Origin of the sequence: uncultured Ruegeria sp., from assembly GCF_947500045.1 — a bacterium.
Taxonomy (GTDB): Bacteria; Pseudomonadota; Alphaproteobacteria; order Rhodobacterales; family Rhodobacteraceae; genus Ruegeria.
The window spans coordinates 57,672-148,365 of record NZ_CANMQQ010000013.1; the positions used below are offsets into that span (position 1 = coordinate 57,672).

69 protein-coding genes and 1 pseudogene are annotated in these 90,694 nt (G+C 55.3%); 34 read left to right on the forward strand and 36 right to left on the reverse strand.

The window, feature by feature from the left end; translation table 11 throughout:
* Positions 1-314 precede the first annotated feature (314 nt).
* The 9 genes from Q1B46_RS18375 to Q1B46_RS18415 all read left to right on the forward strand — a co-directional run bounded on the left by Q1B46_RS18375 (position 315) and on the right by Q1B46_RS18415 (position 9,213).
* Complete coding sequence (locus tag Q1B46_RS18375; protein WP_299950293.1) at positions 315-1,436, forward strand: MHYT domain-containing protein; 1,122 nt, start codon at positions 315-317, stop codon at positions 1,434-1,436.
* Between the two features lie 114 nt (positions 1,437-1,550).
* Positions 1,551-2,405 (forward strand): xanthine dehydrogenase family protein subunit M, encoded by an 855-nt coding sequence (locus Q1B46_RS18380; protein WP_299950296.1) that lies wholly within the window; start codon positions 1,551-1,553, stop codon positions 2,403-2,405.
* An 11-nt stretch (positions 2,406-2,416) separates the two neighbouring features.
* Complete coding sequence (locus tag Q1B46_RS18385) at positions 2,417-2,911, forward strand: (2Fe-2S)-binding protein (protein ID WP_299950297.1); 495 nt, start codon at positions 2,417-2,419, stop codon at positions 2,909-2,911.
* Entirely contained in the window at positions 2,908-5,337 is a 2,430-nt protein-coding gene (locus Q1B46_RS18390) for an aerobic carbon-monoxide dehydrogenase large subunit (protein WP_299950299.1), read from the forward strand. Before Q1B46_RS18385 ends, Q1B46_RS18390 begins: the two co-directional genes overlap by 4 nt.
* 51 nt (positions 5,338-5,388) lie before the next feature.
* Positions 5,389-6,264 (forward strand): MoxR family ATPase, encoded by an 876-nt coding sequence (locus Q1B46_RS18395; protein ID WP_299950300.1) that lies wholly within the window; start codon positions 5,389-5,391, stop codon positions 6,262-6,264.
* Positions 6,261-7,442 carry a VWA domain-containing protein gene (locus tag Q1B46_RS18400; protein ID WP_299950302.1) on the forward strand — a complete coding sequence of 394 codons (1,182 nt, stop codon included), beginning with the start codon at positions 6,261-6,263 and terminating at the stop codon, positions 7,440-7,442. The genes Q1B46_RS18395 and Q1B46_RS18400 overlap by 4 nt, the downstream gene beginning before the upstream one ends.
* Positions 7,439-8,227, forward strand: coding sequence for an XdhC family protein (locus Q1B46_RS18405; protein WP_299950305.1), 789 nt, complete (start codon positions 7,439-7,441; stop codon positions 8,225-8,227). The genes Q1B46_RS18400 and Q1B46_RS18405 overlap by 4 nt, the downstream gene beginning before the upstream one ends.
* Positions 8,220-8,657, forward strand: coding sequence for an NTP transferase domain-containing protein (locus Q1B46_RS18410; RefSeq protein ID WP_299950307.1), 438 nt, complete (start codon positions 8,220-8,222; stop codon positions 8,655-8,657). The genes Q1B46_RS18405 and Q1B46_RS18410 overlap by 8 nt, the downstream gene beginning before the upstream one ends.
* Positions 8,658-8,760: 103 nt before the next feature.
* On the forward strand, positions 8,761-9,213 hold the full coding sequence (locus Q1B46_RS18415; RefSeq protein ID WP_299950309.1) for a CoxG family protein: 453 nt from the start codon (positions 8,761-8,763) through the stop codon (positions 9,211-9,213).
* Positions 9,214-9,613: 400 nt separating this feature from the next.
* Here the strand turns inward: Q1B46_RS18415 and Q1B46_RS18420 are convergent, their stop codons facing one another.
* From Q1B46_RS18420 to Q1B46_RS18430, 3 genes are all read right to left on the reverse strand, one after another.
* Positions 9,614-10,330, reverse strand: coding sequence for a helix-turn-helix domain-containing protein (locus Q1B46_RS18420; RefSeq protein WP_299950311.1), 717 nt, complete (start codon positions 10,328-10,330; stop codon positions 9,614-9,616).
* 744 nt (positions 10,331-11,074) lie between these two features.
* A complete protein-coding gene (locus tag Q1B46_RS18425; RefSeq protein ID WP_299950313.1) occupies positions 11,075-12,169 on the reverse strand; it encodes a BMP family ABC transporter substrate-binding protein in 1,095 nt (364 codons plus the stop codon).
* 338 nt (positions 12,170-12,507) lie between these two features.
* A complete protein-coding gene (locus tag Q1B46_RS18430) occupies positions 12,508-13,428 on the reverse strand; it encodes a LysR family transcriptional regulator (RefSeq protein WP_299950315.1) in 921 nt (306 codons plus the stop codon).
* Positions 13,429-13,527: 99 nt separating this feature from the next.
* Here Q1B46_RS18430 and Q1B46_RS18435 point away from each other — a divergent pair, with 99 nt between their 5' ends.
* Positions 13,528-14,898, forward strand: a complete 1,371-nt coding sequence (locus Q1B46_RS18435) for an amidohydrolase (protein ID WP_299950317.1) — start codon at positions 13,528-13,530, stop codon at positions 14,896-14,898.
* A gap of 85 nt (positions 14,899-14,983) precedes the next feature.
* Positions 14,984-15,454, forward strand: coding sequence for a nucleoside deaminase (locus Q1B46_RS18440; RefSeq protein WP_299950319.1), 471 nt, complete (start codon positions 14,984-14,986; stop codon positions 15,452-15,454).
* Positions 15,455-15,695: 241 nt separating this feature from the next.
* Here the strand turns inward: Q1B46_RS18440 and Q1B46_RS18445 are convergent, their stop codons facing one another.
* Positions 15,696-17,297 carry an adenylate/guanylate cyclase domain-containing protein gene (locus tag Q1B46_RS18445; RefSeq protein ID WP_299950321.1) on the reverse strand — a complete coding sequence of 534 codons (1,602 nt, stop codon included), beginning with the start codon at positions 17,295-17,297 and terminating at the stop codon, positions 15,696-15,698.
* 956 nt (positions 17,298-18,253) lie between these two features.
* Here Q1B46_RS18445 and Q1B46_RS18450 point away from each other — a divergent pair.
* The 4 genes from Q1B46_RS18450 (at position 18,254) to Q1B46_RS18465 (ending at position 24,387) form a co-directional block, all read left to right on the forward strand.
* Entirely contained in the window at positions 18,254-18,355 is a 102-nt protein-coding gene (locus tag Q1B46_RS18450) for a DDE-type integrase/transposase/recombinase (protein ID WP_299950323.1), read from the forward strand.
* A 352-nt stretch (positions 18,356-18,707) separates the two neighbouring features.
* A complete protein-coding gene (locus Q1B46_RS18455) occupies positions 18,708-19,073 on the forward strand; it encodes a glycine cleavage system protein H (protein WP_299950324.1) in 366 nt (121 codons plus the stop codon).
* An 80-nt stretch (positions 19,074-19,153) separates the two neighbouring features.
* Positions 19,154-19,579, forward strand: a complete 426-nt coding sequence (locus tag Q1B46_RS18460; protein ID WP_299950326.1) for a hypothetical protein — start codon at positions 19,154-19,156, stop codon at positions 19,577-19,579.
* Positions 19,580-19,596: 17 nt separating this feature from the next.
* The gene (locus Q1B46_RS18465; protein WP_299950328.1) at positions 19,597-24,387 is read left to right on the forward strand and encodes a glycosyltransferase; all 4,791 of its coding nucleotides are present in this window, start codon (positions 19,597-19,599) and stop codon (positions 24,385-24,387) included.
* Here Q1B46_RS18465 and Q1B46_RS18470 read toward each other — a convergent pair.
* Positions 24,361-25,416: an NAD-dependent epimerase/dehydratase family protein gene (locus tag Q1B46_RS18470; protein WP_299950330.1), complete on the reverse strand. Its 1,056-nt coding sequence runs from the start codon at positions 25,414-25,416 to the stop codon at positions 24,361-24,363. The genes Q1B46_RS18465 and Q1B46_RS18470 overlap by 27 nt on opposite strands.
* 226 nt (positions 25,417-25,642) lie before the next feature.
* Between Q1B46_RS18470 and Q1B46_RS18475 the strand changes: the two genes are divergently transcribed.
* Genes Q1B46_RS18475 through Q1B46_RS18490 form a run of 4 tightly spaced genes read left to right on the forward strand, consistent with a single transcriptional unit; the run spans position 25,643 to position 29,769 of the window.
* Positions 25,643-27,331 (forward strand): caspase family protein, encoded by a 1,689-nt coding sequence (locus Q1B46_RS18475; protein ID WP_299950332.1) that lies wholly within the window; start codon positions 25,643-25,645, stop codon positions 27,329-27,331.
* 8 nt (positions 27,332-27,339) lie between these two features.
* Positions 27,340-28,026 carry an SUMF1/EgtB/PvdO family nonheme iron enzyme gene (locus Q1B46_RS18480; RefSeq protein WP_299950334.1) on the forward strand — a complete coding sequence of 229 codons (687 nt, stop codon included), beginning with the start codon at positions 27,340-27,342 and terminating at the stop codon, positions 28,024-28,026.
* Positions 28,023-28,808 carry an SUMF1/EgtB/PvdO family nonheme iron enzyme gene (locus Q1B46_RS18485; protein WP_299950336.1) on the forward strand — a complete coding sequence of 262 codons (786 nt, stop codon included), beginning with the start codon at positions 28,023-28,025 and terminating at the stop codon, positions 28,806-28,808. The genes Q1B46_RS18480 and Q1B46_RS18485 overlap by 4 nt, the downstream gene beginning before the upstream one ends.
* 4 nt (positions 28,809-28,812) lie before the next feature.
* Positions 28,813-29,769, forward strand: a complete 957-nt coding sequence (locus Q1B46_RS18490; protein ID WP_299950338.1) for a UDP-glucuronic acid decarboxylase family protein — start codon at positions 28,813-28,815, stop codon at positions 29,767-29,769.
* Between the two features lie 11 nt (positions 29,770-29,780).
* On the opposite strand, the gene Q1B46_RS18495 is transcribed toward Q1B46_RS18490, so the two are convergent.
* Positions 29,781-30,512, reverse strand: a complete 732-nt coding sequence (locus Q1B46_RS18495; RefSeq protein WP_299950340.1) for an OmpA family protein — start codon at positions 30,510-30,512, stop codon at positions 29,781-29,783.
* Positions 30,513-30,649: 137 nt separating this feature from the next.
* Here Q1B46_RS18495 and Q1B46_RS18500 point away from each other — a divergent pair, with 137 nt between their 5' ends.
* The 4 genes from Q1B46_RS18500 to tssI all read left to right on the forward strand — a co-directional run bounded on the left by Q1B46_RS18500 (position 30,650) and on the right by tssI (position 37,142).
* On the forward strand, positions 30,650-31,411 hold the full coding sequence (locus tag Q1B46_RS18500; RefSeq protein ID WP_299950342.1) for a protein phosphatase 2C domain-containing protein: 762 nt from the start codon (positions 30,650-30,652) through the stop codon (positions 31,409-31,411).
* Positions 31,411-32,301, forward strand: coding sequence for a M15 family metallopeptidase (locus tag Q1B46_RS18505; protein WP_299950344.1), 891 nt, complete (start codon positions 31,411-31,413; stop codon positions 32,299-32,301). The genes Q1B46_RS18500 and Q1B46_RS18505 overlap by 1 nt, the downstream gene beginning before the upstream one ends.
* 3 nt (positions 32,302-32,304) lie before the next feature.
* The gene (locus Q1B46_RS18510; protein ID WP_299950346.1) at positions 32,305-34,755 is read left to right on the forward strand and encodes an ImcF-related family protein; all 2,451 of its coding nucleotides are present in this window, start codon (positions 32,305-32,307) and stop codon (positions 34,753-34,755) included.
* An 86-nt stretch (positions 34,756-34,841) separates the two neighbouring features.
* Positions 34,842-37,142, forward strand: coding sequence for a type VI secretion system Vgr family protein (gene tssI, locus Q1B46_RS18515; protein ID WP_299950348.1), 2,301 nt, complete (start codon positions 34,842-34,844; stop codon positions 37,140-37,142).
* Between the two features lie 7 nt (positions 37,143-37,149).
* Here tssI and tagF read toward each other — a convergent pair whose 3' ends face one another.
* Genes tagF through Q1B46_RS18580 form a run of 13 tightly spaced genes read right to left on the reverse strand, consistent with a single transcriptional unit; the run spans position 37,150 to position 52,979 of the window.
* Positions 37,150-37,623 carry a type VI secretion system-associated protein TagF gene (gene tagF, locus Q1B46_RS18520; RefSeq protein WP_299950350.1) on the reverse strand — a complete coding sequence of 158 codons (474 nt, stop codon included), beginning with the start codon at positions 37,621-37,623 and terminating at the stop codon, positions 37,150-37,152.
* 3 nt (positions 37,624-37,626) lie between these two features.
* Positions 37,627-41,160, reverse strand: a complete 3,534-nt coding sequence (tssM, locus tag Q1B46_RS18525) for a type VI secretion system membrane subunit TssM (RefSeq protein ID WP_299950352.1) — start codon at positions 41,158-41,160, stop codon at positions 37,627-37,629.
* A 2-nt stretch (positions 41,161-41,162) separates the two neighbouring features.
* Positions 41,163-42,518 carry a type IVB secretion system protein IcmH/DotU gene (icmH, locus tag Q1B46_RS18530; RefSeq protein WP_299950354.1) on the reverse strand — a complete coding sequence of 452 codons (1,356 nt, stop codon included), beginning with the start codon at positions 42,516-42,518 and terminating at the stop codon, positions 41,163-41,165.
* Positions 42,515-43,855, reverse strand: coding sequence for a type VI secretion system baseplate subunit TssK (gene tssK / locus Q1B46_RS18535; protein WP_299950356.1), 1,341 nt, complete (start codon positions 43,853-43,855; stop codon positions 42,515-42,517). Before tssK ends, icmH begins: the two co-directional genes overlap by 4 nt.
* 23 nt (positions 43,856-43,878) lie before the next feature.
* Positions 43,879-44,325, reverse strand: a complete 447-nt coding sequence (gene tssJ / locus Q1B46_RS18540) for a type VI secretion system lipoprotein TssJ (RefSeq protein ID WP_299950358.1) — start codon at positions 44,323-44,325, stop codon at positions 43,879-43,881.
* Between the two features lie 5 nt (positions 44,326-44,330).
* Positions 44,331-45,641, reverse strand: coding sequence for a type VI secretion system-associated FHA domain protein TagH (gene tagH, locus Q1B46_RS18545; RefSeq protein ID WP_299950361.1), 1,311 nt, complete (start codon positions 45,639-45,641; stop codon positions 44,331-44,333).
* On the reverse strand, positions 45,638-46,690 hold the full coding sequence (gene tssG / locus Q1B46_RS18550; protein WP_299950363.1) for a type VI secretion system baseplate subunit TssG: 1,053 nt from the start codon (positions 46,688-46,690) through the stop codon (positions 45,638-45,640). Before tssG ends, tagH begins: the two co-directional genes overlap by 4 nt.
* A complete protein-coding gene (tssF, locus tag Q1B46_RS18555) occupies positions 46,654-48,531 on the reverse strand; it encodes a type VI secretion system baseplate subunit TssF (protein ID WP_299950365.1) in 1,878 nt (625 codons plus the stop codon). Before tssF ends, tssG begins: the two co-directional genes overlap by 37 nt.
* Entirely contained in the window at positions 48,531-49,250 is a 720-nt protein-coding gene (gene tssE / locus Q1B46_RS18560) for a type VI secretion system baseplate subunit TssE (RefSeq protein ID WP_299950367.1), read from the reverse strand. The genes tssF and tssE overlap by 1 nt, the downstream gene beginning before the upstream one ends.
* A gap of 20 nt (positions 49,251-49,270) precedes the next feature.
* Complete coding sequence (locus Q1B46_RS18565) at positions 49,271-49,750, reverse strand: type VI secretion system tube protein Hcp (protein WP_299666537.1); 480 nt, start codon at positions 49,748-49,750, stop codon at positions 49,271-49,273.
* Positions 49,751-49,775: 25 nt separating this feature from the next.
* The gene (gene tssC, locus Q1B46_RS18570; RefSeq protein ID WP_299950370.1) at positions 49,776-51,284 is read right to left on the reverse strand and encodes a type VI secretion system contractile sheath large subunit; all 1,509 of its coding nucleotides are present in this window, start codon (positions 51,282-51,284) and stop codon (positions 49,776-49,778) included.
* A gap of 2 nt (positions 51,285-51,286) precedes the next feature.
* Positions 51,287-51,823, reverse strand: coding sequence for a type VI secretion system contractile sheath small subunit (tssB, locus tag Q1B46_RS18575; RefSeq protein WP_299666531.1), 537 nt, complete (start codon positions 51,821-51,823; stop codon positions 51,287-51,289).
* A 19-nt stretch (positions 51,824-51,842) separates the two neighbouring features.
* Positions 51,843-52,979, reverse strand: a complete 1,137-nt coding sequence (locus tag Q1B46_RS18580; RefSeq protein ID WP_299950372.1) for a type VI secretion system ImpA family N-terminal domain-containing protein — start codon at positions 52,977-52,979, stop codon at positions 51,843-51,845.
* Between the two features lie 229 nt (positions 52,980-53,208).
* Between Q1B46_RS18580 and Q1B46_RS18585 the strand changes: the two genes are divergently transcribed.
* Together Q1B46_RS18585 and Q1B46_RS18590 are read left to right on the forward strand one after the other, a co-directional pair.
* Positions 53,209-53,622 (forward strand): DUF6484 domain-containing protein, encoded by a 414-nt coding sequence (locus Q1B46_RS18585; RefSeq protein WP_299950373.1) that lies wholly within the window; start codon positions 53,209-53,211, stop codon positions 53,620-53,622.
* 11 nt (positions 53,623-53,633) lie between these two features.
* Positions 53,634-53,987: an FIVAR domain-containing protein gene (locus Q1B46_RS18590; protein WP_299950374.1), complete on the forward strand. Its 354-nt coding sequence runs from the start codon at positions 53,634-53,636 to the stop codon at positions 53,985-53,987.
* Here the strand turns inward: Q1B46_RS18590 and Q1B46_RS18595 are convergent.
* Genes Q1B46_RS18595 through tssH form a run of 5 tightly spaced genes read right to left on the reverse strand, consistent with a single transcriptional unit; the run spans position 53,974 to position 60,981 of the window.
* Entirely contained in the window at positions 53,974-54,879 is a 906-nt protein-coding gene (locus tag Q1B46_RS18595) for a hypothetical protein (RefSeq protein ID WP_299950375.1), read from the reverse strand. The two genes, Q1B46_RS18590 and Q1B46_RS18595, sit on opposite strands and share 14 nt — an antisense overlap.
* A gap of 11 nt (positions 54,880-54,890) precedes the next feature.
* Positions 54,891-56,069 (reverse strand): PAAR-like domain-containing protein, encoded by a 1,179-nt coding sequence (locus tag Q1B46_RS18600; protein ID WP_299950376.1) that lies wholly within the window; start codon positions 56,067-56,069, stop codon positions 54,891-54,893.
* A gap of 50 nt (positions 56,070-56,119) precedes the next feature.
* A complete protein-coding gene (locus tag Q1B46_RS18605) occupies positions 56,120-57,163 on the reverse strand; it encodes a 3-oxoacyl-ACP synthase (RefSeq protein ID WP_299950377.1) in 1,044 nt (347 codons plus the stop codon).
* Positions 57,160-58,260, reverse strand: coding sequence for a DUF2169 domain-containing protein (locus tag Q1B46_RS18610; RefSeq protein ID WP_299950378.1), 1,101 nt, complete (start codon positions 58,258-58,260; stop codon positions 57,160-57,162). The genes Q1B46_RS18605 and Q1B46_RS18610 overlap by 4 nt, the downstream gene beginning before the upstream one ends.
* Positions 58,261-58,269: 9 nt before the next feature.
* Positions 58,270-60,981: a type VI secretion system ATPase TssH gene (gene tssH, locus Q1B46_RS18615; RefSeq protein ID WP_299950379.1), complete on the reverse strand. Its 2,712-nt coding sequence runs from the start codon at positions 60,979-60,981 to the stop codon at positions 58,270-58,272.
* Positions 60,982-61,125: 144 nt separating this feature from the next.
* Between tssH and Q1B46_RS18620 the strand changes: the two genes are divergently transcribed.
* Positions 61,126-63,246 carry a serine/threonine-protein kinase gene (locus tag Q1B46_RS18620; protein ID WP_299950380.1) on the forward strand — a complete coding sequence of 707 codons (2,121 nt, stop codon included), beginning with the start codon at positions 61,126-61,128 and terminating at the stop codon, positions 63,244-63,246.
* 6 nt (positions 63,247-63,252) lie between these two features.
* Here the strand turns inward: Q1B46_RS18620 and Q1B46_RS18625 are convergent, their stop codons facing one another.
* From Q1B46_RS18625 to Q1B46_RS18640, 4 genes are all read right to left on the reverse strand, one after another.
* Positions 63,253-65,685 (reverse strand): caspase family protein, encoded by a 2,433-nt coding sequence (locus Q1B46_RS18625; RefSeq protein WP_299950427.1) that lies wholly within the window; start codon positions 65,683-65,685, stop codon positions 63,253-63,255.
* Positions 65,588-65,884, reverse strand: coding sequence for a hypothetical protein (locus tag Q1B46_RS18630; RefSeq protein WP_299950381.1), 297 nt, complete (start codon positions 65,882-65,884; stop codon positions 65,588-65,590). Before Q1B46_RS18630 ends, Q1B46_RS18625 begins: the two co-directional genes overlap by 98 nt.
* Before the next feature lie 213 nt (positions 65,885-66,097).
* Positions 66,098-69,418, reverse strand: coding sequence for a hypothetical protein (locus tag Q1B46_RS18635; RefSeq protein ID WP_299950382.1), 3,321 nt, complete (start codon positions 69,416-69,418; stop codon positions 66,098-66,100).
* 796 nt (positions 69,419-70,214) lie between these two features.
* Complete coding sequence (locus Q1B46_RS18640; RefSeq protein ID WP_366871603.1) at positions 70,215-70,892, reverse strand: GntR family transcriptional regulator; 678 nt, start codon at positions 70,890-70,892, stop codon at positions 70,215-70,217.
* A 117-nt stretch (positions 70,893-71,009) separates the two neighbouring features.
* Between Q1B46_RS18640 and Q1B46_RS18645 the strand changes: the two genes are divergently transcribed.
* Genes Q1B46_RS18645 through Q1B46_RS18665 form a run of 5 tightly spaced genes read left to right on the forward strand, consistent with a single transcriptional unit; the run spans position 71,010 to position 75,865 of the window.
* Positions 71,010-71,612, forward strand: coding sequence for an amino acid synthesis family protein (locus Q1B46_RS18645; RefSeq protein WP_299950386.1), 603 nt, complete (start codon positions 71,010-71,012; stop codon positions 71,610-71,612).
* The gene (locus Q1B46_RS18650; protein ID WP_299950387.1) at positions 71,584-72,411 is read left to right on the forward strand and encodes an alpha/beta hydrolase; all 828 of its coding nucleotides are present in this window, start codon (positions 71,584-71,586) and stop codon (positions 72,409-72,411) included. Before Q1B46_RS18645 ends, Q1B46_RS18650 begins: the two co-directional genes overlap by 29 nt.
* Positions 72,408-73,343, forward strand: a complete 936-nt coding sequence (locus Q1B46_RS18655; protein ID WP_299950389.1) for a flavin reductase family protein — start codon at positions 72,408-72,410, stop codon at positions 73,341-73,343. The genes Q1B46_RS18650 and Q1B46_RS18655 overlap by 4 nt, the downstream gene beginning before the upstream one ends.
* 6 nt (positions 73,344-73,349) lie before the next feature.
* A complete protein-coding gene (locus Q1B46_RS18660; protein WP_299950391.1) occupies positions 73,350-74,387 on the forward strand; it encodes an LLM class flavin-dependent oxidoreductase in 1,038 nt (345 codons plus the stop codon).
* A gap of 14 nt (positions 74,388-74,401) precedes the next feature.
* Positions 74,402-75,865 (forward strand): aldehyde dehydrogenase, encoded by a 1,464-nt coding sequence (locus Q1B46_RS18665; RefSeq protein ID WP_299950393.1) that lies wholly within the window; start codon positions 74,402-74,404, stop codon positions 75,863-75,865.
* Positions 75,866-76,066: 201 nt separating this feature from the next.
* Here Q1B46_RS18665 and Q1B46_RS18670 read toward each other — a convergent pair whose 3' ends face one another.
* The 5 genes from Q1B46_RS18670 to Q1B46_RS18690 are packed head-to-tail and all read right to left on the reverse strand — an operon-like array spanning position 76,067 to position 81,921.
* Positions 76,067-77,335 carry a Tm-1-like ATP-binding domain-containing protein gene (locus Q1B46_RS18670; protein ID WP_299950395.1) on the reverse strand — a complete coding sequence of 423 codons (1,269 nt, stop codon included), beginning with the start codon at positions 77,333-77,335 and terminating at the stop codon, positions 76,067-76,069.
* A gap of 26 nt (positions 77,336-77,361) precedes the next feature.
* A complete protein-coding gene (locus tag Q1B46_RS18675; RefSeq protein ID WP_299950397.1) occupies positions 77,362-78,846 on the reverse strand; it encodes an aldehyde dehydrogenase family protein in 1,485 nt (494 codons plus the stop codon).
* A 7-nt stretch (positions 78,847-78,853) separates the two neighbouring features.
* Positions 78,854-80,386, reverse strand: coding sequence for a tripartite tricarboxylate transporter permease (locus Q1B46_RS18680; protein WP_299666427.1), 1,533 nt, complete (start codon positions 80,384-80,386; stop codon positions 78,854-78,856).
* 10 nt (positions 80,387-80,396) lie between these two features.
* The gene (locus Q1B46_RS18685; RefSeq protein WP_299950400.1) at positions 80,397-80,933 is read right to left on the reverse strand and encodes a tripartite tricarboxylate transporter TctB family protein; all 537 of its coding nucleotides are present in this window, start codon (positions 80,931-80,933) and stop codon (positions 80,397-80,399) included.
* A gap of 58 nt (positions 80,934-80,991) precedes the next feature.
* Positions 80,992-81,921, reverse strand: coding sequence for a tripartite tricarboxylate transporter substrate-binding protein (locus Q1B46_RS18690; protein WP_299666423.1), 930 nt, complete (start codon positions 81,919-81,921; stop codon positions 80,992-80,994).
* Positions 81,922-82,028: 107 nt separating this feature from the next.
* On the opposite strand from Q1B46_RS18690, the gene Q1B46_RS18695 reads away from it, so the two are divergent.
* Both Q1B46_RS18695 and Q1B46_RS18700 read left to right on the forward strand, forming a co-directional pair.
* Positions 82,029-82,805, forward strand: coding sequence for an IclR family transcriptional regulator (locus Q1B46_RS18695; RefSeq protein ID WP_299950402.1), 777 nt, complete (start codon positions 82,029-82,031; stop codon positions 82,803-82,805).
* Between the two features lie 47 nt (positions 82,806-82,852).
* Positions 82,853-84,205, forward strand: a complete 1,353-nt coding sequence (locus Q1B46_RS18700; protein WP_299950404.1) for an aminotransferase class III-fold pyridoxal phosphate-dependent enzyme — start codon at positions 82,853-82,855, stop codon at positions 84,203-84,205.
* 375 nt (positions 84,206-84,580) lie between these two features.
* Here Q1B46_RS18700 and Q1B46_RS18705 read toward each other — a convergent pair whose 3' ends face one another.
* Both Q1B46_RS18705 and Q1B46_RS18710 read right to left on the reverse strand, forming a co-directional pair.
* Positions 84,581-86,878: a hypothetical protein gene (locus tag Q1B46_RS18705; protein ID WP_299950407.1), complete on the reverse strand. Its 2,298-nt coding sequence runs from the start codon at positions 86,876-86,878 to the stop codon at positions 84,581-84,583.
* A 796-nt stretch (positions 86,879-87,674) separates the two neighbouring features.
* Complete coding sequence (locus Q1B46_RS18710) at positions 87,675-89,255, reverse strand: winged helix-turn-helix domain-containing protein (RefSeq protein ID WP_299950411.1); 1,581 nt, start codon at positions 89,253-89,255, stop codon at positions 87,675-87,677.
* A gap of 143 nt (positions 89,256-89,398) precedes the next feature.
* On the opposite strand from Q1B46_RS18710, the gene Q1B46_RS18715 reads away from it, so the two are divergent.
* Positions 89,399-90,376 (forward strand): homocysteine S-methyltransferase family protein, encoded by a 978-nt coding sequence (locus tag Q1B46_RS18715; protein WP_299950414.1) that lies wholly within the window; start codon positions 89,399-89,401, stop codon positions 90,374-90,376.
* Positions 90,377-90,489: 113 nt separating this feature from the next.
* Here Q1B46_RS18715 and Q1B46_RS18720 read toward each other — a convergent pair.
* Positions 90,490-90,694 (reverse strand): annotated as a pseudogene (locus Q1B46_RS18720) (DDE-type integrase/transposase/recombinase); the annotation flags it as partial.

Here is a 90,694-nt window from a genome sequence, read left to right on the forward strand (position 1 = left end):
TGACGTCAGCGAACTCGTTGAGCCTGTGGCTCGGTAAAAGACCTATCATTCGGAATGCAGCAATAATCATCAGCGTGGTGCGGATATATGGGCTGGCGAGAGAAGTGGAGGGAAAATTGCGCCATGGTTCAACTTCTTGCAGTTACCCCAAAGCGCAAAGCATGGAACAAAGGGCGGATTATCGGTCAGAAATGACCGCTGCTGTCAAAACAGGTTAGGGCGATCCGCTCGCGGCTTGAACTGAAAAAAATTTCGCCGTGAGCAGAGGTCAGTTGCATTTGCAAAGTCCCTAAGAGTTGGTCATCCTTGTTGCTATGGATTTTCTGAGCGTCAGTCACAGCAGTTTTCTTGTCGCGATGTCGTGTATGGTTGCGCTTGTTGCAGGGTTTACAGGGCTGTCGCTGACTAGGGATTTGTCCAACAAACCGATCTTTCAAAGGAAGGTATCTATCGCTCTTGCCTCGGTCGCTTTGGGCGGTGGGATATGGGCGATGCATTTTGTGGCCATGCTTGGGCTGAAGTTGCCGATCCTGTTCTATTATGACGCGGCCATTACACTTGTGTCCGCTCTTTGTGCGATTTTGATTGTCGGTGCTGCGTTGATCCTGCTGCACTTCGCCAAACGCACGCCACTTATTATCGCATCTGCGGGCGCAATTGTTGGTGTAGGCATTCTGGTCATGCACTACATTGGCATGGCGGGGCTCGAGTTGTGTCGCGCCGTCTATACGCCCTTTGGCGTTGTCATTTCATCGGTCGTCGCCATTTGTTTATGCATGTTGGCTTTTTGGATTGCCTACGGGCAGCGGACCAATCGCAATATCTTGCTTGGCACCGTTTGTTTTGCGATGGCCGTCTGCTCGGTTCATTTTTTGGCGATGGCGGGGACTAACTTTGTGGCCGAACCCAGCACCGCTGACTTTGGGCCGTCAATGAGCAATGAGACGCTTGCGCTTGGTGTTATCTTTTTCAGTTTCGTGATTTTCGGTGCCTGTCTGTGGGTGAGCGTGACCTACCTAATTCCGCAAACCCCTTTCGCGGAGCATTCAGCCGAACAAGACGCGCCGCCACAACGCGGCACCGGATTGCAGATCCCGTGTGAACGCGACGGCAGCAAGGTTTTTGTCAGGTCTGAGGATGTTTCATTCGTCAGGGCTGACGGGCATTACACTCAAGTCTACACCAACACTGAACGCCTGTTTTGTGCATGGCCTGTGACTGAGGCGGTTAAACGCCTGTTGCCCATCGGGTATTTGCAAACGCATCGCAGTTATCTCGTAAACCCCATCCATGTATCCCGGTTCGAGCGGACCAAAGACAAAGGGCGCTGCATCTTTGCCGAAAGTGAATTGCCCCCGGCACCTGTCAGCCGTTCTAAATTGAAAGTGATTCAGGATGCGCTTGCTTCGCAAGTCAGCGCAGTTCGTGCGACCTAGCGCGCAGTTCGTGCAAAATGTCTGTATTTCATTGATTTTCTAATGCTGCGGCATACGGGTGTATGCAGTCTTCATTCCAAGCAAGAGCATTCGCTTTCAGGGAGGAGACAGCCGATGATTCCAGCGACATTCGAGTATTATCGCCCCAAGGACATGGCAGGTGTCCTATCAATCTTGTCAAAACACGGAGACGATGCGCGCGTTATGGCTGGGGGTCATAGCCTTATCCCCATGATGAAGCTCCGCATGGCGGACGTGCCGCATCTGATTGATCTGCAAGACGTCGGCGGAATGTCTGGCATCGAGATTGGCGCAGACAGCATTCGCATTGGTGCCATGACCACGCAGTCTGACATCATTGATCATGTAGGGCTGGCAGACGCAGCGCCGATCCTGCGCGAAGCTGCGTTACAGATTGCCGATCCGCAGGTTCGCTATATGGGTACTGTTGGCGGAAATGTCGCCAATGGTGATCCAGGCAATGATATGCCGGGTCTGATGCAATGCCTGGATGCGACCTTCACGGTTGTCGGCCTGGAAGGGGAGCGCGATATCGCGGCCCGCGACTTCTATGAGGCCGCCTATATGACAGCCCGAGAGGATGAGGAAGTCCTGACAGCCGTCACGATCCCGCTGCCTACCGGTGGCTACGCCTATGAAAAGCAAAAGCGTAAGATCGGTGACTATGCTACCGCCGCTGCTGCCGTTCAGATCGTCAAAGAGGGTGGGTCTTGTGTGTCTGCATCCGTCGCGATGACCAACCTCAGCGACATCCCGGTCTATTCTGAGGCAACAGGTGCTGCGTTGGTCGGGACATCTGTAGATGATGCCGCGCTCAAGGCGGCAATGGCGGCGATGTTGGGCGATATTGATCCAACTGAGGACAATCGCGGCCCCGTCGCATTCAAAAACCACGTGGCTGGCGTCATCCTGCGTCGCGCGATCGAACGCGCCTGGTCGCGGGCGTAGGAGAACACATCATGTCAAACAAAATGCACATCAAGTTGAACGTGAATGGCAAGGATGAGGAATTCCTCGCCGAACCGCGCGAGCTACTAATCTACACGCTGCGCGAGCGGTTGAACATCACCGGTCCACACATTGGTTGCGAGACCTCACATTGCGGGGCTTGCACCGTGACCATCGACGGCAAGTCGGTCAAAGCTTGTACGGTGTTCGTGGCTCAAGCCAGCGGCAAAGAGGTCACCACCATTGAGGGCATTGGTGGTCCGGACGATCTGCACCCGCTGCAAAACGCTTTCAAGGAACATCACGGGTTGCAGTGCGGATATTGCACGCCGGGCATGATTACTCGTGCGACGAAGCTGCTTGAGGAAATCCCGAATCCGACCGAAGAGGAAATCCGCTTCGGAATGGCGGGAAACATTTGCCGCTGCACCGGGTATCAGAACATCGTGAAATCCATTCAGGCCGCCGCCGCCGAAATGTCAGCCGCGAAGGAGGCCGCAGAATGAAGGACGAAGTGACAAGCCGCGAAGAGCGCGTCGAAAATCTCAAGGGCATGGGCTGCTCGCGCAAGCGGGTCGAAGATGCTCGATTCACCCAAGGGAAAGGCAATTATGTCGACGATATCAAGCTGGACGGTATGCTGTTTGGCGATTTCGTCCGCTCACCCTATGCCCATGCACGGATCAAGAACATCGATACCGCTGCTGCGCTGGAGGTGCCCGGCGTTCTGGCCGTCTTGACTGCAGCTGATCTAGAACCGCTAGGTCTGCACTGGATGCCTACGCTTGCAGGCGATAAGCAGATGGTGCTGGCTGATGGCAAGGTTCTGTTCCAGGGTCAGGAGGTCGCCTTTGTCGTCGCCGAAGACCGCTACGCTGCTGCCGATGGGATCGAGTTGGTCGAGGTGGAGTACGAAGAACTGCCCGTGATTGTGGACCCGTTCGACTCTCTGAAATCCGACGTGGTTCTGCGCGAAGACCTGGTTGGCGAGGGCGGCGCGCTACCGGACGGCGCGCACGGACCACGTAAACATCACAATCATATCTTTACGTGGGAAGCAGGTGACAAGATGCCGACCGAAGAGGTGATTGCCAATGCCGAGGTCGTTGCGACCGAGAGCATGTATTACCACCGCACCCACCCTTGTCCGCTGGAGACATGCGGCTGCGTAGCGTCGATGGACAAGGTGAACGGCAAGCTGACGCTTTGGGGCACTTTCCAGGCGCCACACGCGATCCGCACCGTGGTCTCGTTGATCTCAGGCATTGAGGAACACAACATCCGGGTGATCTCGCCGGATATTGGTGGCGGCTTTGGTAACAAGGTTGGCGCTTATCCCGGTTACGTCTGCTCGGTCGTGGCCTCAATCGTGACGGGAAAACCTGTCAAGTGGATCGAAGACCGGATGGACAATCTGATGACCACCGCCTTTGCACGTGATTATCACATGACAGGAAAGATCAGCGCGACCAAAGAAGGCAAAATCACCGGGCTGCACTGCCACGTGACAGCCGACCATGGGGGCTTTGACGCCTGCGCGGACCCTACCAAGTTCCCTGCCGGTTTCATGAATATCTGCACCGGATCCTATGACATTCCGACCGCATATCTTGAGGTAGACGGTGTCTACACTAACAAAGCCCCCGGCGGTGTGTCCTACCGCTGTTCGTTCCGAGTCACCGAAGCGGTCTATTTCATTGAACGAATGATTGAGGTTCTGGCGATTGAGTTGAACATGGATGCTGCCGAATTGCGCAGGATCAATTTCATCAAGAAAGAGCAATTTCCTTACAAGGCCGCGCTTGGTTGGGAATATGACAGTGGCGACTACCACACCGCATGGGATAAGGCCCTGACGACCGTCGACTACGATGGCTTGCGTGCAGAGCAGGCCCAACGGATCGAGGACTTCAAGGCTGGCAAGACGCGTAAGCTAATGGGAATCGGTCTCAGCTTCTTTACCGAGATTGTGGGCGCAGGGCCGGTCAAGAACTGTGATATCCTCGGGCTTGGCATGTTCGACAGCTGCGAAATTCGCATCCATCCGACGGGATCGGCGATTGCCCGGCTTGGCACCATCTCGCAGGGACAGGGGCATGCGACGACATTCGCGCAGATCCTTGCGTCTGAGATCGGCTTGCCTGCTGACAGCATTACAATCGAGGAAGGTGATACCGATACGGCGCCCTATGGGCTTGGCACTTATGGATCTCGATCCACCCCGGTGGCAGGTGCCGCCACGGCAATGGCGGGCCGCAAGATCCGAGCCAAGGCGCAGATGATCGCGGCCTATCTGCTCGAGGTTCACGACAATGACGTAGAGTTCGATGTGGACCGGTTCGTAGTCAAAGGCGCGCCAGAGCGGTTCAAGACAATGAAGGAAATCGCCTTTGCCGCCTATAACCAAGCCATTCCCGGGATCGAGCCTGGCCTGGAGGCGGTCAGCTACTATGACCCGCCCAACATGACCTATCCGTTCGGGGCCTATGTGTGTGTCATGGACATCGATGTCGATACCGGTGTCCCGGAAATCCGCCGCTTCTACGCGCTGGATGATTGCGGCACGCGCATCAATCCGATGATCATCGAAGGTCAGGTACATGGCGGCCTGACCGAGGCACTTGCTGTCGCACTGGGACAGGAGATTGCTTATGACGACATGGGAAATGTGAAGACCGGCACGTTGATGGACTTCTTCCTGCCCACAGCATGGGAAGTACCGAACTACGAGACGGACTACACCGTGACACCTTCCCCGCATCACCCGATTGGCGCTAAGGGCGTGGGCGAAAGCCCGCATGTAGGCGGCGTGCCCTGTTTCTCAAACGCGGTACAGGATGCATTCCGCCCGTTTGGTAACCGTCACACCAATATGCCCCATGACCACTGGCGGATTTGGCGCACTGCCAATGAGCTCGGCTTGCACGATTAATTCAGACTTGGGCACCCAATGATTGGGTGCCCAGACTGCTGGGAATTGAATATGACTTGGACTGACCTTCAGACCGCATTGTCAGCGGACGGCTATGTTGCATCCGACGACCTTGCTGTAGCGTTACATCTTGCGCTTACCCTTGGGCGGCCTTTGCTGCTTGAAGGCGCTGCAGGTGTCGGCAAAACCCAGCTCGCCGCCAGTCTGGCCGCACAGCGCAAAACCAAGCTGATCCGCCTGCAATGCTACGAAGGGTTGGACGCCGCACAGGCCATTTACGAATGGAACTATCAACGCCAGCTTTTGACGATCCGCGCCGCGGCAGAAGATGGTGAGACTGGCAAAGCCGTCGAAGATCGTATTTTTTCACGTGATTTCCTGCTCGAACGTCCACTGCTGGCCGCCATTACACAAGATGTGCAGCCCGTTTTGTTGATTGATGAAATCGACCGGGCAGACGAAGAATTTGAAGCCTATTTGCTGGAAATCCTGTCGGAGTTTCAGATCACCATCCCTGAATTGGGGACGGTAACTGCGGTCTCCAAACCCATTGTGATCCTGACGTCCAACGGCACACGTGATCTGTCGGACGCGCTGCGCCGCAGGTGCCTTTATTCCTATGTCGACTACCCTGACCGTCAGGCCGAGTTGGAGATCCTTAATGCCCGCTGTCCCGGCATCGAAGCTCGGCTTGGCGCGCAGATCGTTGGTTTCGTTCAGAAACTCCGAGAGGAAGAGCTGGAAAAAGTTCCCGGCATTGCGGAAACGCTCGATTTCGCCGCCGCCCTGATGGGGCTTGGCATCGCAGACCTGACCTCTGACCCAGCAGCCTTGCAGCACACCCTCAGCACGCTTCTGAAAACGCAATCTGATCGCGCCAGTATCACATCCGAGGTGGCAGACCGCATCGTAGGTCGCGCCGCATGAGCAGGGTGACAAAATTCGCTGCGCGCGATCCTGGTGCTGCAGCGCGGGTCGCGGGTTTCATGGCGCATCTGCGCAACAACGGGCTGCGTTTGGGGGTGTCCGAGACCGACTTGGCCTTGGCCGCCCTTTGCGAAGTCAACGCGAGTCATCCCGATGAAAGCCGCCAAGCCCTTCGGGCTGTCTGCACCGGGTGTAAAGAAGAAGCCGCGCATTTCGATTCCCTGTTTGACAGCTACTGGATGGATATGGGTCGCGTGAAGCAGAAGATCGTTCAAAGTTCTCCCAGCAAAGGTGACGACAACGTTCATTCCTCACGCGATGCGCGCGGCGAAGATACCGGCAGCGCGGGGTCTGTCAATACGCCCGATGGTGTTGATGGAGAGGCGGAAAGCGAGGGCGAAGGGCGATTGATTGCAACGGAGGTGCGCAATCTGATGCGTACAGACCTGCGCGATCTGGCTCGCCCTAAAGATATCTCAGAGGCCGAAGAAGTGGCGCGCCGCTTGGGTGCTGCGTTGCGAGATCGGCGCTCGCGGCGGCGGATCGCTGCACGCAAAGGCGATCGCCTGCATTTCCGCAAAACGATCCGGGCAAGCCTTGCGACCGGGGGCGAGCCTGTCCGCTTGATACGTAAACAACGCCCTGACCGCGCACGAAAAATCGTCGCGCTTTGTGATGTTTCGGGGTCTATGACTGTTTATGCGCAGGTGTTTTTGGCATTCCTTACGGGGCTCATGCGTTCTGATGTGACGGCTGACGCCTATTTGTTTCACACACGTTTGGTGCGGATTACCGAGGCTTTGCGCGACAAAGACACCATGCGCGCCATCGGGCGAATGTCTTTGATGGCCGATGGCTTTGGCGGCGGATCGGAAATTGGCCCGTCAATCGCTGTTTTCGCCAATACATATGCCAAACGTTTTGTGGATGCGCGCAGCGTCGTGCTGATCTTGTCAGATGGGTATGACACTGCCCCACCAGCCGTGCTGGATGCAGGACTGGGCAATCTGAAAAAGCGCGGCTGTAAGATCATCTGGCTCAACCCGTTGAAAGGTTGGCGCGACTATGCGCCTGTCGCAGAGGGCATGGCCGCCGCCTTGCCTCATCTGGATATCTTTTCTGCGGCCAATACGCTTGCGGATTTGGCCGCTCTTGAGCGCGAGGTTATGACGCTATGACCCCAGCTGAGTTTATGTCAGAAGAATTGGCCGACATCGCAAATGACATGCGCACCAAAGACCAGCCCTTCGCTTTTGCTACCATCGTGCGCACTGCTGGTGCGACGGCGGCAAAGCCCGGCGCAAAGGCTTTGCTCGGCGCCGATGGCACGATTCTACATGGCTGGCTGGGTGGTGGGTGCATGCGTGGCGCGGTGAAGAAAGCTGCGCTTGAGGCCTTTGCCAGTGGCCAACCCCAGCTTGTCTCTGTCGCGCCAGAAGAGCTTTTGACCCGGATGGGTGTCAGCGCAGGCGAAGAAGTGGAAGGCACGCGGTTTGCACGCAATGGCTGCCCTTCGAAAGGCAGCGTCGATATCTTCATTGAACCCTGTTTGCCTGTGCCACAGTTGGTGGTGCTTGGCGCGTCACCTGTGGCACAGACATTGGCTGCGTTGGCTCCGCAATTTCATTGGGCCGTTGTGCGGGATGTGCCAAAGGGCGGCGCAACCCCGGTTCACCAGCAGCCAGTCATCGTCATCGCCACGCAAGGCCACGGCGACATCGACGCATTGATGGCCTCATTACAAATACCTGCGAAACATGTGGCCTTTGTCGGCAGCAAACGCAAATTCGCAACGCTTGCTGAACGATTGATTGATAATGGTCTTGATGCAGACCGTGTCAATGCTATCAACGCACCAGCGGGTCTTGACCTGGGCGCGATCACGCCCGAAGAAATTGCCCTGTCCATCCTTGCGGATTTAATTCACCTCCGGCGTGCGCAAGTCGGCGAAACCCATGCCTGAGGTGTCTGCTATCATTCTGGCGGCTGAACAGTCGCAGCGCATGGGCGCGTCCAACAAGGTACTGTTGGACGTCGAAGGCGTTGCCATGATCCGGCAGTTGGTGAACCAATACCGAACCACGATTGATGGTAACATTATCGTCGCGGCGGAACATGACACAGACAAGGTTCAGGCTTCAACTGAGAGCACAGATACCCGCTGCGTTCTTAATCCCGATCACGCAAATGGGCAGCTAACCTCTGTCGCGAGCGGGCTTGCACCTGCGCTGCGCGCACGGCTCATGGTTGAACCCCCAGAGCGGCCCGGCTGTATGCGTATTACCCGCGATCACCCAGAGCTGGTGTGCCGTCATCCGCAGCCTTCAGCGGGCTTCTCCACGGATGTTGATACGCTGCCGACTACGCCTCAGATAAAGGACGCCGTCACATGAGGGCAATTATTAAAATACTTAGCCTGTTGCGCAAGAAACTGGCGCTTACGCCTGAACAGGCCGACCAAATCAGATTTCCCTGTTGCTAAGAAAAGGACCAACCATGGAACTCTCAGACGAGATCGTAATCAATGCGCCCAAAGACCTAGTTTACGCGGCCATCAATGATCCGGAGGTGCTCAAACAATGCATCCCCGGCTGCGAAGAGTTGATCAAGCATTCCGATACCGAACTTGAGGCCAAAGTTGTCTTGAAAGTCGGCCCGGTCAAAGCGCGGTTCAGCGGTGATGTGCAACTGAATACGACAGGTGCACCAGATTCATTTTCATTGACGGGGCAAGGCAACGGCGGGGCCGCTGGCCATGCAAAGGGCGGCGCGGATGTGACATTAACTGCCGACGGTGACACGACATTTCTGCGCTATGAAGCCAAAGCTGATATTGGTGGAAAACTTGCGCAACTTGGCAGCCGTCTGATTCAAAGCACAGCCAAGAAACTTGCCGCGAAGTTCTTCAAATCTTTCGCGGACGTCGTGAACGAGGCCTCACTTGCCTAATGTCATAACCTGCACAGACGATCCCAGCAGTATTGTCGCGCATGCTGTGTGTTTGGAGGGGCAATCCAAACGGTTTGCCTCAGTCACGCCTGTCGGGATCGAAGGCGGAGCGGCACGTGACCCTACTGAACATCCAGCGCTCCAACAGACGCTTTTGGCGCGCAAAGTCGGTACAATGTGCCTTGAGCTAATCGAAAGCGATTGGCGCCCAGCCTAGCCGGTCTGCGTTGACTATGCGCCCAAGGGGGGGGCGCGATGGTACAAATCAGTCAAGCGTTGAGTTATGAAGTTTTTGGTCTGTCGTCGGACATGAACGATATTGCAGCCGTCGGGCTGAGACAGGGACAGGATCGCCGCAGGCTAGCTCCGAACCCGGAAGCAGACGATTTAAGTAAGTTCGCTACTCCGCTACCGCCAATTGCAGTGTGCCATCAACTGAGGCCAGGATCGACTTTGGCATCCAAAGGTCGATCGTACGTTCCAATACTTTGTCGCCCGAAAAGAATATGCGCCCTTCAGTGACTTCGCGCGAAAAGCTGGATCTGCCATATAAAACTGCGCCAAATGATAATTTGGTCGTCTCAATGTACAGGTCTACGTCAAAGGCTGGTACGTCAATACAGGCCTCGACCATTTTGTTGCGAGGCTCATAGACCAGCCAGTACACCGGAAATGGCCCCTCTTCGTCAGTGAAGTTCATGCGTACTACGACCCGCCGCGGGGGCAGTTCGTCGACGATGACGGCACTGCGCAAACGCCACATAAGCAGTGATAGATCATAGCTGCAAACAGCCAGTTCCGCCTCGATATGTCGCTGTGCCCACTCGGCGAGAGCATCCAAAATCGGATTAAGTGCTTTAGCTTTATCAGTGGGCAGATAGTCAACTGTTCCTTTGGCTTTGTCCTCGACTCTCTCAATCAGATCGAACCGCTCCATCTCGGATAGTCGTTTGGATAATATGGCTGGAGAGATATTGCCAAGCACGCGCTTGATATCGCTGAATTTGGTGTACCCACCATAGACCATTTCGGTCAGAATTGGGATTGTCCAGCGGGGTGTCAAAATTTCACAAGCCTTCGAGACCGGGCAGATTAATCCATAGGATTTGGTGGGCATTGTCGCAATCCTTTCCCGCCTTCAGCTTACATCCTGCGTCGAGTTCCGATCCAGTTCAGAAATTGTATCACGGATTGAATTGTACTGAACTGGCCTAAGACTGTTGGGGTGCGCCATGCTTTCTCCGAAACGAGCAGGAGGACGAAGGCTGATGACCGACATCCCAAATTCATCCGCACAGACCCGTAGCGGTCTGTTCTGGGTAAGTAGGTTGTGGCGAAGCTTGCAAGCCCGCCATGCTGAACGGACCCTGCACCGGAAGCTGAATGAAGCACTGTGCGAACTTAACGCCCCCCAGTTACGAGACATCGGATTTGATAGGGGTGAGTTTACAAATACCGGGAACTACAAAACTAGTTCGGAACATCCACGTGATCGCGCGACAATAATCGAAATGACATTTTGAGATTGGCCAAGATCTGCCAAGCATCAAGGAACGAAGCTTTGAGTTGCAACTCATAGCGTATCATGTGCCGAAAGCCCGTTTAGTTACGCTGCGTCGGCCTCTATCTGGTCGCTGATCGTGCATATGCGGTGATCGGCCGGTTCGGTTGCGGGCGTTCGCGTTCGGCTCACGATATGACAAGTCCGAGTCCTTTGTGAGCGACAAAGCTAAAAAATTGAGCGCGCCGGATTGGACGCGCTCACCTAGCGGTTACGACACTCTCCTTTCTTGAAGCGTGGAGAAGCTTGCCTCGTAAGAAGTTCAGCAACGCACCTATTTATCTAAGACCGCAACTTTCATCAGGTTGGCAGCTCACCGTCGACACCTTGAACAAACCAATTCATCTCATGTACCTGCTTGTCGGTCAGTGCTTCGCCTTCATCGATAACCATCTCGCCATTTGCGTTGGTGATGGGACCAGCAAACGGGTTCAGTGTTCCATCTTTCAGCGCTTGTTCGACTTTGGTTGCGGCTGCTTTTACGTCATCTGATAGCGTGTCGTTGTAGGGTGCCATCATGAGGAGGCCCCCACTTATGCCATCCCAAGTGTGATCGGTTTCCCACGTGCCGTCCAAGACATCTTGCACTCGGCGTATGTAGTATGGCCCCCAATTGTTCACGATACCCGTAAGGTGCGCCTTTTGAGCGAATTGTGACATGTCCGCATCCTGTCCGAAGCAGAATACACCTGCCTCCTCGGCTCTCTGGCAGGGGGCCGGGCTGTTTGTGTGTTGAGTTATAAAGTCAGCGCCCTGGTCGAGCAAAACCTGTGCGGCGTCTGCTTCCAGTGCCGGGTTGTACCAAGTATTGACCCAGACAACTTTCACCTCGACATCCGGGTTTACCTTTTGTGCCGCCAGCGTGAAGGCATTTATTCCCATGATGACTTCAGGGATTGGGAAAGAAGCAACATAGCCTACGGTATTCGTCTCGGTCATCATTCCGGCGATGGTTCCAAAGACAACCCGACCTTCGTGGAAACGTGCGTTGTACACGCTGACATTGGGCGCGGTCTTGAAGCCAGTGTTGTTTTCGAAATGAACATTCGGAAACTTTTCTGCGACTTGCAGGGTTGGTTCCATAAAGCCAAATGAAGCCGTAAAAATCAGCTCATGGCCGGTCAAAGCAAGCTGAGTGATGACCCGGGTGGCATCAGGGCCCTCAGGTACACTTTCAACAAATGTCGTTTCGATCTGATCGCCAAAATGTGCAATGACGTCTTGTCGCCCGACCTCATGTCGATGGGACCAGCCGTTGTCGCCAATCGGGCTTGGATAAACAAACCCGACTTTCAGCTTTTCTTCAGCAAAAATTGGTCCTGACCCCAACATCATTGAAGCTGCGACGAAAATCCCACCTGCAACTAGCCTATTGAACTTGATCCTGCTTTCCATCGAATATCCTCCCTGTTCACCGACCGGACGCAACGAACCAAGCGTGTTGTGATATCGTTCTCGCGAATTGCGCCAAGCATCGGGTGACGACATGCATTGCGACGTTGCACGAAGCCTGACACTGTTTCGGCTTCTTGTGCGGATTTGGTGAGGAAAACTATTAGTCAAATCCCGATGCATTCAAGCGCATACATTCGCTTATTGCGTGCGCAAATTTAGAACGCCTTGCGGACATTTCCGTATTTAAGGGCATATCAATGCAATCTTTGGCCTGTGTTTCACAGAAGCACACGGCTTGTAGCCGCCGGGCACATAACCTTTAACGGAGTATTAGTTCGTTACCCAGCCGTGGATTTTGCCCCAGCTTCGATTTCCTCCAAGGTCCGCACCAATATTTGTGCCAGAGCTTGTGTCGTCTCTGACATTTGCGCGGGGTTGCGACCACTGAGTGTCAGAAGTTCGTATATGTTTTGGCCTTCGATCTGGCAGAACAGCAAGTCGCCTCTGGTCACTTCATCGCGCACATCCGCCCAGGTCAAAAAGCTGACACCAGCACCCTGAATGACAAGCTGCTTTATCGCGCTAACCGAGTTGGACTTAGCTATGGCCTGCGAATTCAGGCCCATACGCTGGATCATGGATTTCACGGTTGCATTTAATGACAATGAACGATCCGGAAGAACCAATTGCTGCCCTTGTAATTCCTCTTTCCCAACTACGTTTTTTGACCGAAGCTCTGGTGTAGGTTTCATCACAACCCCGATATCCAATCTTGTTTCATAGTGACATCGAAAACCAAGATCTCCGGGCATGTTAAATGCGACAACCAGGTCTAGTTCGCCCGCAAGCATTTGCTGAACGAGTTGAGATGTTCCGGCCACAACTACGTCAATTGCGACGGACCCATGCTTTTGTCTTACTTCGTCATACACTGTCGCCAGAAAGCCTTCGGCAAAGCACTCCATAATCCCCAACCGCACGTGACCGACGCGCCCTTTCAAGACTTCGATTTCGCTGCGTAGGGTTTGATCCTGGATTTGGAGATCCCGGATGTAGTCGACGACCAGTTTTCCAGCCTCGGTCAAGTTCATACCTTTGGCATGGCGCAAGAACAAAGGTGTCCCTAGCTCCCGCTCCAGATTCAGAACATGTCGATTAATCGCAGAAGGGGCCAGGTTCACTCTTTCTGATGCTTTCCGGATCGAGCCTGAGCTGGCAACAATTTCGAGAACGTGCGCGGCCTGGGTAATCAGTGGCATAGTGGCGTCCTAATTTTTAGTCTATACTGTCCGATTTATTATCATAGATTGGAACGCCACTAGCTCCTAGCTTTAACAAAAATCAAAAAGGGTAGAGAGATGACCCGTGATGTTCTGCTTTGCGCACCGCACGTACTGACCATGGATGCGCGGAATACTGTCTTAAACGACGCTGCGGTTCTTGTGCGTGGAAATGAAATTGCCGCTGTCGGATCTCGGGAGCAGCTAGTTCGCGAAAACCCGCAAGCGCATATTCAGGAGTTTCACGATAGCTTGCTAATGCCTGGCCTCGTGAACGCGCATTGTCATTCGGGTATTCTGCGTGGAACGGCCGAAGGGCTGCCTGTCTGGGATTGGCTGCGGATGTATATTGATCCCATGCATCGGGTCCTCAATGCGCGTGAAGCAGAAACGGCATCTTGGCTTTGCTATGCAGAATCTGCCCTGTCTGGATCGACGACAATCGTCGACATGTGGCGGTACATGCATGGCAGTGCGAAGGCAGCAGATACAATTGGCACGAGGGCAGTGCTTGTGCCGTATGTCGGCGAGCACCCGGACTACAACTATTTTGAAACTCTGGATTCCAATGAACAGCTTCTGGAAGACTGGCATCGCAAGTCTGATGGCCGGATCAATGTCTGGGTGGGTCTTGAACATCTTTTCTATGCGTCGCCTGAAAAGCACCGGGACTTCATCGATCTCACACTAAAATATGACACTGGCTTCCATACCCACAGCAATGAAGCCGAGATTGAACTACGGGAAATGGATCGCCGCTATGGCAAGCGCTCGGTTCATGTTCTCAAGGATCTGGGCTTTTTCGAACCTCGTAGTACCATGCTGGCCCATTGTGTCTGGTTGGACGATTCCGAAATCGAAGTCATCGCAGAAAATGGCGTTGGCGTCGCCCACAACCCGGTCAGCAATATGAAACTGGCAAGTGGCATTGCACCTGTGGAAAAGCTACTCAAATCTGGTGTTGCGGTTGGTATCGGTACAGACGGCGAAAAAGAGAACAACAACCTCGATATGTTCGACGACATGAAGTGCACGTCGCTTCTTGGAAAACTGAACAATCTGGACGCCAGCGCATTGGATGCGTGGGAGGTTCTGAGAATGGGCACAATCGACGGCGCAAGAAGCATCGGTCTGGAGAATGAGATCGGTTCATTGGAAGTCGGCAAGAAAGCTGACATCATTGCGATACAAACCGATACACCGCGGATGACGCCATTGATCAGTGATGGTGAATTTTTCAACCTCCACTACAATCTTGTGCATTCAGCCCGGGGCTCGGACGTGGTAATGACCATGGTAGACGGACAACAGATCGTCCGTGATGGACGACTTATGACCGCTGACATATCTGATCTGATCGCCCAGGTTCACGAAGTTCTTCCAGGGTTATTTGAGCGCCGCGCGGCATTTCTGGCTGAAAACTCTGATGGTGCGGTGAGTCCTGTTTGAGTGATGGCGCCACCTCTAAAGAGCTATGTTAGCCTTAAGGTAAACCGTTTCGGGCAGACCCCATAGGGCAAAATAGGAAAATCTGATGTGCGATGACCTGAAATATCTGCGTGAAACCATTAAGATCGCAAAAGAGTGCCGGGAAACGGGCAATCACCCTTTTGGAGCTATTCTGGTTGGCCCTCTTGGTGATATATTACTTCGCGCTGGAAACACGTATTCGTATGAAAAAGGTGTTGGGCATGCCGAGTTGAATGTTGCCTGCGCCGCAAGCCGAAAATACCAATCTGAGTATTTGGAAGAGTGTACGCTTTACACATCAGTGGAGCCGTGTTGCATGTGCGCCGGAGCCTGCTACTGGGCAGGGATCGGAACAGTCGTCTACGGTATGACTGAAAAGCGATTGGCTGTACTAACCGGAGACAACGAAGAGAATCTCACATTGGACCTGCCATGTGAAACTGTCTTTGCGGCCGGTCAACGAACAGTAGAAACACGTGGGCCATTTGCCGAAATCGAAGAAGAAGTTGCCGAGGGCCATGTGGATTTCTGGTAGTTTGATGCAAACTCTCAAAACATTTGCACGGTTGTCCTTCAAATGTTCAATTGAAATTGCGGGTTTATTGCGCATCTCGAACACCGCAAAGTCTTGTGTGGAATGACTGCTTTGGGCTGCCAACGGTTGCTGATGCGAAAAGCAATCCAGAGATGGCCGTGTCAATGAAGCTAGATACTTCGAACACGTTCGGCAGCTCCTGAGCCCGAAGTGGTCTTTACGGAATACGATTTGGAATTTGTTATTGCTCGTCCACTAGGCCTTCCAATTCAAAAGCAGAAATTTGGTCGCCAATTCCCTTTAGGTCAAAGGGTCCAGCCGGTTGCAGTTCGTATTCGATCTGCCATGCAGTCGCGTGCGAAACTAGGATTTGGTTTTCCACAGCTTGTTCGCAAAGCCGCGAAGCCAAGTTCGGGGCTGGGCCTATGGCAGAGTAGTCACGTCTACCTTCAAACCCGATTTGGCCCAATGTAGCCGCACCAGTACCAATCCCGATACCGACCCCAAGATGGCGTTCGTCCGAACCTGCCCTAAATGGGACCATTGCCTCTCTAACTGCGGTGCGCAGTTCTAATGCGAGGGTTGCGGCTTTCTGAGCCGGGTTTTTCATGGCAACAGGTGCTCCAAACAACACCATTAGGCCATCACCAAGAAAGCGCTCAAGAGTTCCTCCGCTTGTGTCGATCAGTGGGCCGCAAGCGCTGTGAAACGCGTTGAGAGCCTCGACAACCTGAGCTGGTGTTGCGGCATTTGCGAAAGCGGTAAAGCCACGCAGATCGACAAACAGAACGGTGATCTCTGCGCGTTGCGTGCGTAGGACATCAAGTTCATCCGGCGCAGAGACAATCATCTCTGCCACCTGAGCCGGCAAAAATCGCCGCAATCGATTTGTACGTTCGATCTCTTCGACCTGCATTTTGACCTTGTCCTCCAGCGCAGAGTTCAGTCCGGCGAGTTCAGACTTTTGGTTTTCTACCGCATCGTACAACTCGTCCAAATTCTTACTTGTCCGGTTCACATTTTCCGCAAGTTCTCCCAACTCGTCGCGATTGGATATGCTGACACGTGAATTGAAGCTTCCGACCGCAAGTTTTCCCAGCGCCAACCGGATCCGGTCCAGAGGGCCCGTGATTGAAGTTGAAATTGCAAACCCGAGCATCAGGCCAAGTGCGGTTGCAAATCCGGAAACGCCCAAGACCAAACGCTTCGCATGCTCAAATATGGCAGTATTCTCTTCCGCGTTTGCCTGCATCTCTCGCCCCAGCTCAAAGGAAATCGAAGAGATTATTCGATCAAACGCATTCAGGGCATCAGAAAACTCGGTTTCATAGATCGTTCTCGCTGCTCTGACTTCGCCTTGCACAAATAGGGTGCGCACTTGCGAGGCGGCCACTTGGACTTCTCGTTCCTTAACAAAAAATTCCTGTTCAAATTCTGGCGTAAGGAAATAGGTGGCCCTCCTATTGTTTCCTGTTTGCGAAGCAGCAGCACGAAATAATAAAACTTCATCGTAAAACTTACTTGAAAGCTCTTTGTTTTTTGTTTGGTCTCCGTGGTTCAGGAACAACTCAGCACCGGCGATCTTAATGGACTGGATGCTGCGGCTAATGGATCGCAAGGTACTGATCCGGATCTGATCGTCAATCAAATCATCTGTCCTCTCGTTGGCTCGACGCAACTCAGACAGCCCAGTCAGTGCCAACGCAACCATCAGGCCAACTAAGAACAAAAATGCGAAGGGCAACTTGAAGCGGATCGGAATAGCAATTCGCCCAATTAGCTCTCCGATCCAACGGAATGGAGCAAACTGCTTCATAAGTGCCACAGAATATTTGAGGGCCATTGCAAAACTCCTGGTCAAGGAAATGCGTGAGCATCTGCGGGCATTATGTTGGCAATCGGTCAATCCGCCAAATCCAGGCGGGCTCGTTGCGGCACAACAAATTATTGGCTCGGTAGTTTGGCAGATTCATTTATGAAGGTGTTCACTGCCTTCGCCTAAAAAGTAGAACTGGCATTGCAGCAAACATTTGCTGCCTTCTGCGCCGGTTTTTGACCAAATTGACGCCTGCCAAAAACTATAGACAGATCGCGAGGACCAACAGAAGATCGGCTCGTTCGCAAAGTGGCCATTTGAATTGATCTGTGTAGCGCCTGCGGCGAACAGCAGCTCAGTGGCCTAGTAGAAACAGGATATCACAGAACGAAGGTCCGCTTACTGGCAAGCGGTCAATTTGCTTTTCATCGGAACGGTAACTTTGGTGCGTTTAACGGATTTTGAAATCCGATCCTGTGAATGGCAATTTTGCGCGTAGAGATTAACTGAAACTACCTCGTAAGCGGACTCTTTCCGGCTTAATTTGGACCAACCGCAGATCGTCGCGGCTAAACAGCGACTTCAACCTATTGACCAACTCGTCCGGTGAGAGGCGATGCGTCAACTCAGCGAACTAGCGCTATGATTTTTTCGCTGATCGGCGTGAGGTTCGACAATCGGCTTCGTTTCAATCATTTAGCGGCAGTCGGTCTCGTCGATATCGGAAGAGTGTCTCCCAGTCTTAAACAGTTGAAGGCCACTCATGAATTCCTTCGAAGGCGAACAAAACTCGAAGGATGCGATCCTGTGCGCGGTTTCTTCTATGCTCGGAATGGCGTGTCATACAGCGATCTGGAAGAAATCATGTGCGAATGAGGTGTCCCGTTGACTACACTAGACTAAACAGATGGAACACGCGGTATTTCGCTGCAATCGCTGAAGCAGCGCATCGACGGAAAGGGCGTTGCGACCGATTCTGGAGAATGGGTGAGACTTACATCAAAGTGAAAGGAGTGTGGATTTATCTCTTCCGAGCTGCCGACCAATACGGCAAAACGCTCGAATCCTTGCTTTCACAGCACTGACACAAGCCGGTTTCCACAATGTTTCTCACCCGAATGCTGGAGTGTAATGGTTCGCTACGAAAGATCATCATCGATCAGAGCAGTGCCAATACTGCAGTTATCAAGGTTATCCATAAATTGCTCAAAGGTATTAGTTACCCGAACTAATCGAGATGGTGAGGTAGAAACCCCTCAACAAGGGCGGCGAATAGCACTATCGGTTCATGAAACGCCGGAACTCGCATCCGCGTCAATCTAATCCCAAAACTTGAGATACAGCCTCTCAACATTGATCAGGCCTCCCTTTTCTGTATCCTTCCATAGAAGGTGGTCGGCACCTTGATCGAGCACCGAATAGGCGAGGGCGCGGCCAATGAAATACACCAGAGACGGACATTGGCTGCGATCAGCAGGCGAGTTCATACAAGTTGGGTTGGCTCCTCAGTTGGTTCAGAAATTTGGGGAGGTCATTTTTGTAGAGCTCGCCAATCCCGACGTCGTATTAAAGCGAGGCGAGGATGTTGGAGTGGTCGAATCCAATAAGGCTGTTTCGGACATCGTCATGCCGTTGACTGGTGCAATCACAGCGGTAAACGAAGTAATACTGAAGCACCCTGAATTCGTCGGCAATGACCCTTTGGGTCAGGGGTGGCTGTTTGAAATGGCACCTCAGCAACGCGATGAACTACAGGATTTGATAACCGAGGATGAGTATCTGACGCTGGTCGTAACGGCATAAGTACCTGAGCAGACAAAAGGTTGACTGGAGGCAGATGCGAAGGTCATAATCGATTTATTGTATATGCATGAGGTGGACCGATGGCAAAACCATCAATGCCACGAGATTTAAGAAAGAAGATATTGCTTGGTGTAGCTGTTACGGCCATTCCTCTGGCCGGGTGTGATCTGATAAATGTAGATGGGTCTTCAACCGGCGGTACTTCCGCTGGCATAACAGCATCGCCTGACGAAGTTGCCGCATTTGAAGCGGCGAAATCACAGGGAACTGTTGCTTCGGTTGAACAGTTTCTTCGAAGCTATCCTGATAGCGCACTGGTGCGTAAGCTGCTTCAGGATCAGTCAACGACCACCCTCCGGCGGATCAATGAAGGTGTCGTTCGCAATCTTAGCCCCGCTGTTGTCAGCTCGCTTTCACCCCGCGTAAAACAGGCGCTTAGGTTAGACATAGATTCTGGTGCGGGTAATGAGGGGCGCAGCGGAGCTTCTGATGGTTACAGCGGCTAACCGTCGAACGGCAGCGCGTGAAACCGAGTTCCTCTTCCGCTGAAAGTAGCCACCCGGCCTCGGTTTCTATCATCGTGACCAACTATAATTATGGCCATTATCTTCAGGCGTGCCTGGATAGCTTGCACGCCCAGACGAGCGCGCCGGACGAGATCATTGTCGTCAATGACGGATCAACCGATGGCAGTGCTGATATACTTGCGAGTCAACGGCGGGTGACCGTAATCGATCAACCCAATGGTGGGCAAGCTGCGGCGTTCAATGCAGGGTTTGCGGCGAGCTGCGGTGAGATCGTGATGTTTGTCGATGCAGATGACAAACTTGATCCGCAGGCGATTGAGGTTGTCCGCCGGTTGTGGAGCGATGATATTTCCGCCCTGTCCTATGGGCTTCGTATGATCGATGGGCAGGGGCGGGGAATTGGCCAATATGCGATGGATTTACCAGACAGTGACTTGCTGGGCCGCATGCTCAGCCATCTGGCTATCCCGTTTATGCCTACCAGTGGGAATGCTTTTCGCCGCGACGCCATTGGTTGGGCTTTTCCTTTGCCGACCGAACGCTGGCGTATAAGTGCGGATGCGCTGCTTGTGCGGGTGGCGGTCATGGCGGCCCCGATCCGGCAGATCCGGCAGACTCTCGGGGCATATCGGGTTCATGGTCAGAATAATTATTTTCGCAGTGGCACCTCTGGCCCGTGGCGTGCCAATCGCGGTCTGCGCGACATTGCGCAAGCCGGGTTGGATCTGATCGCGCTTTCTGATCGGGCCAAGCGAGAATTGCCGCGTGCCCACCGCTCTAAGCTGTTGTTTGCAGCCACACGAAGTCAGATGAAAGCGGAAAATCTCGTATTCGACGCACAGGCGTTAATCAGGTTTCGCAAAAAGGCGCTGACGCTTGCCCGCGGTGCGAGAATTTCGGCCAGCCTGTGGGCGTATCTGACTTGTGCCCGCTATAGCCCGACGATCCGAAAGTGGGGCATCGATCCACGCTACCAACCGCGCATTGTTGGTTTGGTTTTGGACGTGTTTCGGGGCCGTGGGCTAACCCGTGATCTGAATGAGCCTGTGGCAGTCCGCGCACCCTTTGCCACACGTCTTACGCCAGGGGTTGCGCCGCCTCAGGACCCGCTGGAATGGTTGAAGGGACCGGAATGGTCTCGCGATCACAGCACTGGGGGCGCGGATCTGAGCGCTGATGTCGGCCGGTTCACACTTGCCCGGGCATGGTCTGGTCCTGCGCGGCTTAGCTTAGAAATAGGCCCGCTTCCGGGACCACCACTGGATGTCGCGGTGTTTCACAATGGGATGCCTTTGGGTTCCGATGAAGTGAAATCGAGTGCGACGCTTGAGTTCCTGCTGCCCGAAGCATCCTCAATGCCACCACCGCCAGATGAAATCGAATTGCGGATCAGAGATCGGATCAGTGCTCGGTTCGGGCCGTTGTCACGGGCTTGGCACAGGGCTCATCGTCTGCAGATCCATCGCATCGGGTTGAAACCAGAACCGGCCGAGCCACCTTCAGCCGTAGTACCGGTGACCGGTTCTGCGCAAATGTCTGGGCTTGGCGATGTGGTGCAAAAGCGAAATGGACAAGTGCTGCTGGGTGAGCGGTTGATCGGATCAGGCGAGTCGCTGTCAATTGCGATACCACCGCTGAAGCCGCCCTTTTGCCTGCAGTTGAACTTTGCGCCGGATCAGGTGCCCGGCGCGTTGACATTCGGGTTAAACGGTACCCTCTACCACGCTGAAATCGGCCCCTCGGGTCAATGTCTGATCGAAATACCCCAGACACTGGACGTTTTTCATAGCCCCGCGGTGATACGTTTCGATCTGCAACCAACCGAGTTTCTGGACGATCCGGTGGTCGCATTGCAAAGCCTGAGCTGGCTGCCCGAAGGGCCGATTGGACGCTATGGATTGCCTGCATTGGTGCCGGGCGGTTGGGCCGGTCCTGGGGCAGGGCAAGCGTTGCTGCCGTTCCTTTCAGATGGATGGCAACATGATCCGGACGGAACCGCGTTGATGCTGGGCAGCGCTGCACGACTTGTGCTTTCTCAAGCGGCGGTGGGCGCGGACGCGGTGCTGCGCCTTGATCTGGAGCCTTTGGACCCGTTGGCCCTGCGCGATAGGCTGGTGCTGGTGATCAGCGCTGATGGCACCCCTCGCACAACAGTGCAACTGACGGGTCCGGGTGTTGTTGACGTAGATCTTGGTGAACTTCTGGCAGGTCCACACCACCGGATTGAAATTGACATAATTGCAGCCACCCGTCCGCCGAACGACCAAGAGGATGAGGTCGCGGGAGATCACGGTGGACTGCGATTGAACCGGATTGGATTAGCAGCCGGGACCGCGCAGGTAGATGAAACTGCCAAATCTGTTCAGGCTCTACCAGATATGCATTTGGCCCGCGTTCTGACGCAGTTGCGGAAGGCATTACGGCAAGGGGCTGACAGCGGAACTCTTGCGACACTCAGAGACGAACTATTGAAGGCAATCTCCGCGCTCAGCCCCTCAGCTGCGTTTGGGGGGCTGACAGCGGATGATCTGGATACACTGGTTCAATTCTCTGCGAAACTTCCGTTCCGCAGACAGGACTTTAAGTCCTTGGATGGGACCGACTGGCTGCGTGATTTGGCGCAGCGGATATTGCAGGGCCCGGGCTTTGTTACTCTGCGGGGTGTGAAACTGACTTCGCTACCCGAGTTGACGCCCGATTTTGCCCAGGTACTCGGTCGCTATCTTGTCGCCGATCCGGTTGCGGGGACCTCGAAATTAGATTTGCAAACTTATCAGGAACATCTGGTTTCGGTGCTGGCTCAGGCACGCGCTGCGATTGCCAGCAGTCCCGAAGACAGCCCGCTCGGTCACCTGGCGGATCACATAATCACCTCTTTCGAAGCCCGACAATTACTGTTCAGCGACCTGCCGCTGCGACCCCATGTTCAGGGGTTTGCACATGCGCTTGAAGCCAAATTGCTGCGTGCAGGGTTCGATCTGTTTGCTCCGCAAGCCAGCCACTGCGGAGCACGCCGTGGTCCGTTGAAAATTGGGGTGATCCTGCACGACACGAAACCTTCACCCGAAACCTGGATATGGCGGGCGCTGTTGCGCAAGCTTCCAGCTGATCGGGCAGAGGTGACGATGTTTCTGACCGAACAGAACGCGGCTCCTGCCTCGGGTTTCGAAGGATGCAAGATTGTTGGCCTGGCGGGGCACTCTCTTTCGGCGACCGTGGCAGCCATACGAAGGGCGCAGATGGATGTTATAATACTGGGCGCAAACTTTTATGGTCATTGCTTCATGGCCGAAGTTTGCGCCCATCGATTGGCACCACGGCAGATTGCTTTGTCGGCCGCGTTTCCTGCGACCACGGGCTTCGCAAGTGTAGACAGCTTTGTTCTGGGTAAATCGGTTGCGCCGTCTCGTGCGTCCAAAGACTATTCTGAATCAGTATTGTGGGCCCCGGGTGCTGGGCAGGCGTTCGACATTCCACCTGCGCCCGATGTTGATGACCAGTCGAAACAGTTGACACGCCGCCGCGTGGGTGTTGAGGACGGGTCGGTCATGCTGGTGAGCGGCGCGATGAGTGATAAGATTGGGGCAGAAGTCTTGCAGGTCTGGACGCAGGCGTTAGCTGCCGTGCCAGACGCAGTGCTGGTGCTTTATCCTTTTGCCGAAAGTTGGCAGCAGACATATGATACCTCGGCCTTTAACGCCCGCGTGTCAGAGGCCTGCAGGGCCTCGGATATTGATCCGCAACGCATTCGCATTTTGCCACCGATCCCGAATATCGAGGTCAAGCAGGTGTTGGCTGCTGCAGACCTTTATCTGGACAGTTTCCCTTATTCCGGGGCCACGACGACGGTCGAAGCCCTGCAGTGCAACCTGCCGGTTGTTGCGATGAAAGGCACCACTCAGCGCGGTCAACAGGCGGCGGGATGGCTGTCAGAATTCGGGCTTGATGATTTGATTGCCACGTCGCGCCGCGCCTATGTCGAGATTGTAGCCGGTATTGCGAGCGATCCTGCACGATTGTCCGCGGTTCGAGACTGGATCGCAGAAAACCGGGATGCGGCGATGGCGCAACATGAATTCGCGAAATGGTTCGAGGATTTGCTTCTGCCCCGACATCAGACTGGGTCGGAGCCGCGTTACTTGTTTCACCACATGCCAAAAACCGGGGGCACCAGCCTGAAACGGGTTTTCGGCAGTTGGTTTGATATGGTCGAGGATTATCGCGCACCCTGGGCCTACATCATGCCACCCAAATTAGATCTGGACACACTTGGCCCAAACGCCATGCTGTGTGGTCACTTTGCTGCCGACTGGGCGCCACTGCTGGAAAGGTATCCACAAACCGCTGAACCTGTTCGATGGCGCAAAATCACTTTTCTGCGCGATCCGCTAGAGCGGGCGATTTCGATTCACGCTTACGAAAAGAAACTGCGGCTAGAATATGATCAGACCTATGAACCTCTTCCGTTGGGAGAGTATCTGCGCAGCAATGAGGGAATCTTTCTGACGCATTTCGAGTGCAATGAAAGCGACTGGCAAAAGGCATTGGACAGTTATTGGTTTATCGGCACATTGGAACGGATGCCCGAGTGCCTGAACTATCTGGCCGCGGCATTGGGTAAATCTGCCCCCGATTTGTTGCCGCATGACAATGCGAGCCCGCGTACCGAAAAGGTCACCGATGAAGATATTGCCATCTTCCGCGCCAACAACGCGATCGAGTTTGAGATTTACGACGCTGTAGCCGCACGGTTGGATGTGTTATTGACCGAGCATTCGGGCGATTAGATCACGGGCCGAATACCGCGGGGCCCAGCCAGGGTAATCAGCCTGAAACGCGCGCGTGTCCGATATCCACCATTGATGATCCCCATACCTAGGATCAGGATTATTCTGACGCGTAACCTCGCGACCTAGCAGGTTCTGTGCGATGTCCAGCGCCTCGATCACAGAAACCGAACTGTTGCGCCCGCCACCGATGTTATAGACGCCCAGTTGCTTGTCCCCCAGAACCACACGCACAAAGGCCTCGGCCAGATCGTCGGCATGCAGATTGTCGCGCACTTGCTTGCCGCCATTACCAATCACCTCGTAGATATCGCCGCGCAGAGCCGTGCGGCAAAGGTAGGACAGGAATCCATGCGCTTTGGCACCGCTATGATCCTCACCGGTCAGGCAGCCGGCCCGAAACACCGCCGCTTTCAGGCCAAACCGAGTGGCATATTCCTGAACCATCAGATCAGCAGCAACTTTTGACACACCAAATAGGCTGTGCTGGGTTTGGTCGATTGACATGGTCTCATCAATGCCATGCAGGTAATACGGGTGATCCGGCGATGGCTCCAACCGACTGGCATGTTCCTGCAATGGCAGCAGGTTGGGACGCGCTCCATAAACCTTGTTGGTCGAGGTGAACAGAAACGCAGCGCTCGGGGCAAACGAACGACAGGCCTCAAGCAGGTTCAGGGTCGCCGTGGCGTTGATGGTGAAATCAGTAGTGGGATCGCCCGCAGCCCAATCATGCGAAGGTTGCGCAGCCGCATGGACCACCACGGCAAGATCCTGGCCAATCTGCCGGAATAAGGCGTGGATCGCGTCGTTGTCGCGAATGTCTAGATTGTGGTGTACATAGCCAGGGCAGTCAGCTGCAAGCACCGACTGCTTGCCCGCGTTGCTGGCGGCATCGCCGAACAGAACCCGCCGCATGTCATTGTCAATGCCGATGACCTCAAATCCCAGCGTGGCAAAACGGCGAACAGCAGCTGCCCCGACGAGTCCCAGCGATCCGGTCACAAGGGCCAGGCTTTTTGTGGTCACGCACTGGGTCTCCGGCTGGTTTGGGATATGCGGAAAATCCCATATCCTTATCGCAAAACGTAACGATATCGCGTATAAGGAACAAGCTTATTTAAGGTTTCACAATTGCTCAGCTCTTCGGTTTCAGATGGTGCGGCTTAGTATTTTCATAACGACAGCGCTGTTTTTTTTGGTGCTGGCGGCCACGGGGTTGGCTCAGTCTGCCGGGCCGGGGAATGGAAAACGCGTGGCTTTTGTGGTCGGAAATTCGGCCTATCAAGGTCGTTTGGGAGAGTTGCGTAATCCCGTCAATGACGCCACAGATATTGCCGCTAGGCTTGAGCAACTAGGATTTGAGGTCATTCTTGCCACCGACCTGAGTTTGCGCGCCTTTCGGGCATCATTGCTGAATTTTGCCACCGCAATCGAAGGTGCTGAAACCTCGTTATTCTTCTATGCGGGGCATGGTGTGCAGGTGAATGACGAAAACCACCTGATACCGGTGGATGCGCGGATTGATCGGGACCGCAATCTGTCGGATGAGACAATCACCGTGAACCGGATCGTGGGTCTGATGAACCAGTTCACAGAAACATCAATCGTTCTGCTGGATGCGTGCCGTGACAATCCGCTGACCAGCGACATACCGATCGGTGGGCAGGTCGATGGGTTTGGCCGGGGTCTGGCTCGGGTCAGGGCAGATGGCGGATCCTATATCGCCTTTGCCACAGCACCAGGCAATGTCGCTTATGACGGAGAAGGGCGGAACAGCCCGTTTACCAACGCTTTGCTGGATCATATCGCAACACCAAATATCGACATTCGCCTGATGATGGCCGATGTGCGGCGTGATGTATTCGCCGCCACGCAGCAAAGGCAATTGCCGTGGGAGAACAACTCACTGATAGGGCGGTTCTTCTTCGACGAAAACAGTGCATTGCAACGCCTGGACAGCAATGCCCGCAGCGAGGTTGAGGCCTGGCAGGCGATTGCGAACTCAAATCAGCGCGAAGACTATGCCGCCTTTTTGCAGGCTTTCCCTGATGGCAATTTTGCTTCGGTGGCTAGCCTGAAGATTGGAGCGCTTGAACAGGCCGAGGAGCGCGCAAGCGCTGCGCAGTCGGCCTTTGTACTTGCGCGCGCCACCAACACAGAGGACCAGTGGAACAATTTTCTTGAAACCTTCCCCGAAGGGATTCTGGCAGATATTGCGCGCGAGGAATTGCAAGACCTTCAAGACGATCTGGAACGTAACCGTATGACGCTGGCGGAAATTCACTGGCGCTCGATTGAATCGTCGCGCTCAGCTCCCGATTTCCGGATGTTTCTTTCACTTTATCCAAACGGGGAGTTCTATGATCTTGCCGAGCAACGTCTGGAAGCGACCCTGCGCGCCGAAGAGATCGTAGGTGCATTGACCGATGGCGCATCACCCGAAGAAGTCAGCGATGTGCAGCTTGAACGCGAGATTAAGCGCAAGGTAACGCAGATACCTGTGCAGTTCATCCAATACGGATTGAATGCGCTGGGGCATCAAGTGACTGATATTTCCGGTGTACTGGATGCACCCACGCGTCGGGCGGTGCGCAATTATCAGGCGACGATTGGTGCCACGCAATCGGGCCGGCTGACACCACAGCAAATCGTTGATCTTTTGCTGTCAGCGGCAGCGTTGGGTGACAGCCATGCACTGACAGCGACGGGGATCATGCTGACCTCGGGGCAGGGGTTGCGCAAGAATGAGGAGATGGCGCGCCAATGGCTGGACCGAGCCGCGGATCAGGGCAATGGGCTGGCGATGGCCAATCTGGGGATCCTGTATCGCGACGGGCTGGGGGGCGAACGTGATCTGTCTAAGGCCCGGTCATTGTTGACGGTTGCGGTGACTCTGGGGGTCGAAGGGGCCGAGCCTGTATTGCGGAGCCTTGGGAATTGAGGGCGCTGTTGATCCTGCTTGTCGGGTTGTTGCCCGTACCTGCCGCTGCACAATTGCTGTTGCCGACGCCCGAGTTGAGGGTGGAAAAAGACTGTGGCATCTGCCCCGAAATGGTGATCCTGCCCGACGGCCTGTATATGAGCCGCGCCCCCGTGATGGTCGAAGAGTTTCGGGCTTATGTTCAGGAAACTGGCTATAAAAACGACGGCTGGGGCTGCAAATGGAATTTTCCGGGCTTTGAGCAAGGACCGCGCCATCCGGCAACTTGCATCACCTATCAGGGCGCTCAGATTTACGCCGATTGGCTTCGTTCGAAAACAGGCAAACCCTATCGTTTGCCGACCGCCGAAGAGCTAACTTATGCGGTAATGGCCTCCGAAACAACAAACTACTGGTGGGGTCAGCAGATCGGTCGAGATCGCGCAACCTGTCTGGGATGTGGTCGTGCTATGGACGCGGTGGGAACGACGCCGGTGGATTTGCACGAGGCCAATCCGTTCAACCTGTTGGATGCGGTGGGCAATGTCTGGATTTGGACCAGCGATTGCAACTCTGCCACCTGCGAAGAGCGCATTTTGTTGAGCGGAGGGTGGTCAAGCCCGCCGTCGGATCTGCGGATGAGCAAGCGTGTGTTCAACGGTGTAAGCGTACCTTTCAATACATATGGCATCCGGGTGGTGAGGGATTTCGAATGATTTACGTAAGAAGGCTATGGCCTGTTTTACTGTTCTGCCTGACGGGGGGCGCTGCCTGGGCACAGGTCGCGGGCGATGTGTTCGCCGATTGCGATGGCTGCCCCGAGATGATCCTGCTCGACGATGGCACCGCCATCGGCGCAACGCTAGTCACTCGCGCGCAATTCGCCGATTTCGCGGCTGAATCTGAGATACCGGGCACCGAAAGCTGTTTCATCCGTATCGCAAAGCGATGGAAGAACACGCCCGGCAAAGGCTGGTCAGATCCGGGTTTTGAACAAGGCCCGGATCATCCTGCGGTTTGTATGAACTGGCTTGAAGCCACGGCGTATGCCGACTGGCTAAGTGAAAAGACAGGGCAGTATTACCGCCTCCCGACCTTTGAGGAATCTATGGCGACCACGGCGGCAGGGGCGGACACGGCCTATTGGTGGGGAGATGATTTTTCCGAAGTCTGTTCCCACGCCAATGCCGCCGACGCCAATTTCAAAGCGGCTTTTCCTGAAGATGGGCGCAAAATTCTGACGTGTGATGATGGGTATGCGTATACCTCACCAGTCAAAGCCTACCCACCCAATCCATTGGGGCTTTATGATGCGGTGGGAAATGTCTGGCAATGGACCAATACCTGCCTCAAGGGCGATTGCTCGAACGCGCTGTTTCGCGGTGCTTCTTGGGTTGTTCCAGCGCAAAACCACTTTCGCAATGACGGGCAATGGGCTGATCGGATCATTCTGCGCAACTCGGCCGTAGGCTTTCGCGTCCTGCGGGACGTGCAATAGCCAGATGCCGCACACCAGAGATAGCAGCAAGAAAATACTCGTTACCGGCGGTGCGGGATTTATTGGTTCACATCTGGTGGATCGATTGCTGGCGCAGGGTCACGATGTGTTGTGTGTCGACAACCTGTTTACCGGATCTAAGCGTAACATTGCGCATCTACATTCGAATCCGAATTTCGAATTCATGCGCCATGATGTTACCTTGCCGCTGTATGTCGAAGTGGATGACATCTACAATCTGGCATGCCCAGCTTCGCCGGTACATTACCAGCACGATCCGGTTCAGACGGTCAAGACGTCGGTGCATGGGGCGATCAATATGTTGGGGTTGGCAAAACGATTGAATGCGCGGATATTTCAGGCCTCGACCTCCGAGGTTTATGGGGACCCCGAGACGGCAGAACAGTGCGAAGAGTATTGGGGCAATGTCAATCCAATCGGGCCGCGATCTTGTTATGACGAGGGGAAGCGCTGTGCAGAGACTTTGTTTTTCGACTATAATCGGCAACATGGGTTGGACATAAAGGTAGCCCGAATTTTTAACACTTATGGCCCAAACATGCATCCATCAGACGGGCGGGTGGTTTCGAATTTCATAACGCGTGCGCTGACCGGTCAGCCCCTGATCATCCATGGCGACGGAAGCTATAGCCGATCGTTCTGTTATGTGGATGATCTTGTCGCCGGTATTCTGGCATTGATGGAAACCGATACAGGGGTGACGGGGCCGATCAATCTTGGCAACCGACAAGAGATCACGATTCTGCAACTTGCGGAGCATGTGTTGCGATTAACCGGATCATCTTCAAAGATTGAATTTCAGGACCGCGCGCCCGATGATCCCAAACGTCGTTGCCCAGATCTTACCCGTGCGCGGGCAGTGTTGGACTGGGCGCCACGGATAGATCTTGATGAAGGTTTGTCGCGGACAATAATGTACTTTCGGAAAAACCAGAGTTGAAATTCAGGCCGTCAGCTTAGTGCCTGAAACTCTACACGTCTGTTTTCTTCGGCTTTCGTGTCATTGGTGTTGACCGGAAATCGTTCCCCCATGCCAACAGTTTCCAGACGCTGGGGTGTGATGCCGCAATCCTGTACCAGATAGCGGGCGACTTCTTTTGCGCGCAGAACTGACAGTCGCTGATTGTATTCATCCGACCCGGATGTGTCGGTATGGCCGATTATGCGAAATTGCTCGATCGGGCTGGTCTGCATGGCAGTGCACATTGTCGACAACTTGGTCTTCTGGCTTTGATCCAGCGCAGCGGAATCATAGCCAAACTTGATCTGCAGATTGATCTGCAATTCGGTGTCGAGCTTGGCATAGACCAGAGGTTTGTTTGGGTCGACCACGCCGGAGACTTGAGTGGTGTTAGATGTTGCCGCGGTATCGGCGTCCGGCGTGCTGGTATCTGGTGTTGTGGTTGCCGTTTCGACCACAGGTGCAGTTGTGGTTTGAACCGGTGCGATGGCCGCAAGGCTTTCCGGGCTCACGGCTTCGGCCTGAATATCCTCGACCGTAACCAAAGATACACCGCGAGCTTTTGAACTGCCATCGAGCGAGCGCGTCAGCGGTTGGTTCTGGACCTCGATTTGACGGTTGAAGATCCTGTTGATCTCTTCCGGTGTCATTTCCTGAGCTGAGACCGGTAGGGTCAAAACAACTAGGCAAACTCCGCCGATGTATCCTGTCAAAAACCGCATCTGAATCACCTAAGAAAAAAGAATTTGTGCGGTTTCGATACTAGGCTAATATCGATGAAAATTCAATTCTGACTTTTCTGCTTGTTGTTACATTGGCCCTTTGTTTTCGGGCTGCTGGACTTGGAAAAACGCTCAGCATGACGGTTCCGACGACCAAAATTCCACAACCGCCGCCGCGCGCGGCATTGCACGTCACCGGAGCTGGGCTGACCCACGCCGGATGCGTCCGTTCTGACAATGAAGATGCTGTTCTGACCGATCCCAGCGGCGTGTTGTGGGCGGTGGCCGATGGCATGGGCGGATATGGGCACGGGGATGTGGCCTCTGACATCATCACGCGCACACTTTCCGAAGTGACAGACACGATGATGGCGACACCTGCGCTGCGTAGCGGTCTTGAAGCGGCGAATGCCGAGATTCAGGCGAATGCGAAATCTAATGGCGTGCCGCCCTTCGGGGCTACTGTGGTGGCGCTCATGTTTCAGAATGGCTTGGCCAACATCGTCTGGGCCGGCGACTGCCGCGCCTATCTGATGCGACAACGTTGCCTTAGATTGCTGACGCGCGATCACACCGTAGTTCAGGGGATGGTCGATCAGGGGCTGTTGCGCGGCGAGGACAGCGCCCGACACCCAGATGCCCATATCGTCACTCGGGCCGTTGGCTACGAACCCGAGGTCGAGCTTGATGCGTTGTCTGTGCCGGTGGTCCCTGGTGATATTGTGGTGCTGTGCAGTGATGGACTGACTGCGTGTTTGGGGGATCACGACATTGCTGACCTCGTGTCGGCGGCAAACAACCCCGAGGCACTGTGCGTCGATCTGATAAGGAGTTGCCTGGAGCGTGGGGCACCGGACAATGTTTCGGTGATTTCCGTCTTCGTGCAGGAGGCGCGCTGATGCGGCAGGGCACGCTGATTGGTCCGATCATCATTGCCATCGGCCTGATCGCAGCGGCCGTCATATTTGCGGTGGTTGGCGCGGTATTGCAGACTGCTGATGGGGGCACTGAATTGCGTCTTGATCGCGCTGAGGGCAGGCTTGAAGAGCTAACGGCTGAGGTCAAAGACCTGCAGCAGGCACTGGACACAGCCGAGAAAGCCATTGAGCGGCAGGAAGAAGCCGGCGCCTTGCTGGCAGCGCAAGTGCCGGCTGCGTCGTCTGGTGGTTCAACGGGTGCGACGGGGCAAGGGTTTGATTTTGATTTGACGCAGGCAATCCCGGAGATCGAGGATCACATTGCGACCGAAGAAATGACCGAGGTCATGAAACTGGCCAAGACCCGATTCAACAAAGGTATCACGCAACCTCGCAATTCAACCATGTTGCAACTGTTGGGCCAACCACGTGGTAGCTATGGTACGACGTGTCAGGGGATCACAAACCCGTCGCTGAAAGCGCTGGTTGAAACGCGGCAGGTCGGGCCGATCCGGGTTACCCTGTTGCGGCCCGCGTTGGACTCGCTGGAACGAATATTCAACACGCTGCAGGCTACTGAGCCCGACATTTATGCGGCTCTGGGAACAGCGGGTGGTCTGTGTGTGCGATTGATCCGTGGTTCAAGCAGCTCAATCTCAAACCACTCCTTTGGAACTGCGATCGACATCAAGTTGCAGGGCAAGCTTGACGGGTTTGGCGATGGGGGCACGCAGTTTGGCCTGCTGTTGCTGGCCGAGCTTTTCAATGCTGAAGGCTGGTACTGGGGAGCAACCTACCGACGCGAGGATTCAATGCACTTTGAAGTCGGTGAAGAGACACTGCAGCGTTGGCGAGCAGAGGGTCAGTTGTAACCGATGGGGCGCAGAGACGCTCAGACCGAAGCAGCCAAGCGGGTATTTGAAAAGGCCGCAGCCCCGGTGTTCGACCTGATTGACCATATGGACGAAGAGGTGCGCGCGGGCGAGACAACCCTGCTGGCGCGGGTCGAAAGTGCGTTGACCGCATTCACTAGCACTCTGGAGCGCAGCAATGTTCCTCAACCGGCGATAGCGCCTGCGCGCCTGACGCTCGCGGCGCTGGTTGATGCGCGTGCGCGAGCGCAAAGCCGGTTGAAATTGGCCTCGTGGGGTGTGCTTGCGCAGAACCGTCTGTTCGACGGCCGCGACATACCCCTGAGCAGAATACGCGAATTCGCGGCAACCGCCCGAGAAGCCGGGCCAGAATATGCAGGTCTGGCGGAGTTTCTGGAAGATGTGGCGAAGCAGATTCAGACTGGTGGGCGCAATTTGACTCGGTCCCAATCAAGTTGGGGGCTGTTCGCGGCGCTTAGTGTAACGGTGTTTCTTCTGGCACTGACGGGTTACGCGTGTTGGCTGGAATACCGTTTTCACACCAGGATATCTGAGAGTTTTCAGCAGGACATACAGGGACTCACGATAACTCCCGATGTACCGAGAGCTGAACTTGCGCAGTCGCTCACCCAATTGTCCCGAGCACATGACCGGGTAGCGCGTGCGGCGCAGTACGCTCCATTCCGTAGGGTGGTGCGCCTGCCCGGATTGGATAGTGAAACCAATGCTGAAGCAATCTACCGCGAAGCGGTCGCTACAACCGGTCCCGCTACCCTGGCCGCAGTGCTAGAGGAGGTTCTTGCAACCGAAGGCGACAGCCTCAAACTCTATGACGCCCTGCGAGCATTTGCAGTACTCAGCGGGGATTTGGACTGGTCCTCCGCATATCTCGAAGGGTGGTTGGAGGATAATCAGAATGGTCTAGAACTGCCCGGATTTTCACGCCATGTAGCGGCGTTTCCACAGCCAGACGGCACAATTCGCCCGAGTGATACACAGGTGTTCGATCAGGCTCGCGTCTTTGCCAGCGAAACCTCCGAAGCTGACAGGGTTTGGCTGGAACTTCTGCGTGCACCGCAGACAAGGTCGTTGCCGCCATGGAACCCAGAGGTCAGTTTGCCGGGCCTGTCGGATATTCTGGTTCGCAGGTCAGGTGCTGCGATGGACACAACCGTTCCAGGCCTGTTCACGCAGGAAGGTTGGGCCTATGCGCGCGATTATGGCATCGGCGTTGCCGTGCAGGAGGCCCGAAGGCTGACACCTGCGGTTCTGGACCGGGCCCCACAACCGGTCAATCAGACGCCGGACGATGTTCAGGTCCGGCTGCATAAGGAAACGATTGCCATCTGGACCGATTGGTTGGCCGATCTGCGCGTTGAACCGTTCGACGATCCGGATCGCGCCATTCAGGTCTCGGGAACACTGGCGCAACGCACGAACCCCTTGTCGCAAGTGTTACGGACAAGCTGGGCGCAGATGGGTGGTCAGGACCGAAGCCGAAGCTTTGACCAACAGGTCGAACTAGGCCGGATATTTGGGCCAGTGATCCAGTGGATGGATGAAGGGGGCATGGCCGAGCTCAACCAGTTGTTTTCCACCTTGAATGTGGCGCTCAGCACGCGGCAACGTGACACTGAAAAGGGCACCGAAAAATTGGTCAGTGTCCAAGAGCGTGTGCGTACGATCAACGTGTTGCAGACCGCCCCACGGATTATCATCCAGATCGCAGAGGACGTTCTGGCGCAGGCCAATGCCGCCGCTTCGCAATCTGGCGCCGATCCGCTGATCCTGCGCTGGCAGCAAGCGATCTATCCGACCTGCCGGGCGGCTTTGGATGGTCAATTCCCTTTTGCAGACGGTTCAGATGCAACACCGTCCGACGTCACTGCACTACTCGCTCCCAGTGGCAGCCTGATGCAATTCTACAATGCGTATCTTGCGCAATTTGTCGATCAGTCCGCACGGCCCTGGCGCTGGAAACCAGAGGCGCGGTTTGCCGGGCTTGACCCGGACTCGGCTGCCTTTTTCGAACGTGCAGTCCTTTTGTCCGAAGCGTTGTTCGATGCGCAGGGACAATTAAGGCTTCAGATCGAAATGGCCACGCTGGCAGAACGCGGCACAACGGTTGTTGCGCTGGGCGGGCAAGGCGTACCCGTGCGCGCGACCGGAGAACCGGCAACCTTGACTTGGCCCGGACCAGCACCGCTGATGGGGGCAAGTATCAGTTTCCGTGAAGGTGTCGGAAGCGCCGATCTGACAGCTGTCGGATACTGGGGTTTGCTTCGACTATTGGACCAGTTTCGGTTGCGGTTTCGTGATGAAGGTGCCCGAGTTTTGGTCGACATACGCAGCAACGAAGGACGCGCCTTTGTTGAAATGGTGTTCCCGGATGCGGCCAACCCGGTCGCCGCGCGCCGGCTGATGGCGGGCTTTTCCTGCCCGCCGCGCCTGTAATTGCGCCGTGGGACTCTGCGCAGAGCATGGGCTGTGCTACATTAGGGCGCAGTTTTGAAAGAGATTTTCAGGAAGTGAGTGTAGTGATGTTTGACAAAAGGCATTTCCAGGCTATGACCGTGCCGGTCGATACACCCGACGACCCGGAGGGATTGCGCTTTGCCCGGATGACTGGTTTCGATGCGATCAGTACCTGTTTCAAATTCGAACTGACGCTGCAATCAGCGGATTTCAATGTCAGTTCGGAAAAACTCTTGGGAACTCCGGTAACAGTCAGGGCGGGTGTCGAAGACTACACGCGCTATTTCCACGGGTTGGTTGATCAGTTCCGGTTTGCGGGTCTGAAAGAGGGGTGGGGATTATATGAACTCACGCTCAGACCCGCGCTCTGGTTCCTTTCTAAAACCACCGACAATCGAATTTTTCAGGCCAAAAGCGTCGTCGAGATCATCGAAGAAATTCTGGGTGAACAGGACAATCTGCTGTTCGAGCTGCGCCTGAAAGAAAGCTATGACCCGCGCGATTATTGCGTTCAATACGGCGAAAGCGATCTGGATTTCATTCAACGTCTGATGGAACACGAAGGCATCTATTACTTTCACGAGTTCGACGAAGGCGAACACAAGCTGATATTAGTTGATGACATTGCCACCCTGACGACCACCGAGGGGATGTCCGAGATTGAATTCGAAGGTGACAAGCTGGATTTTGCCGAGGATCCGCAAGTGATTACCGATTGGGACCGAACGGATGCCGTTGTTCCGGGCTCATATGTTCACACCGATTATGATTTCACCAAGCCTTCTGCCGATCTGATGGCTTTGGACGAACTTCCCGTTGGCCATGATGAGGACGATAAGGAACGCTACAGCTATCCCGGAACCTATGTGGATCATGGTCGCGGCAAGGATCTGGCCACCGTTCGGCTGCAAGAGGGGCTGTCTCCCGCTCAACGGATCGTGGCGGTGTCTACCGCGCGTATGCCCTGGTCAGGGGCGCGGTTTAGTTTGGTGCTGTATCCTCGAGATGCGGAGAATGCAGAATACTGTATCCTGCGTGTTGACTATGACCTGCAAGGTAAGGCCTATTCATCACTTGTGGGTGATGATGAAGCGTCCGGTTTTGAGGCACGTTACCTTCTGATGCCCGGCGATGTTCAGTATCGCCCGCTGCAGGTAACGCCAAAATCTGTCATGCGCGGTCCGCAAACCGCTGTTGTGGTGGGCCCTGCCGGAGAAGAAATCCACACGGATGAATACTCTCGCGTCAAAGTGCAGTTCCACTGGGACCGGGAAGGGGCGAAGGACGAAAATTCTTCCTGCTGGGTGCGGGTGTCGTCAGTCTGGGCAGGAGCGGGTTGGGGGTTCATACAGATCCCACGCATCGGGCAGGAGGTTATCGTTGATTTCCTCGAAGGGGATCCTGATCAACCGATTATTACCGGTCGCGTCTACAACGCAGAACAAATGCCCCCTTACGGGTTGCCTGATAACGCGACTCAATCGGGCTGGAAATCTAACTCGTCACTTGGCGGCGGTGGTTGGAACGAGTTGCGTTTCGAGGACAAGAAAGGATCGGAAGAGGTCTATTTTCAGGCCGAAAAGGATCATAACGAACTGGTCAAGAACAATGAAACCCGCACCATTGGGAACGACTGGGTCGAAGATGTGGGTCATGACGGCACCCAATCCATTGGCAATGACCGAACCGAAAGCGTAGGTAACAACAAATCTACGACAGTGGGGGTGAACCGCGATGTCAGCATTGGCAGCCATGACAGCGAAACTGTTGGTGCCACGCGTACGCTGTCGGTAGGAGATACGGAATCGATCACTATCGGTTCCAGTTCGACTGAAACCATAGGATTGAACCACACCCAAACGGTGGCCGCATTGCAGACGATCACCGTGGGCGCGGCGCGTACCGATACGGTGGGTGCAGCCGAAGTCCGCTCGGTTGGGGCAGCGCAGACCAACACAATCGGCATCAGTCGTCAGATGACTGTTGGGGCGCAACAGGATCACGAAATCGGTGCAGATGACGGCTGGAAAATCGGTGGTAACCAAAAGGTTGAAATCGGTGCCACGCAAGATGTCGAGATCGGTGCGGATGGGGCTTATAAAATCGCCGGCAACCGCTCTGTTAATGTTGCCAAAAACTCGAAACACGTGATCGGTGAAGTGATGGAGGTCGAGGTTGGCAAGGACCTGTCGATCAAGGCCGTCGACAGCATCACTTTGGTGTGTGGCGACGCAAAGCTACAGATGAAAAAGGACGGGACCATCGTGTTGGAGGGCAAAGACCTGTCACTGAAGGCCAGCGGCAAAATTGTCGCCAAGGCCAGTGGCAATATGACCCTAAAGGCCAGCAAGATCAGTCAGAACTGACCCTGCCTCATCCAAACAGGTGGGCAAGGTATACTTCCGGGGCCGCAGGCGCGTCTTTCGCCCAAACCACTGGAGGCGCAAGCGGGTCTGCCGTCTCAGCCGGGGGGGCGATTGGCCGCAAGGTAGCAAACAGCGCATCCGGATCAAGGGCTCCGGTTTGGGCCTGATGCAGCGCTGGGCGCAGTATCGTGGCCCAGTCTTCGATCCCGGTTTGATCAGCAGCTATTACAGGGCAGCACGCCGCCAATGGAAAATGACGCCCCGCAGCGTCATGACTGGGCAGGATTATCAAGGCCAGCTTTAGCTGTGGCCCTTCGATCAGAGCATGCAGGCCGGTTTCGGGCCAAAGCTCGGGGTAGCGCGCTGGTTGGGCAAGATGAAGAGTAAGCCAACGGTCTAACTGGGGCCGAATGCGCGGACCTAATCCCCGCGCGACGAAATCGCCGGATGCAGGCAGTTTGCCAAAGAAGCCGGTTGCCATCGATCAGAACCCGCTTGGGCAGTCAAAACCCGAGAACATCGACAGATCAAATGGATTGTCTACTGAATTGGCCCGCAGATCAAAATCTGCCTTATATCCGCTTGCCGAAAGACTGAGGCGGAACACCTCGGGCAGCGTGGTCGGCGACAGACGTCCAGCCCGGATCAGACGCAGAAACGCCCACGAGCCAGTCTGCGAAGTGATCACTTCGGTCGAGCCATCCACCGGAGAAAAGCTTATCGTGATCATGTTTGTGCCATCCGGTCCGGGCCATGTCATCGGCATCGGCCGCGCCGCCGCGTTGAAATAGCTGAGTGTCTGTCCATCCAGGCTTAGCGTGACGCGGCTTGCATTGGCCGACAGGTCTTTGGGTTCCAGCGCGAAGGACATTACTGGACCCGCACCGCCGGGGAACAGGGCCTGCCGCATGGCGCGTGCGTTCTGGAACGGGGACAGCGATGCCGGATCCAGACCCAGATCATTCCGCCAGCTCCAGGGTTGGGTTGTGGTATCGATATATGGGGCCAAATGGTTGTCTGTGAAACTGTCAATCAGGCCACCGGGCCCGAACAGCCGAGCGAAATCGGCGGTATTCACATCAATCGAACTGGAAGGATCGAATGGGTAACGACCCCTTGTGGCAGAAATACAAAACGGCATCACATCTGCCCGCCACCGCGCGCTGAGCCCGGCGATTATTGCTTCGCGTGTGAATTCGATCGTGTCACCTGCGATGCCGCGCACCCAGTCGTTGATCGGGGCGGGCAGGAATTGCGCCTCGTCTGCGATAGCGCCCGTCAAAACCGGCAACCCGCCACGCGCCAATAATTCTGCCTGAGGGTTGGCCCCGGCAGATACGGTCTGAAGTTCGTTATACAAAGCGGTCAGCGCGACGGTTGTGTCACCGATAAGCGGTGGTTGGCCTTCGACTTCTTCCACGACACTGCGAATGGGCTTGAAGTGATCAGCTACCGGCGCACCGGGTAAGGCGGCGGTTGCGCCTCCGCCAGGTCCGACGATCTTGGATCCTTTTTTGGCCAGTTTGCCAACTTTGCCCAGCTTTTTGGTCGCGAGGTTCAACAACCCTTTGGGTGGTCCGCCGCCGCCCTCGGCGGCTTCAACACGGGTCAGATGAGTTTGTGCCACAACCTCAAGCAACAAGCGCCTGAGAGCACTGTCATCCGAGGACAGATCCTTGAGGTTGACACGCGCGGTATTCAGATCGGTGATCGGGGCCAGCCGGATATCCCGCAGGAAACTGTCCCACTGGGCCACATAGTCGTCGTAATACAGCTTCAGGATATCCGCCTCGAGCAGGGTTGTGGTCGTTTCCGAGCTTTCGGCACATCCGCCTTCGAATACAGCGCGGTCCAGAATGGCCTGTGCGGCCACATCGGGTACAGCAGGCAGGACGGTTTTATGGAATCCATCATAGGTAAAAGCACCCGGCAGCCCCACACGTAGGGTTTTTTCGGACAGCCGTGTCAGAACCCGCGTCCCATTGGGGCCGGTATGTTCGGCTGGTATCCATTCCTCTAGCCCCGAAATCTGGGGTTGCCGCATTAGTGACCGATAAGCCCGGATCGCAAGCGGGATTGTGCAGATGCTTTCCAATGCAGTGTTCACAAGCGCCGGATCGGGGTCAATGCGGTCTTCTTCATTGGCCATGCGGGCTATGGCGGCCAGCTGATGATCAACGGCGTCTTGCGTTGGGAAAACATCGATGGGTGCATATTCAGGCAGATCCACCTGCCACCATTCAGCGATGAAATCTGCATCATAGGCGGCCAGCCCGGTCATCATCTGATAGGTTTTTAAAGCACCCAGCAGAAAATCAGGATCGCGGGAATGGCGCCACATCGTCGCCTCCAGCGTCGCCACCATACGCGGTTCTAGAATGTAGCGCAGCGTATGGTCATAGGCCAAAGACTGTGCCTTACCCATTTCAGCCTCGGCTGTGGGGCCGAAGATGGTCATAAGCCCGGTCTGCACGGGGCTGTTCGAATTTGCAGTTTCAGTGGCCGCATCCAGAGCCAAATCAAGATCCAAGGGATCGGTCGGAGCCTGACGCGCGGCGACATTGGCCAGCCTTGCATTCAGCTTTGTCAATTGCCGTTCCTGATCGGTCAAACCGCCAGAGTAACGCAGATAGGAAAACGTGAACATCAAAGCAGCCAGTACCGTGACCAGCGTCGCAGCTGCCAGTGTGCCGCGGAACACCCACCGCCGACGATCCTCGGCACGCGGGTCGAATGTGCCCAGCCCGGCCTCTTTGAACACAACCTCAGTCAGCAGATTGCGCAGGAAGAAGGATCGCTTTTCCCCCATCGCGCGGGGTTTGGGGGGTGTGACAGGCAGGCCCAATGATTGGCTCATTCCGGTGATCATCTGATCAATGGGTGAGCCTTCCTGCGTGGCTGATGTCAGGTAAAACCCGCGTAGCCACGGGCTGTCCTCATAGCGGCTTTCACCAAAAACGGCGTCGATCAGATGTTTGATTGGTCCGCTCAATTGATCCAGCTGGCTGGGAAAACGGAAAGCTGCGCCGCGCTGATCCAGCGGCAGGTCCGAACTCATGCGCCCAATCAGGCGGTCTTCCAATTCGGATTGCAGGGCGCGGGTCTCGCGGTCAATTGCAACACTGTCCACCCGTGCATCGGTGGGTAGGGTTGCACCCCAAACCTGTTCGCGGTCGCGCGTGGACAAATCCGCAAAGAACGGCTCAAAACCCGGGATCAGATCGGCCTTGGTGATCATCAAATAGACCGGCAATTGCAGGCCCAGTTCGTCCTGCAGCTCGATCAGGCGTTTGCGTAATTCTCGCCCATGTTCACGGATCGAGGCTTCGGACCCTGCAAGTTCCTGCACCGACAAGGTCAGGATCACACCATTCAGCGCACGCCGACCGCGATGCTTGGTAAGCAATTCCAAAAACCCTTTCCATTCGGCGGCATCAACCTCGGCATCGCTTTGTTGCTGAACATAACGGCCGGCGGTGTCGACCAGAACGGCCTCTTCGGTAAAGAACCAGTCGCAGTTGCGGGTCCCGCCGACGCCTTTCAGATCATCAGACAGATCGATCGGGAAATGCAGACCGGAATTGCGCAATGCTGCTGTCTTGCCGGTGCCGGGGGGGCCAATGAACAGATACCAAGGCATATCGCGCAGGAATTTGCGACCACCCAGTTTCGACCGTTTCATCTGATCCATGATCTCGGCGAATTTGGCGTTGACCTCGGCGATGTTTTCTTCACCCGGTGCACCGGGTTCTTCCGGTGGGGTGGCGGCCAGTTCGGCGACAAACATGCGATTGGCGCGCGCGGCTTTGATCTGTTTGTACAGCAATCGCAGTAGCCAGAGGATCCAGATGACGCCGATGGTAATAGTCCGAGATAGGTCGCTTTCCAGCGGCGCGGTCTCGCCGAATTTCAGCAATCCGCCGAATAGCCAGATCAGTGCCGACAGCAGACACAGGCCGATAATTGTCCACAACAGGCGGGAAAAGAGAAAGCCGAAGATTGCTTTGGCAACGCCCATTCTCAGACCCTCTTCTGCACGATGATTTCGACACGGCGATTGCGGGCCCGGCCATCTTTGGTGCTATTGTCGGCAATAGGTTCTGCCGCCGCGCGCCCTTCGACTGAGATTAGATCGGCAGGGACACCGGCAGCGATCAGAAGCTCAGCTATCTTGGCAGCGCGCGCTTCGGACAGGCCTTGGTTGGACTGGAACGGATTGGAGCGTTGAACCGGGATGCTGTCGGTGTGGCCAACAATGCGCAGTTTCCCGATGATCTCCTGATTATCCAGAATGACGCTGGCGATTGATCGCACCAGCGTTGTATATTGCGGGTTCAGATCAGCTTTGGCCGAGCGAAATACCTCGGGGTTGGTGGCCTGCATGACCACAATGGCCAGCGAGACATCTTCTCGGCCGGAAAGCGCAGATACGGTCTCTGTCGGCGCGGCCTGTGCGAACAGGGGCAACAATTCAAAGAGCAGCGGTTCGGGGATCGGGGCAGGTTCTTTAACGGTCTCGATAATTGGACGGAAAATAGATGCGCGTTCGGGTGGCGGCAGCACCTCGGCAAGCGCATATAGCTGCTCGCCCTTGTTTGACAATCGAATGCCAAGACCGACATAAACCAAGGCCATAAAGGCAACGGCGATCAGGCCGACTGCCCATAGCGGAACGATGAATCCTGGATTGTCATGATCGGCGACAACGCCCTGCCAATGGGGCGATAAAGCCTTGTCGTCGGCATCGCGATCGGTCAGCGCCCGGGCCAGTTGGGAACGAAGCTGCGTCAGCGCAGCCTCACCGCTGGCCCCGGTCAGGCGGTGCTTGCCGCGAAACCCTAGCGACAGGCAGAGGAACGCCAGCTCGGTCAGATGCGGGTCGCGTTCGGGAAACCGCAGCAGATCTTCAGTCAGTTCAAAGAACCGTTCACCCGCGTCGACATTGCCATAAAGTTCCGCCACGAGCGGCATTCTTGGCCAACCCGAATTACCGCCCCAGGGCGTGTTCAACGCAATGTCGTCCAGAAGGGCGGCAACGAACCAGGCACCCTTGTCGGCCTGGCCCAGCGATAGCCCGGACGAAACCGCGCTGTCGCGCGCATAAGTCAGGTTATCCAACAATCGGGCGCGCAGAACCTCGGGATTTTCTGGGGCCGAGGCGGATTCAAGTTCGGGCGCCAATCCGAGCAGTGGAGAAAACGCATTGACGAACGGATTGTCCGAGTCCCGCGCATCTCGTAGCCGTGCATCGGAAACCGGCACGGTTGCTTCCGAATGGCCGTGTTGCGACGCCGCGGCTTCGCGCTTTTTCGACACCGGTCGAATGCGGGTGCGGCCAGCATCTTGACCCAGACCAAATGGATCATCCTTTGTCATGGTTTGCGGCTCACAGCGTAGCAGTCGATATCAGGGTCTCGCTCCAGCTTTCCCGCCACCCCCAGAACAAAGCCTGGCGCGTCGGCCAATGCCGCCCAATGTTCCGAGTTACGGTCAAGTTCCAGACACAGCCTGTCACCGTCATATGGAATTTCGCGCGGCTGTGAATGAAGAGGCTTTAGCGGGATGCCCGGCAGCTTGGATTTCCATAGATCGTCGAAATCACTGGCGGCGCCAACCGTGGCCTGATTGATGAAAATCTTGCGCATCATCTCTTCGGACATGTCGCCACCGACACGAATGACGATGCGGTTGCTTTCGATAATCTCGGGGTTGTCGATGCGTACCGTCCAGATGTTGTCGGCATGCCGTTTGACGGCCAGCGCGCGCGATTTTGGCTCTACATGCAGCAGTGACAGCACCAGCGACCGCAGCGTGTCGGTCAGGGCATCGAAGGCTGGTTGCGGGTCTGTGTGATCGTAGACCGGGAATTCGGCCAGCCTGCGCGAGGATGAACCAAATGTAGCCATCTGGCCAGCCAGCCCGGAAAGCTCCATGAACAGGTCCGAAGGGTGGATGTTATTTTGCGCAAGGATATGAGCCATGCGGGGTCGCGCAGCATTCGCTAGCTGCAAGATCAACAGGTTCTCCATTGATGCACCGGTGCCACCCAGAACCATTTTACCATGCGCCTCTGCAATCCGATCAAGACCGGTTACCAATTCCTTTAGAAAAGCGGCGTATCCTGGCTGCGCCCCTAGCGTCAGAGCAGGGGCCAGGAACCCCGCAGCCAATGTCACGGCACCGTCAGAGTTCAACCCGTTGATGCGCGCGATTGGCAATATGGTGTAGCCTGCGGCGTCGTCACCGGGCAGCAACAGCCGAGGGGCAAGACGGGCCACTTCCATGTCGGTGGGATCAGCCCCGCCACGAATAGCATCGCGCACGGTTATGATCTCTCCGCGATAGCGCGTACCCGAAGGGTCCGCATGGCTGGGATCAATCTGCGCGGCGTCGGCCCGTTCCAAAGGCACGGCCAATTGTACCAATCCCGCTTCGGTATCCGCACTGACCTGAACAGGTGGTACTGCAGCGGTGCTGTGAGGAATAGTAAAGACAGTGCCGTCGGGCAGGATACCTTCGGCCTTCTCAATACCTACAAGCCCTGCCTCCAGAGCATTTCCATCCAAAGTCAGGGTTCCAAAACCCCAGCTTTGCAGTGGTGTGGCGCGGATTGCGCGGCGGGTCAGCCATTCGTGGTGGCGATCTTGCTGCTGCAGATGTTGCGTTCGCAGGAACAGTCCTTCAGACCAGACCACCTTGTTGCTATCGGTCATGCGCAATCGGCTCCTTATGCGGCTCAGGCGTCCTGAAGTTGCAGACCCGAGGGTCCGGCGGAGAGAATTACTCCGGCATTTTTGCTTGGTGCGGGTGTTTTGGCTCGGAACTGCTTGCCTACAGGATCGCGGAAGGCAGCTACTATGCCAACAACCGTTGTCTCCGGTTGCATGGTAAGGGTTTTGGTCGCGACATTGCCCGGTGTCAGAACGATCTGATCGGCCTTGACCAATTCACTGCCCAAGGCAGCCGTCGGGTCCTGCAATGCAAAGAAATCTGCGCTGTCAAAAGCACCGGTTCCTGACATCTGCAGCAGAAAGATGGTCAATGGGCGTTCCTGCCCGTCAGACCCGGGATTGGCACCGGGCATCCCTTGGGCCGACACAGTCAGAGTACCTGGTTTCTTACAGGCTGAAATGGTTAGCATCGCGGCGACGCCGCCGATGAATATACGTCGGTTCAGTCTCATCTCTGCTAACTCCCTTTGGTTTCATATGCATCGCGAAAATCCGCGCCAACCTCACCCAAAAACCGCTCTTCCGCGGCTTTGGCGATGTCCTGATATCGTTCCTGATATAGCTGCCACATCTTGGCCGAGCGACCGCCAGCCACGATCTGTTCCAGAAAACCGGTATCTTCCATTTCCCGTTCAACCTCTTCGGGATCAAACCGGTCGATCATCCGGCGCAGCGCAGTTTGCAGGGCTTTCCAGGTGCGAATCTGGTGGTCGGCCAAATCGCGATAGGCACCAGTCACAGCCAGATCGCCGGGTAGATAACTGGCGTCGCGGCCGCGAATGATCGACAAAAGCGCTTCGTCCGTGCTGGCCAGGAATTTCAGTGGGTTTACATCCGAGTTGGCAATGACGGTCTGTGCTACGCGAATTTTCTGCTTTTCCTGCGCCCTGGTGCGCAACAGGAACATCAGCCCTTCGACGCTTTCGCGCAGGCGGGCACCGATGGCCTCGATTTCCTCAGTCGTGGCCTGCGCGGCGTCTTCCTCTGACAGGCCCAGGCCCCGAAACAGGGCAGCGCGCAGATCAGATTCTGCGACGGATGGCTGTGGCTTGACCGATGGTTCGGGCTTGGGGGCGGGGTCAAGCGTCACTTCGATCGGTGGCATGGGTTCGGGCCGATGCTCAACGTGATCCGGGCCGCGATTTTTGCGTGGCTCGGCTTCTGGCGCATCGTCGAAATATCGGCTTACAGAAGGTGAAGGCGCGCGCACGGGTTCGGGTCGAGCGTTGAGGTCAAGCTCGAACGGGTCGCGCTGATCCAGCGGACGGGGCGGTGGGGCGGGCTCGTCCGGTTCGGCCCATTTGCCCCAATCATCAGATGTGCTTTTGGTGCCGAACGGATCAGGCAGGTCCTTGGGCCTTTCCTTGGGTGTGTTGTCCTGCATCTCCGGTGTACCGAAATCGAAAAAAGTGTCGCTGGATGATGGGGGTTGAGTGGCTTTTTGCACTTCTGCCCCGTGCAAGTCGATGCAAATGACGAAATCGCCAAGCCGCAACCGCATCTGGTGTTCCAGTTTGACGCTGTTGCCGGTGCCCAGAGGTTCGCTGGACCCATCAATGAACAACCCGCCAGAACTGGCATCCAGTGCGGTTAGCTCGCCACTTTCATCGGTCAGGATCAAATGTCGGCGCGAGATAAACATTTCAGGATCGTCCAACCGCCAGTCACAATCGTCGCCACGCCCGATCACCATCTGTCCACCCAGATAGGTTTTCTGCGTTTCGCTTTGCGCGTGAGGTGCGCTTTCGAGTGTCAGTGTCACGCTCATGCGGCGACCTTCTTGTCAGGGTTATCCCCCCAGTTTTCGGTGATGCGCGGCACGCAAAGATCATCTGCGTCCCGGCCCGGAACCGGATTGAGCCACGTTGTGCGCCCCAATTGGCATGTGCCAAGCCGGGCTTCAGGCACGTCACCAGCGTGCAGGATCAAACGCAGGTTGAACTCAGTCTCGCGTCCGGCTGCAAAAACGACGGCATGACACAGTCGTTCCCACAGATCCGGATCTTCCAGAAACGCCGCAAACTGATCGAAACGCAGCGGTCCAACGCGCAGCTCGGCCCGAGAGAGACGATCGAAGCTGCGTGCGCCAACAACGGCCTCGGTGCCCAGACCCGAATGGGTTTGACCCAGACGGGTTTGCAGTGCATCAGGCAGATCTATCCAAACGCCGACAAATTCTTCAAGCGTCACCGGCGCATCGATGACGGATTCGATAAATGCGGTCAGGCGTTCCGGATTATGGCGTTCCTGTGCCAACGATGTTGCGTGGCGCAGTTTAGCATCATTGAGCTTTTCATCATCAGACAAAGTACCGGGCAGGCCAAGCCCCGCCAGAGCCTGTAACATGGCAGTTACTCGCCCACCGTCCTCATGCGCCATGTGGATTTCCGGACGCGCATCGGCCCATGCGCGCCAGTAGAAGGCCAGCATCCGATGCTGAAGCATGTTGACGAGGTCCAGAAAGGACGTGTCTGCCAACGCGCCGGCATTGTCGCCAGCAAACCAGCGGTTCGACAAACGCTCGCGCACCCATCGGGTCAGGTGCAGCGGCATCGGTCCTTCGGGACCTAGCAATCCCAAAACATTGACTGAAACCTGCGGCACGCCGCCCTCCGGCACGTTCAGGCTGGCTACATCTTGGGTAGCAAATCCCTGCCGTGGAGATTGCCCCAGCCGCGCGGGCTCGTTTGCGGGTCCGCCCGAGCGACCAAACCTTAGACCTTCAGTTTCCAGCTGCGCCAGCATCTGAAAGAAATCCATCTCGGTGATGTTTTGTTCCGCTAAATCAGGCTGCGCGTGCCGGGCGTCATCGGCCATGCTATCTCCTGTTGTTGCTGGGTCAGATGCGAACGGGTGCGGATAAACGAGTTGATGCCGACGTGGCGCGCAAAAAGCCGAGACAGCAGGGCTGACAGCAACAGCGTGCTGTGGCCTGACAGAACCGTTTCGTCGATGTCGAGTGTGATTTCCATCCCGTGGCCAAAGCAGATTGGGCCGGGGCGCTTGATGCGTTCGATCACCGGACGCGACTGAACACGTGTCAGGGACCGGCCATGACGCTCGAGCGTCGGATCACCCCGGTCGGCATATAGCATTAGCAACGCGCGCAAGGGTTCGCTGTCGCGACCTTCGGCGGCCAATGAGATATGGTTCAGGCTCAGTTGTGAAATCCAACGCCAGGTCAGATCGTCCATCTTGCGCTCGGACCCAGACCCCGAGGGCAGCGCGGATCGCAGGGACGGGCGCGGGCGTTTGAAGGCACTCAGCAGATCGACTTTCCCTACCGGATCACCAGTTTCAAGCGTCAATACAGGGTTGTCGTCGAGTATGGGCAGATCGCGATTGGTGCAAAGCGCCCGGATATCCAGACGTTTGATGCCACCACCACTGGTCAACCCCGCCGGGTGCGTCACCGAGATAAACAGATCATCACCAGTATAACTGGTGCGAGTTTGGCCGCGTCTGATTTCATCTTCGCCGGGCCGTCGCGGACGCCGTTCCACTGAATAGACATACCCGGAATCCGAGCGCTGCTCGACCGAGAATATCGGCGTTACGCGGGCTTGCGGGCCACTGTTTTCGGCATCCTCAACGCGGATCAGGCGATAGATTTCATAATCCCGTGGCCGGGTTCGATCGGCATGAACGACATGCGCCGATTTTTGTGGGTCAAGCTGGACCAGATTGCATTCGCGCTCGAATAGATTGACCAGCGGAGTGGTGAACAGCTGAAAATCCTTAGGCTTCACATCGTTGAGCGCGGGTTGTTCCTTGTCCAGCAGGATCACCAGCTCGATGCTGGTTCCGGTACAAGTTTCCACTGCGCCCGACAAGCCTGACAATCGGGCATAGTGAAACCGCTCCGGCATCAGGAAGTATTCCCGCAGCAATCTGTAGCCTTCGAACGCGTGGCGCACCTTGGGGGTCAGCGCCTCATCATCCGAGATGCCGACCATAGCCGGAGCTGGGGCTGGCTGAAAACGGGCATTCCGATCGGCCGGGCGCACCATCATCCGGTGTCCGAACCCAAATATCGCATCAAAGATCGCACCCGCACGACTGCTGGTGCCAAAATAGATATCCAGGCTGTCCAGATTTAGATCTGACATCAAGCCCGGCCCGGTGCGGGTCAGTTCGATCCGCAATCCGGCTTGCGGCTGTGTTCCGGGTTGATCCTTGATCCCCGCTTCGCGCAACGCGCCGGGATCCTGTAGGTATTCGACCTTTGAAATCTTGACCGGCCACAGATGCACCGCCTGAGCGGTGGTAAAAGTTGAACGGGTGGTCAACCCGTCGCGTAGGCCCGATACCAGCCTTGTACCACGGACAACCTCGTGTCCGCCGACCATACTGTCGATCTGAGGGCCAGGGGCAAGACGCGCCATCGACATGGCGGGGCTGGGACCGGCCAAATCGGGGTAAAGCGTATCCAGCAGGTTGCGCACATAGCGGCTGGCCTCGCCATCGACTTTCAGTCGCGTTCGTGCGCCCAAAAAGGCAACGCCTTCCAGCAGCCGTTCCACATAAGGATCGGGGCAGGGGGCGCTTTCAATCGATAGATTACGCGCCACATTCGGATGGATCGCGGCAAACTCTCCGGCCAGTTCCCGGATGTGTGTAAGTTCTTCTTCGTAATATGCCAGAAATGCACGATCCATCAGATCTCTTCCAGCGTAGTTGAGGCTTGCCCATTGTCCAGATCAATTGCCGTGGACAGGCGCAGCCGTTCGGGCACGGGCGACAGCAGAAGAACACCGTCGATGATGACCCGCAGACCCGTCTTGTCGTTAATGTCCACTTTAACACGAACGGTGTTTTTCTTCAGGCGTGGTTCAAAGAAATGCAGAACCTGGCGGATTTCACTTTCAAGTTCACTTTTGTCGAAATCCGAACCGCGCCGGCCCGAAAAGGATGGCACCCCGAAGTTAAGAACCGAGCTGCGCACCTGAGGAAAATCCGCCAGCTGTTCACCAGTGGTTTGGGTTGACATCTGTTCCAGATCCGACAGGAGAAAATCAGCCTCCATCCGCTCAATGTTGAACAGCATTTCAATATCCCGGCGCACCGCTTCACGCAGGATTTGCGCGTCAACAACGACGCCTTGTTCCTCAAGCCGTTGGCGTTGCTGCATCTTGGCTACAAAGGCATGCAGCTTCTGTCGTTGCGCATCATCGAGATGCGTCTGTTGTTCGACCGCGCGCGCGCCACCCTGAACAATCTGATCCAGATCGGTATCCCGTCCCAGCTCTCGGCTGAGTTCCTGTCGCAGACTGTCTGTTTCGGCCAGAACTCCTGGCAATTCGTCAACCAGCCGATCCCAAAGGGACGGCTGAACGCGTTCTTGTCGGGCCGAAATGCCAGGTATCAGGGTGGACATGCGTTGCTCGGTCCTCCTGATCAGACGCCAGCGGCGATATCGTATTCGATCTCGTGCTCATCTCCTGCGCTGTGATCATCGGCCTGAACTGTGTACTTGATGTTGATCTTTTCACAGGTCAGCGAGACGGTTTCTTCGATCGTCAGAGAGTCGTGCGGGGTAGGCAGGACATCGTAACCCGAGATCGCGACGTTTTCCATTGTGATGATCAGATAATCCAGATGCGCATCACCCGAGTCCTTGCGCACTGCAATCGTGATCTCATCAAAACTCTTGGCCTGCATACACGCCAGCGCGAGATAGGGGGACGACGCATCGTAGAATTTTGCGACTGTGACCGCACCCATTATTGCCCGGGCTTGCGAGCGGCCTCTGCCAGTCTGTGCAGCCGCGCCCTGACTGATACTCCACTCGACGGAGTGGACATCGATCTCTTCCTCGTGCTCAGCATTCAGGCTTTCACCAGGAATATCTTCGATCTTCATATATCCAGTTAGCATGGGACTACTCCTTTAAAATAAAGAACTATGTTTTGACGGAAGGCAATTCGGACACGAGCCGCAAGCTCGCGTTGATGCCTTCCAGTTGGTAATGTGGTCTGAGGAAAAACCGGGCGTTATAGTAGCCGGGGCGCCCTTCGACGCTGTCCACCCGGACTTCTGCCGCCGCCAATGGTCGCTTGGCCTTGGCTTTGTCATCGGCCATGGACGGGTTGGCCAGCACATAACGGTTGATCCACTCGCTCAGCCAAACCTGCATGTCCGAGCGTTCCTTAAATGTGCCTACCTTATCGCGTGCAATTGCCTTTAGATAATGCGCGAACCGGCTGACTGGGAACAGATAGGGCAGATTGGCGGATAGACGTTCATTGGCCTGCGCATCAGGATCAACCAGACGCCCGGCGCGGGTTTCGTCATCCTGCAGTGAATGGGCACCGATAAAGGCCGCAAGATCAGTGTTCTTGCGATGCAGTACAGGCATCATCCCCAGCTTGGCAAGTTCCGCCTCGCGCCGGTCGTCGATGGCGATTTCGGTCGGGCACTTCATCGCGATCGAGCCGTCATCGGTCGGGAAGCTGTGCACCGGCAGGTTGGTTACCGTACCACCGGATTCCACACCTCTGATCTGGGTGCCCCAGCCATACAGCTTGTGGCTGCGGTTGATGTTCACGCCCATCGCAAAGGCTGCGTTCATCCAGACATAGTGATCATGCTTTCCGTCTATGGCTTCTTCAAAGTCAAAACCTTTGACCGGTATAGTGTCCGCGCCATAGGGCAGGCGGCCCAACACGCGAGGCATGGTCAGCCCGATATAGCGCGAATCCTCACTTTCGCGCAGCGATTGCCAGCTGGCATAATCAGGGGACGATACGATGCCTTCCAGATCCTGCGGGTTGGGCAGTTCCTGCCAGCTTTCCATCTTGAACAACTGCGGAGCAGCCGCGGCGATAAACGGCGCGTGTGCTGACGCGCAGACACCAGACATTTCGCGCAACAGGCTAACGTCCTGTGGATTGTGCGAGAACTCATAAGCACCGATGATGGCACCAAACGGCTCACCACCAAATTGTGAATATTCGGCCTGATAAACGCTTTTGTAGATCGGGGACTGGTCCCACATCTGGCCTTCGAAGTCCTGAAGCGTCTCGCCCAGTTCCTCTTTCTTGATGTTCATCACCCGGATCTTCAGTTTCTGATCCGTTTCGGTGTTGTTCACCAGATAATGCAATCCGCGCCAGGTGCCTTCCATCTGGCGTACGTCGTCATTGTGCAAAATTTCATTCATCTGGGTGGTTAGCAAACCGTCGATGCCAGCGATCAGCGACTTGATCGATTTTATGGCATTGCCCGAGATCGTGGCCGAACCCGACCGATCTTTGGCCGCGATCGCCAGATTATCCACCAATCCCTTTAGCTTGTCGCTTTCGCTGTCTTTGACGCGAAAGTCCTTTTCCAGCAGATCAGAAAATTCACCCAGATCCAGTTCTTCGGCCGCTGCGGCGCCTCCGGCAGCCAGTGCTTCTTTCTCAGCCATGCTTAACCCTCCTCGCTTTCAGCGTTCTTCAGGGCTTCTTCGGCGGCCTGCGCCAGAAGCGGTTCATTGTTCAGAAGTTGTGCAATGCGTTTCTCTGCATCGACTTTGCCGTCCATATACCCAAGCAGCTCTTCCAGCTGATTGCGCATTTTCAGCAACTCGTTTAGCGCCGGAACTTGAGACGCCATCTTATCGGGGGTAAAATCCCCCATGCTGGCGAAAGTCAGATCGACATAAAGCTCTTCGTCCGCTTCCTCGCCATCGGCTGAAGGCAGAGTATTGGGAACGCGGGTTTTTACACGAGGGCCGAGGGCTTCCATAAATTTGTTGAAACGGCCCGCGTCGGTTTCTACGAAATTGCGCTCACCCACTGGTTTTTTGGCTTCAGGTGTTTCCGATTGACCTGCCAGATCAGCCATGACACCCATCACAAAGGGCAGTTCGATCGTTGTGGGGCTACCGTAGTGTTCAACGTCATAAGCGATCTGCACCCTTGGGGCGCGATTGCGCTCGATGACTTTCTGCTTACTTTCAGACATTTAGAACTCCTTTGAAGTTTTAAGACTTTCTCCCTTTGGCGTCCTCCACGCCTGCAACATTGCGAAATTCTTTCAGGCCTGATGGAGCGACTTCCTCCATCAGGTCCATGAAATCCATAGGAACCATGCGCCTCAGTCTTCGGGCCAAATGTGGGATCGGGCTTGAGGGTTCGGTGCGCTCGTAAAATGCGATAATGCCATCGAGACATCGCTCGACATCGGCGCGGGAACTCACAGCGCCCGGTGCCACGATACTGGCAGGCGCGGTGGCAGGGGCTGCCGCTTGCGGTGTGGCCTGCGGTTGCGGGGTCGTTGTTGCACTTTCATCGGCGGCGTCACTCATATCAGACATTGCCACCTCCAGCGTGGTTTGCACCTGACCCAGAAATTCGCCAAGCTCTTTTAGGCTTAGACCAGGGTCCTTTTCGTATCCCGCCGATGAGTTGAACCGGGTGCAGATCGAACCAAGCGTTTCCTGAGCCTGATTCAACGCCGCAACCAACGCCTCAGCGCGTTCGGGTTCCTCGGCGGCCAACGCCCGCGTTCCGGCCTTGACGCGCCCTACGCGGGCCTCGTGCTTGGTGGCAATATCAGCCAGTTCCGCCTCGGTCGCGCCAGCATATTTCGCCTGCGCATCGAACACGCTTAGCGTTGCGGCAGCCAGGTCTTCCCCGGTCAGCGGGCCAATGCCGCGGGGGCTGAGCGCGATTGAAAACTTCAGATCCCCCAGCAACCCGTTGTCATCATTCTCGAGTTGATTGATTGCATTCTGCCTGGGCTGAACGCGGGCCTGTGGCGTATCACGGTCACGCAACGGGGGGTTTAGATTATCCCAGTATGTATCCAGCGTCGTATCCAGCATCTTAAGACCTGCCGAGAGGCCTTCGAAACTGTCGGATGCAACTCCGGCGCGGATCAGAACGTTCAACATCCGCAAATCGCGTCCGGTCTTCGCCAACTCGAGACCGTCATTTTCAACCGACGACCAGTCTGTTGGCAAAGCAGAAGGGTTGAGCGTGCCGTCAGGCAGCACCCGATTGGTCTTCGCCGCTGTTTCAAGCAGGCGTTCGATCGCGTGAAAACGCGGGTCGTTTCTTAACTCCGCACCGGAAGGGTTGTCACCTTCCAACGGCTCAAGAAGGACTTCAAAATCCATACAACTGCCTAAAAACTCATGTTCAACAATGTTCAAAGTGTCGCAAAACAATTCGATTCTTGCAATAAAATCACCATATCACATGATATGGTCATACTTGTGTGAACTAGAGACCAGAGCGACAACACCGTTTCAGGCACTGTAGGAAGCGGGTTTCAATTTCGAAATTGCATTTGGTGAGCGACGCGATTTCATGTGATACTGAACGCCATTTACGCCGGAGGGCTCCATGCAGGTGACAGAGCAGATCGATGGAATAATGATCGGTGTCATTCAGGGGATTGAGAATGGCGTGCCACTGGTGGCCTATCCTGCCAACCCGCTGGATCATCCGGTTGCTGCGCGCAGTCTGGTTGCACTGGATGCCGATCACGTCGGATGCGAAGTGGCATTGCAATTTGAAAGGGGACAGGTCGATCGCCCTCTGATCCTAGGTCGGATCATTGAACCGGACGAAGGGACGGAAGTGCTGCGAGACGGCGACCATGTGCGTGTTACGGGTAAGGAACGGATCGAGCTGCGCTGCGGCAAGGCGTCGATCATCATGGAAGCCGATGGTCACATCACCATTCGCGGCAGCTATCTGGTTAACCATGCCACAGCCTCCAACCGCATCCGCGGTGGTTCGGTCAACATCAACTGAGCGGCAGAGCGGTGACGATTCCAATCCTTGAAAATATCGTCCGTCAGCACGCAGAAGAGGCGGCGCATCTGTGGAATATATACGATTACGCGCTTCTCAACCCGGATGAGAACCCGGATATGGATCAAGAGCGTATCGACCGCGTGGTGGAACGCCTGAATGCGCATATCGACGGGTTACGCGTCGCAGGTGAAGAAGGTTTGCGCGTGGCGCAAGAACGGTTCGACGAGTATCCCGAACCAGGTGAGCTGTTTGTGCTGAGGATGCTGCAACCTAACGCCGCAAAGGTTTGGATCGCCGATCTGGATTTGGACGGGGTCAGGGCTTATCTGGTTGAGAAGTTGGACGAAGTTAAGCCATCGTAACCTGATCGAATTTCAACCAGTATTCTTCGTCGAATATTAGTACATCTTTCATGCCAAGCGACCACATCGTGTCCCCTCCTACAGAAAGCTCTGAAAAACTGTCGGCAATTTTAAGTGGTTCCGGAATAAGCGTTAGTTCATCTTCAACATCCAGAAGGAACAACGCGGTATATCCGGCCAAATAAATTTTCCCGTAATACTCAGCCATTCCCCAGATATCGATTATTCCGGGCTCGCTACACAAGAGCTCGAAATCATCTTGCTTGCCACGCAACACTGTGCCGTTCTGCCCAGCAGCGTAAACACGACCGTCATTCGCACATAAGATAGTGTAGAAACAGGCATTCGTCTGGCATTGAACCGGATGCCATTCAGTACCGTCATAGCGCCAGACAACACCGAATTCACCGGCTGCATAAAGTTCCTGAGTATTATTTCCAGCAATGGATTCGAGGTTTTGGTGTGCAAATTCTTTGCGCAACTTTTCTGATGGGCTTATGTCCGTCCATTGGTTAACACCGTCTCGCCGAAACACCTGCATTGATGCTCCAGAGGCGTAGAATGCACCATCAATCCAGGCAAGTTTACGTAACGGTCCACGTTCCAGTGTAATCTCTTCTTCGATTGGCTCACCATCAAGAAAATAGATGAATTTCCCCCAATCGCCTAGAAACGCCGGGCCTGACTGGGCGCCTTTACTGTAACAGACAGAAACGACACTGTGATTGCGCTTTCCGATGGCCTTGACTGTTCCGTCGTGCATTTCCAGTAGTGCAGCATGGGGTTCGTCCTTGTTGCCTGCCAGTTTGTCGATCACACAAGAGAATGCTAGCGTAATATCGTCCTTGGCAGCCCCGCAGGTAAGAGTAAATTCATCCAGAATTGGTCGCATGTGTTGCCTCTTCAGCCGCCAGCCATTTTCATGGCCTTGTCGAGATAGGATTGGATATTGTCGATCATACGCCTTGCTTCGACAGCTGGACGGCCTGGGTTTTTGTCTGCGCGAAGTGGTGTGTCCTCAGAAACCCCCGCCTTTTCATGAAATGCGTCGAGCTGCGCCTTGATGCAGGCAGGGCTACAACCGGATTCTGGGAAAACCTTTTTCATTGATGAAATCGATTTGTCGCGCATCTGACCATAAGTAAGCGAATGGCAATTCAGAGGATTCTTTGCATCACTAGCAGGCAGTGCATTGTCAAGAATCTCGCAGTACATATCGTTGTGCATCAATCCATGGCTGCCCTTGTTATGTGTGGCACCTTCGGCGCAAACACATGGCGCGGCCTTGGCATCATAGCTAACTCCAGGTAAAGCTTTCCCATCCACGGAAAAACTGGATTCGGGAACAAGATGGTGACCTGTCTGTTTGCCACAGCACTCACCCTTTTCGTCGTCCTTTTTTGAAACCAGCTTGCACTTAATTGCTGCAAGACAGGGGTTCTTGCGAGCAGCACCAGAGTCTCTCATTCGCTCCTTGTTCACCCGGTTTTCATCCGCTGCCAAGTCCGTCGATGCCTTCAACCCAACGAATACGGCCCCGCCGGCCTTGTGTGAAATTGTTTCATCCGAACGTCGGCTGGTGTTGTCTACACCCGGGGAAAGACTCAATCCTGCAGCGTCGCAAGCCTCATCAAGATTTTTGTAGTCTTTGCAGCCTTCCTGCATCTTCTGGATATCATCGGCGCAGGGATTATTAGGATCCACCACCCACGGCTGCCCGATCTTCGGCCATGGCGGTGCGTTCGGCGGTGATCCATGATTGTTCGTCTCGATATCCGAAAACCGGCAGATGTTCTTGCCTTCCGCTTTCACATTCATCGAATAGGCCTGCGATTTGGCCTTACCGGTGTTTTTCGAACTGATAATGCCTTTTTTGCTGGCGCTTCCGGCCTCGGTTCCGGTGGTTTTGGTGAAATGAGAGTTGTTCTTCAGATTGATCGTCTCTCCGCCGATCTTGACGGTCCCGGTGCCCTTGTCCGTGTCGCCATCACTGCCGAATGAAGGGTAGGGGATTGGTACGCCGGGTGGCGTTGGTGGGGCCTGTGGTGGGGTGAAACATACGTCGGGGAAAGCGGCGATCACATTGTTGGACTGCTTCTTGCAGGACACTTCCAGATTGTTGGCGAAGACGGTCATGCGGCGCCCACCTTCGCCGAAGTGTCGGGTGCAAAGAATACTGCAGCGCCGCAGGTTCCGTCATCCCCTGACGCCTCGATCAGCACCGGATTGCCGGGCGCATAATGTTTGAGTGCTGCTTCCAACGCCCAAGCGATCATGATCGGAACGGCGGCGGCCCCGACATTTCCGATACATTCGGTTGGGGTCCAAAGCTCTTGCAGCTCTCGATGTTCACGCAGCAGCCGCTGCATCGACAGAGCGGTCTGTTTGAAGAAATAGGCCTCGCCCGTCAGATCGGAGATACGATAATCGATCCGGTCGAAGGCGATACCTGATATCTCCAGCGCTTCACGATAGGCGCTGGTCATGCCATCGGCGCGCAAGGGGAGTTCTTCTTCGTTGTACAGATAGGCCAGCTCTCGGCTCAGGCCGAGGCCAGTCATAGCTAATTGCGTCGGCGGTCCACCGGTACACAACAGTGCTGCGGCGGCTTCTCCGGGAATTAAGCCGTTGGCATTGTTCCCGTTCAATAGGCGTTCAGCGCGGATGAACTCGGCAATCGTGGGGCCGGTCAAAAGGCTGTCGGCACCAACAATCAGTACATGGCTGTTAGGATCCTTACGCAATATCCGCCCTGCACGTTCCAATGCGACAAAGCCTGAAGGCCGGCCATATTCGACGGTTTCGAATTTGGTCTGTCGGGGCAGGCCAGAAAACTCGATCAGTTTGCGGGCAAAGGTGTCTGGGTCGCGCACGGGTGCGCCGCGGCGCGACCCCTCTGCCAAACATAGTATGACGGTCAGAGTTCTAACCTCGGCCTGAAAGCCGTCGAGCGCATCCACCACAGCGCCTGCGGCCAGATGGGCAACCCGTTTTTCTCCAACCCAGTTGCGCGGTAAGGGTACCGGTGCGCCCAGCTGCCATTCTCCATCGGCGGCCAGAAAGTCGGTTTCCTGAAATCCGTCCAGCCCGCCCCGCATGGCGGCGGCTGATGCGGCACAGTTCAGTCCAACTGCCGTCACCATTCCGGCGGACAGGATATTGACGCCTTTGGTCACATCGCCACCTCGCCGGACAGGCGGTTCGGCGCGCTAGGCATGTAGGTCTTGCCCTTCTGCTTGGCACGCACCTGCCCGCGCGAAGGCGTGCCGATCCAAAATTCTGTGAACTCGGTGATGACACGCCGGATGGGAACTTCGACCCGCCACGCCAGCGAAAACATCCTGTTCTCGGCATCGATCAGCAGTGTGTCGGGCAGCGCGGTTGTCTCCAGTGCCTTTTCCCAGTCGCGCCAGATAGTCAGCGGTAATCGGGTGTCAGGCAGGTAAAACGCCTCTTTGCCGCGTGGTGTCAGGTTGACCAATACCACCTGTGTTCCGCCTACAGGAAAGTCGATCTGCTGGTCGGACGCGGTTTGTTGATAGTACCGCTCATCAAAATCAGCGGGCAGAAACGGGAACACATTGTCTTTCCAGTCATCGTCATAGGTTCCGCCAAAGCGCTGCCGTTCAGGTGAAACGCGCGATATCGGACCCAGAGCCATGGGTCTGTAGTCTTCATAGGGCGAGGTGACAGGTGCTCCGATCTCTTCAGTGTTTGGAAGGGGTGTACCGCTAAGATGCGATTGATTTTTCACACTGGCAAACCCCTGTCCAACCGGGTTGGCAAGGTAGACAGGGGGCAGTGCGTCATCGGGGTCCAGCGTGCAGGCGCCGCCGAATGCGGTGTCATAGCTGAAGGGTGCACGGGTGAAGGGAACAGGATCCGTCGCAGTAATTGCGGGACCAACCACCTGCCATTCACGATGGCCGGTGACATTGAAGGTCTTTGCCATTGCGCCAACCTTCAGCCCGACCTGTACCTTTTCGGCAGGCTTGCCGCCCGGCGCATAGGCCGCCCCGTTCAGAACCACATCGCAACGGCCCTTGCGAAAGGCATAGTCGGTCTCCCATGTGGTGGCCGAATATCCCGGTTCGCCGCCAAACTCATCCGCCATCACCAGAGGGGTCTGTTTTGGCATCGGTACTGGAGGCTGGTCCGAGTGGTCAGGAAAGCCGAACGTGCCTTTGACCACCAGTGACAGGTATTCGCGCCCGGCCACGTCCATGCCCATCGTGATGCCGAAGACAAAGTTGGTTTTGTTGTAAACCAGCATCTTCGACACCTATTTGAATGTATAGGTGAACCCGTCCGGGCCGCCAGCTATGGTTACCGACTCCAATTCGGCTCCTTCTAGGGAATAGTTTAGGATCTGGCGGCTCAGTTCCGGCAATAGGGTATTGGTCAGGATCGCATCGATCATGCGGCCACCGCTTTCGATCTCGGTGCAGCGGTCCTTGATCACCTGCATCGCGCTGGGATCAATAGTCAATTCAGCGCCGTAACCTTCGCCCAGCCGTTTGGCAATACCGCGCAATTTGTGCCCCGCGATGGCTTCGATCATCGAATCCGACAGCGGATAATAAGGGATAGTGACCACGCGTCCCAACAAAGCAGCGGGGAACACGTTCAGCAGCGGCGCGCGCAGCGCTGCGGTCAGATCTTCCATATCAGCGTCTTTGTTGCCATCGTCAGTCATTGCCATGATCTCGTCCGAACCGACGTTCGATGTCAGCAGGATCAGGGTGTTCTTGAAGTCGATCCGGCGCCCCTCGCTGTCATCCATCATGCCCTTGTCGAAGACCTGAAAGAAAATCTCGTGCACGTCGGAATGGGCTTTTTCAACCTCGTCTAGCAGAACAACCGAATAGGGGCGGCGGCGCACGGCTTCGGTCAGGATACCGCCCTTGCCATATCCGACGTATCCCGGCGGCGCACCTTTGAGGGTCGAGACGGTATGCGCTTCCTGAAACTCGCTCATGTTGATGGAAATCAGGTTGCCTTCGCCGCCATACATCAGATCGGCCAAAGCCAATGCGGTTTCGGTTTTTCCGACCCCGGAAGGACCGCACAGCATAAATACTCCAACAGGTTTTTCCGGTGCGCCAAGTCCAGCGGTGGCGGTTTGAATGCGGTTGGCGATCATCTCCATCGCGTGGTCCTGACCGACGACACGTTCTGCCATGGTCGAGGCCAAGGATAGCGCGCGTTCGCTCTGGCTGGACAGCATCCTGCCCATGGGAATACCGGTCCAGTCTTGCACTACGGCGGCTACGGCCTGCTTGTCGACTGATGGCAGGATCAGCGGTGTCTCGCCCTGCGCTTCGGTCAGTTGGGCCATCTTTTGGCGTAGCTCTGTCAGCGCCGCCTCACGATCGAAAGGTACGGCTTCAGTTTCAGCGGGATCAGGTTCCGGCTCATCCTCGCCGGCCTCAAGTTCGGCACCGGTTTCATCCAGCACAGCGCCCGAAGCGCGCAGCTGGCCGCGCAGCTCCAGTATATCCTTGACCAGTGTCTGTTCCGCCTCCCACCGGGTATTGGCAGCCTCTAGCTGGTCTTTGGCCGCTGCGATTTCGGCATCTACATCCGATTTGCGTTCGTCGATATCGATGCCGATCTCGCCCTCGCGATCGATAATTCCGGCTTCGATCTCCAGCGCGGCCAGACGCCGTTCTATGTCGTCAACTTCGGCCGGTGTGGCATGTTGCGATACCGCCACCCGTGCACAGGCCGTATCCAGTAGCGAGATCGCCTTGTCGGGTAATTGGCGGCTGGGAATGTAACGATGCGAAAGTTTGACCGAGGCTTCGATTGCCTCGTCCAGCACTTCGACCTGATGGTGTTTTTCCAGCACACCCGTCACGCCCCGGCACATCAGTATTGCCTTGTCTTCGGAGGGCTCATCGATCTTGACTACTTGAAAGCGGCGGGTGAGGGCAGGGTCGGGTTCGATATGTTGTTTGTATTCGGCCCAAGTCGTGGCCGCGACCGTGCGAAGTTCGCCCCGTGCCAATGCCGGTTTTAGCAAGTTGGCTGCATCACCGGTTCCCGCCGCACCCCCTGCGCCGATCAGCGTATGTGCCTCGTCAATGAACAGGATGATAGGTGTATCTGAGCTCTGTACCTCGTCAATCACGGCTTTCAGGCGTTTTTCAAATTCGCCCTTGACCGAGGCCCCGGCCTGCATCAATCCAATATCCAGCATGTGCAGGTCTACATTCCGCAGTTGCGGCGGCACGTCACCGCGCGCCAGGCGCTGGGCGAACCCTTCGACCACTGCAGTTTTGCCAACACCTGCCTCACCGGTCAGGATCGGGTTATTTTGCTTGCGGCGCATCAGGATGTCGATGATCTGACGGATTTCTGGATCACGTCCGACAACCGGGTCCATTGCCCCATCGCGTGCGCGTTGGGTCAGATTGGTCGCATATTTCTCAAGTGAAGACTCGCCGCTGCGGGCTGGTTTGCGTGGCGCGTCGGACGCCCCCTCGGGTTCAGTCCGTTCCAGCGAGGCGGCCAGAAGATCGTCAAGCTGTGCCGCCAATGCTGCCGGGTCCAGCTTGTCAAATTCAAGGCTTATCTTGAACAACAGCCCTTCAAGCACCGGAACCTGCAATGCGCCCAGCAACACATAGGCCGATCGCACAGTGTCATCACCAAATTCCAGCGACCCGAAATTCCAGGCCTCTTGAATGGCGCGGAAAATATGGTCCGAGAACTCCTCGACTGAGCTGGCTCCATGTGGCAGCGCATCGGTGGCCCGCAACATGTCGCCAGTCAGTTTGTGACGGTCGACACCCGCTGCATCCAGTAGGATATCCATGTCGGACCGTTCAGAATCCGCTAGACCAGTGATGAAATGGACAAGTTCTACATAAGGGTTTCCGCGTCGCTTCGCGGCCTGCGCCGCGCCTGAAAACGCCGTAAGACAGATCGGATTAAGCTTGCCGACAAGTTCTTTACGCTTGACGGTTTCCTGAGATCTGTGTGGTGCCATATACTGCCCCCAAATTTCGAAAAATTTTAAATTCTCTGAAAAAAACAAATCGGTATAGTTGATTAAGTATAATCTAAATCCGGAATTGAATCGATAGTTTTGACAATGGCTTAGATTCCGCGGGGCGCGTTGATGATAGATCCAATGCCAGGTGACATTTTTCAGACCGGTCAGGTTCTGAACAATACCTACGAGATTCTGGGCGTTCTGGGCCGGGGCGGGACCGGCGAGGTTTATTTGGCTCGTAATCGGGTTGTGGATCGCAAGGTGGCGATTAAGGCGTTGAACTCACAATTCTCGGGTAACGCTGATTATGTCGAGCTGATGAAGCGCGAGGAAGAGATGCGCAACATCGTGCATGATGCCGTGGTGCGCTATTCGGAATGCTCGATGTCGGACCAGAACCACGTGTTTCTGGTTATGGAGTTTGTCGACGGGACCTCACTGAACGATCTGATGATGGAGCGCCGGGTCGAAGACCGGGAACTGTTGATCGTAGCGCATCGGGTGCTGGAAGGTCTGGTACAGGTGCACCACAATGGTATTGTGCATCGCGATCTCAGCCCTGACAACATCATCCTGCGCGACGATGACCCCGAACGGGCGACGATTATCGATTTTGGTATCGCCAAAGACACGACCGCAGGTGCACGTACGATCGTGGGCAATGAGTTTGCGGGTAAATATGAATACGCCGCGCCCGAGCAATTGGAAGGGCGCGCCGAACGCAGGACAGACCTGTATTCGCTTGGGGCGTCGCTTTTGGCGGCGGCGCGGCAGGAAATACCATTTCCCGGTTCCACGCCCGGCGAGATTATTCGCCGAAAGCAACAACCGCTGGACACGTCAGGGCTCGGTGATGATCTGCGGCGGTTGATCGAATGGTTGTCTGCACCTGATTTGGACGATCGTCCCGACGATGCGTCTGAGGCACTAAGTTGGCTTGACGGGGTGCTGAAGCCTGCAGGCGGGCGATCCGGTTCTTCACCTGGGCGCGGCGGTGGGTCCCGGAGACCAGCACGCACGCGCGACACGAAGAAAACGGGCAAAGGCCTGTTGATCGGCCTGCCTGTCGCGCTGATTGCAGCGCTCGGCGGTCTTTGGGTAGCAGGTGTTTTTGATGCGCTGTTCGAACCACCTCTGCCATTGGCCAGCCCCTACGAGTTGACGGTGGGCACTGCACCAGACGGTAGCGCTGTGCTCAGCAGCTATGCACCGGATCAGGCTGGGGCTGATCTCATCCTTGGCGGGTTTCAACAAGCGACAGGGCTTGAGGCGGCTGAAGGTGCGGTCACCCTTGCCGATGGTGTCCCTGATCCGGATTGGCCGGCGCAGATGAGCCAGCTTTTGAACCTTGCCGGCAATCTGGAAAGCTGGGAGCTTTCGGTGTCGGATTCCCGTGCCAACCTGAACGGGGTTGCCTCCAGCATCTCTGCTCGTGGTGCGCTTGCGGCGCAGTTGGAGCAGTTAGCCAGCACCTCCGGCATTCAGATCACGCAGGACATCGTCGCGGGCCCCCGAGTTCTCTCACGCGCCGCGCTGCAGACGTCGTTGTCTCGTCTAGGCAGTTGTGGGCCCCTGCAGGCCTCGGCCACGGCGGATGGCACCTATCCGTTGTTCGATACCATTACGATTACAGGCGATCTGGCAAACGGATCGGATCAGGATAATATCAAACGTGCGTTGGGTCCTGTTATCGGCGACCGGAACCTGCGTTTCGACACAACTGTACTGAACGAAGAACTCTGTGCAATTCGTGCGGTATTACCGGATGTCCCTTCTGCCAACCTGTCGATCTGGCTGGGGGATGGTGCCACTGGCGCGCCGTCGTTAAGTGGTGTTTTTCGCACCAGTGAAAACCCGGTGGTCGAGGTGCATATGCCGGAATCGATAACCGAGGGTTCTTTGTGGGTCATGGTCGTCGACAATACGGGCACAGTGTTCCATGTGCTGCCAAACGTGAACCGGACCGACCATGACATTGCCAATTTGGGCGAGATGAAGAATGGGGTTCGGCAAGTGCGGGTTCTTCATTCAATCGAAGAGTTCAAGGAAGACAACTCGCGCCTGGCGATCCGTGTCAACGAGGGTGATTACGGAAAGACAGAAGTAATCGCGATCCTCAGCCGTTCGAACTTGTTCGATCTGCGCCGTCCCCGCGATGAAAGCGTAACTTCGGTTGCAGAGGCGCTGGCTGGTGCAATTGATGGTCGCGAAGGAGAGATCATCGGTGTTGCCAGCCGGATCATTGATGCCCGTCCCTAAGGTTGATCAGAACAGATCGAAGCGCACCGGATTGATGGCCCAATAAACCCGCGCCGCCAGGATAAGCCGTTCTTTGGGGTCATTCAGTGCCGCTGTTGATATCGGTACACCGTGCGCGATTGCAACGTCTTCAAGTGCCTTCTTGGTTGCTGGACCGACCTGACCGTCGACAGCCACGTTTTGCCCCAGTTCATTCAGCGCCATTTGTAGGGCTCTATCCTGCGCCACAGCCGGCAAACTATTCAATTGATCGCGTGCCTGCCCTGCCGCCTCGGCATCCGCTAAGAGCGAGGCCTTGGCCGCACGCAAGGCCGCGTCTGCCTGGCCTTTACCCGAAACCTGACCGTCAAGGATAATATAAGCGCCGTTCGCACCGCCCCACGCATCGCCCCGTGCCAGCGAAGCATCATACCAGTCCAGCGCCTCGGATTTTGTCCGTCCCGGCAATTGGCCGCGCAAAATCATTCGCGCCACGCTGGCAGGTGCAGTCGGATGTCCCCCCTCAGCAGCAGCCAGAAAATACTCAAGCGCCTTGTCATTATCGACGGGATTGCCCCCAAGCCCGTTCAGCGCGACATAAGCAAGGTTGTTGTACCCATAGATATCTTTGCGCAGCTCGGACGCCCGCAAATAGCGCATCCCGCGTTCAGGGATATAGTGCTCAGAGTCTTCGCGTAGGAAATACAGACCAAGTTCGTTCATTGAGAACGTATGGCCCAGTTCGACCGAACGTTCGAGCAGCTCAAATCCGCGTTGTTTGGCTTCTTGAGTTTTCCCTTCCCGCAGCAGCTTTTTGCCCAGCCTGTGCATCGCATAGGGATCCTGCTCGGCAGTTCCTTGTTCCAGCAATTCCAGCGCCATTTGCGGATCAAGAGGGATGCGCGTGACATCACGGTCGATCCGCTCGGAATCCAGCAATACGGCAAGGGCGAACTTAGCGCGAATATGACCGGCCTGCGCTGCTGCAGATATATTGGCATAAGCATCGCTTAGCTGTCCGGCGGCCTGCTGAACGCGACCCAATTGATAGCGGAACCGCGCATTGTCGGGGTTGGCGGCAACGGCAGCACGGCACGCTTCCAGCCCTTTGGTTATGTTGATCTCGTTCGGTAGCCGGAATACCCCCACGCCATTCAAGTCCAGCGCATCGCCGGCTTCCAGATCGCAAGGGTTCATGTTTAGTTTAAGTGACACATCAACCCGCTGACGCTGCTGGCCTGTGGTGACAACTTCAACTGTGAATGTATCCTCAACATCTGAGGTGATGATATCAACCGCCCGGATGTCAGAGATTTCTGGGGTGTAATTGATTGCACCGCTCTGCTGCCCGCCACCAATGGCGATCACGCCTTGTTCGGGTCGCTCAACCAATTGAACCGTGTCGATATCGGTTCCCAGAGCTTGTTCCAAAAGTTGGGATAGCGGTACGTTTTTATCGAATTGCCGGGTCAGATCCAGCGACCGCGAGATTGTCGCCTGAGGGGGTTCCTCCGTTGGTTCGGCTTGCGATTGCGCAAGATAGAAGGGTTTAACCAGCGTTGAACTTTCCCAGGGGATTTGCTGCCCATCGGTCGAACTGTGCACCTGTTCGCGAATAACCGGGAACAAGGCCTGAATATTCTCGAACGGTGAATTGCGTGCTGTTTCGAGAACCGCGGCAGTGTAGGGGCTGTTCTGACCCGAGGCCCCATCGCTGGCAACTGCACCTGGTGAGGTTGAATACGCAACAAGTGAATTCAGTGGTGTTCGGAATACATCAAACCCGGTGCGCGTTTCGAACAAGTTAGCATCGAGATCAGCCGCCAGCCGAATATCGCTGAATGGGTTATCTCGACAAGAATCCAGGATAGCTACATGAGCGGAACTGCGGGCTGATAGGGTATCGATCACCCGGTCCAGTGTCATTGTGGCGAGGGGGACATCATAGATACTTTCGAATTTGGCATCGACGGGCAGCAGATAATTACGCCGCCCGATTTGGATACCATGCCCGGCATAGTAAAATAGCACATTGGCAGAGTCGGGAATATTTAGAACGGCGGTGCGCAGCAATTCCTCGAATTCGCGCTTCTCAAGGTCATATCCGTCATAAACCTTGAAATTGAACTCGCGAAGTAAAGCCGCAATATCCTGTGCATCTTTGCGTGCATTGGCAAGGTCACCGACATTCATGTAGTCCTGATTGCCGATCACGATCGCGATGCGCGGCGCGATTGGCGTTTGTATCGACGTGTCAGTAGTGGATTGAGCCAGCGCCGGATTTATCCAGAGACATAAGGCGAGTAGTCCGCAAAGAACCCGAGCTTTCAGATTGTATCTGAATATGCGTGGACCCACGGTTTCAACCCCAGCTTCCGCCGCCGCCACCACCAGTACCGCCGCCGCCACCGCCGCCGCCACTGTTGCCGCCGCCGCCGCCACCATCTCCGCCGCCGTCATCTCCACCACTATTTTCCTCTCGGGCCGAAGTGCTGGATGATTTTGCCTGCGCCGGTGCGGGTGCAGGTGTCGGTTCGACAACAGGTGCGGGTTGCGGTTCGACTATGGGTTCTTGCTGGCTGGTATCAAGGCCGACCGTATCGCAGCCAGCTACAATAAGTGTACTGGACAATATTAGCGTGACTGAAACTCGGACCATTGCGGGTCCTCCCTATAGTAAAATGTACCAATATGACATTAACCCTATTACTAGTAGGCTTAAGCTGTCCAATATTGTTTATCGGAGTCAGCTGTTGACTACAGTGAAGTTGATCACGGTTCTGTTGCTAAAATTCTGTCCGATCGAAGAAATCACGCCGAACCTGCGGATTAAGCAGCCGGTTCCGTAAGATAACCAACGGACATCCGAGGATTAAGGTGGAGCGGCAACGGCCGCCTCGTCCGCTTTGGACTGGGCATATTCTCGGTTATTCCTTAGTAGTGAGCTGTTGCCGACGTCCGCCAAGCCTTGGTCATAGATTTCGACCGCGCGAAGCCATCCTTCATGGTTGAAATACAACCTGGCCCATTTCTCGTATGTGTAAACCTTGACCTCATGTGTTGTGTCGGAATCCAGCACAACAGCTACTTCGTCAATAAGTTCCAACGCTGCGTTCGGCATGTCGGCACTGATCATCGATTCCATGTGGCTCGAAAGGACGTTTTGTAAAACTCCTGCCAGAGCTTTGGGATCAGGGAAAACCGTCTCCATTTCGTTGACAGCCACGATAAAACCTGCTGCACCTTCGGTTTTGAGGGCGGATGTGGACCACTCCTGAAAAGAATACGGGACGTTGCGACGCAGATCTCGGGAGTCAGGAACCAACTCAAGCCCAGCAGCATATGCGAGTAAAGCGCCCTTCCAATCGTTTTGCTCCAGCCGAGCGTTGCCCCAGTCTCGATACAGCGCGACTGTGCTATTGTTGAATTCTTCGGGTGAAAGAAAGGACCGTGCACTGACCAATTGGGCCTTTGCCAAATCAATTTCCCCTGACCTAACCTTCTCGGAGATTAATCTCTGGATCGCCCGCGTGCCCATCTCCGCGACCTTCTCATCGCCCGGGAAAAGCCCCCCAAGTGTTTCAGCGGCGGTGGCAACGCCTTGGGCACCAGCGTCTGCACCGCTTGTGCGCGTCCACTCCTGAGCTATGTAAGCGACATTTCTTGAAAACAATTTGGCATCGTCCAAGTCACTGCGCGCGTTCGAGTAAATTCTGGCCGCAGCTTCCCACTCTCTTTCATCCATTGCACGTTGGGCACGGTGATCGATAATCAGGATTGTGAGTTCACGGAAGGTTTCCGGTGCCAGAAGCAATTGAGCACTATCCAGGAACTCCATAGCTCCGTCATGGTTGCCTTCGCGCAAGTAGGTGTTCAATTTCCGAACGATTTCGTTTTCGCCAAAGCCAGGATCTACCGCAAAGGTCGGGAACAGCTCGCGAAGCCGCGCGTTGGTAACTTCCAGTTCTACAGTTCCACCTTCCGCCAGAGCACTAGCCTGCCACTTTTGGGCGACATAGCGGGCGTTTTTCGACAAGTAGTCGTCGTCGGGATGTGCAGCAAGGCCAGATGCATGCAATTCGGCCGCAGCTTGCCAATCACCGCTTTCGATCAGCTCGCGTGCATAAGCGTTGTACACATAGGCACCTAAATCCCAGTCCGAACCCGTTGCAGTTAGCAAGGGTCCAATTTTTTGAGCTTGCTCCAGCGCCATTTCTAGTTGTCGGCTATCCATCCCTGAATTGATCCAACGAATGGTGAAATTCTCTGCGACGTCATCAAACCCTGAGACCAACGGCAACTGGTCTTTTAGGTCTGCGATTTTGGATAGCCCATCCTCGATCCCGCCGCTATCCAATGCCCATTCTTGTGCCAAGTAACGCGCAATCCGATGGGCGCGCTCGGTCTCCAAACTTGTGCCAAATACTCCCGCAATAATGGAGGCCGCGGCCTCGTAGTCCGTCATATCTATCATTGAACGCGCTTGACGAAGATAAAGATCAGATCGCCAATGGCCAATTTCAGCTTTTGCCTCCCCAACAAGCAGCGCATCGGCACGGTCGGCAATAGAGAACGCTTCTTCCCATTCTCCACGAGACACCGAAGCTTCTGCTGGGCGCAAGAAAACCGCAATTTTATCGGACTCAAAATCATGGCCCGGAATTTGGCTTGCAGCGCGGTCTAGCACCTCTAGCGCTCCGACATAGTCGTCCGAATCTGACCGGGTGGCGGCCCATTTGCTCCAGACTGCACGTTGATTTTGGGCAAGTATCTCGTCGTCGGGTGCAAGTTGGCGCCCTAAGGCCGCCACGGTCGTGGCCTGTTCCCAGTCTGCGCTCTCTGCCAGTGATCTGCTCCAACCGTTGAGCGCCGCCAAGGCGTTTGTAACGGCGGATGAGAATTCAGGATCAAGGCTCATTGCGCGGAAATTGGCAAGCAGAGCTTCTTGATATTTGCCCTCGCGGAGAAATTCGACTCCGTGATTGTAATAGATAAGAGCTGCGATCCCCTCCCGCCCGATTTCGCGGCGAAGAGCTTTGTTAGACTCTGGTATGTATGTAAAACCAGTTAAGTTTTTGAATTCTTCGACTTGCTCACGCGCCGGTGCGAATCCGCGCGCGGTAGTCGTCTCGACATCCACATGATCCAAACCATCATAAAGGATCGAAAATGCATGATCCGGCACTTCGATTGCCCTTAGATCCAGGCCAAGACGCCATCCGAGAACATTATAGAGTGCCGCTGAGGAAACGCAGTTAAAAAGACCTTGGTCCAATACTTCCGAAATATCAGTTTGCGATAGTTGGTATCTATTCAAATACGAATTTTCATGTAGCCATTCCAAAAGGTTCCGCCCTAGTACCATGGGGGGTGCAGTAGTATCCAACTCCTCGCGAATAAGGCCTTCTAAGGTGTCAAGTTGCTGGCGGTAAGTGTCGCGCTCTTGCTGATCCATGACACCTGAGGCCAAAAGGGCAATAGTTTCGATATCTGACGCTTCCAAACCCCCGGTTTCAGCACGCGCGAAGATCTCTTTCTCAGCATCGGTCAATGAGACGCCGTCCACCCCAAGCGTTTCCAACCCTTCAATCATGTCTATGGCTGCCGCAGGAGACTCGCCAAAAGCATAGCGTGGTTCAGGTGGCCCGTCCCATCCCTTCAACCATAGGTCAGCAATTGCTATTTCAATTTTTTCTGTAGGCGGAAAGAGACGGATCAATACCCATGTTGCTGGGGCTGGCGGTAGCGATACGACCTGCTCCGGTCTTAGCGCATCCAGCCTTTCTTCGATGAGAGATCGAAAGCCGGTCGAAGGTGAATAACTAGATGCGAGAACGTCAACACGCATAGGTGGCGCATCCGATGGCTCAGGTGAAAGTGAAAGTACGAGCTCCGTCGCGTTTACGACACGCCCTCCGAAGCCAATGACGACATCTACAGGTTCACCGTCGATAATGTCGAAGCGAGCGATGGTGCTTGGATCTCCATCAAACAAAGCGTCAACAGACGATAGGTGTTCAGGAGCAGTAAGATCAAATTCAAGTTTGGCGTCTTGGAGGGAAAGAAGGGAAACCGCCGAGTCCTGCGCCGATGCCTGCCCAAACTGCAAAATACCAAATACTAATATTATTAGGCGCGCCCAAGTTCCGCGTAAAACGTGCATTGGTATACGTTCTTTACAGGTGTTTTGCATTGCTATTAACCTCAGTCGTCGAGCCTGTCTTGTTACATCAGTCGATTACTTCGGTATGCAAACGGAGCGTCCGGCGTTGGTTTTGAAATTATGCCATTTGTTTTCGAAGCTGATCGTGATCGGCTCCAAAACTCGAAGCATTGAAATGCGTGTCCACTTCCCCGCCTACGAAACCAAAAAACTACGTCGCATACCCGATCTGAGCGCTTGAGCACGAGAAGCGATAGTTGCAATTTATACTGGAACCTGGCGTCGCGTCTACTTTATGGGCATTCTTTCTGCATATTACGGATCAGTCGCAATCTTTGGCGTTAATCAAAGCAAACGCTTTGATTGGGTGGTTTTCTGCTAATCTCATGACCGTTCCGAAGGTCACGAACTACCTTGTATGACGAATGGAATTGTTCGTCTCCCACCCCTCAGTCAGACAGACCGTCCTGAAACGAAATCAGGATTTATCGAAAGCGCATTCGGCGCAAAGAACCCTGTTGTAGAAAAACGGGTCATCGGAGATGACCTTTTTTGAATTCTTACTTTCGGGTGACTATTCTGAGGCACTTGGACGGATAAGATGGGAAGGAAAATGGGGTTGGTACCACGATTATGCCGACGCAATTGTCCAACGAGATGTCCGCGACGTTGCGCAGATCGAACAGCTCGCAATCATGCGGAAACTTCTGGCAGTTCTCGCGCAGCATTTCGGTCTGTTGGTCTACTATTCGGGGATCTGTTGCAGAGTTTTGACCGCTGACGCCCACCAATATAGAATTTTGTAACAGAACCACCTTTGGGTGAGTCAGTCACTTTCATTCTTCTCTTCTGCGGCAAGCAGCCGGTCTGCAATAGCAGATGTGTCATCCAAGTGCTCTTCGACAGCGGCGCGTGCTGCGGCCGGGTTGCCCGAGATGATGGCTTCGCAAATCTGTTGCATATGCGCGATACCGGGGCGGTCACGGTCTGTGGTGGACAGGGTCATCATGCGCAGCCGACTGATCCGGCCGTTCAGGCGCTGAACGACATCCCATGCGATGTAGTGGCCGGCTCCATCGAAAATCTCTGAATAGAAATCAGCAGTGGTGCGAAAAAGCGCACCGGGCGTTTTGTCTGAAAACCCTTGTTTCAGGCGCTTCAGCGCTTCTTTGAGCGAGCGGGCACGCTCGGGTGTGATATCGCGGGCGCATTTTTCGGCAGCGGCGGTTTCAAGCATACGGCGAATTTCATAGATTTGTCTCGCATCCTCGCGGCTCATTGTAGCCACTATGGGGCCGCGGCCAGGTAAGATTTCAACCAGTCCTTCGGCTTCAAGATAGCGTATCGTTTCCCGGACTACGGTTCTGCTGACGCCCAACTGGTCGCAAAGCGGGCGTTCGACAAGCCTTTGACCGGGTTCAAACAAACCTTCGATGATCGCCTCGCGCATACGCTCCTGGACCATATCGCGCAACGTTGCAGGTGGGTGATCAATTTTCGTCAACTTGGCTGTGCTCATAGCCAATAGGTACTGCCTCAGATTGCTAGGGACAAGGTCTTATTGACATATGATATGATGGTATACCATATTCTCGAATTATGATTCACAAGAAAGACTGTCATGCCTGCCGAAATCCGTAAAACACTCCTGCATGTTGAAGACACTCTGATCGAAGGGGGGAAGGTCGCTGAACATCCGTTGAAGATGATTGCAGCGATTGCGGTCATCAAAAACCCCTGGGCAGGTCGTGGCTTTGTTGAAGATCTTAAGCCCGAGATCCACGATTGCGCACCGGGTTTGGGCAAGATGTTAACAGATATGGTTCTAGACGCAGCCAGAGGCGGTGACAAAGTCGAGGGCTACGGTAAGGCCGCAATCGTCGGTGTGAATGGTGAAGTCGAGCACGGATCGGCACTGATCCACACGCTGCGTTTTGGCAATTTCTATCGCGAAGCGGTTGGCGCCAAATCATATCTGGCTTTCACCAACACACGTGGCCCAGCTAATGCCCCGATGCAAATTCCATTGATGGACAAGAATGATGGCGGCCGTCGCAGCCATTACCTGACCATTCAGCTACAGATCGCAGATGCACCTGCACCCGATGAAATCATGATTGCCCTGGGGGCGTCGATTGGCGGCCGTCCGCATCACCGCATTGGGGATCGCTATCAGGATCTCAAGGAACTTGGCCATGACGTCGAAAACCCTGCAGCTGTCTGATCCATTCGGCAGTGTCGCCTATCAAGAGGCAGGGCTGTCCCATGCGGGGAAGGACGCCCCATTGGTGCTGATCCACGGCGTGGGAATGCAGTCGGCGGCCTGGAAACCTCAGGTAGAGATGTTTTCAAAGACGCATCATGTCATTGCCCTGGATATGCCGGGCCATGGTGGCAGCGATCAGATCCGACTGGGATCTGAGTTGCCTGTGTTTCTAGATTGGCTATTGGCTGCTCTGGATGGCATGCGTCTAGATCGGGTCAACCTTGTGGGTCATTCGATGGGCGCGCTGATTGCTGGCGGTTTCGCCGTTCGCAATCCTGAGCGTGTAGCGCGCGTGGCTTTGTTGAACGGAGTATTTTGCCGGGACGGCGCGGCCAGCAAATCCGTGATCGAACGGGCCGAGCTGATCGGCACCGGAGCCTTCGATCTGGAAACGCCGCTGCAACGATGGTTTGGCGATACACCAATGGACCAGGCAGCGCGAGACGATGTGGCATCGTGGTTATCCGCCGTTGATATCAACGGTTACGCGACAGCCTACGGCGCCTTCGCCCGTGGGGATGCACTGTATTCTGACGAGTTCGGCCAGATCACCTGCCCACTGCTTGCCCTGACCGGCGATGGTGATCCCAACTCGACCCCAGCGATGTCGCAAGCCATGGCCAACGCGGCCTCAAGAGGAAAAGCCGTTATAATCGAAAATCACCGGCATATGGTGAACCTTACAGCTCCGGATGCTGTGAACGCAGCGTTGGAAGCCTGGTTGCAAACCCCATTGGACGAGGGTGACCCCAAATGATTGAATTCGACCCACGCACACTGAACAACCCCCGCGCCCTGCGCAACGCGTTCGGAACATACATGACTGGGGTGACCGTTGTTACAGCCCATGATGATGCAGGAAATCCACTGGGCTTTACCGCGAATTCCTTCGCGTCGGTCTCGCTTGAACCTCCTCTGGTTTTGGTTTGTCTTGCCAACACTTCAGGCAACTACGCGACCTTCGCAAACACGAAGAAATTCGCGATCAACATTCTGTCCGAGGCGCAGATTGAAGTGTCCAACACGTTTGCCCGCCCGGTCGAAGATCGCTTTGCCACTGTTGACTGGCAGCAGGGACCAAACGGCTCACCCATTCTGAATGACGTTTCCGCCTGGTTCGACTGCAATATGTTCAACACTGTTGATGCGGGCGACCACTTGATCTTAATCGGTGAGGTCAAAGCCTTTGATAACAATATTGCGCCAGGTCTGGGCTATGCCCGCGGTGCTTATGTCACCCCCGCCGCCGAGGCCAAAGCTTTGAGCAAGCGTTCAGGCATGGTCGTGTCCGCCCTGATCGAACGCGATGGGAAAATCCTATTGCAGGATGATGGCGTTGGCGGCTTGACCATCCCGCTGACCGACGATGTATCGGATGGGGCCAGCGCTGCCCTGACCAGGCTTATCAGCAATAGCGGCATCACGGCCGAGCCGGGATTTATCTATTCTGTTTACCAAGACGGAGCGCGCAAACACCAACACATCTCGTTCTTGTGCCAGGCTGCTGATGGCGAACCAGCAAACGGTGTATTCACCGAACTCAGCGAAACCACACGGATGGATATCGCAGATCCGGCCATCTGTACTATGCTGGAACGGTTCGCTGCCGAAAGCCACATGGGGAATTTTGGGGTGTATTACGGCAACGAGGTGAGTGGCGAGGTCAAACCACTCACCACTGGGAGTTAAATGGGTATGAAATTCTCACTCTTTGCGCATATGGAACGGATCTCGCCCGATCAGGACCAGAAGCAGTTGTACGACGAGTTCATCCAGCTGTGCAAAATCGCCGATGATGGCGGTATGCACGCGGTTTGGACCGGTGAGCATCACGGGATGAACTTTACCATCGCGCCCAACCCGTTTCTCAGCTTGGTCGATGTGGCGCGTCATACAAAGAACGTACGTCTGGGTACAGGAACTGTAATCGCTCCGTTCTGGCATCCTATCCGTCTGGCGGGCGAGGCGGCGATGGCTGACATCATCACTGAAGGGCGTTTAGATCTGGGTATCGCCCGTGGTGCCTACAGTTATGAATACGAGCGTCTCATGCCGGGTATGGATGCCTGGGAGGCTGGTCAACGCATGCGAGAGCTGGTGCCAGCGGTGCAAAAACTTTGGCAGGGCGACTATGCCCATGAGGGTGAATTCCACCAGTTCGCCAAAACTACCGCATCGCCGCTGCCGATCCAGCCGGGCGGGCCGCCAATCTGGGTGGCGGCACGTGATCCCAACAGCCACGAATTTGCTATCCAGAATGGCTGTAATGTGCAGGTGACGCCACTGTGGAATGGCGACGGTGAGGTCGAGGATCTCATGTCCAAATTCAATGCCGCCTGCGAGAAATTTCCTGAAATCCCACGCCCCAAGATCATGCTTCTGCGCCATACCTACGTCGCCGAGGATGAGGCGGATGTGAAACAAGCAGCAATCGAGCTGAATCGGTTCTATTGCTACTTTGGCGCATGGTTCATGAACAAACGCGATGTCACTCAAGGCCTGATCGATCCGCTGAGCGACGAGGATATCGCCGCGCATCCTTTTAATACGCCCGAAAACATGGAACGTGACCTAATCATTGGCACCGCCGATACCGTAATCGACCGCTTGCGAAAATGCGAAGCGCTTGGATACGATGAATACTCCTTCTGGATCGATTCAAGTATGACGTTCGAGCGTAAGAAAGCCTCGCTGGAGCGGTTCATCAAAGACGTCATGCCGGCGTTGCAATAACAAAGGGTCGTAAAATGCAGCAGTTTCAACAGTATATTGATGGTGCATTCTCGGACGGAGCGACACAGTTCGACAGTCTAGACCCAGCTACCGGAAAGGTTTGGGCACAGATGCCCGAAGCCAGCGCAGCGGACGTCAATCAAGCCGTTGAAGCCGCCGAGCGCGCATTTTTCTCTTCTGACTGGGCAGGGATGACAGCAACGGCGCGCGGCAAGCTGTTGTATCGGCTGGCTGACCTGATTGCGGAAAATGCCCCGCGTCTGGCTGATTTGGAAACTCGAGATACCGGAAAGATCATCCGCGAAACCTCGGCTCAGATTGCTTACGTTGCTGAATATTACCGCTACTACGCAGGACTGGCTGACAAGATCGAAGGCGCACATCTGCCGATCGATAAACCCGATATGGATGTCTGGCTTCGCCGCGAGCCGATCGGGGTCGTGGCAGCCGTTGTTCCTTGGAATTCGCAATTGTTTTTGTCGGCGGTGAAAATCGGCCCAGCGTTGGCGGCGGGATGTACGGTTGTGCTAAAAGCCTCTGAAGAGGCGCCTGCGCCGATGCTTGAATTTGCACGCATCTTCGATCAGGCGGGATTTCCAAAAGGTGTGCTGAACGTCATAACAGGCGGATCAGTCGTTGGGGCCACGCTGACCAGCCATCCCAAAGTGGCCCATGTCGCCTTTACCGGAGGGCCGGAAACGGCGCGCCATATCGTGCGGAATTCGGCCGAGAATCTGGCCTCGACCTCGCTGGAACTCGGTGGCAAATCGCCGTTCATCGTTTTTGATGATGCCGATATCGAAAGCGCTGTGAACGCTCAAGTTTCTGGTATTTTCGCCGCGACGGGACAAAGCTGTGTTGCGGGTTCGCGCCTTGTGGTGCAGGCATCGATCAAGGATGCCTTTCTGACGCGCCTCAAGGAAAAGGCCGAAGCGGTCGTGATCGGTGCGCCTGGTGACATGGCGACAGAGGTTGGCCCGCTCTGCACCAAGCGCCAGCGCGACATTGCAGTTGACCTGATTGAGCGGTCAGTGGCGCAAGGCGCAAAGGTGGTGACAGGCGGCAAGCCCCTAGAACGCGAAGGCAATTTCTTTCCACCCACTATTCTGGATTGCTCTGATTCGACCGAGGCGGACAGTCTGACCAACGAGTTTTTTGGTCCGGTCTTGTCGGTCGTATCATTTGAAACCGAAGCAGAAGCCACCGCCATAGCCAACAACACAAAGTTCGGATTGGCCTCGGGTCTTTTCACGCAGAACCTGACCCGCGCCCATCGCATGATCCGCGCCATTCGGGCCGGGATCGTCTGGGTCAACACCTACCGGGCCGTTAGTCCCATCGCGCCTTTTGGTGGGCATGGTCTGTCCGGCCACGGACGAGAGGGCGGGCTTCAGGCGGCACTGGATTACACCAAGATCAAGTCGGTCTGGTTGCGCACCAGCGACGATCCGATCCCGGATCCGTTTGTCATGCGCTGATCGCTACACTTTTGCCACGAACAAGGGTAAGCGGTGCGTTCGTCTATCACCCGGGTGGACTGCGAACAGGTTCTGATGTGTTGATGCCTCCCTCTGGCCTTAGTGTACCGTAGTGGTTTGCAGCAGCCTGAATGGAGGCGTCCTTGGAAGAGATCAGGGGATATCCACTCCATCAAAACCGGTCAGGAGTTCCTAATGATATTACTTCGCCGACCCCACAAAAGCCGTCGTGGAGCCGCTGCGCACCACAATCCCTTCGTCAACCCATGCATCGAACTGCTTGAGGACTGCTTCCACAAAGGTTGCGTCATTGATGTGGGCATCGATCACCGTGGTCGGTGCGACCGCTGGCCAAAGTTCGCGTGCTGATTCAACGGTAGCGGTCAACGCTTCGGGATCATGCGCTTCCTGCCCTTCGCGGTCCCATTCCTCAATGCCCCCGGTGGGCAGGAAAAAATGGACCGGACCTTTGGCTTCTTTCAATCGGGTCGCCATCTCGGCAATGGCTGCTCTGCGTTCTTCCGCGTTGAAGACAGCGCTTTTGATCAACCGGTTGTGTTCATGAAAGGGACGATCTTTGAACCGCTCGGGTATCTCCTGCCAACCGGCAAAGTCCAGCAGGTCCAATGCGCCTGGTGCCACCATCTGCGGTATTCCGGAGAGGCCGGCGTTGGTCAGACGGTCCTCGCCTGAAGAAACCAGAGATCCTGCCAGCATATTGGCGAATTCCTGCATGCAAAAATCCATCACGCAGCAAAACGCACCTTCCCCTGCGAGTTTCTCAAATGCCATGCCGCCCATGCCGGTGGAGTGAAACACCGCCACTTCAAACCCGCGCTTTTCCAGCGCGGGTTTCAGAGTTTTCATATAGCGCAGACAGGACGACCCCAGGGAAGTCATCCCGATCATCGGACGGTCACGGCCCGGAGCTTCGACGGCGCGCGCTGCACCCAAAACGGCACCTGCTGCCTGGCTGAGTGAGGAACGGCAAACTGAGTTCATACCATAAAGCCCACCGGCCCAGAGAATCATCTGAACGTCAGGGGCCAGACGATGAGGGGGGATCAAAGGTGAAAAGCTGACGGTTGAAACAATGTATTTTGGCACGCCCATCGGAAGCGTTTGTGCGCAATCCAGCGCAAGGTCGGTTCCCATCGTGCCGCCCGTGGCCAGCATGGCGTCAAACCGGCCCTCCGCGTAAGCCTTTGTCACGACCGCCGCCGCGCCACGTGACATCACGCGGAATGCCTTGTTTTCATCGCCCTGGGCAATCACTTCTTCGATTGTCATGCCACTGGCTGCGGCGACGTCGTGCTTCGAAATATCCGTGGGTGTGGTCGGGTCGCCCAGAACCGAGACATCCATTGTGAGCACCTTACCGCCCTGAGCTGTGATACACTCTTCGATGTAGCGCATCTCTGGGTCTTTGGTGTCGTAGGTTCCTATCAGCAGTATTCTCTTATCGCCCACGGTGTTTCTCTCCCATTTTGACCCACTTACAGCTGTATCCAGGCTGTTTTCAGATCGAAATATTTCTCCATCGCATGTAGCGATTTGTCATGTCCGTTGCCTGACTGTTTGACGCCACCCAAGGGCACCGTGCCATCTGCACCGCCATAGGTGTTGACGTGAACCACACCAGCCCGGATGCCTGCCACCATACGATGCGCGCGGCTAAGATTTGACGTCCAAACACCTGCAGCCAGACCGTAGACACTATCATTGGCCAAGCGCAGGGCGTCCTTTTCGTCTTTGAACGAGGTGACGGCCAGAACCGGGCCAAAAACTTCGTTACGGAAGAGGTTGTCGCTTGGCTTAACGCCTGTCATCACGGTTGGGACCATGTAATATCCGCCGGTTTCGGTCAGAATTCGGTTGCCGCCAGTCCGACGCTCGGCTCCTTCGCTTTCGGCCTGGGCGACGAAATCCAGATTGCTTTCCAATTCGGACAGCGAGTGCACCGCACCGATCTGGCTCTCTAGGTCCAGTGGGTTGCCCACCCGGAAATCTTCGGCATGTTTGACGATCTCTGCGACGAAATCATCGTGGATGTCCTCTTGCACCAACATACGCGAGCCAGCGACGCAAATCTGGCCAGAATTACGGAAGATCCCGGCCGCCGACACTTTGGCCGCCTGGGCAAGATCGGGTGCATCATTGAACACGATATTGGGAGATTTGCCACCCAATTCCAGATAGCAGCGCTTTAGGTTGGAACGTGCGGAATATTCCAGCAGCCGCCGCCCGGTCACACCTGAGCCGGTGAAGACCATGATGTCCACATCCATAGACAGCGCCAGTGTTTCACCGACCACACTGCCTTTGCCAGTGACGACGTTTAGCACGCCGACGGGTAGGCCCGCTTCCAGTGCCAGCTCTGCAAGACGCAGCAAGGTCAAAGATGCCGATTCCGCTGGTTTCAGCACTACCGAATTACCTGCCGCCAGCGCAGGGGCTATTTTCCATGCACCAATCATCATGGGCATGTTCCAGGGCACGATCGCTCCAACAACGCCAACTGGGGTGTGGTGTACAAGGCCCAGAACATCTTTCGCTGTTGGCGCAACCTGACCATAGACCTTGTCGATCGCTTCGCCATAGTAACGGAACGTGCCCGCCGCCGACATCGGCTCGGCTTTCATGGCCATGTTGATCTCGGTACCATTGTCGCGCACGCCCAGAACCGCCAGTTCAATTGCGTGCTTTTCGATCAGTTCGGCCAACTTGATCAGCACTTTTTTACGCGCAGCCGGGGCCTGGCGCGACCAACGCCCATCTTCGAAAGCTGCACGGGCTGCTGAGATGGCGCGCTCCATGTCTTCCGGGGTGCCGTCGGCGATCTGGGTCAACACGCCTCCCTCTATTGGCGAGATCACATCCAGTTGCCCACCCCCTTGGGATGCCTGCCAGCTTCCGTTGATCAGATGGGTCCGCGGTGAGACGGATTTGCTGCGCAGGGCGTTGATAGCGGATTGATCCATGGATCGATTATCCTTGTTGGTTCGGGTGGTCGGAATCCACCGGCGCCATGTTGGGTTCGGGTCTAATCTTGTTCTTGAATTCACCGTAGAGCGTACGGAAATGCAGGATCAGGATCAGCACGATCAGACCAAAAATAATGGCGGCAATCGGGCGATCGATGAAGTCCAGCGGGGCCTTCACACGTGCCATCGCACTGCGAAGCTTGGTTTCCATGATTCCGCCCAGAACCATGCCAAGGATGATCGGAACGATTGGCAAGTCCAGACGCTTGAGGATCAGTCCAAAGACGCCGAAGCCTGCGGCAATGGCGCAGTCGGTGATCGAGTTGCGCAGGGAATAGACGCCGACAAAGGCCAAGGTCAAGATCATAACCCCCAGGAACCGGGTCGGAATTTGAATGATCTTGAGCAGCAGGTTGGTCGAGAACAACAGGAAGACCAGAACGATCACGTTCAGCAGGATTAGCGCCATGTAAAGCGCCATTACAAAGTCCATTTGCTGCTCAAAGAGCTGAGGACCGGGGATCACATTATGCACATAGAAGACCGACAGCATCATTGCGGTCAGCGCTTCGCCGGGAATACCCAGCGCCAGCAATGGGATCATCGCGGCGCCGGGAACAGCGTTGTTTGCCGCTTCAGAGGCCACCAGCCCTTCTGGAGAACCATTGCCGAATTTTTCGGGGTCTTTCGAGGTTTTCTGCGCATAAGTGTAGGACAGGAACTGAGAGGTAAACTCACCGGTACCCGGCACCATGCCCATGACCACGCCGATGCTGGAAGAGACAGTGGCGATGCGTTTTATTCCCAGAAGTTCTTTCAGGCCAGCAAAGATATTGCCGTTGACGGTCGTATTTTTTGGCGCGTGGTTCTTTTCTAGCAGCAGGAGGAAAGCCTGACTAATTGCAAAAAGACCTAACACTACAACGATCAGATCAATGCCAGATGCGAGCCAACTTTGATCAAAGGTGAAGCGCCGCGTGTATTTAACCGGCTCCAAACCAACGGTGTTGAGGAAAATCCCGAACGCAGCCAGCATGCCAGCAGCGAATATCTGTCCGCGGTGCGCCAGTACAACCAGAATGATCCCCAGAAGTGCGGCCAAGAAGATCTCGCGACTTCCAAAATGCGGCGCGATCAGAGCGAGTACCGGTGACAGGATCATCAGACAGATGATGGCGAAAACACCGCCAAAGAAAGAAGCAGAATACGCTAGAGACAAGGCGCGATGCCCCTGGCCGCGTTTCGTCATCGGATAGCCGTCATAGGTGGTTAGCGCATTGACTGCAGTACCTGGCGTATTGATCAGAATTGCAGGAATGGCACCGCCGTACATTGACGATCCATAAATGCCCAACAAAAGGGTCAGGCCCACGATGGGTTCAAACGAGAATGTTGCAGGTAGCAGGATGGCGATTGCGACAGCCGCACCCACGCCGGGCAGCGCGCCTATAATGACACCTCCGATTGATCCAATCAGCAGGGCAACAACGACCTGCCATTGCAGCAGAATTGAAATACCAGAGACGAGCGTTTCCATCGTGGATCCCTTACAGATAGGTCAACGCAAAAGCGCGGATGGTTTCTGGGAAATGTTCGTAGATTGCACCCGCAGGGATTTTCACCTGTAGAAAGGCGCGGAACACGATGGTGACAACAAAGCCAAAAGCTGCAGCTATCGCGATGGTGCTTGCGCCGCGAAAACCAGCGCGCAGGGTCAAGAACACCGCGAACAGCATGGTTGAGGGCAGATACCCAAGTTTCGGCACCAGCATTACGTAAATCAGGAAGTAAGCCACATATTCGAACGAACGCGCCCAGAATCCCACCTCGGCCCAACGGCCGCTGATTCTTTCCGACATCACCGAACTCAGCCAATGCAGGAAGCTGAAGATGACCATCATCCAGAGCGCAACGGTGGGCCAAAGCCCGGGTTGTGCAAACCATTTGGTCCGCTTGACGACCTTGGTCTGTTCACCCAACTGGGAAAGAAGAAAAACAGAAAAGACTAGAAACAAGACGGCAAAGACGACATCGCCGGGTCTACGATACCTTTGGAACATGTCCTGTAGTGTTTTTGCGATCATTCTTGCCTCCTCCCACTAAAAAAGACGCGGAGAGTTTCCCCGCGCCCCGATCCGGAACCTATTCGCCCAGAATTTCTGAGATCTTGCCGATCGTCTGTGTGTCGGCTTCGATCTGTGCAGTCGACTCCTCAGCATTCTGCCAGTAGATCAGAACACCGGTTTCGCCAATCAGGTTCTGTGCCTTTTCAGACTGCAGGGCCTTCTGAGCGGCGGCTGCGATCTTTTCGCGTGCATCCGCAGGCACATCTTTATGAACGAAGAGACCATTCCAAAGCGCCAGGTTCAGCTCTGGGTGCAACTCAGCCACAGTTGGAGAGTCTGGGGTCAGACCAATACGCTCGTTGCCTATGGTGGCCAGAATGTTGACCTTGTCCAAGCAGGGGAGGATCAGCTGTAGGGTGGAGTTGATGACATCAACATCACCGGACGCCAGGGTGTTGCAATCCAGAGCATCAAATGCCGCTTCGCTTGCGAAGTCAAAGCCGGACTGGATCGCCGCAGCGAAAGTCACTTGTGTTGGTGGGAGGAATGAACCGAAGTGACCCAGCGCCACATCGTTGTCCTTGCCGTGTGCGACAAGTTCTTCCCAGTTCTGGAACGCCGCATCTTTGCTGGACGCGATCACGAACGGATAGGTCATGAAAATGCCGATCGGCTCGAACGGGTTCGGGCTCAGCTCTGGGATGCCAATTTCAGGACCGCCGATAGGAACATCAGTTACGAAAGAGCCAACGGTGTAACCGTCCGCAGCTGCTGTAGCCACTTCAACAGCGCCAGGGAATGGACCGCCGCCGCCGCCGGGCTTGTTAACAACTGCCGCAGGAACACCATACATCGCCTGAAACTCATCTGCGATCATCCGGGTAAGGACGTCCTCCAGATCGCCCGGAGGCCACGGAACAACGAACGAAACCGGTTTTTCTGGATATTCGGCCATGGCCGCCGTTGCAGAGACAGCAATTGCAGTAGCCGCGAGGAACTTTTTCATTTACACCTCCCTAAGGGTGGTTCATTATGTGAACCGTTACAACAATATTAATATTGCTTTGTTAAGCGTTATCTGTCAAGTATTCCTTGACTTCAGAGGGAGGCGAAATGGGAACTGCTCTCAAGGCATTGCGAATGCTGGATTTATTCTCCAACTCACGTCCAGAAATTGGGCTGAGTCAATTCGCGCGCTTATCGGGGCACAACAAGGCAACAGTCCTCAGACACCTGCGTGCGCTGGAAGAATTTGGCCTGGTGGAGCAAAATCCTCATTCCAAGACTTACGCCATTGGGCCCGCGGCTTTGCGTCTGGCTTCTCTGCGAGAAATTGCCCGCCCTAACATCGAAAGTGCTCGTCAAAAAATGCATGAAGCGATGCAGAAGACCGGAGAAAGCCTGCATCTTTCGCTGCTTGAAAAAGGCGTGCTGCAGACAGCTTTGGTGGTTGAAACAACAAAGCATAGCGTGCGTGTCAGCCTCAATCCTGGCGAGGCCATTCCGCTAAACGCGACAGCTTCTGGCATGTGTATCTTGGGATTTGGACCTGCTGAACTCTTGGAGCAGATTGGCAAACAACCGCAACACAAGTTCACCGAGACCACCTTGACTGACCCTGATCAGATTCTCGCGCGCGTTGCCGATGTTCGTGATGCTGGTTGGGCTTGTAGCAAAGGAAGTTACGAAGACGGAGTCTTTGGCTTTGCAACACCTTTTTTTGGTATTGATCAGGTCGCGATCGGTACGATTGCTGTCGCCATTCCCGAAACCCGAGCGACAGACGACCGCCGTCCTGCCGTCTTGACTGAACTCTCTTCTCTCTCTCGGGATTTGACCGCGATATTCGGCGGTCAAGCTCCCGATTCATTTCCAACTGCATTCCACTAGTGCGCCAAAAAAGCACTTGGGTGGTCGAACAATCCGGAGACCGTGACATGAAAGACTCCAACTTTCTGAAGGAAAACAATGCCCGCCATTTCTGGCACCCAATGGCACATCCCGCTGACAGCCAGAAGAATCCGCCGGTTATCCTCACCGGTGGTGAGGGTGTCAGTATTGTCGATATTGATGGCCATAAGACCATCGACGCTGTTGGTGGTCTGTGGAACGTGAATCTGGGATACTCTTGCGAGCCAGTCAAACAGGCGATTGCCGATCAGCTGAACGCCCTGCCTTATTATTCTACCTTCCGCGGCACCAGCAACGACAAGGCGATCGAGCTGTCTTATGAATTGGCGCAGTTTTTTGCTCCGGATGGGCTCACGCGTGCGTTCTTTACCTCCGGTGGCTCGGATTCAGTCGAAATCGCGCTGAAATTGGCGCGTCAGTATCATAAGGTGCGCGGTGAACACGGCCGCACCAAATTCATAAGTCTGAAGCAGGGTTATCACGGCACCCACTTCGCCGCTGCTTCGGTGAACGGCAATCAGAAGTTCCGTGCTGCCTATGAGCCGATGATGCCGGGTTGTTTCCACATCCCAGCCCCATGGGCATATCGGAATCCATTTGACGAAACCAATCCAGAGCGTTTGGCACAGCTTTGCGTCAAAGCTCTGGAAGCCGAAATTGCCTTCCAAGGCGCGAACACCGTCGCGGCCTTCATAATGGAGCCGGTCCTTGGCGCGGGTGGTGTTATACCTCCACACAAAAGCTTCATGCCAATGGTGCGTGAAGTATGCTCCAAACACGGTGTTCTGCTGATTTCAGATGAAATCATCACCGCCTTCGGTCGCACTGGCAGCGAAAGCGGCGCGCGTCATTGGGGGGTGCAGTCAGATATTCTGACTACCGCCAAAGCAATCACGAACGGATTCTTCCCATTTGGCGCGACCATGATTTCCGGAGCGGTTGCGGAAGTGTTCGAAAGCGACACAACCGGAAAGGCGTCCATTGATCAGGGTTACACCTACTCGGGGCACCCGGTTGGCGCAGCAGCAGCTCTGGCAGCGCTGTCAGAGATCAACCGCCTGAAAGTCTGGGAAAACGCCGGTGCGCGTGGGGCAGAACTGTTTGCCGGGCTCAAGAAGTTGGCCGAAAAACATGAAGTGATAGGCGATGTGCGTGGGGGCGAGGGGCTGATGTGTGCGCTGGAACTGGTATCTGATCGTACCACCAAAACACCGATTGCCAGACATCTCCCACTTCAGGTTCAGAAGGCTGCATATGAAGATGGCGTGATGGTGCGGGTGTCGGGCAACAATATCATTTTGTCACCACCTCTGGTGATCACATCCGATGATGTCGCCAAGATTCTGTCCGCGCTGGATACCGGCCTCGGAAGTTTGTAAGATCTGGGGATGTGTCACGAAGATCAAGAGCTGGCCTTCGCCTAACAACACCGATCGCCTATCACTCACAGCACCTGCGGGCGTCGACAGTCAAAGCATTGCGACAGAACCACAAGTGCGTCCAGTCCTAGCTTAGCGCCGTATTCTGTACTCAACCGAAGTCGACCCCAATGTGCTCTCTCAAGTTATTAACCAGTCGCATGCGTTGCCGAACTAGAAATTCTCTGGCCCGGGTTGCGATCATAGCCGTGTATGCCTTTTGGCAAATCGCAACGACAACACTGCCCTTTCGCCCCATGTTTCGTGGTTTCTATAAACACAAAGACCCGGGCAATCGCCCGGGTCTCATAGTGTATTGTCAGATTAAGCAGATGCTCAGAACAGAAAGTCGGCTTCGTCGATCTGGCTAACGCTGATGTCCGCCAAACGCACCAGGTCACCGGTTTCAAGGTCAAGATCGATTACTGTGTCAGCACCGTCCTGACGGGCCGCCGCTGCGGCTTCTGCTCCGTCGGTGAAAAAGTCCGAAACATCGAGCAGGTCGAACCCATTCTGGAAGTCCCGCACCGTGTCTTCGTTGGTGCCCAACCGGAAGACAAAGGTATCAGCCCCACCGCCACCAGTCAGATCGTCGTTACCAGTGCCGCCATCAAGAATGTCAGAACCATCCCCCAGAACAATCAGGTCTTCGCCACCATTGCCGTGGACTTCACCATTAACGGTGCCGTTGGCGCCGTTAAAAACATCGTTTTCCTGGCTGAGCAAGACATTGCCGTTAAGTGTACCTTCGTTATTCACCACGATACGCGACGCGGCATCAATCGACGCCTCACCGCCGGTGATGGTGCCAGTGGCCAGATTATTGATCGCTCCGGTCACCCTACCGTTGATATCAAGGCCGATTTGTTCCCCGGTGATGGTTTCGTAATTGTTGATGTTACCGTCGAGAACATTGTTGCTGTTGATACTTATACCGTCGGAAAGGACGCCGGAAATCGCGCCATAATTGTTGATGTTACCGGTTAAGGTACCACCTCCAGAGATATTGAGTGCATTTTCGCCAGTGCTGGTAATTGTACCATGGTTGTTGATATCACCCGTCCCCTCATCGATTGAAACACCATCGGATGAGGCCGTGATCAGACCATAGTTCGTAAAATTGCCCTCCAATACGTCGAGAGAAACACCAATGCCGTCACCGCCCGTGATTTCGCCGGAATTCTCGAAATTCCCGTCCAGAAGACCCAGAACCTGAACACCGGCAAAATTCTCAGACCCGATGTTGCCGCGATTGATGATATCGCCGACCACCTCAACGTCGCGGCCGATCTCGACCCCCCCCAAATTGGCTTCGATGTTGCCGGTGTTGACAATGTCACCCTTGAAGGTCGTGGTGCCCTCATCCGCGCCGCTAAACACCAGAATGCCTTCACCACTACTACCGCGGCCGAAGATGGTGCCGTAGTTGGTAATCGAGGCATTGACCACATCACCAGCAAAGCTGCCTGTTTGCAATGAAATGCCAACACCTTCGTTGCCTTCACCGGCATCAATCACTCCGCGGCGATAGTTGACAATGTTATAGTCGTCGGCTGTCGCGTCGGAATAGACCGTGCCGTTGCGCTGGTTATCGGTGCCCAAGATACTGCCAAAGTTGTGCAGATCCACACCGGTTCCGTCGATGTTGACCGCCCGGCTACCGGATTGAATAACGCCATAGTTTTTGACCGTGGCGTCATGCGCGGCGTCGCCAAAGTAAAGGCCGTTGTTGGCACCATCGATCAGGCCGCGGCGGCCGTTGACGATCGTACCATCAAAAGAAAGACCATCTGAGATGCGCACAGCCGAAGTTGGGCCAACACCGCTCTCGGACAGAATCTTGCCCGAGTTGTAGATGTTGCCCTTGAACGTGGTGCCACCACCCTCAGCCCCTGAGAATAGCCGGATACCGTCACCTGCCAAACCGCTGGAAGCATCAGCCTGACCACGGCCCTGGATAGTGCCCCTATTGGAAATGGAGGCAGTAACCACGTCACCGTCAAAGCTGCCGGTCTGCAGAGCAATGCCCGCGCCGTTGTTGCCTTCGCCTGCATCAATCTCGGCATTTCGGCCATTCCAGATGCTGAAGTTATCTGCCGAGCCATCGGAATAGATCGTGCCGTTGCGCTGGTCGCCGGTGCCTTGGATCTTGCCGTAGTTCTCGACTTTGATACCGTCGCCACCGATGTTCACTGCGCGACTGTCGCTCTGCACGGTGCCATGGTTTGTGAGGCGCCCGGAAGACTCCCCGCCGTTGGCGAAGCTCACGCCCGTATTTCCGCCATCAATCAGACCAGAGTTCCGGATGTTGGTGTGTGCGCCAGAGATATCGACCGCTGTGTTGGCTTCGTCAGCGCGGATCTCCCCGTGTTTGCGGTTATTGACAGTGACCTTGTCGCCCTCGACGCTGATCGTGCTGCTGTCATCAGAGGCGGCTGTCCCCGCATTGCGAAATGATACGCGGTCGTCAACAATGTCCAGAACCGGCGCGCCTTCGACCAAAGCGGTGTCGCCCTTGTTGAGCACGAAACGCTGACCGTCGAACTTACTGCTCACGGATTCATCAGTGCCATCCTCGATGACAGTTCTTTGCCGCCCTTGGAACGACCGCAGAAAAAAACCAAAAATACTCATCACAGTTTCCTTTTGAATGTTGTGTCAGGGCCCGACCCGCTGATTTTCTCGTATGGATTAGACCCTGACTGGATTGCCTCTCGTTTGCGCAGAAAGAGCATTGATCAAACGCACCAAGGCCCTCGACCGGCGCATCGGCGTCGGCCGTTCCCGAACTTCTGCGATGTACGAACCGGCCTTGTCACAAGCCGAGCCGTCCTACGCGTCAGTGGGTTCCTTGGAACCAAGCGTCAAAGTAATAAATCTCCCCTACCTGCTCATGCCAGAGGCCTAGTTGTCGGCGAGGAAGAACAGTTCACCGACGCATCTCAATATGGCGCGGAATAGCAGATCGCTCTAATAAAGATGCTGTGAAACTGTGAGAGCAAAACGTCAACCAGAAGCGAGATAATCCGATATTGAAGGCAAAAGCACTGGGGCAAATATTATGCTAAAGCAAGCTCTGCCGCAGACTTTTGGCTGCTGACGCAGTTGAGTTTTGCGCGTGATGGAGGCGTGAGGCTATCTCTGCCGAGCCGTTAACAAATACGGCAAAACGCTCGGTATCATGCATTCACGGCGTCGAAATAAGCTCACTGCCAACAATATTCTGCGCCCGAAGGCTGGAGGGCAATAGCATCCAACGAAAGAGCGTTATCGACAAGAGCGGCGACCATCGGCCATCGGTAGGTGCGGGGCCTGCGTCTGAGATACGTGATAGGCTCACCATTGTGTGCAGTTGCGCAAGAGATGAACGCTGAGAGGCCCAAGCGGAAGAGGTTCGTATTGGTAAACAGTACCTAGGCGTTTCGCTCACTTAATGAAGTTCTAGCGCCCCAGAGGCTTGCCTTACTAGGCTGTGAAACCTTGTACTGACTTCCGGTACTAAGCTGACCCAGCGTTTGGCAGTCAAGCCAGGGTCTCTTCGTAGAGCTTCCGCTTTCCACCAATTCGCCTGTTCTTCGTCTTTGTTCAACCAGTGACTCATCGCTGCGAACATGGCCATACCCGCGTGCGACCATGGGGTACGGGCCGCGACCTCGGCCCAGTGGACTGCCTTTTGATAATCATCTCGATCGATATAGATCCACATCTTGTTCCCGGTCATGCCAGGTCGAAACGGGTCGATCGGGCTGAGGCCGATGGCATTGTCTGCATCGATCAGCGCTTGGTCGAACTGTTCGGTAAATACGTTTGCCCAACTAGACCCATAGTGGCCCCAGGTATAGTTGGGGGAGGCTTCGACAGACTGTCGAAACCACGACTTGCTGCCCTCTGGATCGTCATTCAGCCATTGGATCCGCCCCATCATGAAATTTCCAAACGGATCGCGGGGCTGCAGCGCAAGACTTTTGTCTGCATTCTCTTGGGCCTTTCTCGCTTCGGCACTTAAATCGGACGAATACCGCATGAAAGCATTTTGAAAGTGCACGAACGCCAAACCCGAATGCGCGCGCGCCAGCGTCGGGTCAAGCTCTGTCGAACGGGTTAGCAGTTGCTCGGCGATCACATTGTCCTGTGAGTTGAAACGGCTCATGTGGCGAAATCCCAAATGCATGGCGGACCACGCATCAAGGTTGTCGGTCGACACGAATTCAAGATGCGACGCCTCGTGTTGAGGAATTTCTAACTCGGCGACCATCACAATGTTGGCCGAGATTTCGGCACGGAGCGTTTGGATGTCATCGATATCCGCCGACTTGCGCAGGGCCCAGATGACCTCGCCCGTTCGCGTATCCGAGATTTCGGTGTCAATCGTGATTCTACGGCCCGTGACCTCCACAATCCCCGTCATGCAGTAGCACACCCTCAGGATGCGTCGGATCTCGGCCAGATCAAGATGGGTTCCGCGAAATTGAAAAGTCGATCCGTGCGAGACAACCCTGATCCAGCGAAGGCTGGCAAGCGTTGCGATCAACTCACGTGGGATAGCTTCTTCGATTGCGGTGAAACCTTCCAGGTCGCCGTTGCGCTGAAACGGCAAAACAGCAATCGACGGCCTGTCCCCTATTTGGTTCTGTCTCGGTTCAAGCTGAAGCTGATCGGACTGGGGCGCCAAGCCGATCGGGCTGGCTGCTTGGGGGGCATGTCGCAGAGAAACCTCAGCCTCGAACCTGAAACCTTTGCCGCGGATCGTGCGGATCAGCGATGTCTTGGTTCCAGTGCCGGACAGGATGCGCCGCAAGTCCCGAATGCGGCTCGATATCGCATCATCCGATACGATCCGGCCGTTCCAGACCTTTTCAACTATCTCGTCGCGACTGATCACACGGTCGGTGTTGGCGACAAGAAGAAGAAGCAGATCGAACACCTGAGGTTGCACATGGATATTCCCGCCCTCTGCGGTCAATTCGCGGCGGGCGTCGTCGAGCAAAAAGTTACCAAATGCGTAAATCATTTCTGCCCCGAATGTTTCCGAGAAGAAGTATAATCCAATTCAGTTTCCCCGCAAAATCCCAGTGATCTCCCCCGTTTCTCCAAGTTTGGGCTGAGGCCCTGCACTACACCTCTGCAATCCAATTGCAAAAAAGGAGAATTGACATGGATCACCAAGTGAGCGGCGTAGCCAAGACCCAGTTGCCGACGATTGCAGATGGGTTCTTCCTGTCGGACGGCGGGATTGAAACGACTCTGATCTTTCAAGATGGGGTCGATTTACCCCTTTTTGCGGCATTTGTGCTGCTGGACGACGACGAGGGACGCGCGAAGCTATCTGAATATTTCGAACGCCACATCACGGTGGCCAGAAATCATGGGCTGGGATTCATCTTGGAAAGCCCGACCTGGCGGGCAAGCCGCGACTGGGGTGCCCAACTGGGGCGGAGCGAGGCCGACATTGCCAAGGCGAACTCTGAGGCGATCTATCTGATGCGCACATTGCGCAACAGGCACGAAAGCGCCGTGTCACCACTTCTGATCAGCGGTTGCGTGGGGCCTCGTGGCGATGGGTATGTTCCTGGTGAGTTGATGACCAAAGACGAAGCCCAAGCCTATCATAGCTTTCAGATAAACACCTTTGCCGATGCGGGCGTGGATATGGTTACAGCTATTACCATGAATAACACACCCGAGGCGTTGGGCATCGCTTTGGCCGCCAAGGGTGTAGATGTGCCAGTGGTGATCGCCTTCACGGTTGAGACCGACGGCAGGCTGCCAACAGGGCAAGACCTTGGTGAAGCCATTCGAGAAGTAGACGCCGCAACCGGCGGCTACCCGACCTACTTCATGGTCAATTGCGCCCATCCTGACCATTTCGAAGATGTGTTGCGTCAGGGCGGCGACTGGGTGGGGCGGATCGGTGGTGTAAGGGCCAATGCATCGCGCATGTCGCACGCGGAACTGGATGAAAGTGAGGTTCTGGACGATGGCGATCCTGTCGAATTGGGTCAGGACTATCGCCGCCTGTTGCGCGTCCTACCTAACCTGCGTGTGCTTGGCGGCTGCTGTGGCACGGATCACCGACATGTCGATGCAATGGGGCACGCCTGTGCGCAAGGACAGACTGTGGCAGCTGAATGATGAACGGCGGGCGCGTTACGTGCCCGCCCACCAACCTTCAGGAAATCTATGTCATGGAAAGGTTCCGTTGCAAAGTTTTGGGTTGGTCAAATGGAATTGGGATTACTTCGGGTTCAGATTACCAACTCGAAGAGTTGACGAAACGGATAGACTCCAGGCGGCAATTGGCCTGTGCGGATCATGTGCGCCACTTCGCTTCCATCGAGCGTTTTCGCCACTGAGGCGAAGGCCTTGAACCAAGCATGTGCCGTAGGCGACGCTTGATAAACCTGTGATCTTGTTCGACGATGTTGTTATTCGGCATGAATGATCGCGACG

Coding starts and splice junctions, on each gene's coding strand:
- Q1B46_RS18690 (WP_299666423.1), bottom strand. CDS start 81,921: ATGAAAAAGTTCCTCGCGGCTACTGCAATTGCTGTCTCTGCAACGGCG.
- Q1B46_RS18415 (WP_299950309.1), top strand. CDS start 8,761: ATGGAACTCTCAGACGAGATCGTAATCAATGCGCCCAAAGACCTAGTT.
- Q1B46_RS18460 (WP_299950326.1), top strand. CDS start 19,154: ATGGCAAAACCATCAATGCCACGAGATTTAAGAAAGAAGATATTGCTT.
- Q1B46_RS18580 (WP_299950372.1), bottom strand. CDS start 52,979: ATGGATTTTGAAGTCCTTCTTGAGCCGTTGGAAGGTGACAACCCTTCC.
- Q1B46_RS18485 (WP_299950336.1), top strand. CDS start 28,023: ATGATTTACGTAAGAAGGCTATGGCCTGTTTTACTGTTCTGCCTGACG.
- Q1B46_RS18635 (WP_299950382.1), bottom strand. CDS start 69,418: ATGCAAAACACCTGTAAAGAACGTATACCAATGCACGTTTTACGCGGA.
- Q1B46_RS18700 (WP_299950404.1), top strand. CDS start 82,853: ATGAAAGACTCCAACTTTCTGAAGGAAAACAATGCCCGCCATTTCTGG.
- tssG (WP_299950363.1), bottom strand. CDS start 46,690: ATGGCCGATGACGCCCGGCACGCGCAGCCTGATTTAGCGGAACAAAAC.
- tagH (WP_299950361.1), bottom strand. CDS start 45,641: ATGAGCGTGACACTGACACTCGAAAGCGCACCTCACGCGCAAAGCGAA.
- Q1B46_RS18410 (WP_299950307.1), top strand. CDS start 8,220: ATGCCTGAGGTGTCTGCTATCATTCTGGCGGCTGAACAGTCGCAGCGC.
- Q1B46_RS18695 (WP_299950402.1), top strand. CDS start 82,029: ATGGGAACTGCTCTCAAGGCATTGCGAATGCTGGATTTATTCTCCAAC.
- Q1B46_RS18630 (WP_299950381.1), bottom strand. CDS start 65,884: ATGGTCCGAGTTTCAGTCACGCTAATATTGTCCAGTACACTTATTGTA.
- Q1B46_RS18425 (WP_299950313.1), bottom strand. CDS start 12,169: ATGGAAAGCAGGATCAAGTTCAATAGGCTAGTTGCAGGTGGGATTTTC.
- tssI (WP_299950348.1), top strand. CDS start 34,842: ATGTTTGACAAAAGGCATTTCCAGGCTATGACCGTGCCGGTCGATACA.
- Q1B46_RS18405 (WP_299950305.1), top strand. CDS start 7,439: ATGACCCCAGCTGAGTTTATGTCAGAAGAATTGGCCGACATCGCAAAT.
- tagF (WP_299950350.1), bottom strand. CDS start 37,623: ATGGCAACCGGCTTCTTTGGCAAACTGCCTGCATCCGGCGATTTCGTC.
- Q1B46_RS18585 (WP_299950373.1), top strand. CDS start 53,209: ATGCAGGTGACAGAGCAGATCGATGGAATAATGATCGGTGTCATTCAG.
- Q1B46_RS18665 (WP_299950393.1), top strand. CDS start 74,402: ATGCAGCAGTTTCAACAGTATATTGATGGTGCATTCTCGGACGGAGCG.
- Q1B46_RS18500 (WP_299950342.1), top strand. CDS start 30,650: ATGACGGTTCCGACGACCAAAATTCCACAACCGCCGCCGCGCGCGGCA.
- Q1B46_RS18680 (WP_299666427.1), bottom strand. CDS start 80,386: ATGGAAACGCTCGTCTCTGGTATTTCAATTCTGCTGCAATGGCAGGTC.
- Q1B46_RS18505 (WP_299950344.1), top strand. CDS start 31,411: ATGCGGCAGGGCACGCTGATTGGTCCGATCATCATTGCCATCGGCCTG.
- Q1B46_RS18710 (WP_299950411.1), bottom strand. CDS start 89,255: ATGATTTACGCATTTGGTAACTTTTTGCTCGACGACGCCCGCCGCGAA.
- Q1B46_RS18705 (WP_299950407.1), bottom strand. CDS start 86,878: ATGAGTATTTTTGGTTTTTTTCTGCGGTCGTTCCAAGGGCGGCAAAGA.
- Q1B46_RS18645 (WP_299950386.1), top strand. CDS start 71,010: ATGCCTGCCGAAATCCGTAAAACACTCCTGCATGTTGAAGACACTCTG.
- Q1B46_RS18455 (WP_299950324.1), top strand. CDS start 18,708: ATGAAATACACCAGAGACGGACATTGGCTGCGATCAGCAGGCGAGTTC.
- tssE (WP_299950367.1), bottom strand. CDS start 49,250: ATGTCCACCCTGATACCTGGCATTTCGGCCCGACAAGAACGCGTTCAG.
- Q1B46_RS18675 (WP_299950397.1), bottom strand. CDS start 78,846: ATGGATCAATCCGCTATCAACGCCCTGCGCAGCAAATCCGTCTCACCG.
- Q1B46_RS18620 (WP_299950380.1), top strand. CDS start 61,126: ATGCCAGGTGACATTTTTCAGACCGGTCAGGTTCTGAACAATACCTAC.
- icmH (WP_299950354.1), bottom strand. CDS start 42,518: ATGACAAAGGATGATCCATTTGGTCTGGGTCAAGATGCTGGCCGCACC.
- Q1B46_RS18385 (WP_299950297.1), top strand. CDS start 2,417: ATGTCAAACAAAATGCACATCAAGTTGAACGTGAATGGCAAGGATGAG.
- Q1B46_RS18420 (WP_299950311.1), bottom strand. CDS start 10,330: ATGCCCACCAAATCCTATGGATTAATCTGCCCGGTCTCGAAGGCTTGT.
- Q1B46_RS18655 (WP_299950389.1), top strand. CDS start 72,408: ATGATTGAATTCGACCCACGCACACTGAACAACCCCCGCGCCCTGCGC.
- Q1B46_RS18565 (WP_299666537.1), bottom strand. CDS start 49,750: ATGCTAACTGGATATATGAAGATCGAAGATATTCCTGGTGAAAGCCTG.
- Q1B46_RS18445 (WP_299950321.1), bottom strand. CDS start 17,297: ATGGCCCTCAAATATTCTGTGGCACTTATGAAGCAGTTTGCTCCATTC.
- Q1B46_RS18435 (WP_299950317.1), top strand. CDS start 13,528: ATGACCCGTGATGTTCTGCTTTGCGCACCGCACGTACTGACCATGGAT.
- tssB (WP_299666531.1), bottom strand. CDS start 51,823: ATGTCTGAAAGTAAGCAGAAAGTCATCGAGCGCAATCGCGCCCCAAGG.
- Q1B46_RS18430 (WP_299950315.1), bottom strand. CDS start 13,428: ATGCCACTGATTACCCAGGCCGCGCACGTTCTCGAAATTGTTGCCAGC.
- Q1B46_RS18660 (WP_299950391.1), top strand. CDS start 73,350: ATGAAATTCTCACTCTTTGCGCATATGGAACGGATCTCGCCCGATCAG.
- Q1B46_RS18440 (WP_299950319.1), top strand. CDS start 14,984: ATGTGCGATGACCTGAAATATCTGCGTGAAACCATTAAGATCGCAAAA.
- Q1B46_RS18380 (WP_299950296.1), top strand. CDS start 1,551: ATGATTCCAGCGACATTCGAGTATTATCGCCCCAAGGACATGGCAGGT.
- Q1B46_RS18595 (WP_299950375.1), bottom strand. CDS start 54,879: ATGCGACCAATTCTGGATGAATTTACTCTTACCTGCGGGGCTGCCAAG.
- Q1B46_RS18610 (WP_299950378.1), bottom strand. CDS start 58,260: ATGCTGGTTTACAACAAAACCAACTTTGTCTTCGGCATCACGATGGGC.
- Q1B46_RS18625 (WP_299950427.1), bottom strand. CDS start 65,685: ATGACGGCGGCGGAGATGGTGGCGGCGGCGGCGGCAACAGTGGCGGCG.
- Q1B46_RS18450 (WP_299950323.1), top strand. CDS start 18,254: ATGGGTGAGACTTACATCAAAGTGAAAGGAGTGTGGATTTATCTCTTC.
- tssJ (WP_299950358.1), bottom strand. CDS start 44,325: ATGAGACTGAACCGACGTATATTCATCGGCGGCGTCGCCGCGATGCTA.
- Q1B46_RS18400 (WP_299950302.1), top strand. CDS start 6,261: ATGAGCAGGGTGACAAAATTCGCTGCGCGCGATCCTGGTGCTGCAGCG.
- Q1B46_RS18715 (WP_299950414.1), top strand. CDS start 89,399: ATGGATCACCAAGTGAGCGGCGTAGCCAAGACCCAGTTGCCGACGATT.
- Q1B46_RS18395 (WP_299950300.1), top strand. CDS start 5,389: ATGACTTGGACTGACCTTCAGACCGCATTGTCAGCGGACGGCTATGTT.
- Q1B46_RS18685 (WP_299950400.1), bottom strand. CDS start 80,933: ATGATCGCAAAAACACTACAGGACATGTTCCAAAGGTATCGTAGACCC.
- Q1B46_RS18495 (WP_299950340.1), bottom strand. CDS start 30,512: ATGCGGTTTTTGACAGGATACATCGGCGGAGTTTGCCTAGTTGTTTTG.
- Q1B46_RS18490 (WP_299950338.1), top strand. CDS start 28,813: ATGCCGCACACCAGAGATAGCAGCAAGAAAATACTCGTTACCGGCGGT.
- tssK (WP_299950356.1), bottom strand. CDS start 43,855: ATGACCGATAGCAACAAGGTGGTCTGGTCTGAAGGACTGTTCCTGCGA.
- Q1B46_RS18650 (WP_299950387.1), top strand. CDS start 71,584: ATGACGTCGAAAACCCTGCAGCTGTCTGATCCATTCGGCAGTGTCGCC.
- tssC (WP_299950370.1), bottom strand. CDS start 51,284: ATGGCTGAGAAAGAAGCACTGGCTGCCGGAGGCGCCGCAGCGGCCGAA.
- Q1B46_RS18375 (WP_299950293.1), top strand. CDS start 315: ATGGATTTTCTGAGCGTCAGTCACAGCAGTTTTCTTGTCGCGATGTCG.
- Q1B46_RS18510 (WP_299950346.1), top strand. CDS start 32,305: ATGGGGCGCAGAGACGCTCAGACCGAAGCAGCCAAGCGGGTATTTGAA.
- tssF (WP_299950365.1), bottom strand. CDS start 48,531: ATGGATCGTGCATTTCTGGCATATTACGAAGAAGAACTTACACACATC.
- tssM (WP_299950352.1), bottom strand. CDS start 41,160: ATGGGCGTTGCCAAAGCAATCTTCGGCTTTCTCTTTTCCCGCCTGTTG.
- tssH (WP_299950379.1), bottom strand. CDS start 60,981: ATGGCACCACACAGATCTCAGGAAACCGTCAAGCGTAAAGAACTTGTC.
- Q1B46_RS18390 (WP_299950299.1), top strand. CDS start 2,908: ATGAAGGACGAAGTGACAAGCCGCGAAGAGCGCGTCGAAAATCTCAAG.